Below are 114,157 nucleotides of genomic sequence, written 5' to 3' on the forward strand. Positions count from 1 at the left end.
CCGGCGCGCCGTCGATCTGGTCATAGGCCCGGAAATCACCGAAATACTTCGTGATCGCCGCCGTCAGCGTCGTCTTGCCGTGGTCAACGTGACCAACCGTCCCGATGTTCACATGCGGCTTGTTACGTTCAAACTTTGCTTTTGCCATCGTGTTGGCGCCCTTTGCTTGCGACCCCTCGGGCCTAGTTTCACTCCGCGCGGCATTTATTGGGTTGGGCAAGGGAAATCAAGGCTCTCTTGCATCCCCTGACATGCCCTTGACGGTGAGAAATGCTACCCGGCCTGGCCGGTCATTCCTTGAACCAGCCTTGCTCGAAATTCTGGCGCACGAGATAGCGCTCGATCTGCTTCGCAGCGGTGCGAGCGAGTTGCTGCATCTGCTCTTCACCGGTCTTGGTATAGCCCGAACCGACAAGGGTGTCGCCACCGAAGGATTCGATCACGGTGATCTGCTTGACCTCTTCGTTGAGCTTCCTGCCCGCCGCATCGTCCCATACGGTCAGGTTGAAAATCAGGATCGATTTCGGGCTGGCGATGAGCGGAATACCGGGCTGGGCCAGAACATAACCTTCGACACTGACCCCGAAATGATAGAGCTTGTCACCCTCGTACCGCCCGAAACGCGCGCCGATGGCGTCGGTCATCGCCGCGATCCACTCTTCCTTGCTGGCCTCGCGCGACACCGGCCCCTTGGTCAGGTTCGGGGCCACGACAATGTTGTGCCCGAGATTGAAATTTCCCAAGTCCACCGGCGCCTCGTCGAGATCATTGGCATTGCCGCAGGCGATCAACACCCCCAACGACAGGAAAAGGACCAGTTTGCGGATCATTCGGGCAGCCTCCGGTTTCGTGACAAAGCCCGGGATAACGCAGGGATACGATCAGTGCAATGTACGGCAAACCATTGGCCATAAGCATGGGGGCACCTATCTTAACATCAGGTTACCGATGCGGAGGATAGCAGGATGGGTGCAGGCGATCTGCCGGTGCATGTGCCGCTGGTGACGCGGCCGATGGGGATTTTCGCCTCGCTCAACGCGGCGCGGCGCAATCTTTTGGCGATCCTGCCGGATATCGCCACGCGGCAGCCGATGGTGTCGGGGCGCACTGCGAAACGCTGGCACATGGTCATGGACCCGGGTGCAATACGGCGCATCCTTCTGGAAAACATCGACAACTACCCGAAATCCCTGGTCACGAAGAACCTGTTGAAACCGGCAATCGGCGATTCGATGTTCATTGCCGAAGGGGCGCATTGGCGGTGGCAGCGGCGGGCGGCCGCGCCGGCCTTTTCGCATCGCAATGTCACCAACCTTGGCCCGGTCATGTCGGCGGCGGCGCAAGGCTCGCTGGCGCGGATCGAGGAGGCGGGGAAACATGCCGTGGACATGTATGCAGAGATGGTGCGCGCAACCTTTGAAGTCATTGGGAACGTGACCTTTTCCGAAGGTTCGCAGTTCGATCCCGAAGAAGTGCACCGCGCCATTGATGGATATATAGACGCGGCGGGGCGGTTGTCCTTGTTCGACATCCTGGGAATGCCCGACTGGGTGCCGCGGCCGGGGCGCATCCGCACCGGGCCGCCGGTGCGCGACATGAAGGCAATGGCGGACCAGGCGATCGAGGCCCGCAAGGCCACCGGGCCAAGCGCCGTTCCCGACCTTCTCGATCTGCTTCTTGAGGGTGAAGACCCTGAAACCAAAAGGAAAATGAACACGTCCGAGTTGCGCGACAATCTCCTGACCTTTATCGTCGCGGGCCATGAGACAACCGCGCTCACCCTCTCATGGGCGCTTTATCTTTGTGCCTTCGATCAGGAGGTTCAGGGGCGGGCGCGGGATGAGGCGCAGGCGGTGTTGCAGGGCCGGGTGGCGACGGCCAACGATTTGGAATCGCTGCCCTTTTGCCGGATGATCGTGGACGAGGCGCTGCGGCTCTATCCCCCGGCGGGGATCATCAGCCGCACTGCCCAGGCACATGACACGCTGTGCGGGCGCGAGGTGCGGCCGGGCGATACGGTGATGATCCCGATCTATGCGCTGCATCGCAACCGGATTCTGTGGGATGATCCCGATGCGTTCCGTCCCGAAAGATTCAGCAATCGCAAGGAGATAGACCGTTATGCCTATCTGCCGTTCGGCGATGGGCCACGGATCTGCATCGGGGCCAGCTTCGCCCTTCAGGAGGCGGTTATCGTGCTGGCGACGCTGTTGTCGCGGCGTCGGTTTCACCTTGTTCCGGGGCGCGTGCCGAAGCCGGTGATGATCCTGACACTGAGGCCCGAAGGCGGTGTCTGGCTCACGTCGGAGCCGGTTGGTTAACGCTGGTTTCCGGGCCGCAAAACGGGGGGTGACTCCCGGCTGACATCCGGCTGCCACCCGGCTGCCGGGCAAATCGCCCGGAACAGGGGCGAAAAACGGTTAACGCAACGTCCCGGCGCAACGTTCGCTGGCAGGGTCTGGCGGCAACCGGCTTCCCGATTTCGTGAACGGCTCGGCCCCGTTGCGATGTTAACCTGTCGCGACACCGACAGGAGGATGAAATGACCCGACTGACCGCCAAGGACTTTTCGCCCGAGTTGCTGGAGCTTTACGATTTCTATGCCCATGGCATGATCAGCAAGCGCGAGTTCCTCGACCGCGCCGGCAGGTTCGCCGTGGCCGGGATGACCGCGCCCGCGATCCTGGCGGCGATGCGCCCGAATTACGCGCTCGCCGAGCAGGTGAAATTCACCGATCCCGACATAAGGCCGGAATATGTCACCTACCCCTCACCGGAGGGCCATGGCGAGGTGCGCGGCTATCTCGTGAAGCCGGCGGGCGCCACGGGGCCGGTGCCCGGCGTGGTGGTGGTGCATGAGAACCGCGGGCTGAACCCCTATATCGAGGACGTGGCGCGGCGCGTGGCCAAGGCGGGCTTCGTGGCGCTGGCGCCTGACGGGCTGAGTTCGGTCGGCGGCTATCCCGGCAATGACGACGAAGGCCGCGCCCTGCAAAGGAGCGTCGATCCGGTGAAACTGATGAACGATTTCTTCGCCGCGATCGAATGGCTGAAGGCTGCCGATTTCACCACCGAAAAGGTGGGCATCACCGGCTTCTGCTACGGCGGGGGCGTGGCCAATGCGGCGGCGGTGGCCTTTGCGGATCTGGGCGCGGCGGTGCCCTTTTATGGTCGACAGGCGGCGGCCGGGGACGTGCCGCGCATCCGCGCGCCGATCCTGCTGCATTATGCCGGGCTCGACGAGCGGATCAACGCGGGCTGGCCGGACTACCAGAAGGCGCTGGATGCCGCGGGCGTGACCTATGAGGCGTATATCTATGAGGGCGTGAACCACGGGTTCCACAATGACAGCACCCCGCGCTATGACGAGGCGGCGGCGGAACTGGCGTGGGATCGGACCGTCGAATGGTTCCGCAGATACCTGTCATAGGGGCACCGGGTTCTTCGACTGAATTCGATCAGTCGAAGCGGTAATCCTTGGGAAAACCATAGGGCGGGCGCTTGCCGACGCTGGCACGCTTGCCCAGCCATTCGGTCATGTCGGGCTCGTGGCGGGTCTTGCCGCCGCCCATTTCCCAGCTGAGCCCCTTGGCCCATTCAAAGGTGGTCAGGTCGGCCAGCCCGCCATCGAGTTCCAATGCGCCCTGCCGTCCCCGGGCGAGATTGTATTTCTGAAGCCGCACGCCCTTGCCGCGGCCCATCTCGGGCAGTTCGGAGAGGGGAAAGACCAGGAACCTGCCATTCTGCGAACAGACCGCCACGTGATCGCCGGTCACGCGCCGCGCCACCGAGGCCGCCGTGTCCTTGACGTTCAGCACCTGCTTGCCCGACCGGGTCTGGGCGACGACATCATCCTCGGGCACGACGAAACCGTTGCCGTTGGCCGAGGCGACGACGAGTTTCCCGCCGGGGCGATGGATGAACAGCGCGACGATGCCCGCGTCATTGGGCAGATCGACCATCAGGCGCAGCGGCTCGCCCATGCCACGGCCGCCCGGCAGGCTGGCGGCCTGTAGCGTATAGAACCGCCCGTTGGTGGCAAAGACCAGGATCTTGTCGGTGGTTTCGGCGTGGACCACAAACCGGCCCTCGTCGCCATCCTTGTATTTCAGCTCGCGGTTGAGATCGATATGCCCGGACATGGCGCGAATCCAGCCCAGTTTCGAGCAGACCACGGTGATCGGCTCGCGCTCGATCATCGCCTCGAGCGGCACCTCCTCGACCTGCGTGGCCTCGGCGAACCGGGTGCGGCGGGTGCCGATCTCGTGGCTTTTGCCGAAGGTCTTGCGCACCTCCCTGAGCTGCTCGGCGACGCGATCCCATTGCAGGCCCTCGTCTTCGAGCAGGTCTTCGAGGCCGACACGTTCCGCCATCAGCGCATCACGCTCGGCGATGAGCGCCTCTTCTTCCAGGCGGCGCAGGCTGCGCAGGCGCATGTTGAGGATCGCCTCGGCCTGCACGTCCGAAAGGCCGTTCTCGCGACCCTCGAAGGATTGCGGCACGGTGCGGGTGCCGTCATCGCTTTCCGTGAGGATTCCGGTGGCCAGCGCCTCTTCATCGACGATGAGGCGCAGCGCGGCCATATCGACGCCGGCCAGCGGCGAGCGATAGGAGGATTCGTCGGCGGCGCGGGTGATGGTTTCCTGGTGCGGACGGCTCCAGTCCTCGTACATCAGGGCCGATTTCGGGTCGTCGTCATAGCGGATGATGTCGATCACCCGGTCGAGATTGACGAAGGCGGTGATCAGGCCCGCGAGCACCTCGAGCCGGTTGTCGATCTTGGCCATCCGGTGACGCGAGCGGCGCTGCAACACCTCGCGGCGGAAATCGAGAAAGGCGCGCAACACTTCCTTGAGGCTGCACACCCGGGGCGTGACCCCATCGATCAGCACGTTCATGTTGAGCGAGAACCGCAGTTCCAGGTCGGAATTGCGGAACATCATGTTCATCAGCACATCCGGATCGACATTCTTGGACCGGGGTTCGAGGATCAGGCGGATGTCGTCGGCGCTTTCGTCGCGCACATCGGCGAGGATCGGGATCTTCTTGGTCTGGATCAGTTCCGCGATCTTCTCGATCAGCTTGGATTTCTGGACCTGGTAGGGGATCTCGGTGACCACGATCTGCCATTGGCCACGGCCCAGGTCCTCGGTCTGCCAATGCGCCCGCAGCCGGAACGCCCCGCGCCCGGTACGATAGGCGCGCGCGATCTCCTCGGGCGGCTCGACGATGACGCCGCCGGTCGGGAAATCGGGCCCGGGCACGTGGTTCAGAAGCGTGTCGTCGCGCGCGTCCGGCGTCTTGATCAGGTGCAGGCAGGCGCCGATCAGCTCGTCGATATTGTGCGGCGGAATGTTGGTCGCCATGCCCACCGCGATCCCCGATGAGCCATTGGCCAGCAGGTTGGGGAATTGCGCGGGCAGCACCGAGGGCTCTTCGAGACGGCCATCGTAATTGGGCCGGAAATCAACCGCGTTCTCGGCAAGACCCTGAAGCATCGCCTCGGCGAAGACGGTCATGCGCGCCTCGGTATAGCGGCTGGCGGCGGGGTTGTCGCCGTCGATATTGCCGAAATTCCCCTGCCCGTCCACGAGCGGATACCGCACCGCGAAGTCCTGTGCCAGGCGCGCCATCGCGTCATAGATCGCAGCATCGCCATGCGGGTGGAAATCGCCCATCGTGTCGCCGGCGATTTTGGCCGATTTCAAAAACCCGCCGGTCGCGCCCAGCCGCAGGCGGCTCATCGCGTAGAGAATCCGGCGATGCACGGGTTTGAGCCCGTCACGCGCATCCGGCAGCGCCCGGTGCATGATGGTCGAGAGCGCATAGGTCAGATAGCGCTCGCCGATCGCGCGGCGCAGCGGTTCGGAGAGGTCGGGCACCGGGTTTTCAGGATCGTCCAGCAAATCGCTCATGCCCGCTCTTTAGCGATCCGGATGGCCCCCATCAAGCGTGATCGCGCCTTGACGAAGGCCTTGATGCGCATGGTCCCGCGCGATGGTCGGGAATCCCCGACTGCCCCGGCATCGCCGTATGATGTATTCCGGCACCAGGGAAGAAATGCCGCGCCTTCCCATGCGCGGGTGATCGCGAATCATGTATAATGGCACATGCGCGGTCCTTGACCGGCAAGGTGCGGTAATCGGGAGTTTGGTGTCATGTGGCGCTTTATCGTGGTGACATTCGGGTTTCTCGGATGGGCGTTCTACGAGTTGAGCGGCGGGGCCGACTACGCGCCGCGCGACGGCTCGTTTCAGGCGGCGCAGACCGAGATCCGTGCGCAAACGGAAAAACAGGCGCGCCGCGCCGAGATCGCGCGCGACGCGGCCGGAATCGTTCATATCCCGCCCACAGCCGTCAGGGCGAGCGCGGCCACCGGTCGTGAAGATGCACAGGTGGTCCTGACGGCCACCGCCCAGCCCGGCGCCACACCCGGCAACAAGCGCCAGCGCCTGACGCTGAGCAATCAGCCCGACAGCACCGGTCGCGGCGTCTCCCTGCCCGCGCTGAACGGCGAAAAGCGCGACGCGCTGACCGGAAGCGGCGCGGTGCCGGGTATTCCCTCGAACCTGAGCCCCGAGGAACAGGCGGCACTGGCCATTGCCATCGTCACCGGCCAGACCGGGGCGGGCGCCACCGAGCCAGCCCGCGAGCAGGTCGAACCGGTTGCATCCCGCCCCGACACAACGGCAAGGAATATCCGCATGGTCAACGCCGCCCGGGCGAACCTTCGCGGCGGACCGGGCACGCATTTCGGTATCATGGACAGCCTTGCCCGGGACACAAGGGTCGAGGTGCTGAACGATCCGGGGCTGGGCTGGGTCGAATTGCGGGTCAGCGACAGCGGGATGATTGGCTGGATGGCCACGCGGCTCTTGGTGGCGATCGACTGATCGTCGGGCCATTGCCCCGGCCCGGGTTTTCGCATAGCCCGTCAGCACGCGACGGAGACCCTTGATGACAAGCCCTCGATGACTGGCAAATCCATCCTGATCACCGGCTGTTCCAGCGGCCTTGGCCATGACGCGGCCCACGGGCTGCGCGCGCGCGGCTGGCAGGTGTTTGCCGCCTGCCGCAAAGCCGGGGATTGCGCACGCCTGCGCGACGAAGGTTTTGCCGCGCCGCAAATCGACCATGCCGACCCGGCCAGCATCGAAAGCGGGTTGGCCGACGTGCTGGAGGCCACCGGTGGGCGGCTTGACGCGCTTTACAACAACGGCGCCTTCGCCCTGCCCGGCGCGGTCGAGGATCTGCCCACCGATGGCCTGCGCAGCATCTTCGAGGCCAACCTCTTTGGCGTTCACGAACTGACCCGCCGGGTGATCCCGGTGATGCGGGCGCAGGGGCATGGCCGGATCGTCAATTGCTCGTCGGTGCTGGGGCTGGTGCCGATGCGCTGGCGCGGGGCCTACGTGGCCAGCAAATTCGCGCTCGAAGGGCTCACCGATGTGCTGCGGATCGAAATGCGCGACACGCCGATTCACGTCATCACCATCGAACCCGGCCCCGTCACCTCGAAGATCCGCGAAAACTCGATCCCGCATTTCGAACGCTGGATCGACTGGGAAAACAGCCCGCGGGCCGAGCAATATCGCGAGAGCCTGCTCAAGCGGCTTTACGAGCCGCGCGGCACCGATCGGTTCGAACTGCCGCCCTCGGCGGTAACCCGCAAGCTCGCCCATGCGCTCGAGGCCCGCCGCCCGCGCCCGCGCTATTACGTGACCACGCCGACCTACCTGATGGGGGCGGCCCGGCGCATCCTGCCTACCCGCGCGCTCGACTGGTTGATCTCCAGGGGCTGACCCAGGCGACCTGTGCGCCGTCTTGTGCTATATTCCCCGTCATTCACGGACCGGGGACCCCGCAGCATGGCACAGATTGATTTCTGGTATTCGATCGGCAGCACCTATTCCTATCTCACGATCATGCGCATCGACCGGGTGGCGCAGGATCATGGGCTCGACGTGACGTGGAAGCCGTTCGATGTGCGCACGATCATGATGGAATATGGCAACTCGCCCTTCATCGGCAAACCGGTCAAGGCGGCCCATATGTGGCGCGACATCGCGCGCCGGGCACCGCGATACGGGCTGTCGCCAAGCCTGCCCGCCCCCTATCCGCTGAACGACCTGGCGCTGCCCAACGCCATCGCCCTTCTGGGGATGGACGAGGGCTGGGGTGTGGAGTTTACCCGCGCCGCCTATCGGCGCTGGTTCGAGGAGGGGCTTTTGCCCGATGAGGGCGCGGGGCTGCGCGACAGCCTGCGCGAGGCCGGACAAGCGCCCGACGCTACCATCGAGCGCGCACAACAGCCCGAACCGGCGAAACGGCTGGCCGACCAGACCCGGCAAGCCCGCGACCTCGGCGTGTTCGGCAGCCCCAGCTTCGTTGTCGCGGGCGAGCTTTTCTGGGGCGACGACCGGCTCGCGGACGCGGTGCAATGGGCGCGCGACGGTCGGCTGTCGTAATGCCGCACCGCGCCAGATCACCCCTTCGCTTTGCCGGTGCAATCCACTAGACAGGGCGCAACGCAGCGAAAGGAGCCGCCGATGGCCAACGATCCCCTGTTCTGGGTTGCCGCGCTCGCTTGTGTCGCGGTGCTGATCATCCTGATGATCGGCGTCGGCGGCTTTGCCAAGGGCGGCGACTTCAACCGCAAGCATGCCAACAAGGTGATGCGCTGGCGGATCGGGGCGCAGGCGGTGGCGGTCGCGCTCATTCTTCTTTTTGTCTGGATGCGCTCGGGAGGTTGAGGCGATGGTGGTTCTGTCGAAAATCTACACCCGCACCGGCGATGGTGGCGATACCGCGCTGGGTGACGGATCGCGCCGGGCCAAGCATGACCTGCGGGTCGCGGCCTATGGCACGGTGGACGAGTTGAACGCGACGCTGGGCCTGGCCCGGCTGCACGCGAGCGGTGAAACCGATGCGGCACTGAGCCGGATCCAGAACGATCTTTTCGATCTCGGGGCCGATCTCTGCCGCCCCGGCATGGACAAGGACGCCGAGGCCGAATACCCGCCGCTGCGCATGGTCGAGGCGCAGGTCACGCGGCTCGAATCCGAGATCGACGCGATCAACGCCGACCTGGAACCGCTGCGCAGCTTCATCCTGCCCGGCGGCACCGCGCTGGCGGCGCATCTGCACCTGTGCCGCACCGTCGCGCGCCGGGCCGAACGCCGCACGGTGGAACTCGCTGGCATCGAGGACGTGAACGGCTGGGCCGTGAAATACCTCAACCGGCTGAGCGACTGGTTCTTCGTCGCCGCCCGCATCGCCAATGACGGCGGCAAAACGGATGTGCTCTGGGTGCCGGGCGCCAATCGCTGATCCTGCTCTTTCTTGGGAAAAAATACTCATCTGCCCTGTCGGCCCGCACTACGCCGGAGGGATGACCGGCCCGTGGTATGGCGCGCAGAGACGCGCGAAGGCGACGGGGCGGGTGGGTGGGCGGCGCCTTCGCGCGTCACCCCGCGCCCCGTGATTTCCCTTGCGGCAGCTTGCATCCCTCAAGCACATCAAACGCCAGAAAACCCCCGAACGCGACGTCGAATGGCGCCCACGTGACGATTTTTCCCTGTCTCAAAGCGCCCCGAGCCTGTAACAGAACCCGGAGAGTTGGAATCGCCCCGCGCCGTTTTGCGCGGGTGGTATCTGGGATGTGAAGGAGAGAACGCCAATGAAGGTGCTTGTGCCTGTCAAACGCGTGATCGACTACAACGTGAAGGTCCGCGTCAAGTCGGACGGATCGGGTGTCGATCTTGCCAATGTCAAAATGTCGATGAACCCCTTTGACGAAATCGCCGTCGAAGAGGCCATCCGCCTCAGGGAAGCCGGCAAGGCCGAAGAGGTCGTGGCCGTCTCGATCGGTGTGAAACAGGCGCAGGAAACGCTGCGCACGGCACTGGCCATGGGCGCGGACCGCGCCATCCTGGTCATCGCCGCCGATGACGTGCACCAGGATATCGAGCCGCTGGCCGTGGCCAAGATCCTCGCCAAGGTCGTGGAAGAAGAAGAGCCGGGCCTCGTTCTCGCCGGGAAACAGGCGATCGACAACGACATGAACGCCACCGGGCAGATGCTTTCGGCGCTGCTCGGCTGGAGCCAGGCGACCTTTGCCTCCAAGCTCGACATCGACGGCGACAGCGCGCTTGTCACCCGCGAGGTCGATGGCGGCTTGCAGACCATCAAGGTCAAGATGCCCGCGATCGTCACTGTCGATCTGCGCCTCAACGAGCCGCGCTATGCCTCGCTGCCCAACATCATGAAGGCCAAGAAAAAGCCGCTCGACGAGAAGACCGCCGAGGATTACGGCGTCGATGTCACGCCGCGTCTGGAAGTCGTGAAAACGACCGAGCCCGAGGCGCGCAAGGCCGGTGAAATCGTGCCCGACGTCGATACGCTCGTGGCGAAACTCAAAGAGAAGGGGGTCGTGTAATGGCTGTTCTTTTGCTGGGTGAAGTGAATGACGGCGAACTGGCGCTGGACGCCACCGCCAAGACCGTGACCGCCGCCAAGGCGCTGGGTGACGTGACCGTGCTCTGCGCCGGTGCTTCGGCCGCCGCCGCGGGCGAAGCCGCCGCCAAGATCGACGGCGTGGCCAAGGTGCTGGTCGCCGAGGATGCAAGCCTCGGCCACCGTCTGGCCGAACCCACCGCCGCGCTGATCGTGAGCCTTGCGGGCGATTACGACCATATCGTCGCCCCTGCCACCACCGACGCCAAGAACGTGATGCCGCGCGTGGCCGCGCTGCTTGACGTGATGGTGATTTCCGACGCCTCGGGCGTGGTGGATGCCGACACGTTCGAACGCCCGATCTATGCCGGCAACGCGGTTCAGACGGTGAAATCGAGCGATGCCAAGAAGGTCATCACCTTCCGCACCTCGACCTTCGATGCCGCCGGCGATGGCGGCTCGGCCAAGGTCGAGACCATCGGTGCCGCCGACAATCCCGGCCTGTCCGAATGGGTCGAGGACAAGGTGGCCGAAAGCGACCGCCCGGAACTCACCAGCGCGGGCGTGGTTGTCTCGGGTGGCCGTGGTGTCGGCTCGGAAGACGATTTCAAGCTGATCGAGCAATTGGCGGACAAGCTCGGCGCCGCCGTCGGTGCCAGCCGCGCCGCGGTCGATTCGGGCTATGCGCCCAACGATTGGCAGGTCGGCCAGACCGGCAAGGTCGTGGCACCCGAGCTTTATGTCGCGGTCGGCATCTCCGGCGCGATCCAGCACCTTGCGGGCATGAAGGACTCCAAGATCATCGTCGCAATCAACAAGGACGAAGAGGCTCCGATCTTTCAGGTCGCCGATTACGGCCTCGTGGCGGACCTCTTTACCGCCGTGCCGGAACTGATCGAGAAGCTTTGAGCGCCGGTGGGGAAACCCACCCTCCAAGACCCTCAAGGGCCCGCCAGCATCGGCGGGCCCTTTGTCGTTTCAGACGGTCATTTCAGAAGACCGGCCAGCGCATCCACCACCGCGCCCGCGGCCTCGTCATGGGCGGCGGGGCCCATCATGCCGCGCGCGACGGGTTCGTCCATGTCGGCATAGATCATGCCGTCGGTGCCGCGCGCCAGCGCTGCCGGGCTTGCCACCACCTCGACCACGCGGGCCGCGCGCGGGCGCAGCCGCTCGATCATCCAGCGTTCGATGCCGAACGGGTCCTGCTCGGCGCCGGTCGGATCAAACCTGTCCTCGGGCGCGTGGGCGGCGAACCACAGCAGCACAATGTCGGTCTCCAGCCGGTTGAGGAGCGTGCCCATCCGCGCCACCCAGGCCTGCTGAATCTCGTCCACGATCAGCCGGAACCGTTCCGGCGCGACCGTGGCGAGCCGACCCAGCATGTGGCGGGTAAAATGGAACTCGGTGAAATCCACCTCGCGAAAGATCGTCTGCATCAGTTGCGAGGCCCGGATGAACCGGTCATTCCGACGCGGATGCACCGCGTAGAACCGGTTGCTGAGATTGTGCGCCCCCATGAGTTGAACCACGCAGATCCGCGCCCGCGCCGCCGCGTCGAGTACCGGGGACGCGTTGAGATAGACATCGAGCCCCGCCGCGTTCAGCCCCAGATTCACGCATGTCAGCCCGGTTTCGGCCTCGACGATGGCCGGGTATGGCCGGGCAATGAACTTGCCATAGGTCTCGGTCCCGCCGAGGAAAGCCACGTAATCGCCGCCCAGATCGCGTTTCGGTCCGCGAAACGACAGCCGGTCATCGCCATAGTTGCACGGTTGATAGTCGAGGGACCGCACCCCCGGATTCTCGAAGGTCATCATACCCACCCTTTCTGTCTCACCCGGAGTCAGAGTCGCGCAAGGCGATTGCCATTTCCCTAACGCGCGAATTTGGTGCGAATTTTCCCTGTCTGCGACCCAAGCCCGCCCTTGCCCTGCCCACCCGCGCGCGCCTATTGTCGGCGGTGCAGAACAAAGAGGTGCGGGCAATGGACATTCACAAGGTGGGCGTGATCGGAGCAGGCCAGATGGGCAACGGGATCGCCCATGTGATGGCGCTTGCGGGCTATGACGTGGCCTTGAACGATATCGACCAGGATGCGCTCGATACCGCGATCGCCCGGATCGAAAAGAACATGGCCCGCCAGGTCGGGCGCGACCAGATCACCGAAGAGGCGATGCAGACGGCGATGGCCCGGATTCGCACGACGCTCGATGTCGCCGAGGTGGGCGACTGCGACCTGGTGATCGAATCCGCGACCGAGAACGAAGCGGTCAAGAACAAGATCATCGAAGGGCTGATCCCGCATCTGCGCCCCGAGACGATCGTGACCTCGAACACCTCGTCGATCTCGATCACGCGGCTGGCCGCGCGCACCGACCGGCCCGAGAAATTCATGGGCTTTCACTTCATGAACCCGGTGCCGTTGATGAAACTGGTCGAGCTGATCCGCGGCATCGCCACCGACGAAGAAACCTACAAGACCTGCCTTGGCGTGGTTGAACGGCTCGACAAGACCGCCGCCTCGGCCGAGGATTTTCCGGCCTTCATCGTCAACCGCATCCTGATCCCGATGATCAACGAGGCGTGTTACACGCTCTACGAGGGCGTCGGCAACGTGCGCTCGATCGACCAGGCGATGAAACTGGGGGCGAACCATCCGATGGGGCCGCTCGAGTTGGCGGATTTCATCGGGCTCGACACCTGCCTTGCGATCATGAACGTGCTGCATGACGGGCTGGCCGATACGAAATATCGCCCCTGCCCGCTCATGACGAAATATGTCGAGGCCGGATGGCTGGGCAAGAAAGCGGGCCGTGGATTCTATGATTACCGCGGCGAGACGCCGGTGCCCACGCGCTGAGGCCGCTATCGCTTTCCCGTTATCTCAACCTTCCAGCGAGAGGGTATGCGCCCGCAGCCAGGCCATGAAACCACGCGGATCGGTCTTGACCTCGTCGAGCTTCTCGCGCGGGACCGGATGGCCGATCACGGGCGATTGCGGCTTGTTGCAGCTATGCACGATCTCGTGCAGCAACAGCCCCTGCCGCAAGGTGGCCGAGATCCGGTTGGCGATCTGGTAGAGCCGCGAATTCGACCCGGTAAAGTGCACCGGCACGACCTGCGCACCCGACCGGCGGATCATCTGCGCGGTAAACACATTCCATTCGCGTTCGATCACCGGCCCGAACATCGAATCCGATGACGCGACCACCCCGGAGGGGAACAACGTGATCAGCCCGCCCGCCTTGAGATGCGCCATCGCCTGCCCGCGCATTTCGACGAATTTGCGCTGCGCGTCGTCCTCGTAGGGAAACGGCACCGGGATCATGTAGGACGAGGCGACCTCGTCGATGCCGGTCAGCAGCGCGCGGGTCAGGATCTTGTAATCCGAACGCACCCGCCCGATCAGTTCGGCAAGGATCATCCCGTCGACAAGGCCATGCGGGTGATTGGCGACCACCACAACCGGCCCGTCCTTCGGAATCCGCGCGAGCTGTTCCTCGGGCGTGCCAAGCGGAATGCCCATCACGTCGAGCGCGGCGGGCCAGAATTCCTGGCCACGCGGCGCGCCGCGGCGTTCGAATTCGCGCACCATGCGGATGATGCTGATCTTGCCGGTCAGCCATTCGATGCTGCGGATCGCGGTGGCGCGCAGCGGGCTGTCAAAGGAATTGGCATAGGTCAGCGACCGCCGGTCATGCCGCGTCGCCGGCTCGGACGGATCGGGGCGCATGCCCGCATCGAGCGGGCCCGGCCCCCCAAGCTCGTCTTTCGTGGGTCTGTCCTGGGTGTGATCTACCACGTGGGCAAAACCCCGTATCTTGCATGGGCGCCACATCTGCGGCGCCGGTCAGTTTTCCTCGCCGAACCGGTCCGCCACCAACGTCGCCAGCGCATCGGCCAGCGCCTCGGCATCGGGCCCGGTCGTCTGCACGTCAATAGTGCTTCCTTTCGGTGCTGCCAACATCAAAAGGCCCATGATGCTGTCGCCGCTGGCGCTCATCCCGTCCTTCATGATCTCGGCATGGGCATCGAAGCCCTCGACCACTTCGACGAGCTTGGCCGAAGCGCGGGCATGCAGCCCCTTTTCGTTGACGATCTGCAACTTTCGCAGGGTGGTTTCGCTCATGGGCTTTCGTCGATCCTCGTCACTCGGCGGATATGGTCTGGCTGTCGATATACTTGCGTCCCGCATCCATCGCCAGCCGCACCGCTTCGGGCACGTTCAGATGGCGGGATTTCGCAAGCTTGATCAACATCGGAAGATTCGCCCCGTAGAGGATGCGGCGCTTGTCCTGTGCGCAGGCCATGAGCGAAAGGTTCGACGGCGAGCCACCGAACATGTCGACCACCACCACCACGCCGTCGCCCTGATCGACCTCGTTGGCGGCGGTGCAGATCTCGGTCTGTTTCGCGGCGCGATCGCAATCGGCGGCGATCGAAACCGAACGCACCCCCTTTTGCACGCCGACCACATGTTCAACTGCGGCCAGGTATTCCCGGGCCAACCCCCCATGTGCCACGATCACGATCCCGATCACGCCTGTGTTTCCTCGTTCATATCCCCTCGGCCCCACTCAGGGCCGCAATGGCGCGCTTGCATGGCGCTCCAGTTCGCGGTGCCTTATTGACACCGGCCAGCCCTCTTCTGCAAGGGCCTTGGCCAGCTTTTCGGCAAGGGCAACCGACCTGTGTTGCCCGCCGGTACACCCAAATGCAACCGAGAGATGTGCCTTGCCCTCTTCGGCATAGGCCGGAAGCAACATCCGCATCAATCCGGCCACGCGGTCAAAGAATTCGGCAAAGCGCGCATCCCCGGCAACATGCCCGGCCACGCGCGTATCGCGCCCGTCGAGCGCGCGCAAGGCAGGGTCCCAATACGGGTTCCTGAGAAAGCGACAGTCGAACACCATGTCGATGCCCCGCGGCAGCCCGCGCTTGTAGGAAAACGAGTTCACCGACACGGCCAGCCGTCGACCCAGCGGATCGGGCGCGAACCATCCTTCGACCTCGGCACGCAGGTCATGCGGGGTCATGTCCGAAGTGTCGATCAGGATATCGGCCCGCGCGCGCACCGGCATCAACAGGTCGAAATCGCGGGCGATGCCCACGTTCGGGCTTTCGGCCGGGGCCAGCGGGTGGCGGCGACGGGTTTCCGAGAAGCGCCGCAACAGCACGTCTTCGCGGCAATCGAGATAGAGCACGTCGAGCCGGCGGCCCGGGCCGTGACCGATCGCGTCGATCATCTCGATCAGCGCATTGGCCGAAAACTCGCGGTTGCGCGTGTCGATGCCCAGCGCGAGCGGCCGGTCATGCCCCGGCCCGTCGAGCAGCCGTGGCATCAGCGACAGCGGCAGGTTGTCGATCGCCTCGTATCCGAGGTCTTCGAGCGCCCGGATCGCTGTGGAGCGCCCGGCCCCCGACGGGCCGGTGACAAGAACGCGGCGCAGCCGGATTTCGCCCCCGTCGTCCCCGGTATCGGGGCGCGGGCCGGGATGGTCCGGGGCATGGCGCGGCGGTTCGAACATGATCCTTGTCTCCGACTTGCGGTGTTGTGGTCAGTCGCTTCGACCCCCCTTGAGATATTGCATAATCGCGGCGGGGAAATGGCCTGTCTCGACATTGTGAAGCACGGGCAGGTCGAGGCCCAGAACCGACCTGCTGCGCCGTGGCGGAAACCGCTCGGTCTCAACCCTGTCGAGATCGACGACCAGCGCCAGGGGCACAGGCCCGGCGGGCGCGGCCCCGAGCAGCCCGACGAACCGCGCCTCGATCCGGCCCGAGATCGCGGGCGGACAACTCGCGATCAGCCGCTCGCCGACGCGCGTGACGATCACCCGGTCATCGGCAACCAGCCCGGCGCCATGCACCATGAGAGCGAGCGCCAACGCCGATTTCCCCCGGCCCGAGGCTCCGAGGATGAGAACCCCGCGCCCGCCATGCGCCACGCAACTGCCGTGAAAAACCTCACAAGGCTCCGACGCCCGTGCCATGGCCTATAACGGGAGCCCGACGACGAAGCGCGCACCCAGCGGGTCCGAGATCGCGTCGGCATCGGTGGGGCGGATATTCTCGGCCCAGATGACGCCATCATGCGCCTCGACGATCTGTTTCGAGATCGCCAGTCCAAGCCCCGAATTGTTGCCGAACTGCCCCTCGGGGCGTTCGGAATAGAACCGGTTGAAAATCTTGGTCAACGCCTGTTCGGGAATGCCGGGGCCAGTGTCCTCGACCACGATCAGCACCCGGTTTTCGCGTTTGCGGGCCCAGACGCGGATCGCGTCGCCCTCTTCGCAAAATGAAATGGCGTTGGTGATGAGATTGACAAAGACCTGCGCCAGCCGCGCCTCGAGCCCGTTGATCACGATCGATTCCTGCGGCAGGTCGGAGATGAAATCAATGCCCTTGGTTTTCGCGTCCTCGCCGAGGAACTGGCACAGGTTGTCGAGCATCTTGAGCAACTCGAAGCTCTCCTGCTCTTCCTTGACCAGCTCGCTGTCGAGCCGCGAAGCGTTCGAGATGTCGCTGACCAACCGGTCGAGACGGCGCACATCATGCTCGATCACGTCGAGCAGTTTGTCACGGTGCTCGGGCTTCTTGACCATGCGCAGGCTGCCCACGGCGCTGCGCAGGCTGGCCAGCGGATTCTTGATCTCATGCGCGACGTCGGCGGCAAATTGTTCGTTGCTGTCGATCCGGTCGTAGAGCGCGGCCACCATGCCGCGCAACGCCCCCGACAGGCGCCCGATCTCGTCGGGCCGCGCGGTCAGGTCGGGGATGCGGATGCGCCCGCCCGACCGCCGCTTGCGATTGTCGCGGTCGCGCCCGATCTCGGCGGCAGCGGCGAGGTCGGATATCGGGTTGGCGATGATCGAGGCCAGCACGAGGCTGAGCCCGATCGACACCAGCGTGGCAACGATGAACATCTGCAACACCCGTTCACGCTCGACCCGGACAAGGCGGTCGATCTCGCCCGAGGTGGCGGCCAGCGCCACCACGGCCACGGGCGCCTCGCCCTGCGTGATCGGGGTGGCCACGGTAAAGACCCGGCCCTCGCCCGCGCTGCCCGGGGCAACCTGCGGGCCATTTCGCAGCGTCGGCGACACGAGCGCGCGCGCCTGATCCTCGACCGCGATCAGAACCTGCTTTGACGTCTCGCCGCCGAGACCGATCGAAAACTTGTCCCACAGCCAGCTCAGCCCATCGGTCAGGACCGTGCGGCTGCCCTCTTGCGGATCGTCGAAAGCCGCCCCGATGCCGCGCCCGCCAACCGTGCCGACCAGCGTGCCTTCGCTGTCGAACACAAAGGCCTGCACCCCGCGCCGCAGGTCGATCCTGTCAAGCACGGCCATCACGTCAAGCCCGTCACCGGTGGCAAAATTGACCGGCGTGCCAGCGGGCATTGCCGCCTCGAACACGTTGGAAATCAACGTGGATTCGGCCATCAGCCCGCGCGCGCGCTGCTGGGCCAAACCGTCGCGCGACGAGTTGAGATAGAGGATTCCCGCGACCAGCACATTGAGCGCGATCAGGTTGAACGTGATGATCTTGCGCGCCAGCGGCGACGCCTTGAGCGAGAAAAACCCGCGTTTTTCGCGACTGACGCGCAATTCGTCGTCAACGGTGCTGTTCGGGGCGACGAAATCGTCCCCTAGAACAATATCACCATCGCGTTCTGGCGCCATGTCGCGCACGCTCACCCCTCGGTCAGGCCAGTCCGGCCCGGTTCCCCGCCCCGTTTATTCTTCGTTGTAACGATAGCCAATGCCGTACAGCGTCTCGATCGCCGAGAATTCCGGGTCGACGCTGCGCATCTTCTTGCGCAGCCGCTTGATATGGCTGTCGATGGTGCGATCATCGACATAGACCTGATCGTCATAGGCCACGTCCATCAACTGATCGCGCGACTTGACGAAACCGGGGCGTTGCGCCAGCGCCTGCAACAGCAGGAACTCGGTCACGGTCAGCGATACGTCCTTGCCTTTCCAGGCAACCGCGTGGCGCAGCGGGTCCATCCGCAACTCGCCGCGTTCCATCACCTTGGTCTCTTCGGTGTCACCCACGATATCGCCCGCGACCGCGTCCTGACGACGCAGGAGCGCGCGGATACGCTCGACCAGAAGCCGTTGGGAAAACGGTTTCTTCACGTAATCATCCGCCCCCATGCGCAGGCCCAGAACCTCGTCGATCTCGTCATCCTTGGAGGTCAGGAAGATCACCGGCATCTGGGTTTTCTGGCGCAGCCGCTGAAGCAGGTCCATCCCGTCCATGCGCGGCATCTTGATGTCCAGCACCGCCATATCGGGCAGTTTGCGGTTGAACGCGTCCAGCGCCTGCTGGCCGTCGTGATAGGTTTCGACCTCGAAGCCTTCGGCCTCGAGGGTCATGGCCACGGATGTCAGTATATTCCTGTCATCGTCCACAAGGGCAATTGTCGACATATCCGAAATCCTTCCACTGCTCTTTATGCCTTTTTTGCGTCACATTCGCCGTTTTCACCTTTACAATCAATCCCAAACTGCGAATCACCCGCGCCGCGGCGTCCATTTTGAACCTGAATTGTCTTAACAATGGCTAATTTGCCTCACATTCTGTGTCAGCCCGGTAATTGGTGGCGCTAACTTGGTCTTGGTTGCGCTAACTGCGCCAAACCGTCCTGTTCCTGACTGGAAACGACATGTTAAGAGGCCCAGTATTGGGCCGGTCATGGGCCCCGCCGGCCACCAAACCGCGTTCAGGACACGGTTCAGGATGCGGCAGCGGCCCCGACCAGAACCGACAACCGGGGTGCGGGCACGGCGCGCAGACCGAAAGTGCAGGCAGTTGTAAGGAGCATTCGCAAATGACATTTGGACGGGTAAACCCCAATTTCCAGCTTGAAGATCAAGGCATTACCGGGCTGGGCGATGTCCATTACAACCTCATGGCGCCAGCGTTGATCGAAGCGGCGCTGCGCAACGGCGAAGGCCATCTTGGCAATGGCGGCACCTTTCTCGTCTCGACCGGGAAGTTCACCGGCCGCTCGCCCAAGGACAAGCACGTGGTCAAGACCGACAGCGTCGCCGACCAGATCTGGTGGGAGAACAACGCCGAGATGAGCCCGGAAGGCTTTGATGCGCTCTATGCCGACATGCTCGACCACATGAAGGGCCGCAGCTACTATGTGCAGGATCTCATCGGGGGCGCCGACCCGGCCCATGCGATCAACGTGCGCATGGTCACCGAACTGGCGTGGCACGGTCTCTTCATCCGCCACCTGCTGCGCCGCCCCGACCGCTCGGCGCTCGAAGGGTACATCGCCGATTTTACCGTCATCAACTGCCCCGGCTTCAAGGCCGATCCGGCACGCCACGATTGCCGCAGCGACACGGTGATTGCGCTCAATTTCGACCGCAAGCTGATCCTGATCGGCGGCACCGAATACGCGGGCGAGAACAAGAAGTCGGTGTTCACGCTGCTCAACTACCTGCTGCCGGAAAAGGGCGTGATGCCAATGCATTGCTCGGCCAACCACGCCACCGGCAACCCGGTCGACACCGCCGTCTTCTTTGGCCTGTCGGGCACCGGCAAGACCACGCTTTCGGCCGATCCGGCGCGCACGCTGATCGGGGATGACGAACATGGCTGGTCGGATCGCGGCACCTTCAATTTCGAGGGCGGCTGCTATGCCAAGACCATTGGCCTCGATGCCGAAGCCGAGCCGGAAATCCATGCCACCACGTCGAAATTCGGCACGGTGATCGAGAACATGGTCTATGACGAAGAGACCCGCGTTCTCGATTTCGACGACGATTCACTCACCGCCAACATGCGCTGCGCCTATCCGCTCGACTATATCTCGAACGCCTCGGATTCCGGGCTGGGCGGGCACCCCAAGAACGTGATCATGCTGACCTGCGACGCCTTTGGCGTGCTGCCGCCGATCGCGCGGCTGACCCCGGCGCAGGCGATGTATCACTTCCTGTCGGGCTTTACCGCCAAGGTCGCGGGCACCGAGCGCGGCGTGACCGAGCCCGAACCCACCTTCTCGACCTGTTTCGGCGCCCCCTTCATGCCGCGCCGCCCCGAGGTCTATGGCAATCTCTTGCGCGACAAGATCGCCAAGCATGGCGCCACCTGCTGGTTGGTCAATACCGGCTGGACCGGCGGCGCCTATGGCATCGGCTCGCGCATGCCGATCCACGCCACGCGGGCACTGCTGACCGCCGCGCTTGACGGATCGCTGAACGAGGCAACGTTCCGCAAGGACCCGAATTTCGGCTTTGACGTGCCGGTGACGGTGCCGGGCGTCGACGCCACGCTGCTCGATCCGCGCGCGACATGGGCCGACAAGGAAGGCTATGACGCGCAGGCCGCGAAGCTGGTCGGAATGTTTGCCGACAATTTCGCGCAATACGTGCCCTTTATCGACGACGACGTGAAAGCCGCCGCCATCGGTTGAGACCGCACTGGCGCAGACATCATCGCAGACGCCCCGGTTTGCATGAATCGGGGCGTTATGCCCCGCGGTCGACGTGGCGCGATTGAGTATTTTTGCCAAGAAAGAGAGCAATGCGTGGGAGGCCCGGGGACCTTTTACCCCATCATCCCGCGGCGAATGAGGTTCAGCCCGGCAAAGATCAGCACGATGAGCGTCGCGCGCTGAAACATGCGCTGGTCGACCCGGTCCTGCAACTGGAACCCGATCCACATGCCCAAAAGCGCGGGCGGCAGCGTCGCCAGCGCGAAAGGCAGGGTTTCCCAGCGCAGCACGCCCGAGCCGACATGCGCCCCGCTCAGCACCACCGAACCCAGCGCGTAAAGCACGCCCTGGATGCGCACCTGGTCGCGTTTCGGAGTGTCGAGCGCGGTCAGGAACAGCACCGTGGGCGGCCCCCAAGTGCCCGAAAATCCCCCCATCGCACCCGCCAGCGCGCCCACGCCGACCTGCGCCACCGGCTCGTGTTCGGGCGCGATGCGCGGGCGCCAGCCCCAAAGCTGCAACAGCGTGAACACCGTCACCGGCACCCCGATCAGGATGAACATCACCTGCGACGGAATGACCCGCACCATCTGGGCGCTGATCACCAGCATCACCCCGCCCACGATGATGAACAGCCGGAACGCCTTGAGCGAGGCAAGCGCCGCGCGCACCCCCTGTCGGAACCCCTGCCAGAGATTGCCCACCAATGTCGGAATCAACAGCCCCGCCAGCGCCAGTTCGGGTGAAATCACGCTGCCCATGCCCGAGATCATGATGAGCGGCATGGCAAAACCCACCATTCCCTTGATCGTCCCGGCAAAGAGCGTGATGCCAAGACAGGCGAAAAGTGCGGCGGGGCTGAGCAGGGTGAAAAGCATGTCCATGCCTTCTCTTATCCGGCATGCGCAGGCGCCGCATCTGCAAAATCATCTGCGCAAGAAATGAACAAAACGCACCGTCAAAAAGGCATTTATATTGCGCTGCACCTGCGAAATGACTAAATACGCCGGGTGACAGGAAAGGGACCCGAACCATGCCGAAGGATTCGCCAAACGCCATGAGAGATACCGTCATCCTCCCCGATCTTCTTGACCTGACCGGCGCCGCCATCGCCCCCGCCGAGGCCATGCTCGACAAGGCCACCGAGGCCCTGCGCGAGATGGTCACGGATGAGGGCCGGGTATCGGCCACGCTGATCGAAGCGCATCAGGGCGCGGCGCACGGGCTGGCCTGGCTGGCGACTTACGTCGAATCCCTGCGCCAGATGCAGAAATGGGCCGAACGGGTGCGTGACGCGGGCAAGTTCGGCGAGGTCGAACAGTTGATCCACCAGATCGCGTTCAGCGAATATCTCTGGCAGATCTATGGCGGCATCCAGATGAACCAGGGCGAGATCGTCCGGCTTCAGGACATGGGCCTTTCGCAGGACGACATGCGCGCGCTGATGGCGCCGGAGGTCATGACACTGACCCAGCAAGGCAACACCCAGGCCGCGCGCGTGCGCCTTGTTGAGTTGATGCAGGAACGTGCCGCCGAAATCACCGTGGGCGCCACCGGGCTCGATGACGAGCTTGAAATGATCCGCGAGCAATTCCGCCGCTACGCGCTGGAAAAGGTCGAGCCCTTCGCCCATGACTGGCACCTCAAGGACGAGTTGATCCCGATGGAGGTGATCGGGGAACTGGCCGAGATGGGCGTGTTCGGCCTCACCATCCCCGAGGAGTTCGGCGGGCTTGGCCTTTCCAAGGCGTCGATGGTCGTGGTCTCCGAGGAGTTGAGCCGGGGCTATATCGGCGTGGGTTCCCTTGGCACGCGCAGCGAGATCGCCGCCGAACTGATCCTCGCGGGCGGCACCGACGCGCAGAAAGACCACTGGCTCCCGCGCATCGCCAGCGGCGAGATCCTGCCCACGGCGGTCTTTACCGAACCCAATACCGGCTCGGACCTGGGCAGTCTTCGCACCCGCGCGATCAAGGATGACAACGGCGATTACCGCGTCACCGGCAACAAGACATGGATCACCCATGCCGCGCGCACCCATGTGATGACCCTGCTGGCGCGCACCGACCCCGACACGAGTGACCATCGTGGATTGTCGATGTTCCTGGCCGAAAAGACACCGGGCACCGACGACACCCCGTTCCCGAGCGAAGGAATGACCGGCGGCGAGATCGAGGTGCTGGGTTACCGGGGCATGAAGGAATACGAGCTTGGTTTCGACAATTTCCACGTGAAGGGCGAGAACCTTCTGGGCGGGGTCGAGGGCCAGGGCTTCAAGCAGTTGATGAAAACCTTCGAGGCCGCCCGCATCCAGACCGCCGCGCGCGCCATCGGCGTGGCGCAGGCCGCGCTCGACCAGGGGATGCAATATGCACAGGACCGCAAGCAATTCGGCAAATCGCTGATCGAATTTCCGCGCGTCGCCTCGAAACTCGCCATGATGGCGGTCGAGATCATGGTGGCCCGGCAACTGACCTATTTCAGCGCCTGGGAGAAAGACAACGACCGCCGCTGCGACCTCGAGGCGGGGATGGCCAAGCTCTTGGGCGCGCGGGTGGCCTGGGCGGCGGCGGACAATGCGCTGCAAATCCATGGCGGCAACGGTTTCGCGCTGGAATACAAGATTTCGCGCATCCTGTGCGACGCCCGCATCCTCAACATCTTCGAGGGCGCGGCCGAAATCCAGGCCCAGGTGATCGCGCGCCGCCTGCTGGGATAGTTGAGCGCTGCAATTTATGGTGCGCCCGGAGGGGGCTTTGCCCCCTCTGGCTGCGCCATTCACCCCCAAGGTATTTCGCGGTCAGATGAAACGCGGGGTGTGGTTCAACGTGCTGCCCCGATCCCGCGTCCCAGCGCCTCGGGCGCGGGCAGCGCCGCATGCGCCTCGGCCAGCTTGACCAGCGCCGCCTCGACCTGCGGTGTGGGCGGCTCGGAGCGGCGCGTTTCAAGGTTCACGTGCAACAGGAAATGCTCGCCTGTGGCCACCAGCCGCCCGCCCGCGCGCATCTCGTGGAACAGGCGCATCTTCTTGCCTTTGCCCTCGATCACCTGCGTTCGGATATCGATCACCTCACCGGCCTTCGATTCGTCGATATGCCGGATATGGGTCTCGGCGGTGAAATAGCTCTGGCCAGCGGCGATATAGTCGGCATCGCAGCCGATCATCTGCATCACCCGGTCGGTCGCATCGGCAAAGGCTTCGAGATAGCGACTCTCGGTCATGTGGCCGTTGTAATCGAGCCATTCGAGCGGCACCGCGCGGCGCGCGCTCAGCACCGGCTGCGACAGGTCGCTCAACTCATCCATATGCCGCACCAGCCCCGAGGCCGGTTCGATCCTGTCGTCATGCGCCTTTTGCAACGCCCCCGCGCCCCAGTTCTCGCGGGAAAGCGCGCGCAGGATGCCCACGAGGTTGGCATCGCGGATGCGCTCCAGCTCACGGATTGAATGCGCGCCCGATTGCGCGTCGGATTGATCCGCGATGGCATCGATCAGATCGTCGGTCAGGTCCGGCACGTCCATGAGCTTCGTCCAGGGCCATTTCAGGCACGGCCCGAACTGGGCGATGAAATGGCGCATCCCCGCTTCGCCACCGGCCACGCGATAGGTCTCGAACAGCCCCATCTGCGCCCAGCGCAGGCCAAAGCCATAGCGGATCGCGTTGTCGATCTCCTCGGTCGTGGCGATGCCGTCGCGCACCAGCCACAGCGCCTCCCGCCACACCGCTTCGAGAAAGCGGTCGGCGACATGAGCGTCGATCTCGCGGCGCAGGTGCAGCGGATACATGCCGAGCCCGGTCAGGATCTCCTTGGCCCGGTCCACCCTTTCGGCCTCGTTGGCCTCGGTCGTCACCAGTTCGACCAGCGGCAAGAGGTAAACCGGGTTGAACGGATGCGCCACCACCACCTGCCCGGGCCGCGCCAGCCCCGCCTGCAATTCGCTCGGCTTGTAGCCAGAGGTGGACGAGCCGATCACCGCGCCCTCCGGTACATGCGCCATCAATTCGCCATAGACCTTCTGCTTGAGGTCAAGCCGCTCGGGCACGCTCTCCTGCACCCAATCCGCCCCCGCGACCGCCTCGGCGATGGTGTCGTGAAACGTCACGCTTCCCTCTTGCGGCAGCGCCACGTTGCCCAGCCCCGGCAGCGAGAGGCGCGCGTTCTCCATCACCTCACCGATCTTGCGTTTCGCCTCGGGGTCGGGGTCGAACACCCGCACCTGCCAGCCGTTCAACGCGAACCGCGCCGCCCATCCGCCACCGATCACGCCCCCGCCGATAATTGCCGCTATCTTGCCCATTGCCTCACCTTTCCTTCACCGGTCGCCGGTCACGCGCCGCACAAACCCGCTCTTTCATCTTGCCCAAAATACTCCGGGGGTGGCGACAAAACGCGACGCGTTTTGCGCCTTGGGGGCCGCGCCCCCATCCCCGCCCGCGTCTCAGCCCGCCGGGGCGCGCTTGACCAGCCCGAGCTTCTCGCGCACCTCTTGCGGGCCGATCACCCGCGCGCCCATCCGCTCGACGATGCCCGCCGCGCGCTCGACCAGTTGCGCGTTGGTGGCCAGAACGCCCTTCTCCAGCCACAGGTTGTCCTCGAGCCCGACGCGCACATGGCCGCCCGCCAGAACGCTCGCCGCGACATAACCCATCTGGTTGCGCCCCAGCGAGAAGGCCGAGAAATTCCAGTCCTCGGGCACGTTGTTGACCATCGCCATGAAGGTGTTGAGATCGTCGGGCGCACCCCACGGCACCCCCATGCAAAGCTGCACCAGCGCGGGCGCATCGAGCACCCCATCCTTCACCAGTTGCTTGGCATACCACAAATGCCCGGTGTCGAACGCCTCGATCTCGGGCTTGACGCCCAGCGCGGTCATCATCCGGCCCATCGCCTGCAACATGCCCGGCGTGTTGGTCATCACGTAATCGGCCTCGGCGAAATTCATCGTCCCGCAATCGAGCGTGCAGATCTCGGGCAGGCATTGCTTGATATGCTCGACCCGCTCGGCCGCGCCGATGAGATCGGTGCCCGCCTCGTTGAGCGGCAGGGGCCGCTCGGGGCTGCCGAAGGTGATGTCGCCGCCCATCCCGGCGGTCAGGTTCAGCACCACGTCGACCTCGGATTCGCGGATGCGATCGGTCACCTCGCGGTAATAGTCGAGGCGGCGCGACGGCACGCCGGTTTCGGGATCGCGCACATGGCAATGCACCACCGCGGCCCCCGCGCGGGCGGCGTCAATGGCGCTTTCGGCGATCTCGCGCGGGCTGCGCGGCACATGCGGGCTCCGGTCCTGCGTGCCGCCCGATCCGGTCACGGCACAGGTGATGAAAACCTCGCGGTTCATGGTCAAGGGCATGGACGACTCCTCTGTATCCGTCTGTTTCGTATCGGCGCCATTATTCCCCGGCTTGGCAGACAGCATTTGATGAAATACGAAGCAGACATGACAAGACTCGCAGAACCCCCGCTCACCGCCGCGGTGCTTGTGCTGGACGATTGCAACATGCTCTCGCTCGCCGCGACGGTCGATCCGATGCGCGCCGCCAACCGCCGCGCGGGGCGGCGGCTGTTCGACTGGGCCTATCACACCGCCGGGGGCACGCCGGCGCGGCTTACCTCCGGGCTGGCCGTTCCGGGCGCACCCATCGGGCGGCTCGACCGGGCCGATCTTCTGGTGGTCGCGGCGGGATTCAACCTTGAAACCCATGCCACGCCCGCGCTTCTGGCGTCACTCCGGCGGCTTGCGCCGCGCTGCGGGGCGGTGGCCGGGGTCGATGGCGGAAGCTGGATCATGGCCCGCGCCGGGCTTCTCGACGGGCAGGCCGCGACCACCCATTGGGAGGATCTCGACGCCTTTGCCGCGCGGTTCGATGCGCTCACCGTTCTGCGCCAGCGCTTCGTTGTTTCTGACAAGTTCATGACCGCAGGGGCCGCCATGCCCGCGCTCGACATGATGCTGGGGCTGATCAGGACGCAGTTCGGTGCCGGGCTGGCACGCGACGTGGCGGGGGCCTTCCTGCATGACCCCGCCCCCGGCGCGAACCAGCCCCAGACCCCCCATTCCGGCCCCGCGCTGGCCCGGCGGCACCCGCCGGTCGCACAGGCGCTGGCACTGATGGGCGCGCATATCGAGACCCCCCTGCCCGTGGCCGAGATCGCACGCCGCCTGCACCTTTCGCCGCGCAGCCTCGAGATGCATTTCGCCCGCGCGCTGGGCCAGTCGCCGAAATCCGCCTACCTGGCGCTGCGCATGGCCGAGGCATGGCGGCTGGCGCTCGAAACCGCCATGCCCGTGCAGGAGATCGCGCTGGCCACCGGCTTTGCCTCGCAATCCGCACTCTCACGCGCCTTCCGCGCCGCGCACGGCACCTCGGTCCGCGCCCTGCGCCGTGCGCGCCGCGGGGCAGGCTGAGGCGCAAATCCCTGCCGCCGCCGGTTGCGCATAGCGGCGGCTGGCAGGTCATCCTGTCGCTTGCCTCAACGCGCCAGTTGCAAATGTGCATTCTCGAGCGGTAGCCCCTCGTCATCGTTGGCGCGGCGTGAAACCTCGACGAATCCAAGTCCCTCGTAGAACCGGACGGCGCGCCGGTTCTGGAGGTAAACCTCCAGCGAAAGTTTTCCCTTCCTTTCAAGCGCATGGGCAATCAGCTTGCGACCGATCCCCTGCCCTTGCTGGCCCGGGGCGACGAAAATTCCGCCGATGAACGACTCCAGCAAGCTTATGAAGCCGACCGGTTCCCCCAGACGAACCGCCACCCATGTTTCGGAGTTGGGCAAATATTGTTCCTCGATCAGCCGTCGCTGTTCGAGAAGCCGCCGCTTTCCGATAAAGGAATGGGCATCGAGGGACGCATCAAGCCAGATGCGCGATAGTTTCGTGGTATCCGAAGCCGCGTCAAAGGGCCGGATCATCACATCGAGATTCTTCATGAGAACTCCACAGAAAAGATTGTGCAAAGAGGATCGGCACCATCAGGTGCCGGGCAATACCGCCAAATGCGGTCCAGTCGAAGCCTCTGTGCATCAATCTCCTTCTGTTGCTGCACACATGGTAAGGCGCTTGGGCCGGGGGATCAATGACCGCATTGGCCCTGCCCCCCGTCCTTGCCTCGACACCGTGCAGGCGCAGAGCGGGAGCCCCCAACCTCCCCGCACGTCGCAAGGTTATATCGCCAAAACGACGCGATCTGGTGGACGGCGGCCCCAACTGCCCCTACCCTTCGCGCGATCCCGACCGGGACGTGCGACAGGAAGGACCAGACCGATGCTCGATTCGCCCACCCAGAAACGCATGGATTTCACCCTCTCCGACCGGCTCACCGCCGAAGAGGGCTGGGTCTACATGACCGGGATGCAGGCACTGGTGCGGCTGCCCATTCAACAGCGCAAGCGCGACGCGGCGGCGGGATTGAACACCGGCGGCTATATCTCGGGCTATCGCGGTTCGCCCATCGGGCGCTATGACATGGACCTCTGGCAGGCCGCGCCCCAGCTCAAGGCCCACAACATCGTGTTCCAGGCCGGCGTGAACGAAGACATCGCCGCCACCGCCACATGGGGCAGCCAGATGGTCGGCCTCTTTCCCGGCGCAAAAGTCGAGGGCGTGTTCTCGATCTGGTATGGCAAGGCCCCGGGCATGGACCGCGCGATGGACCCGATCCGCCACGCCAATTTCGCGGGCACCAACGAAAAGGGCGGCTCGCTCCTGCTGGTGGGCGACGATCACGGCGCCAAATCCTCGACCGTGGCCTGCTATTCCGATTTCAACTTCGTTTCGGCGGGCATCCCGCTCTTTGCCCCCGCCAACGCGCAGGAGGTGCTCGATTACGGGCTGCACGGCATCGCGCTCTCGCGCCACGCGGGCTGCCTTTCGGGCATGAAACTCGTCACCGACGTGATCGAGGGCGGTGGTTCGGTCCATGTCTCGCCCACCGCGCCCGAAATCACCCTGCCCCCGCGCGACAAACGCTTTGGCATCTCGGCCTATACCCCGGTGATGGAACAGGAACGCGCGCTTTACGACGCCCGGATCGGCCAGGCGCTGGCCTATATCCGCGCCAACGGGCTCAACCGCATCTCGGGGGCCGAAAACGCCCGCGTCGGTGTCGTCGCGGCGGGCAAGGCGTGGCAGGATCTGAGCCAGGCCCTGGGCGAAATGGGCTATGACGGACAAGCCCTCGCCAACATGGGGCTGCGCCTTCTCAAGGTCGGCGTGGTCTGGCCGCTCGACCAGGAGATCGTCAAGGACTTTGCCCAGGGCCTCGACACGATCGTGGTGGTCGAGGAAAAGCGCCCGCTGCTCGAAGACCAGATCCGCAGCGCGCTTTACGGTCACGACAGCGCCCCGCGCATCATCGGCAAAAGCTTCAACAGCCATATCTATGCCGCCGACCCGGGCGAAACCGCCTTTCCCAATTTCGGCGAGATCGACCCCACCCATATCCGCGGCGTGCTGACCCGCACCATCAAGGAAATCGACCCCGCCGTCCCGATCAGCACCCCCAACCAGCCCACGGATGCCCCGATGCTGGGTGGCGGTGCGATCCGCATGCCGTCGTTCTGCGCCGGCTGCCCGCATGGCCGCTCGACCCAACTGCCCGATGGCAGCCGCGCATTGGCGGGCATCGGTTGCCACACCATGGCGGTGATGCGCGACCCGCTCAAGACCAACTCGATCACCCAGATGGGCGGCGAAGGCGCGGCCTGGCTGGGGCAGTTTCCCTTCACCGGCGAAAACCACGTCTTCGCCAACATGGGCGACGGCACCTATTTCCACTCGGGCTACATGGCGATCCGCGCCGCCGTGGCCTCGAACGCCAACATCACCTACAAGATCCTGCATAACGGCTTCGTGTCGATGACCGGCGGTCAGGCGGTCGATGGCGAGATCGACCCGCTGTCGATCATTGCCCAGCTCAAGGCCGAAGGCGTCGGCGCCATTGCCCTCGTCGCCGACGAGCCCGAGCATTACGACGGCAAACCGCTTCCCGAAGGCGTCACGCTCCACCACCGGACCGAGCTTGACCTCGTTCAGCGCGAAATGCGCGAGCGTCGCGGCGTCACCGCGATCATCTATGACCAGCCCTGCGCCACCGAACGCCGCCGGTTGCGCAAGCGCGGCAAATGGGAAGACCCCGACAAGCGGGTGTTCATCAATTCGGATGTCTGCGAAGGCTGCGGCGATTGCTCGACCGTGTCGGGCTGCATGGCGATCGAACCGCTGGAAACCGAGATGGGCCGCAAGCGCAAGATCAACCAGTCCTCGTGCAACAAGGATTTCTCCTGCGTCGAGGGCTTCTGCCCCAGCTTCGTCACCGTCTCGGGCGTGAAGCCCCGCAAACCCGACGTGGCCGATGTCACCATCGACGCCTCGCGCCTGCCCGAACCGCCCGCCCGCTCGGTCGAAACCTCCTGGGCGGTGCTGGTGTCGGGCATCGGCGGCGCGGGTGTGGTGACCGTGGGCCAGACGCTGGCCGTCGCCGCGCATGTCGATGGCTGGTTCTCGTCCAATCTCGACATCACCGGGCTGGCGCAGAAGTACGGCGCCGTGCATTCGCATATCAAGATGGCCCGCACCCCGGACGACATGACCGCCACCCGCATCGCCACCGGCGAGGCGGACGCGCTCATCGGGTGCGACCTCGTGGTCGCGGCGGGCGACGAGGCCCTGTCCAAGCTTGACCTCAACAGCGCCACCGCCGTCACCGACATCACGGTGGTGCCGACCTCGGACTTCGCCAAGAACCCCGACTGGCAACTCAACGGTGACGAACAACTCGCGCGGATCACCCGGCTTCTGGGCGACCGGGCGCGCGGCCTCGATGCACAGGGGCTGGCGGCGAAACTGCTGGGCGATGCGGTCTATGCCAACATGCTGCTGGTCGGCGCCGCGTGGCAACAGGGCGGCCTGCCGCTCTCGCATGCCGCGCTGATGCGCGCGATCGAACTCAACGGCGTGAAACCCGCCGAGAACCGCCGCGCCTTCGACCTCGGTCGGCTCGCCATGGCCGAGCCGGGCACCGTGGCCGCGATGCTGCGCGCGGGCGAGGCGCCGGTCGATCTCTCGAACCGTCGCCCCAAGAGCCTCGACGAGGTGATCGCCCATCGCAGCGCCGAGTTGACCGACTATGCCAACGCCGCGCTGGCACGGCGCTATACCGACATGGTGGAGCGTGTGCGCAAGGCGACACAGGCCGCCGGGCTGGACGACGCCCCCGCCATGGCCGTCGCGCGCTATTACTACAAGCTGCTCGCGGTCAAGGATGAATGGGAGGTCGCGCGGCTTTACACCCGGCCCGAATTCACCAGGTCCCTGCGCGAAAGCTTCGAAGGCACGCCGGAGCTCACCTTCTATTTCGGCGCCTGGCCCTTTGGCGGCGTGGACGAGACCACCGGCCAACCGGTCAAGGGCGCGCTTTCGGGCAAATGGGCGCTGCGTGCCTTCGGATTGATGAACCGCCTGCGCGGGCTGCGCGGCACCCTCTTCGATCCGTTCCGCAACTCGGACGAGAACCGCCTCGCCCACCGGCTGTTGCAGGAGTACGAGGCCGATATCGACTTTGCCCTCGCCAATCTCTCGGCCGAGAAAGCCGACCCCATCACGGCCCTTCTGTCGCTGCCTGAACATATTCGCGGCTATGGCCACGTGCGCGAACGCCACGCGGGCGATGTCGAGAAGAAGCGCGCCATGCTGCGGTCGAGGATCACCGGCAAGGCGGCGCAAGCGGCCTGACCGACCCGTTCCGCGCGCGGGCAGGCCGGGGCGTGGCCGCCTAGCCGCCGAGAAGCGGCAGCATCAGGTTGAAAAGCTCGGCTTGTGAGCTGATCGCGCATTTGCGGTATAGCTGCTTGCGGAACACCTTGACCGTTTGCGGGCTGATCCCGAGCCTGAGCCCGATCGATACCGAACTGTGACCCTGCAGGATCAACAACGCCACCTCGGCCTGTCGCGGCGAGAGCGCGATTCCATGCGCCTCTTTCAGCGAATCAATGAGCCGCCGCGTCACCCGCGCCTCGGAATATTCGCCCGGACCGGCCAGTTCGCTCCATTGCCGCTCGGCCAGTGCCACAACAATAGGCGAAAGATGATCGGCGCGGATGATCTCGCGCTGGGTGAAGCGGCTGTTGGAACTGCGGTCCCGCCCGAGGCAGACATGCAGGCTCACCCCCGCCCCCGGATAGGCGACGAAGGCCAGCTCGTCGACCAGCGTCGTGGCCGCGTAATAGTCGAGGAAATAGGGGTTGCGGTGGAACTGGTCGGGCGCGATATCGGTCAGCCGGTAAACCCCGCGCGCCGCCCGCCGTCGATGCAATTCGTGAAAGGGATCAAGCAGATAGGCCCCCTTGAGATAGGTGCTTTCCATGTTGCGGTGCACCTCGCTCGCCACCGCGCGGGTCAGGATCGCCTGCGGCGCGCGGCTCTGGAAATAGGCGATGACGGTGACATTGTCATGCCGCAGCTCGGCCCCGAGCCAGCGCGCCAGCGCCCGGGCGAACCCGTCGCCGCCCAGCGCCGCGATCGCCTCGCCCAGCCGTTTTTCCGCCTCGCCCAGCACGCCCATGCCATACCACCCCGGGGGTATATACCCCCCTAACCGACTGCCGTTAACATTCTATGGCAAATCAGGGGGTATGAGAAAGGGAAAACCGTGGCCCAAAGCCAAGGCGCCGTTGCGGTCGATATCGACGACGTGACCAAACTCTATGGCAACTTCACCGCGCTCAGCGCCGTGTCTTTGGCCATTCACGACAACGAGTTCTTCACCCTTCTGGGCCCGTCGGGCTGTGGCAAGACCACGCTGCTGCGCTGCATCGCGGGGTTCGAGGACATTTCGCAAGGCGCGATCCGGCTTTACGGCGACAATATCGCCGACCTGCCTCCCAATCATCGCCCGGTGAACACCGTGTTCCAGCAATACGCGCTGTTCCCGCACATGGATGTCACCCGCAACGTGATGTTCGGCCTGTTGCGGCTCGGCCGATCCGAGGCCGAGGCCCGGGCGCGCGCCGGCGAGGTGCTCGAACTGGTGCGCCTGTCGGAATTCGCCAACCGCATGCCTGCGCAGCTTTCGGGCGGTCAGCAACAGCGCGTGGCGCTGGCCCGGGCGCTGGCCCCAAACCCCAAGGTGCTCCTGCTCGACGAGCCGCTTTCGGCGCTCGACCTCAAGCTGCGCCAAGCGGTGCGGCTCGAATTGCAGCAGCTCCAGCACGAGACCGGCATCACCTTCATCTTCGTCACCCACGACCAGGAAGAGGCGCTCACCATGTCCGACCGGATCGCGGTGATCTCGGACGGAAAGGTGCAACAGGTCGGCAGTGCCCGCGACATCTATGAAGAGCCCGACAACAAGTTCGTGGCCGATTTCATCGGCGAGACCAACCTCATCGACGTGAGCGTCGCCGAGATCGCGGGCGACAAGGCGCTCTGCACCCTGCCCGGCGGCACCCGCTTCACCTGTCCGGCGGCGCGCGGGGCGCATTCCGGGCAGGGCCACCTTTCGGTCCGCCCCGAGCGCGTGTCACTGGCCGATCCGGCGGGGGCGCTGCTGACCGGCACGGTCACGCGGCTCATTTATCTCGGCACCGACATGCATGTCGACATGCGCCTGTCGGACGGCGAATCCATCACCGCGCGGGTGCAGAACTCGTCGCAGACGACCATTCCCGCCATGGGCGACACCGTGGGGCTCGATTTCGAGGAAGGCGCGGCGCGCCTCCTGGTGGACTGATGGCAGGCGGAATCGGATCAGGCCCGGGCAAATCGGCCCGCACTTACGCGGGTTTCGGCGTGCCGCTCATCCTTCCGGCATGGCTCGTCATCGGCATTTTCCTCGTCGTGCCGATCGGGATCATGCTGGTCTATTCCTTCCTCACCAAGGAGTTTCGCGGCGGCGTGATCTGGGAGTTTTCGCTCGCCGCCTATGACCAGTTCTTCTTTGATCGCGGGCTGTTCGGGGATGATCCGCCCGAAATCGAATGGACCTATATCCTGATCTTCTGGCGCTCGATCTGGCAGGCGGGGCTGGCCACGTTGCTCAGCCTTCTGATCGGCTTTCCGACCGCGTGGTTCATCGCCACGCGCCCGGCCGCCACCCGCACGATCTGGCTTTTCCTGATCACCGTGCCCTATTGGGTCAACCTGCTCATCCGCACGATCTCGATGAAATTCCTGATCCGCGACAACGGCCCGCTCAACACCTGGCTGCTCGACGCCGGGATCATTTCCGACCCGATCCATGTCGTCAACACATGGGTGGCGGTGCAGTTGGGGCTGTTCTATTCCTACCTGCCCTTCATGGTGCTGCCGATCTATGCCGCCGTCGAGCGTTACAATTTCGCCCTCTCCGAGGCGGCGGCCGATCTTTATGCCTCGCGCTTCGTCACGCTCACGCAGGTGATCATCCCGGTGGTGAAACCGGGCATCATCGCGGGCTGCATCCTTGTCTTCGTGCCCTCGCTGGGCTCGTTTCTCGCGCCCGACCTTCTGGGCGGGGCCAAGAATTTCATGATCGGAAGCCTGATCGACGAACAGTTCAAGGGCGCGGCGGGCAACTGGCCGTTCGGCGCGGCGGCGGCGATGATCCTGCTCTCCATGGTGCTGCTCGTGCTGATCTTCTATGCGCGCAGCCAGGCGAAAGGAGAGGCGCGATGACCGGCACGCGCGCACCCCGCCCGAACCCGGAGGCCCCGGGGCAAGCCCGGGGCGCGACGGGCATGACCAGGCGCAAGCGCACCCGCAAACCCGACCTGCGCCGCTTTCCCGGCTTCCTGCCGCTGACCCTCCTGTGCGTATTCCTGCTCTATGCGCCGCTCCTCATCGTCGCGATCTATTCCTTCAACGACAGCCCCTCGATCACGCTCTGGGGCGGCGTGTCGCTGCGCTGGTACGAAGACGTGTTCTGGGGGCCGGAATCCGACAAGTTCAAACAGGCGGCGATCAATTCGCTGGTCATCGCCGTGGCCGCCGCCACCACCGCCACGGTGCTCGCCACCATGGCCGCCACCGCGATGCTGCGCGCCGGATCGTTCCGCGGCAAGGGGGCCAGTTTCGCCCTGATCAACCTGCCGCTGATGGTGCCGGAAATTGTGACCGCCGTTGCCACGCTGATCTTCTTCTCGGCGATCGGCTTTTCCACCGGCATCCTCACCATCCTGATCGCGCATATCGTCTTCTGCATCCCCTTCGCCTACCTGCCCATCGCCGCGCGGATGGAGGGGATCGAGGATGTCTATGAACAGGCCGCGCAGGATCTTTATGCCACCCGGTGGGAGGCATTCCGCCTCATTCTTCTGCCATTGATGACGCCGGGTATCCTCTCGGGCTTCCTCCTGGCCTTCATCATCTCGCTCGATGATTTCATCATCACCAATTTCGTCAAGGGCGCGGGGGTCGAAACCCTTCCCACCGCGATCTTCGGGGCCGTGAAACAGGGCATCAAGCCCAACATCATGGCCATTTCCACGCTGTTGCTGGCCGTGTCGATCCTCTTCGTCACGCTCAGTTACTTCGCCGGCCGCATGGGCCAAAACCGCAAATAAGAAACCAACAGGAGAGACAACCATGAAACCCTTTCTCAGAACCGGCGCCTCGGCGCTCGCCCTCACGCTGATGGCGACGCTGGCACAGGCCGAGGGTAAGCTTTCGATCTATCACTGGTTCGAATACATCCCGCAGGAACTCCTCGACAAGTTCGCCGCCGAATACGATGTCGAGGTCACGATGGACACGTTCGACAGCAACGAGGCCCTGCTCGCCTCGCTCAAGGCCGGGCGGCTCGGGGATTATGACGTGGCCGTGCCGGGCGATTACATGGTCGAGATCATGGCAGGCGAGGGCATGCTCGACACGTTCAGCCGCGACGAGATGCCCAATTTCGACAACATCCTGCCCGAATGGGTGGATGTGAGCTTCGATCCCGGCCGCCAAAGCTCGATCCCCTATCAATGGGGCAGCACGTCCTTCTCGGTGAACCGCGATGTCTATTCCGGTGACATCGACACCACCGACATCATCTTCAACCCGCCCGAAGAGCTTCAGGGCCGGATCAACGTGCTCGACACCGCCGGTGAAACCCTCACCCTCGCCTCGCTGCATCTCGGCATCCCGCAATGCAGCACGGATCGCGACGAACTCAAGGCACTCAACGATCTGGTGCAGGGGGCCAAGCAGCACTGGGCCAGCTTCGGCTCGGACGTGGCCAAGGACGTGCTGGTGTCGGGCGACGCGGCGGCGGGCATGATCTGGAACGGTTTCGGCATGAAGGCCCGCGAGGAAGGCGCCAATATCGAATACGCCTATCCCGAACAGGGCTATATCGTGTGGATGGACAACGTGGTGCTGCTCAAGGACGCGCCGAACCGCGAAAACGCGATCAAGTTCATGAACTTCCTTCTTGAACCCGAGAACGCGGCCGCCGTCACCAACTACGCGCGCTACACCGCCGGGGTCGCCGGGGTCGAACCCTTCCTCGACGCCGAGGTGAAATCCGCGCCCGAGTTGAACCCGCCGGAAGGCGGCAACCCGGTCTTCGTGCAGCCCTGCTCCGAAGAGGTGCAGAAGGTCTATGACACGATCTGGACCAACCTCAAGAAGTGAAGCTTTCGGCACCCCCGTCCCGGGCCTGACCCGGGGCGGGGGGATCGCCGAACCAACCGAAGACACCGGAAGACACGACCATGAAACTGGCGCTTTACCAAGGCCCGCCCATCGAGGGCGACATCGACGCCGGGCTCGCCCGGATCGAAAGGCACCTGTCCGCCGCCGCGATGGCGGGCGCGCGGATGGTCGTCTTCCCCGAACTTTTCCTGCCGGGCTACAACCGCCCGGACCTGCATGAAAGCCTCTCCCAGCCGCTCGGCGGGGACTGGTGCACAAGGCTCGCCGCACTTGCCCGCGCGGCAGGCTGCGGTCTCTGCATCGGCTGGGCCGAACGCGACGGCGATACGGTCTATAACGCCGCCACCGCCTTCGGCCCGGATGGCGAGATGCTGGGCCATTACCGCAAGATCCAGCTTTACGGCCCGATGGAACAGGCCAGCTTCGCCTTCGGCAACGGCTACACCCTCTTCGAGTTCGCGGGCCACAGGATCGCGCTGATGGTCTGTTACGACATCGAATTCGCCCACCACGTCAAGGCGTTGGCCGATCGGGATACAACGCTCATCCTCGTGCCCACCGCCAACCCGGCGGGGTTCGAGCATGTCTCGACCGCGATCATCCCCGGCCATGCCGCGTCGCACGCGCTCACAATCGCCTATGCCAATTTCTGCGGCACTGAACGCGGCCTCGCCTATGGCGGCCACTCGGTGATCGTCGGCCCCGATGCCGTGGCACTGGCCAGCGCGAACACCACCGAAACGCTGATCGTCACCGACATCGCCAAACCCCATGACCCGGCGCTCCTCTCGACCCAATCCGCCGATCACCGCGAGGTCACGTCATGAAGACCGTCTTTTCCGAAACCCACACCCTGCGCGACGCCAAGACCGAGCTTTACGGCGGCGAGCTGGTCTATCCGTTCGAGCGGCCCAGCCGCATGACCTATATCCTCGACCGGCTGAAAGCGGTCGATCCCGGCCCGATCCTGCCGCCCGGCGATCACGGGCTCGCGCCCATCCTGCGCATCCATGACGCGGGCCTCGTCGATTTCCTGCAAACCGCGTGGGATGAATGGCAGGCCGAGGGCTACGAGGGCGAGGCGATCGCCACCTGCTGGCCCGCCCGCCGCATGACCCAGCGCCGCCCCGATCACATCGACGGCAAGCTGGGCTATTATGCGCTGGCCACCGAAACCTCGCTGACCCCCGGCACATGGGACGCGGCCTATGGCAGCGCGCAGGTCGCCCTCACCGCCGCCGATCTCATCCGCGCGGGCGAGCGGTCCGCCTTCGCGCTGTGCCGCCCGCCCGGCCATCACGCAGCCTTCGATATGTATGGCGGCTATTGCTTTCTCAACAACGCCGCCATCGCCGCGCAGCGTTTCCTCGACAATGGCGCCGCCCGCGTCGCCATCCTCGATGTCGATTTCCACCATGGCAACGGCACGCAGGACATCTTCTATGACCGCTCCGACGTGCTCTTCCTGTCGCTGCATGGCGAGCCGGAAAACGCTTTCCCGCATTTCCTCGGCTACGCCGATGAAACCGGCACCGGCGCGGGCGAAGGGTTCACCGTGAACCACCCCATGCCCCCCGGCACGCCATTTTCCGAATGGCGCAGATCGCTCGACGCCGCGCTCGACCGGATCGCGCAATATGCCCCCGATCACCTGATCGTCTCGCTCGGCGTGGACACGTTCGAAACCGACCCGATCAGCTTCTTCAAACTGAAATCCCCCGATTTCACCACCTATGGCGGCGACATCGCCCGCCTTGGCCTGCCCACGCTCTTCGTGATGGAGGGCGGCTATGACATCGCCGAAATCGGGCTCAACACCGTCAACGTGATCGAGGGCTTCCTCGGCGCCGCATAACAGGGAGAGAGAGAATGAACAAACTCACCACCGACGAGATCCTGACCAAGGACGCCCACCTGATCCAGTCCTTCGCCAACCTGCACGCCCTCAAACAGGCCGATGCGCGCACCGCCATCGTCGCCGCCGAGGGCGCCCATGTCACCGACAGCGAAGGCAACCGGCTCATCGACGGGATCGGCGGCCTCTGGTGCGTCAACGTGGGCCATGGGCGGCGCGAGATCATCGACGCCATCACCGAGCAACTCAATACGCTCGACTATTACTCGACCTTCTACAACTTCACCCACCCCGCGGCGGCCGAGCTGGCCGAGAAGGTGGCCAGCCTCGCCCCCGCCCCGCTCAACAACGTCTATTTCGCCAATTCCGGGTCGGTCGCCAATGACACGGCGGTGCGGATGCTGCACCACTACAACAACCTGCGCGGCAAGCCCGAAAAGAAACAGATCCTGTCGCGCATGGGCGCCTATCACGGCTCGACCCACATGGCGATGGCGCTGACCACGCCGGGCTATTCCACCGGCTGGGGCGCGGTCGAGGGGCTCGTGCATCACCTCAAGGCACCGCACAAGTATCGCGAGGCCCCGGGGATGAGCGATGCCGAATTCCTCGCCGTTCTGGAACAGGACATGCTCGATGCGATCCACCGCATCGGCGCCGACAACATCTGCGCCTTCTTCGCCGAACCGATCCAGGGTGCGGGCGGGGTGATCACCGCGCCGCCGGGCTATCACGCCGCGATGCGCCGGATCACCCGCGAACATGACATCATGTATGTCGCCGACGAGGTGGTGACCGCCTGGGGCCGCTTGGGCCACATGTTCGCCTCCGAGGATGTCTATGATTGCGTGCCCGACATCATCACCACGGCCAAGGGGCTGACCTCGGGTTATCAGCCGCTCTCGGCCACGATCATCTCGGATGAAATCTACGACGTGATCTCCGGGCCGGACGCGATGTTCCTGCACGGGATGACCTATTCCGGCCACCCCGCCGCCGCCGCCGCCGCGCTCGCCAATATCGAGATCCTCGAATCCGAAGGTATCCCGGCGCGCGTCCAGACCACCGGCAAGCTTTTCGAGGGGCTGTTGCGCGGGCTCGAAGACATGGACATGGTCGGCGAAGTGCGCGGCTCGCATTTCATGATGGGGATCGAATTCGTCAGGAACAAGGACACCCGCGAAGAGTTTCCCGCCGACGCCAATGTCGGCGGCCTCGTCGCCAAGGAGGCGCAGAAACGCGGCCTCATCGCCCGCGCGCTGGGCAATATCCTGATCCTCTCGCCCACGCTGATCATGGACGATGCGCTGATCCGCGAGATCGCGGCGACCTTGCGCGAAAGCATCGCCAAGGTCTCGGCCGATCTGGGCATCTGAGGGCAGGCCCTGCCCCGATCATTGCGCCTGCCCGTGCCGGCGCAATGAGTATTTTTTCCAAGAAAGAGACAGGGGATCGGTCGAAACCCTCACCCCCTGTTCTTTCTTGGCCCAAATACTCAATTCCGGCCTGTCCCCCTGCACGGCGCCCGACTCGTGCCGGGCGGCTCATTCAAGCAGGCGCATCAGCCCCCGCCTGATCTCGTCCTCGGCCTTGCGCTTGAGCGCGTCCTCGACCTTCTCGCCCTCCTGCACCTCGACATCGAGCTGCTTTTGAAGCTCTTCCTTCACCCGCTCCTCGGCCTTGCGTTCAAGTTCCTCTTTCTCTTCGGCAAGGTTGAGATCGACCGCGGCGGCCATGTCGGGCGTGATCCTCGGATCGCTCCACGGCCCCTTGATGCGCACCGGAATGGCAAGCCCCCGCCCGCCCCGCGCCGCAAGCGCAACCGGCGTGAAGAGATAGTCGATATCGCGCGCCCCGAGCCCGATGCGGCCCTCGCCCGTCGCCTCGATCCCCGGCAGCACCAGCCTGAGGTCGTCATTGCGCATGTCGCCGTTCTCCATGGCGAAACTGGCGCCCAGCTCGTCGAAAATGGTGGTTCCGCCCGTGCCATCACCCGAGCGCATCAGCCGGTCAAGATCGAACCCGGCAATGACGCCGCGCCCCATGCCGACCCGCCCCTCGCCGCTGAGACTCTTCATGATGGCATCGACCGACTGCCCCACGCCAAGGAAACTGACCCGTCCGTCGGCCTCGCCCGAGAGCCGCGTCACCCCGGCCAGGTCCGACAGCAAGTCGCTCATCTCGACCCCGTCCATCGACAGGGTGCCCCCGACCGACAGGCCCGAACGGTTGTTCATCACGAAATCGCCGCCGAAATCGCCGCCATAGCCCTGCAACCTGTTGAGCGAAAAGACCGCGCGCGAGCGGTCGATGTTCAGCGTCACGTCGCTTTCGCCGAACGCCACCGTGCCGAGATCGACGCTCTCGGCGGTCAGCCGGATCTGCCCATCGAGCGCACCGAGCCCGCTCGCGTCGATCGGCGCGCGCGACCATCCCTCGGCGCCGCCGCCGTCATCCTCGCCCCCGGCAAGCCCGGCCAGGTCGAGCGCCCCGGCGTAAAGCCGTGCCTTCACTTGCGTCCTGCCATCGAGCGTCACATCCACATCGCCCGTGATCGCGTTGCCATCGAGCCGCAGCGCCATCTCGCGCAGCGACAGCGCCCGCCCGTCGCTGAGCACCACGAGGCTCTCGCCCCGGATCGCCCGGCCAAGGCCCTCGGGCGGATCACCCGCCCCCTGCCCCAGCGCCGCCAGCATCGCCCCGGTGCGCGGCAGGTCGAGCGTCAGCCGCCCCTCGGCATCGCCGCTCGCATTCGCCCGCCCCTCGAAACCGACCGTGCCGTCGCCGGCGCGCAGCGCGGCCTCGATCGGCACCACCTCGCCCTGCAGGAAGGGCAGGAACTGCCCCACCCACCCGGCCAGGTGCAACCGCTCACCACCATCCTCGATCCGCAATCCAAGGTCGATCTCGGCCCGCCCGCCGAGATCGGGCGCCAGCAGAGTCGCATCGACGCTCTCGAACCCCTGCCGCGAGCCGTCGGAGTGATCGACATAGCGCAGCCGCCCCCCCGTCACCTCGATCCGGTCGAGCGAAACCGCCAGTTGCCGCCCGCCCGGACCCGCGCTTTCGCCTTCGATCTCCCAGTTCCCGGTGCCGTCGCTGCTCCGCTCCAGAAGGATGTCGGGCGACACAAGCTCGATCGCCCGGATCTTCACCTGCCCACGCCAGAGCGCCGCCGTCCCGACCCCCACGCTCAGCCCCTCGGCCCGCAGCATCACCGGCTCGTCCGACCATTCGGCATTGGCGATGGTCACCGGGCCGGTCTGCACGCCGAGCACCGGGTAAAAGGACAGCTCGACCCCGCCCTCGACGCTCACATCGCGCCCGGTCGCCGTGCGGATCTGGTCCACCACCACCTGCGCGATCTTCTCGCCCGGCAACAGCAGAAGCCCGACCAGAAGCAACAGCGCCGCCACCACGAGCGCCCCGATAATCCTGAAAATCCAGCGCATCACACAATCCTCGCACCCCGGCACCGCAGCCAGCGCGGCGCTTGTACCAAAGGATTATCCCGCAATGCGCGGGAGGCAACAACCCGCCAATCCTTCGGCCACGATCCGCCGATGGACGCGGGCCCCGGCGCGCGCTATACGCGCGCCATGACAAACCCGCCCGACCTGCGCCCCGACCTTTCCCGCGCCCACCTCACCGAGGCCCGCCGCCCCGGACAGCCCACCATCGGCATGGTGTCCCTCGGCTGCCCCAAGGCACTGGTGGATTCCGAACGCATCCTCACAAGGCTGCGCGCCGAAGGCTATGGCATCTCGCCCGACTACACCGGCGCCGACGCGGTGATCGTCAACACCTGCGGCTTCCTCGATTCGGCCAAGGCCGAGAGCCTCGATGCCATCGGCGAGGCGCTGCGCGAAAACGGCCGCGTCATCGTCACCGGCTGCATGGGCGCCGATCCCGACCATATCCGCGATCATCACCCGCGCATCCTCGCCGTCACCGGGCCGCATCAATATGAACAGGTGCTCGACGCGGTGCATGCCGCCGTGCCGCCCGCGCCCGACCCGTTCATCGACCTCATGCCGGCGGCGGGCGTGAAACTCACGCCCCGCCATTACAGCTATCTCAAGATTTCCGAGGGCTGCAATCATCACTGCAAGTTCTGCATCATCCCCGCGATGCGCGGCCGCCTTTCATCGCGCCCGCATCGCGCGGTGCTGCGCGAGGCCGAAAAGCTGGTGGAAAGCGGCGTGAAGGAACTCCTCGTGATCAGCCAGGACACCTCCGCCTATGGCGTCGACTGGCCGCGCGCAGATCGCCCCCAGGGCGAACAGCCGATCACCGCGCTCGCCCGCGACCTCGGGTGCCTCGGCGCCGGACAGGATCTCTGGGTCCGGCTCCACTATGTCTATCCCTACCCGCATGTGCGCGAATTGATCCCGCTCATGGCCGACGGGCTCATCCTGCCCTATCTCGACATCCCGTTTCAGCACGCGCATCCCGACACGTTGAAACGCATGGCCCGGCCCGCCCACGCCGAACGCACCCTCGACCGGATCGCCGAATGGCGCGGCCTCTGCCCCGACATCACCCTGCGCTCGACCTTCATCGTGGGCTACCCCGGCGAGACCGAGGACGAGTTCCAGACCCTGCTCGACTGGATGGACGAGGCGCAACTGGATCGCGTCGGCTGCTTCCAATACGAGAATGTCGAAGGCGCCGCCTCGAACGCGCTGCCCGGCCATGTGCCCGACGAGGTGAAACAGGACCGCTGGGATCGCTTCATGGCCAAGGCCCAGGCGATTTCCGAGGCCAAGCTGGCGGCCAAAGTGGGCCAGCACATGGATGTCATCATCGACGATATCGACGAGGACGGCATCGCCACCTGCCGCACCAAGGCGGATGCCCCCGAGATCGACGGCAACCTCTTCATCGACGAGGCGACCCAGGGGCTTGAGATCGGCCAGATCGTTCGTGTTGAAGTCGATGAGGCGGGGGAGTATGATTTGTGGGGGAAACGAACCGCATAGGAAAAAGAAAGATCTTGAAAGAATTAACCGATCTAGCGCTAAGCGCTGATTTTCGAGAACTCGCCAACGCACAAGACATATATTGCCCCTTCGAATCCCTACGCATCAGTCGGGTTGAAATCCGGCACAGCAACTTCCTTGCCAATATTCTGAATCCGCTCGCCAACCATGGCTTTGGTGAATGCGTCCTACGCAACCTCCTGGACAAATTGCTGACGGCATCGGGCGATCATGCCTTGAGGTTGGAACTCGCGCTTTCTGACTTGGGACGCATCGAAGTATTTCGAGAGTTCCACAACATGGATGTCACCATCCATCTACCCGATCTTACACCCTCACTGGTTTGCATCATTGAACTCAAGGTCGATGCTCATGAACACAGTGGTCAGTTGCAACGATATGCAGAGAATGCAGCGAACCTATGGCCCAACGCGAGCCGGCGGTTCTATCTCGTATCTCCCACCGGCATGGATGCAAGCCATGATGACTGGAACACACTGAGTTTCTCGGAAATCGTCGCAGCTCTCAAAGCCGCATATGCCGAGCCAGTTGGCAGCCCGCTCGCAAAAAGCATGCTTAGGGCCTACATAGATCTTCTGAGGAGATTGTTCGTGCCTGATGAAAAAATGGAAGAACTCGCGCGAAAACTCTGGCAAAAACACGGCCAGACGCTGGAATACCTGATTGACCAACGGCCAAGCCCAATGCGCGACATAAGCCAAGCCGTTCAATCTGAAGAAAGTATCGCCGGAATAATCGAGGGCATCAGTCAAAGAACCGGCATCGAAATCGCCAAGGACAGCAGTTCGAACACCTACCTGCGATTCTATATACCCGCGTGGGAACAGGACCCCGATATGCCTTTCGGGGATTTCACGGCATCAAAAAGCCTGCTTGTTATCGAGGCCGAGTTCTACGGTGAAAGAATTCACGTGCGTTTCAATCTGGGCCGGGGAGATACCAGCCATCGCGAATCCCTATATGAGCGGCTTAAGGCCTCGAAAGAGGTCGATATGGGAAACAACAAGAAACTCACTCCCCAATGGACCCGGCTTGCCTCTCACACAATTCGCCGCATCAAGAACATTGAGGAACTGCCTCAGGAAGATCAGGATAAACTGGTCGAAACAGCGCGGTCAGGTATCGTGGATTTTGTGGCAAGATATCTGCCGGCCTACGACCAGGCCATCATGGCGTTGTGAAGAACCCGAAGTGCTGTCCTTTCGCCAATGCTCTGCCACCAGTGCTCTTGTTCGTCCATTTCCCCAACACCTCTTCTACCCACCCCCATTGACCTCCCCCACACCCGTTGCGACCATCACCCCAGTCACAAGCCAGGGAGGCCCGAGCCAATGACCGATACCCCCGAGATCGCCCAGAAAGCCCCCTTCCCCGTCGAGGTCGAAGAGGGCAGGACCTATTTCTGGTGTGCCTGTGGCAAGTCCTCGAAACAGCCCTTCTGCGACGGCTCGCACAAAGGCAGCGATTTCGCCCCGGTAAAATATACCGCCGAGGCGTCGAGGAAACTGTTCTTCTGCGGCTGCAAGCACTCGTCGAAACGGCCGCTCTGCGACGGGACGCATTCGAAACTGTGACCCGGCGCACGCTGCGTTAACGCCGAACCGTTACATTCGCAACGATATTTCACGGCAGCCGGGTGGCAGCCGGGCGGTGCGCGCATGTCACCCCCCGCAAATCGCACCGCACGGTGGCGTTAACCCCGGTGAAGAAATCGTTGATGTCCGTGGGTCGGGCTACTGCAGTCTTTCCAGGATTTCCCGGTGGGCGCAGGCATCGAGCGGCTTGCCATGCTGCAACGCCCCATGGCCCAGCCACGCCGTGCAACGCGCCACATGCGGGCAGGACTGGCAGCGCGCCACCATCGCCGCATAGTCCTCGGCGCTCAGCAAACCCCGCGCCATCGCCGCGCTCAGATCGACCCCCATGGCACGTGCGACCGACCGGGTCAGCCAGAAGTGAAGCTCGGGGTCGCCGAGATGTAACGCCTTGTCTTTCATATATTTTCCGCCATGATCTGATCGGCGAGAAGAATCCGGAACCGCTCTCGGTTGCGGCAATATTCGGGCAATTCGCCCGGTCCACCCTGCTCCGGCATCTGCGCGCAAACCTCTGCCCCGGTGCAGCCACGGCAGCGCGTCACAATCCCTGCCCAATCCGCCTGGTCCAGGTCGCCGCGCGCCATTGCTCCGATAAGGTCAACACCCTGTTTCTGCGCCATTTTCTGAACCAGCCAGAAATGCCGCCGGGGTTCGCCAAGGGGTTTCATGGTCAAGGCTCCTTTCGGACCGTTGCGTTGCCCCTGTCTAGCGCCCCGCTCCCAACCCGTCCTTGACACGGATCAACCCGCCCCGGACACCCCCGCATCGAGATAGGCCCGCACGCAATCCTGCACCCGGCGAAACCGGTCTCCGCCCAGTTTTGTGCCGCCATACCAGCGGGTTACGACGATCACATGATCGCTCAACCCTTCACGCTCCAGCATCCGCAGGATCACCATCCCGGCCCCGCTCTCGCCGTCATCGCCCTTGATCGGAGTGCCGTCCGACAGGATCACCGCCCAGCTGTTATGGGTCGCCTTGGCATATTTGCGCACCCGTTTGAGCGTCTTGAGAAACCCGTCCACCTCCGCGCGCGACCGCGCCACGCCGCCCGAAACCGCGTATTTCGACCCCCGGTCACTGACGACATTCTCAAGCTGAATCATGATCTTGCACCGTCACAGGCGCGAATTGACCCGGCGCACCGTCTCGATCCGCGCGGCGTTGGGCGGATGTGTGCCGAGAAAGCGATTGCCGGGATCGGGGATGCGGGTAAAGAATGCGGCCCCCCGAACCGGATCATACCCCGCCGTCCGCGCGATCACCGTGCCCAACGCGTCGGCCTCGAGCTCGAATTCCTTGGAATAGCTGCGCGCGCCCACCGCCGCACCCAGGTCCTGCGCGCTGCGCACCCCGCTGGCATCCGCCCCGGTCAGCACGGCAAGCCCCGCAAAGATCACCGCGCCCGCCGCCGCGTTCTGCTGCTGGCGCGGCAGGTGCCCGGCGATGTGATGCGCCGCCTCGTGGCTCATCACAAAGGCCATCTCGTCCGCGTTGCGCGCATCCGCGATCAACGCCAGCGTAAAGGCCAGAACCGGCCGGCCCGTCTTGTCCACCGTCTGAAAGGCGTTGGGCGGCTGGCCCGGCCGGTCATCGACCACGATCAGGAAATCGCAATTTGCCCGCGGCAGACGCGCCCGGCATTCGCGCTCGGCCACCGGCTCCACTGTCTCGACCACGTCAACGAATTGCCGCGCCGCCCTTTGCGCCGAAAGCCGCGCTTCGGCCCCCGCGGCGGGCTGTGTCGCCGGCGCCTGTGGCGGCGCCGGGGCCACGCACCCCGCAAGCCCGACAATCAGAATGAGACTGGCCAGAATTCGCATCGCTCAACCCTTATTGATATCCGTGGAAAATAGCATCTATCCGGCCCCGCTCCAGCCCCTCTCACGCGTGCGTGATCCCGAATTTCTTACCTCGGCGCTCCATTGTCTCCACGCGGCCGGAAAACTCAAGGCTTGCACCCGGGCATCGGCGGAATATTGTGTTCTCATGTTTTCCATCGAACATGAATTCGACTCGACCATCGTCACCCTCGTCGACCAGGGGCCCGCGCCCCTGCAAGAGGACGTGATCGTCAACGCCTTTGCCGAATGCGTTACGGTCGAACAATACGACCCGCGCACCGACAGCACCTACAAGATCACCCTCTCGATGCAGCAGCTACGCGATCTCGGCGCGGCGCTCAACCTGCCCGAAGGGGTCTATACGCTTCCTCCCAGGAAGTGATGCGCGCGGCCCGGGCTCAATCAATGCGGAAAAGCTTGTCACGCGCCGCCTGACCGCGCAGCAGGACAAGCCGCGATTTTGCCACACCCAACGCCTTGGCCAGCATCTTCTGCACGGCGGCATTGGCCTTGCCGCCCTCTGGGGCCACGGTGACATAGGCCCGGATCACCCCCGCGTCATGGGTGATCCGGTTGCGCGAAGCCTTCGGCGTGACCCGCACGGCGATTTCGGCGCCCGGACGGGCCAGGTGGGAAAGGTCGGGATCGGCCATGCACCCGGTTTAGGCGGACACCCCCGGCCGATCAACACCGCGTCGAGGTTGCAATTTCTCGCCACCCAAGCCCAAATCCCCCAAAGGATTCGGAAGGGACAGATATGACAACCGGCTTTTTCTGGGATGAGAAATGTTTCTGGCACGGCGGCGGGGCCTATGCGCTCACCCTGCCCGTGGGCGATTTCGTGCAGCCCCTGGTCGCAGGCGGGCTGCCCGAACACCCCGAAACCAAGCGCCGCCTCAAGAACCTGATGGAGGTCACGGGCATCGTGAACGAGCTTGCGATGCAATCCGCCCCGCAGGCCACATGGGGCGATCTGGCGCGTGTGCATCCCGAAAGCTTCCTCACGAAGTTCAAGGAAACCTCCGATGCGGGCGGCGGTGAGCTGGGCCTGCGCACCCCGTTCCTCAAGGGTGGGTTCGAAATTGCCGCGCTCTCGGCGGGCCTTGCCAAGGAGGCGCTGCGCCAGGTGCTCGACGGCGATCTCGACAATGCCTACGCGCTCTCGCGCCCGCCGGGGCATCACTGCCTGCCCGACTGGCCCAACGGCTTTTGCCTGCTCAACAACATCGCCATCGCGATCGAGGCCGCCATCGCCGCCGGTCAGGCCACCCGCTTTGCCGTGCTTGACTGGGACGTGCATCACGGCAACGGCACCGAGGCGATTTTCTATGACCGCGACGACGTGCTGACGATCTCGGTGCACGAGGAATACAACTACCCCACCGACACCGGCGATATCACCGATCGTGGCACCGGCGCGGGGACGGGTTACAACATGAACATCCCCCTGCCGCCCGGCGCAGGCCACAACACCTATCTCGAAGTGATGGATCGCCTCGTCCTGCCCAAGCTCGAGGCCTACCAGCCCGAGGTGATCATCGTCGCCTGCGGTTTTGACGCCTCGACCTTCGATCCCATCGCCCACATGCTGTGCACACAGGAAACCTACCGCGCCATGACCGCGCGGGTCAGGGAACTGGCCGAGCGCGTCTGCGACGGCAAGCTGGTGATGGTCCACGAAGGCGGCTATTCCGAGGCTTATGTGCCGTTCTGCGGCCACGCGGTGATCGAGGAACTGTCCGGCTCGGCCCATGCCGCGCCCGATCCGTTGGCGGCCACCGTTCTCAAACGCCAACCCAACGCCCGACAACAGGCGTTCTTCTCCGACCTGATCTCGGATTTCGAAAGTGAACTGATGGGCTGACGCCCCCGACACCCGGCCAAGCCCACCCCCACCGCCAGGCCCGGCATGCAGACAGACATGAAAGGACCCTCCCATGCCTGCCCCCAACCCGGCCGCGCTCGACTTCCTGCTGACCCGCCGCTCGCGCCCGGCGAAAACCCTCACCGGTCCCGCACCCACGCGCGACGAGATGACGCCATTGCTCACCGCCGCCGCGCGCAGCCCCGACCATGGCAAGCTCGAACCGTGGCGCTTCATCGTGATCGAGCGCCCTGCCATGGCGCGGCTCGCCGATCTGGCCGAAACCCGCGCCCGTGCCGAGGGGCAGTCGGACGAAGATGTCGCCAAAGCCCGGCAACAATTCGACCAGGGGCACCTTGCCGTCGCCGTGATCGAGATCCGCAAACCCTCGCCCAAGGTGCCTGCCATCGAGCAAAGCCATTCGGCGGGCGCGGTCTGCCTGGCCTTGCTCAACGCGGCCCTGGCGGCAGGTTGGGGGGCGAACTGGCTCACCGGCTTTGCCGCCCATGACCGCGGGTTCTGCCATGCCGGTCTCGGGCTTGGTGAAAACGAAAGCGTCGCGGGCTTCATCCATATCGCGACGGAAACCAGCGCCCCGCCCGAGCGCCCGCGCCCCGACATCAAGGCAATCACCACATGGCTTTCGGACTGATCCTGTCAAGCTTTGGCCGCGCGCTCGCGCAGATCGGCGACCGCCGATTTCGCCGGGTTCTGCTGATCGGTATCGCGCTGACGCTCGCGCTGCTCATCGCGGCCTATGCGGGGCTCTTGTGGCTGGTGGAACTGACCGTCGGCCCCGATGGCTATTTCGACGTGCTGGGCCGGGTCGAATGGCTCGACGACCTGCTGTCATGGTCATCGCTGATCTTCATGCTCGTGCTGTCGGTCTTTCTCATGGTGCCGGTGGCCTCGGCCATCACCTCGATGTTCCTCGACGAGGTGGCACAGGCGGTCGAGGATCGGCATTACGCCCACCTGCCTCCTGTGCCCGGCCTCTCCTTTTACGAGGAATTGCGCGACACGATCAATTTCCTCGGCCTTCTGATCGGTGCGAACCTCCTGGCCTTCGTGCTCTACGCGATGTTTCCACCCGCCGCGGTCTTCATCTTCTGGGGGCTCAACGGTTATCTGCTCGGACGCGAATATTTTCAACTTGCCGCCATGCGCCACCTGGGCCGCGAAGGGGCACAGGCCCTGCGCAAACGCCATCGCGCGACGGTCTGGGCGGCGGGCGTGCTGATGGCCATGCCGCTCAGCCTGCCACTGGTCAATCTCTTCATCCCGATCCTTGGCGCGGCCACCTTCACCCATATCTTTCACGGGCTGAAAGACCGATGATCCGGCACGAATCACTCGACCTGCGAAGGCGGCCCCATCCGATCGAACCAGTCCAGATCGCGCACGGTGATCGTGCCGGTAATGATGATACCCGCGATGATCGCCCACAGCACGAATGCCACGAACGTGGTGATGATCGCCTTGCCCTTCAAATGATGCTCATGCGGCGCACCCGCCTGGGTGCCACGCACGATCTGGCCCACGTCCCCTTGGGTCTTGAGCCGGATCGGGATGATCACCAGCAAAGTCAGAAACCACAGAACCGCGTAAAGCACGAGCGCCGATGTGACACCCATCAGACCTGCTCCAGCTCGACCAGCGTGCCCTGGAAATCCTTGGGATGCAGGAACAGCACCGGCTTGCCATGGGCGCCGATCTTGGGTTCGCCATCGCCCAGCACCCGCGCGCCCGACGCCTTCAGATGATCCCGCGCGGCGATGATATCCTCGACCTCGTAACAGACATGGTGAATACCACCCGACGGGTTCTTGTCGAGAAACCCCTGGATGGGCGAGTTTTCACCCAGGGGATACAGCAGCTCGATCTTGGTGTTGGGCAATTCGATGAAGATCACCGTCACCCCGTGGTCAGGCTCGTCCTGCGGTGCACCCACCTTGGCGCCCAGCGCGCTGGCGTATTGCGCGGCGGCGGCATCGAGGTCGGGAACGGCAATGGCGACGTGATTCAAACGACCGATCATCGGGCAGTCTCCTTGCTGGGGGCGGCGGGGCCGGTTTGACAGATCTTATGGGCGTGGTGGCCCCGTCGTGCAAGCACCTTGCGGATTTTGTCGCAGCTTTAACCTTGCGTTAGGCAAGACCGCGCCATGCTCGACCCATCCCCGCTGCCAAAGGAGACCCGACATGGATGACATCGACCGCTTCGCGCTGCACCGCCACTTGCCCACCTCCACCCGGCCATTGCTCGGCCTCACCATCCTCGTGATCGAGGACAGCCGCTTTGCCTGCGAGGCGATGCGCCTTTTGTGCCTGCGCTCGGGCGCCCGGATTCGGCGCGCCGATTGCCTGGCCTCCGCCCGCCGCCACCTTCAGGTCTATCGCCCCTCGGTCATCATCGTCGATCTGGGCCTGCCCGACGGGTCCGGGCTCGACCTCATCGAAGAGCTCGACCGCCTCACGCCCCGCATCGGTATCATCCTCGCGACCAGCGGCGATGACGGGGCAGAGGCCCAGGCCATGGCCGCCGGGGCAGACGGCTTCCTGGCCAAGCCGGTAACACGGATCGCCAACTTTCAGTCGATGATCCTCGCCCGGATGCCCGCCGACCGGCAACCCGTCGGCCCCCGCCTCCTGACCGAGGACGAGGTGCGGCCCGACGCCCTCGCCTATCGCGACGATATGGCCCACGCCGCCGACCTTCTGGGCGAGGATCAGGACGAACGCACGCTCGATTACGTGGCACAGTTCATCGGCGGCGTGGCGCACAGCGCCGAGGACAATCAACTGGAACGGGCGGCCGTCGCGCTGGCCGAAACCCGCCGCCTCGGCGCCCCGACCCGCGCCGATACCGCGCGCCTGGCCGGCCTGGTTCAGACCCGGCTCGGCGAACGCATCGCGATGTAGCGCTCGGTCATCAACTGCGGCCTCGTGCGGGGCGTACCGGTGAAACCCGGTCGCACCCCCACGCTCTGCGAAATCAACGTCGAGGCGTCCCGCCGGGATCATTCGGCCCGTTGCCACGCATACGGACCGTCAGGTAAGCATCGGCGCCAGCCCCGCAGCCAGCCGATCCCAGACATGGCGCAAGCGCGGCACTTGCCGCAATTGCCGGTGCGCGGCCAACCAGACAGGCAGGCCGGGAATGGCGATCCCGATGTCGATCTCCTCGACCGCCGGATCGGCCTGCCCGATATGGCGCTGGCCAAAACCGATGCCGCACCCGGCGCGCAGCAATTCCCAATAGGTCACCTGGTTGTCACAGCGTGTCGCGAACATGCTGCGGGTCAGGTCAAAGCCCGCCGCCGCCATGCCCCGCAATATCAACTCGCTACGGTCATACCCCACCAGATCATGCCGCAGCAGCGCCTCGGGCGTATCCGGCCGCCCGCGCCGTTCCAGATAGCTGCGCGCCGCGAATATTCCGATCTCCAATTCGCCCAGCCGACGCGCCACCACGTCAAGCTGATCGGGCCGATACATCCGCACCGCGATATCGGCCTCACGAAACAACAGGTTTTCAGCACGATCCGACGGCACAAGCTCGATCTCGATTTCCGGTCGCTCGGCCCGGACATCCGCGATGATCGGCGGCAGGATGTGATGCGCCACCATCTCCGACGCGGTGATGCGCACCACTCCGGCCATCCCCGCATCATGCCCCGCCGCATAAAGCGCCACATCGCGCATCGCCGCCCGCATCGCCCGCGCATACGGCAAAAGAGCCGCCCCGTCCCCCGTAAGGTCAAGCCCCCGCGGCTGGCGCTTGAAAAGGGCCAGGCCCGTGCGTTCCTCCACCTCCCGGATCTGGCGCCCCAGCGTCGGTTGGCTCACCCCCAGCACCCGGGCCGCCCCGCTGAGCGAGCCCGCTTCGGCCACCGCCAAAAAGGCTTGCATCAGTGACCAGTCGATATCCAGAACGGACTTATCCATTCAATGATGAATATCACATGGTCAGATTCTGGCAATTCCCATTCACCAAAGGATAGATAAATTCCCCCCGAACCACGCAATCACAGGAGATGCACAATGCCGGGAACAGCTCTCATCCTCGGCGGCTCGGGTCGCTTCGGACGCCATGCCACAGGCGCCTTTCAGGCCGCTGGCTGGACCACCCGCCAGTTCAACCGCAAGACCGACGATCTCGACCGTGCCGCCCAAGGCGTCGATGTGATCGTCGCCGCCTGGAACCCGAGCTATGAACATTGGGCCGACACGGTTCCCACCCTCCATGCCCGCATCCGCAAGGCCGCGCTGGCCAATGATGCCACGGTGATCCTTCCGGGCAATGTCTATGTCTTCGGCCCCGACACCCCCGCGCCCTGGGGGGCCGACACGCCCCACCGTGCCGAAAACCCGCTGGGGCGCATACGTCGCGACATGGAAACCGCCTATCGCCGCGACGGCGTGCGCACGATCCTGCTGCGCGCGGGCGATTTCATCGACACGACCGCGTCGGGCAACTGGCTCGACCGGATGATGCTGCCCACGGTGCCCAAGGGCGCGCTCACATATCCCGGGCGCACCGACATTCCCCACGCCTGGGCCTATCTTCCCGATCTCACCCGCGCCGCCGTGGCACTGGCCGAAAAGCGCGCCACCCTCACCCGGTTCGAGGATGTGCCGTTCCCCGGATATACCCTCACGGGCGATGAGATGGCCGCGATCCTTACACGGGTCCGCCGGCGCGAGATCCGCGTAAAGCCGATGAAATGGTGGCCGCTGCGCCTTGCCCAGCCCGTCATGCCCGTGGTCAAGCACCTCTTCGAAATGCGTTATCTCTGGGACACTCCGCACAGCCTCGAGGGCGGCAAATTCGCGACCCTCCTGCCCGATTTCACCGCCACCCCGCCCGAGACCGCCTTTTCAGAACTCCAGATCGACCCAGACTAGCCGGTGACGGCTCGCCCGCTGCGCCAGATCGTGACCGTCCTCCCCCGGCGCGGGCCAGAACACCCCCGCGCCGCGCAGCCGGAAATCCGCCGAGGGCAACACGTAATCGACCCGCAGGTTGCCCGGATCGGGCCCCGGCCAGTCCACCGTGTCCAGCGCCGGATTGCCCTCGTGCTCCGGGTCGGCCTCGGCCGGCGCACCGGGGCTTTTCGGCAACGGGTCCTGCAACCGCGCATCGCCCAAAAGCCCCCGGATCGCCACCTTGATCCCGTCTCCATCGACCGGGTCGAGATTGGCATCGCCAAGGATGATGAACCGCCCCTCGGTCGCCTGGCCGAAATCGCCATTCATCCAGTGCCGCCACAGCATGATCTCGTCATGATTGCGCCTGCCGTTGCGATCCTCGGGCCCGTCGAAAACCGACGGCGTCGCGTGGAATGCCGCCAGTGTCACCCGCCCCTCCGGCGTCTCGACCGGCAGGACCCAATGGGCGACCGAGGACAGCCTCTGCACCGCCTTCGCCTCGTCCGAGGGATAGGGCCGCCCCCCCACCTCGGGATAAATTGCCCAAGGCTGCGCGCCCCAGATCAGCCCGCTCAGGTCCGTCACCTCGCCAATGGGCCAGCGTGACAGCACCGCCATCCCACCTTCGCCCGCGAAACGGCCAAAGCCTTGCGCATCGCCCGGGCCGCCCCGGCGCCCGTCTCCGTCAAGGTCGAGATCGGTTGCCATCCCGCTGTTGGGCCGCTTGGTGAACGCATGGTCGAACCGATGCCCGGCCGCCGCAATCCGCGCGTTCAGCGCCCCGAGGGCGCGGGCCTCGAAATCAAAGTCGATATCCAGAAGGAGCAGAATGTCCGGCCGCACCCGCGCGATGACCTCTGCCACCGCCTCGGACTGATCGTTCCCTTTCAGGATGTCACGCAACAAAAGCCCCGGCCCCTTGCGCGACAGGTCCGCATGGTAGGTCGCAACCCGAAACGTATCCGCCGCGACCCCCGAGGCAACCAGCCAAAACCCGACGATCCACCCGATCAGGCGGTGCGCATCCGCTTTTCCTCGGCTTCTGCCTGCGCCTTTGCATAGGCGCGGGCACGCTTTTCCTCGATCAGGTCGGCCACGCGACTCATCGCGATGCCGCGCATGATCATGCATGCAGGAAGAAAGGCCCATGCGCTCATCGTCCAGATCAGGGTTTGCGGACTCTCCAACGTGATCGGATCAATCAGGCTGGCCGCCGCCTTGATAATCGCCGGGATCAAGAATGGCAGCAAAATCCCTAACACAATGTTAAGACCGGCATCGCGTTTGAGCCGGTGCAGCACGTCTCCGCCCCCGGTGGGGTCGAACATCGGCAGGTTGACCCAGACATTGAACGCCCCCCGGCGCGTGGGCCAGCCGAACAGGCGCACAAGACTCACGAAGATGAACAGCATCAGGATCGACATCATGTAGGAAACCCCCGCCGCCGTCCTCACCAACGACACCACCGATGCGTCGGCCCCGGTCGGAAGCATCAGCACCACCAACCGCACGGGCGAATAAGGAAAGTCTATCGCGTTGCCCAGATGCGTGCCCAACCGGGTGGCCAACAGCCCGAAATCCGTGGGCACCGTCGCGCTGGCGCAGATCAGCGAGAGGAGAAGAACCGTCAGGAACAGCGCGCCGAACCGCAGCCGATTGAAGGGCGACGCGAAACGGAACTCGATCATGCTGGGATATTCGCTGAAATACTCGACGAAGGTCATCAGGAAGGCGAGAATGGCCACGAGGACGACAATCTGCGTCGTATCCGAGCTGACATCGCGCAAGATGAGCGACGGCATCGAGATCGTCAATGCCATAAGCGCCGCGCGCAAGAGCGCACTTGTCACTCGGGATATCACTGCCCCATTCCCTTCAAACTGGCCGGAGCCGGTACGATGCCGGGCTCTTGTTCCAACTTGACCCCGCTTTGTGTCGCGAGTTGCCTTATTCTTGCCCAATTTTTGCCTTCTTTCGCATGGCGGCTCAAGACATGCTTAAAGTCACTTGAATAATCAGGCAATTTGAAGGTGCGAGTGGTGCGGGAATGCATCAATTTTAGTGCAAAAAAAAGGCACAAGGCCGGCGACATACAAGATATGGTAGATGCGGCGATCCACCCTACCAGATGCCTCTGCTCTGACCTCAACACGTTTTACCTCGGTTGATTGGGCAGAAACAAAAGACCGCCCAAATGGTGGGCGGCCTTTTCGATTCTACTTAAGCGGGTTCAGACCCAGGGACGCTCGGCGGCGGCACGGGCCTCGAACGTGTCGATTGCCGCGGCCTTTTCCAGGGTCAGGCCGATATCGTCCAACCCGTTGATCAGGCAATGCTTGCGATGCGGGTCAACCTCGAAGCCGAACACCTCGCCATCCGAAGTGGTGACCGTCTGCGCCTCGAGGTCGATCTCCATCCGCGCATTCGCCCCCTTCTCGGCATCCGACATCAGAACATCGACCTGTTCCTGCGGCAAAGCGATCGGCAGAATGCCGTTCTTGAAGCAGTTGTTATAGAAGATGTCCGCGAAACTGGTCGAGATGACGGCCTTGATCCCGAAATCCGCCAACGCCCAGGGCGCATGCTCGCGCGACGAGCCACAACCGAAATTGTCCCCCGTCACAAGGATCTGGGCCCCGCGATAGGCGGGCTTGTTGAGCACGAAATCGGGGGTCTCGTTGCCCTCCCGGTCATAGCGCATCTCGTCAAAGAGGTTCACGCCAAGACCCGACCGCTTGATCGTCTTGAGGAACTGCTTGGGGATGATCATGTCGGTGTCGATATTGACCAACGGCAAGGGCGCCGCGATCCCGCTCAGTTTTTCAAATTTTTCCATCGTTTTTTCCACTTTCAATGAGGAGCAGCATTGTGGAGAGCTTCGGCCAACTCTTGTAGCCTATCCACAATATGCACGAACCTATTCTGTCTCTTCAACCACGAGCCCGCTGAAGACATCTTGGCTAGTCCAACAGCCTTTAGCGCGGCACGTTTTGATGCGGGACTGTCATGTGCGGCGAAGTTTCTTAATGCAGACAAACGATCAAGACTCTGATGGTATCTGTTTTCTTTGACTGTTTCTAACAACCAATGTCCTTCGGGAACGTACTTTCGAACTTCTCTGATAAGTCCTGAACGCCCCCTGAAATCGAAATAGCCTTCACCCGATATCAGATACTCGCAAACCTCCACGTTCATCTTTCTGGGAAAGCCAATCCCCTTGTGCTCTGAAAACGCGACTGGGTTAGTATTTAGCGTGGCAATCAAGCAGTTAAGCATCAGGTCTTCGAAGTCTCGATACAACCTGATGATGCCGTACTCGTAAGCCCAAGTAACGTCTGTGTCTGTAGTGCTCCGTGCGCTTTCAAGCCTAGAAACAAACTGCAAAAGGTTTCCGGTGTTTTCCGAAAACCGATTAGCAGCCAATCTGACGCTCTTCGTGCGCATGAACTCACCTTTCCTTCTTTATCGCAAGTCTATGTCATCTCCCGCACGTCGGTCAGGTGCCCCGTGACCGCCGCCGCCGCGGCCATCGCCGGGCTCATCAGGTGGGTGCGGCCCTTGTAACCCTGCCGCCCCTCGAAATTGCGGTTCGAGGTCGAGGCACAGCGTTCCCCGGGGGCCAGTTGGTCGGGGTTCATGGCAAGGCACATGGAGCACCCCGCCAGCCGCCATTCGAACCCGGCCTCGCGAAAGATATCGGCAAGCCCCTCTTCCTCGGCCTGCGCCCGCACGAGCCCCGAGCCGGGCACGACCATGGCGCGCATGCCCTCCTTGACCTTCTTGCCCTTGAGGATCTCGGCCGCGGCGCGCAAATCCTCGATCCGGCCGTTGGTGCAGGAACCGATGAACACCGTGTCGATCTCGATATCGGTCAGCTTCTGCCCCGGGGCGAGCCCCATGTAATCGAGCGCGCGGCGCGCCGCCTCGACCTTGCCACCCGAAAAGCTCTCGGGCGTCGGCACGGTTTCCGTGATCGGCAACACATCCTCGGGGCTGGTGCCCCATGTGACCACCGGCGCGATCTCCTCGCCCTTGATGGTCACGACCTTGTCCCAATGGGCGTCATCGTCGGAATAAAGCGTCTTCCACCATTCCATCGCCTGTTCCCATTGCCCGCCCTTGGGCGCATGTGGGCGGCCCTTGATATATTGATACGTCGTCTCATCCGGCGCGATCAGCCCGGCCCGCGCCCCGCCCTCGATCGCCATGTTGCAGACGGTCATGCGGCCTTCCATGCTCAGATCGCGAATGGCTTCGCCGCAATATTCGATCACGTAACCCGTGCCCCCGGCGGTGCCCGTCGCACCGATCACCGAAAGGGTAATGTCCTTGGCGGTGACACCGGGGCGCAGCTTGCCGGTGATCTCGACCTTCATGTTCTTGCCCTTGCGCTGGATCAGCGTCTGGGTCGCCAGAACGTGTTCCACCTCGCTGGTGCCGATCCCGTGGGCCAGCGCCCCGAAGGCACCATGCGTCGCCGTGTGGGAATCGCCACACACCACGGTCATCCCCGGCAGGGTCCAGCCCTGTTCCGGCCCGACGATATGCACGATGCCCTGCCGCACATCATCCACCGGGTAATAGTGGATGCCGAAATCCTTGGCGTTCTTGTCGAGCGCGGCAACCTGGATGCGGCTGTCCTCGGTCATCGCCTCGGGGTTTTCACGACCTTCGGTCGTCGGCACGTTGTGGTCCGGCACCGCGATCGTCTTGTCGGGCGCGCGCACAAATCGGCCCGCCATGCGCAGCCCTTCAAAGGCTTGCGGGCTGGTCACCTCGTGCACGAGGTGGCGGTCGATATAAAGAAGGCAGGTGCCATCCTCGGCCTCGTGGGCCAGGTGGGCGTCCCAGATCTTGTCATAGAGTGTCTTGGCGGACATCGGTCCTCTCCGTCTTGGCTTGTCAGTCTTGGCTTTTCGGGAAGTGAAAGTCGAATTTCAGGCTGGCCGTGCCAGAACCGACCGGGACTCGCCAAAGAACCGTTCGGCCAGCCGCGCGCGATCATCCATGTCGAAAACCTGTTTCATGAAGCACGAGATACAGGCTCGCCCCGAGTCTCGCAAGGGCAAGCCATCAACAGGGCTTGCCGCGTTGGGTGGCACATTGCATCATTCGGGGTGAAAAGGGCGGCAGGCAGGCATGGAACCAGACACGGCGGAAACGGCAACGACGGCACCAGCAGAGCCCGGGGCACAACCGGGCCCGGACGTGGCCAACCCCGAAGAGATCCTGCGGGGCGCACAGGACATCGCGCTGTCGCTGGCCGACCGGGCACAGGCCCTTCTGGCCAGCCTGATGCGGCCATGGATGGCCTACCAGCTCGGTATCGCGCTTGCCCTTCTCGTCATCGCCATCCTTCTCGGGCGGCTGATCGCACCGCGGTTTCGCGAATGGCTGCGCACCCGCGAGAACTGGCCGAAATGGCGGCTTCGCGTCCTGCTGCTGCTGCACCGTCGGCTGACGCTGATCCTGTTCGTGGCGCTGATCTGGCCCGCCGTCTGGATCATGGGCGACGTGACATGGCCCTCGCGCTCCTATCTTCTCGGGATCATCGCACAGCTTGCGTCGGCCTGGCTCGCCATTGCGCTGGCCACGCGGCTCATCACCAACCGGTTCCTGCGCATTCTCGTGCGCTACGTCGGCTGGGTCTGGGTGACACTCTCGATCCTCGGGCTTGCCGACGATGCACAGGACCTTCTCGACAGCGCTGCCCTCGATATCGGCGAAGTGCATCTCTCCTTGTGGCTGCTGTTCCAGGCCATGGTCACGCTCGCGCTCCTGTTCGCGCTGGCGCGGTTCCTGTCACGCTCGACCTCGGCCGGGATTCGCCGCAACCAGGACATCAGCCCCTCGATGCAGGTGCTCACCGTCAAGTTCGTGCAGGTGCTGCTTTACGGCCTTGCGGGCTATATCGGGCTCAAGGCGATCGGCCTCGATCTCACCGGCCTTGCCGTCCTCTCCGGCGCGATCGGCGTGGGTCTCGGCTTCGGCCTGCAAAAGGTGGTCTCGAACCTCGTCTCGGGGGTGATCATCCTGCTCGACAAGTCGATCAAACCGGGCGACGTGATCTCGCTCGGCGAAACCTTCGGCTGGATCGACACGCTCGGCGCGCGCTATACCTCGGTGGTCACGCGCGACGGCAAGGAATACCTCATCCCCAACGAGGATCTGATCACCGGCCAGGTGGTCAACTGGTCGCACACCAACGAATATGTCCGGCTCGACATCTATTTCGGCACCGCCTATGGCGACAACCCGCACAAGGTGCGCAAGCTCGCCATCGACGCCGCCCAAAGCGTCGACCGGGTGCTCAGCTTCAAACCGCCGGTCTGTCACATCGTGGGCTTCGGCGATTCGAGCATCGACTACATCCTGCGCTTCTGGATCTCCGACCCCTCCGCCGGACTCACCAACATCCGCGGCAATGTCTATCTCGCGCTCTGGGACGCGTTCCACGAAAACGGCATCTCGATCCCCTTCCCCCAGCGCGAGGTCCGCCTGCTCGGCGATCCCGCCCCCGACCCGGACACACCGCCGCAGGGCGGGCAGCCCTCTTGATCCGACCATTGAGAATACTCATCTGGAGTGCTAGTATTTGACCATGCCCAGCACCGGGGCGCTTGTGCGGTGCGCAAAAAAGGAGGACTAGGTCCTGTCAACGCATGTTGATGCGGCTACGGCCACGCAATCGGGGAAATCGGCCCACGCCCTTCCCCAGAACCTGACGAGCGAACAATTGCTCGCCGACATTCTCGCATCTCTCGACGAAAACAAGGCCGAGGATATCGTGCAGATCGACCTGCGCGGCAAATCCTCGATCGGTGATTTCATGGTGATCTGCTCGGGGCGTTCCTCGCGGCAGGTGGCCTCGATCGCCGAGAAACTGGTCGAGACGCTCAAGGGCGACCTCGGACGGGCTTCCAAGATCGAGGGCAAGGAGGCCGGCGACTGGGTGCTGATCGACACCGGCGATATCATCGTCCATGTCTTCCGCCCCGAGGTGCGCGAGTTCTACCAGCTTGAAAAGATGTGGCAGCCCGCGACGGCGGCGGCCTCAACGCAAAAGTCAAGCTGAGTGTCGGGCCAGGGCTGAATGCGGGTGCACCTTTGCGCCGTTGGGCGCCTGCGCGCCGGGCCGGAAAAAACCCTGATCGACGATTACGCGACCCGGTTCGAGCGCACCGGTCGTGCGCTGGGGCTGGGTCCGCTCACCATCACCGAGATCGAGGACCGCAAGGGCGGCGGGATGGAGGCCGAGGCGGCGCTGCTGGCGCGCGCCCTGCCCGACCGTGCCCCGCTCGTCGCACTCGACGAGCGCGGCAAGCTGATGGGCTCCCCCGATTTCGCCACCACGCTCGCCCGATTTCGCGATACCGGTACACGTGACCTCGCCTTCGTCATCGGTGGCGCCGACGGGCTGTCCCCCGACCTGCGCGCCCGCGCCGATCTCTCGCTCTCGCTGGGAAAAATGGTCTGGCCCCATATGCTGGCCCGGGTGATGCTCGCCGAACAGCTCTACCGCGCGGCCTCGATCCTTGCCGGAGCCCCTTACCACCGGGCCTGATCCAATTGCGTGCTGCGCACACAGGTTCCCTTGGCTGGGGGTTTCACCCCCAAGGTGTCAAATGCCAAGGCATTAGACACCTTCCCCCAGAGTATTTCCGCCAAGAAAGAACACAACCAGGTTTCTGCTCTTTCTTGGCCCAAATACTCAAATGCCGACCCCGCCACAGGCACGGCCGCCCAGGGTCAACGCCCCTTGCCGCCCGAGGGCCCCGGGGGTCGGGCGGGTGGGAGGGGTCCGAGGGCGGCAATCCGCCGGTTGCTTCGACCGCACCGACCCCTTAAACGCTGGCACAAAGCGAAAGGCAGGCCATGAGCATACCGAAACCCGTCGTTCTGTGCATTCTCGATGGTTGGGGATTGCGCGACGCGCGCGAGGCCAATGCCCCCGCCCTCGCCGAAACGCCCGCCTTCGACCGGCTGATGGCCTCCTGCCCGCATAACCGGCTTGTCACCCACGGGCCCGACGTGGGGCTGCCCTCCGGGCAGATGGGCAATTCCGAGGTCGGGCATACCAATATCGGCGCGGGCCGGGTCGTGGCGATGGATCTCGGCCAGATCGACCTTGCGATCGAGGACGGATCGTTCTTCGACAATGCCGCCCTTCTGGATTTCATCGCCGCCCTGAAACGCACGGGCGGCACCGCCCACCTGATGGGGCTGGCCTCGAATGGCGGCGTGCACGGGCATCAGGATCACATGATCGCCGCTGCGCGCGCGATCACGGGCGCGGGCGTGCCGGTGGCGATCCATGCCATCACCGACGGGCGGGACGTCGCGCCGAAATCGGCGCTGGGTTACGTGGCCGCTCTGCAAGAGGCGCTGCCCGAGAACGCCCGGATCGTCACGCTCACCGGGCGCTATTTCGCCCTCGATCGCGACAACCGTTGGGGGCGCGTCGCCGAAGCCCATGCCGCGATGGTGCGGGGTGAGGGCCAGTTCCGCACCGCCTCGGCCACGGCCGCGATCAACAATGCCTATAACCGTTCGGAAACCGACGAGTTCATCCAGGCAACGACGATCGGCGATTACACCGGCTTCAATGACGGTGACGGGCTGTTTTGCCTCAACTTCCGCGCCGACCGCGCGCGCGAGATCCTCGCCGCCATCGGCGCGCCGGATTTCGACGGCTTCGACCGGGGCCCGCGTCCCACGCTTGCTGCGCTCCTCGGCATGGTCGAATATTCCGATGCGCATAACGCCTACATGACCACGGTCTTTCCGGCACGCGACATCGTCAACACGCTGGGCGCATGGGTGGCCAAACAGGGCCTTCGGCAGTTCCGCCTCGCCGAGACCGAGAAATACCCTCACGTCACCTTCTTCCTCAATGGTGGCAAGGAGACGCCCGAACCGGGCGAAGACCGCTACATGGCCCCCTCGCCCAAGGTGGCGACCTATGATCTTCAGCCCGAGATGAGCGCCGACGAGGTCACGCGCGCCTTCATCAAGGCGATCGAGGACGATTACGATCTGATCGTGACCAATTACGCCAATCCCGACATGGTCGGCCATACCGGCGATCTTGCCGCCGCGATCAAGGCCTGCGAGGCGGTGGACCATGGTCTTGCACAGGTGATGGAGGCGCTGGAGACAAAAGGCGGCGCGATGATCGTGACCGCCGATCACGGCAATTGCGAATGCATGGTCGACCCCGAAACCGGCGGGCCGCATACCGCGCATACCACCAACCCTGTGCCGGTGGCGCTCTTTAACGGCCCGGCGGGCGCGCAACTGCGCCCGGGGCGGCTCAGCGATCTCGCGCCCACGCTTCTCGCGCTGATGGGTTTGGAACAACCACCCGAAATGACCGGACAAAGCCTCTTGCTATGACGCCCGCCCCCGCCCTCTCCTGCCTTTTGCTATGCATCGGCCTCCTCGCCGCCGGTGCAGGGCAGGCACAGATCGCCGATCCGGACCCGGCCACCGCGGCGCGGGCGGCGGCCGAGCGGCTTGGCCGGGCGATGGCCACGCTCGATCAGGCCGAAAAGGCACGCGACCGCGTCAAGGCACTGACCGAAACGGTGCGCGCCTTCGAAAACGGGCTTCAGGCGATGCGCGAGGGGCTGCGCCAGGTCACGATCCGCGAACAGGCGCTGAGCCGCGATCTCGCCATCCGCGAGGCCGAGATCGCGCAGCTTCTGGGCGTGTTGCAGACCATGGGCAAGGCGCCCGCCCCGGCGCTGCTCCTGCACCCGGCCGGGCCCACCGGTTCCGCGCGCTCGGGCATGATCCTGTCGGATGTCACGCCCGCGCTCAACGCCCGCGCCGATGTCCTGCGCGCCAAGCTTGAAGAGATGCGCATGCTGCGCCAGCTTCAGACCAACGCCGCGGAAACCCTGAGAGACGGGCTCACCGGCGTGCAGGAAGCCCGCTCCGCCCTCTCGCAGGCCGTCGCCGACCGCGACCCGCTGCCGCGCCGCTTCACCGAAGACCCGATTCGCACCGCGCTGCTCATCACGTCGACCGAAACGCTCGAAGGCTTTGCCTCGGGGCTGGCCGAGATCGCGGTCAACGAATCCCCCGGAAGCCTGCCCGACATCTCGCATCGCAAGGGCAGCCTGCCCCTGCCCGTGCAGGGCCGCGTGCTGCGCCGGGCGGGCGAGGCCGACGCGGCGGGCATCCGTCGCCCCGGCATCGTGGTGGCCACCCGCCCACGGGCATTGGTCTCGACCCCGGCAGCAGCGACGATCCGCTATCGCGGGCCGCTGCTCGACTACGGAAATGTGATGATTCTCGAACCGCAATCCGGGCTTCTGCTTGTGGTCGCCGGGCTTGACGTGGTCTATGGTGACACCGGACAGGTTTTGCCTGCCGGCTCGCCGATCGGTCTCATGGGTGGCGCAGACCCCGAAATCGGCGCGATCCTGCAGCAAACCGGCGAGGGGGCTGGAACTGACCGATCGGAAACGCTCTATATAGAGGTGCGGGAAGACAACAAACCGGTGGACCCGGAAACGTGGTTTCGCATCAGATAGGATGGACGAGAGATGAAGAAATTCCTCATGGCCGCATCCGTCGGCATTCTGGCCGGCGCAATCGTTACGACACAGGTGGCCGCACCGCTGCTCGCACAGGAGGCGGCGAAATCGAGCAATGTCTATGAACAACTCGACCTCTTTGGCGACATATTCGAGCGGATTCGCGGCCAGTATGTCGAAGAGGTGGACGAGGGCGAGTTGATCGAGGCTGCGATCAACGGCATGTTGACCTCGCTCGATCCGCATTCCAGCTATCTCTCGCCCGAAGACGCCGACGCCATGCGCGTCCAGACACGCGGCGAATTCGGCGGTCTCGGGATCGAGGTCACGCAAGAGGACGGTTTCGTCAAGGTCGTCTCGCCGATCGACGGCACACCGGCTGACGAGGCCGGGATCGAGGCGGGCGATTTCATCACCCATGTCGACGGTGAATCCATGCTGGGCTTCAATCTCGACGAAGCGGTCGAGTTGATGCGCGGCCCGGTCGGCAGCGAGATCATCGTGACCATCGTCCGCGAAGGGGTCGATGAACCCTTCGACGTCTCGATCATCCGCGACACGATCAAGCTGACCGCCGTGCGCACCCGTATCGAGGGCGATACCGTCGTTCTGCGCGTCACCACCTTCAACGACCAGACCTTCCCCAACCTTTCGGCAGGCATCGCCAAGGAAATCGAAGAGGCCGGCGGCATCGACAATGTCAACGGCTTCGTGCTCGACCTGCGCAACAATCCCGGCGGATTGCTGACACAGGCAATCAAGGTCTCCGACGCCTTCCTCGACTCGGGCGAAATCGTCTCGACCCGCGGTCGCAACCCCGAGGACGGCGATCGCTACAACGCCACGTCGGGCGACCTGGCGCAGAACAAGCCCATCGTCGTGTTGATCAATGGCGGGTCCGCCTCGGCCTCCGAGATCGTCGCCGGCGCGCTCCAGGACCACCGCCGCGCCATCGTGGTGGGCACGAAAAGCTTTGGCAAGGGCTCGGTCCAGACCGTCATGCCGCTCAGGGGCGACGGCGCGATGCGGCTCACGACATCGCGCTATTACACGCCCTCGGGCCGCTCGATCCAGGCGCTTGGCGTCTCGCCCGACATCATCGTGGCCCAGCCCCGGCGCAACCCGGCCACCGAAGAGGACGAGGCGACACCACCGAACCCGATCCGCTCGGAAGCCGACCTGCGCGGTCGTCTCAACAACGATTCGCTCAGCGAGGATGAAATCCGCCAGATCGAAGAGGACCGCGCCCGCGCCGAGGCCGCCGCCAAGCTGCGCGAAGAGGACTATCAACTGGCCTACGCGATCGACATCCTCAAGGGGCTCACCAAGTTCGTGCCGGGCGACTGATCCATGGGTGGCCCGGCCATGACCCCCGAGGATATCGCCGCGCTGCCCTATCGCCGCAACGTGGGCGTGATGCTCGTCAACCGGGCGGGCCACGCCTTCGTCGGCCAGCGCATCGACAGCGACGTGCCCGCCTGGCAGATGCCACAGGGCGGGATCGACGCGGGCGAAGACCCGCGCGAAGCCGCCCTGCGCGAGTTGGAAGAAGAAACCGGCGTCTCGCGCGATCTGGTCACGGTCGAGGCCGAAACCGACGGCTGGATCGCCTACGACCTGCCGCATGACATCGTGCCACGCATCTGGAACGGGCGCTACAAGGGGCAGGAACAGAAATGGTTCCTCCTGCGCTTTCACGGAACCGACGAGCAGGTGCGGATCGACGCCGACGACCATCAGGAGTTTTCGCAATGGCGCTGGCTCCCCCCCGAAGAGGTACTCGCGCAGATCGTGCCCTTCAAGCGCCCGGTCTATGAACAGGTGATCGCGGCGTTTCGCGACCACCTGCAATCGCGGTAATCGGTGCGCGGGGCCTAAAGCGACCCCCTCAGGCGGCAATCTCCTGCATCAGCGCCAGAAAGCGCGCCACTTCGGGCAGGGAATTATAGTGGCACATCGACACCCGCACACAGCCCGCCATGCCCAGCGGATCAAGCACGTTACCGGAGTAATGATCGGCCTTGCGCAGATGCGTGCGCACCCCTTCGGCATTGAGCCGCGCCACCACCTCGGCCGGATCGACCCCCTGCACCGCAAGTGAGACCAGCCCCTCACGCGCCGGGTTGTCCGCCCCCCCGATCAGCGTCACCCCCTCCATCTGCGCCAACCCGGGCAGGTTACCTGTGCCGTGGATCATCGCCTCGGTCAGCCGCTTTTCATGGTCATGGATCGCCGCCCCCGCCGCGCGGATACGCGCCCGCCGGTCGCCTTCGCCCGAAACTTCGCCGCCCAGCCAGGCGAGATAGTCCACCACATCCGAGAACGTCGCATAGGCCCCGGTATCGCGCGTCCCCATTTCCCAGTTCTTTTCCGGCCCGTTGAGCAGGTTGTTATGCGCCACCGCCTCGAGCCGGGGCGAGAGCCACGCCAGCCCATAGCCGTGGCGCGAGAACATCTTGTAGGGCGAAATCACGTAACCATCGACATCCAGCTCGTGCAGGTCGATCCGCCCATGCGCCGCATGCTGGATACCATCGACGATGATGAAACACTCCGGGCTGACCGCGCGGATCGCCCTGGCAATTCCGGCGACATCCACCCCCATCCCCGTCACCGGCGAGGTGTGCAGGATCGTGGCCACCGCCGTGTCGGGCGTGATCTCGGGCGCGTAATGCGCCACCTCCACCGTGCCCGTGGCATCGTCATGCGCCACCAGAACATGCGCCATCCCTGCCACCCCGGCCCAACGCGCCGCAGCGCTGCGGCTGGCAGGATGTTCAAGCGTCGAGCCCAGCACACGCCCGCCCCCGGCGGCAAGGCAGGCCGCCGAGATCAGCCGGAACAGCAATTCCGTCCCGCTTTCACCGACAAAAAACTGCCCCTCGTCGATATTCATCAGATCGCGCATGTCGGCCCGCGCCTTGGCGATCACATCGACAAGCGCATGACTGGCCGGGTTCTCGCGGCCCTGGTTATCGGGAATGGCGGCGTAAAAACCCGATGTCTCGACCACGGACTTGAGCGTGAGCGCCCCACCCGCATTCTCGAAAAACACCCGCTCACCCTGGAACGGGCAGATGTCGACATGCGCGAAACGGTCGCGAATCCGCGTCAAAAGGTCGTCCGATATCAAGGGCATGGGGTGGTCTCCTTCAAATCCCGGCGAAACCTACCGCGCGGTCATAGAAAAGGCCACCGCATCCACGATGGCCCTTCCGATTACGTCATGCAGGACTTGACCCGCCCGCGCTCACAAACCGGGATAAAGCGGAAAGCGCGCGCAAAGCGCCGCAACCTCGGCCTTCACCTTCTCTTCCACCGCGCCGTTGCCGTCCTCGCCGTTGGCCGCCAACCCGTCGACCACCTCGATGATCCAGTCGCCGATCTGGCGGAACTCGGCCTCGCCGAAGCCGCGCGTGGTGCCTGCCGGGCTGCCCAGCCGCACACCGCTGGTGATCGTGGGCTTTTCCGGGTCGAACGGCACGCCGTTCTTGTTGCAGGTGATATGCGCCCGGCCCAGCGCCTTCTCGGTCGCGTTGCCCTTCACACCCTTGGGCCGCAGGTCGACCAGCAACACATGCGTGTCGGTCCCGCCGGTCACGATATCGAGCCCGCCTTTCATGAGCTGATCCGAAAGCGCCTGCGCGTTGGTCACGACATTGCGGATGTAATCCTTGAAATCGGGGCGCAGCGCCTCGCCGAACGCCACCGCCTTGGCGGCGATCACATGCATGAGCGGCCCACCCTGAATACCCGGGAAAATCGCCGAATTGACCTTCTTGGCGATCGCCTCGTCATCGGTCAGGATCATGCCGCCACGCGGCCCGCGCAGGGTCTTGTGCGTGGTGGTCGTGGCGACATGCGCATGCGGGAAGGGGTTGGGATGTTCACCCGCCGCGACCAACCCCGCGAAATGCGCCATGTCCACATGCAGATACGCACCCACCATGTCGGCGATCTCACGCATCCGGGCAAAGTCGATCTGCCGCGGAATGGCCGATCCGCCCGCGATGATCAGCTTGGGTTGATGCTCTTTCGCCAGCGCCTCGACCTGGTCGTAATCGAGCATGTTGTCCTGCTTGCGCACACCGTATTGCACCGCGTTGAACCATTTGCCCGACTGGTTGGGCGCCGCCCCATGTGTGAGGTGCCCCCCCGCATCAAGGCTCATACCGAGGATCGTGTCGCCCGGTTTCAACAGCGCCGTGAACACGCCCTGGTTGGCCTGCGACCCGGAATTGGGCTGCACGTTGGCAAATCCACAACCGAACAGCTCTTTCGCCCGTTCGATGGCAAGGTTTTCGGCGATATCAACGAACTGGCAGCCGCCGTAATAGCGCCGCCCCGGATAACCTTCGGCATATTTGTTGGTCATGACCGAGCCCTGCGCCTCCATCACGGCGCGGCTCACGATGTTTTCCGACGCGATCAGCTCGATCTCGTCACGCTGGCGGCCCAGTTCCTTGTCGATCGCGTCGAAGATCTCGGGATCGCGGCTGGCCAGGTCTTCGGTGAAAAAATCGGGGTTCGGCATGGGCTTGGTCTCCGTCACTTGTCTGTTGGCGCTTGGGTATGTCCGTTGTCCTAATTCATTGCGGACCCAGCGAAAAGGGGACAAAACGACCATTCCGCTTGCCAGCGCGGCACCGATCGTGCAGGTGGAAACTGCAACACCCCGATCCGACAAGACCGCGCCGATGGGAACCATGGCCGAAGCCGAGATCAAGATCGCCTTTACCGCCTCCGACGCCCCGGTGGCCCAGACCGCCTTCGCGGCGCTGGTCAGCCGCTATGGCGACACGCCCGAGGACGAGGCCGACGTGATCGTGGCACTGGGTGGAGACGGGTTCATGCTGCACACGCTGCACCGCACCCAGGGCAACCCCGCCCCGGTCTATGGCATGAACCGCGGCACCATCGGCTTCCTGATGAACGAATATTCCGAAACCGATCTGCCCGACCGCCTCGCCGCGGCCGAGGAAACGGTGATCAACCCGCTTGCGATGCGCGCCACCCGTGGTGACGGCACGGTGCACGAGGCGCTGGCCATCAACGAGGTCTCGCTTTTGCGCATGGGCCCGCAGGCGGCCAAGCTGCGCATCACCATCGACGGCAAGGTGCGGATGGAGGAACTGGTCTGCGACGGCGCGCTGGTCGCCACGCCCGCCGGCTCGACCGCCTATAACTATTCGGCGCACGGGCCGATCCTGCCCATCGGGTCCGAGGTGCTGGCCCTGACCGCCATCGCGCCGTTTCGCCCCCGTCGCTGGCGCGGGGCGCTGGTGCCCAAGACCGGGCATGTGCGCATCGACGTGCTGCAACCCGACAGGCGCCCGGTCATGGCGGACGCGGATTCGCGCTCGGTGCTTTATGTCGAAACGGTCGAGATCCGGTCCGATCCTTCGGTCGGGCACCGCCTGCTTTTCGACCCCGGCCATGGTCTCGAAGAACGCCTGATCCGCGAGCAATTCATCTGACCCCACGATTTTTCTGCGAAAAATCCGATCCGGGCATCATTGAATTTTCGCAGAAAATTCGTTCTGTTCACACCAGTAATTCGCGCGCCACATCCTCGCGAATTTCGCCCCGCGCGATCATCTCCGCCGCGACCCGGTCGATCTCGTCGCCGCTGGCCCCCGCCGCAATCGCCACGTTGCGCGCATGCAGCCCCATATGGCCGCGCTGGATGCCTTCCGTCGCCAGCGCCCTGAGCGCCGAGAAATTCTGCACCAGCCCGACCGCCGCCATCACCCGGGCCAGCCGGTCGGCCGTTTCCACGCCCATGATCCGCAGGCTGGCCTGCGCCGTGGGATGCGCGCGCGTCGCCCCGCCCACGATCCCCACCGGCATCGGCATCTCGATCTCGCCCACAAGGTCCGCACCCTCAATCCAGTAGCGCGTGAGCGGCCCATAGCCATCCTTCGCCGCAAAGGCATGCGCCCCGGCCTCCAGCGCGCGGGTGTCGTTGCCCGTGGCCAGCGCCACCGCCGCGACCCCGTTCATGATCCCCTTGTTATGGGTCGCGGCGCGGTAAGGATCATGCGCCGCGAACTCCCATGCGCCGATGATCCCCGCCACCGTCTCGGCCCCGATCTCATCGACCCGCCATGTCGCCCGCGCCCGCACCAACCGCCGGTCAGCGAGGTTCGACAATATGCGCAACCCCACCTTGCCCCCGGTCCAGCCCTCGATCTTCGGCGCCAGCCGCTCGGCCATGGTGTTGACCGCGTTGGCCCCCATCGCGTCGCGCACATCGACGATGAGATGCACCACGAGGAACGGCCCCGCGATCCGCACCTCGACATCGCGAAACCCGCCGCCCAGCCTGACCAGCATCGGATCACACCCGTCGCATTCGGCCGCTATCGCCTGTTTCTGCGCCAGAACCGCCGCCCGCGCCGCCTCGAGATCATCCAGCCCCGTCACCTGCACCTGCGCGATCATGCAGGGATCGTCGGCTTGCGTGACAATACCTCCCGCCTCGCGACAGGCCCGCGCCCCATTGCACACCGCCGCCACGACCGAGCTTTCCTCGCTCGCCATCGGCACCAGCACCTCGGCCCCGTCCACGATCAGGTTGGTCGCCACCCCCAGCGGCACCGCCATCACCGAGATCACGTTCTCGCTCAGATGATCGGCCAGCACCCCGTCATGCGCCGCCGCCGCCGTCAAATGCGCCACCTGCGCCGCATCAAGTCCGGCCAAGTCGGCCACCTTTGCCAGCCGCTCCTCGCGGGTGAGATTGTGAAAACCGGGAATACGCGATGTGCTCATGGGGTTCCTCCTGTCATGCGCAAAGAGGACCGCCCGCGCGCCGCGCCGTCAAGCGCAATACTGCGAAAAAATGCAAACCCGCCCCGGGCGTGCCCCGGGGCACGCGCGGCCTCACTTCGCGTAACCGACCCCCTGCAACGCGTCCCTGATCTCGTCGAGGATGGCCGGATCGTCGATCGTCGCGGGCACCTTCCATTCGCCGCCATCGGCAATCGACACCATCGTCGCCCGCAGGATCTTGCCCGAGCGCGTCTTGGGCAGCCGGTCCACCACCACCGCCGTCTTGAACGCCGCCACCGGGCCGATCCGCTCGCGCACCAGTTTGATGACCTCCGCCACGATCTCTTCATGCGGCCGGTTCACACCCTTCGACAGGCACAGGAACCCCACCGGCGCCTGCCCCTTGAGCGGGTCCGCCACCCCGATCACCGCGCATTCGGCCACGTCCGGGTGGCTGGCCAGAACCTCTTCCATCCCCCCGGTCGAAAGCCGGTGCCCGGCGACGTTGATCACGTCGTCGGTGCGCGCCATGATGTAAAGATATCCATCCTCGTCGATCATCCCCGCATCGCCGGTCTCGTAATAGCCCGGGAAATGCGACAGGTAACTCTTGCGGAACCGGTCCTCGGCATTCCACAGGTTCGGCAATGTCCCCGGCGGCAACGGCAGCTTGACCGCGATCGCCCCCAATTCACCCGGCGGCAGCGGATGACCGTCATCGCCCAGGATCTGCACGTCATAGCCCGGCATCGCCACCGTGGGCGAACCGAGCTTGACCGGAAGCGCCTCGATCCCCACCGGGTTGCCCGCGATGGTCCAGCCGGTTTCGGTCTGCCACCAATGGTCATAGACCGGCTTGCCTGTCATCTCCTGGGTCCAGATGATGGTGTCCGGGTCGGCCCGCTCACCCGCCAGGTAGATCGCGTTAAGCGCGCTCAGATCGTATTTCTTGAGGAACTCGCCCTTGGGGTCTTCGCGCTTCACCGCCCGGAACGCGGTCGGCGCGGTGAAGAAACTCCTGACCTTGTGCTCTTCGATCACCCGCCAGAACGTGCCCGCATCGGGCGTGCCCACCGGCTTGCCCTCGAACACGATGCTGGTGTTGCCATGAATGAGCGGCGCATAGGCGATATAGCTGTGCCCGACGACCCACCCCACATCCGACGCGGCCCAGAACACGTCGCCCGGATCGACGTTATAGATGTTCTTCATGGTCCAGTTCAGCGCGACAAGCTGCCCGCCCGTGTGCCGGATCACGCCCTTGGGCTGGCCGGTCGTGCCGCTGGTGTAAAGGATATAGGAAGGGTGATTGCCCTCGACCGGCAAACACTCGGCGGGCTCGGCCGTCGCGACCTCCTCGGCCCAGTCGAAATCACGGCCCGGGACCAGTTCGGCACGCTCTTCCTCGCGCTGGAAGATCAGGCAGAATTCGGGCTTGTGCCGGGCGATCTCGATCGCGCCATCCAGCAGCGGCTTGTATTTCACCACCCGCCCCGGCTCCAGCCCGCATGACCCGGCAATGATCGCCTTGGGCTGCGCATCGTTGATCCGCACCGCCAGCTCGTTGGCGGCGAACCCGCCGAACACCACCGAATGGATCGCCCCGATCCGCCCACAGGCCAGCATCGCCTCGACCGCCTGCGGCACCATCGGCATATAGATCACCACCCGGTCGCCCTTCTCGATGCCCTTGGCCCGCAAAACCCCGGCCAGCCGCGCCACCCGGTCCTGCAACTCGGCGAACGTGATCTCTTCCTTGCGACCGGTGATCGGGCTGTCATGGATGATCGCCGCCTGCGCCCCGCGCCCGCCCGCGACATGGCGATCCACCGCGTTCCAGCAGGTGTTGCACATGCCGTCGGAAAACCACTCGTAAAGATCGTTGCCCTTCTCGAACAGCGCCTTCGACGGCGGCTTGTCCCAGTCGATGGCCTGCGCGGCCTCCATCCAGAACCCCTCGGGGTCGGCTTTCCACGCGGCGTAGACGTCATTGTATCCCATGGAATACTCCTCCTCACTCTTGCCGCCGTGTTACGCCCTGCCCGCCCATCCGGGCAAGCCCGTTGGCCGACGCAGCGTCACATTGGCGCAATATATTTGCAGAATACCGGTCCATCGACCTGCAAACTTTTGCAAACACACCGATTTCCATCCGATTTTGCGGCAGAGATCAGGCAGTTTGCAAACCTGCAAACCCGGCCCCTACAAATCCCGGTCACGCCTTGGCCGGGGATTCGCGCGCGTGTTTTCGACATCGCCCATGTCGAAAACGCATCAGCGCCACGGCCCCGCCCGTGCTATGAATCGGATCAGGGCGCGGCGCGGTGCCGCCCCGTTTTGACAAGGTCTCGTTGCCATGGGCGACCAGAAACAGAAGCCGGCCAAACCCGGCACCAAACCCACCAAGAAATGATGCCTGAATGACACCGGCACCGCCGGGGAGGAGTCCCGCCCCGGCGATGCCTAAAGCGTTGCGGGAAACACCTTACCCGTAATGCGCCACCGGCGTGCCCGCGATCGCGGCCATGTTCAGCAATCCGCGCGGCGTGATCCCCGGCGACACCACGTGAACCCGGTTGCCCATCCCCATCAGGATCGGCCCGACCTCAAGACCCCCGGCCTTCATCTTGAGAATGTTGCGCACCCCCGACGCCGCGTCGGCATGGCCGAAGATCAGCACATTGGCCGCCCCCTTCAGCCGTCCACCCGGCAACAGCCGCTCGCGCAGCTCGGGATCGAGCGCCGCATCGACGTTCATCTCGCCCTCATAGGCGAAATCGCGCGGCTCGCTGTCGAGAATCTCCAGCGCCGCACGCAGCCGCTGCCCCGACCCCTCGGCCTGGTTGCCGAATTGCGATTGCGAACACAGCGCCAGCTTCGGCTCAAGCCCGAACCGCCGCACATGCCGCGCCGCGCCGATGGCCACCTCGGCGATCTGCTCAGGCGTGGGCAAGGTCCAGACATGGGTGTCGGCGATGAAAAGCGGCCCCTCTTCGAGGATCATCATCGACAGCGCCCCGTGCGGGCGCAGCCCGTCACAGGCCAGAACCTGGCTGACGTAATTCAGATGCCAGCGATATTCCCCGAACGTCCCGCAGATAAGACTGTCGGCCTCGCCGCGATGCACCATGACCGCGCCGATCGCGGTGGTATTGGTGCGCAACACCGCCTTGGCGATGTCGGGCGTCACCCCGCGCCGCGCCATGACCTGGTGATAGCTCTGCCAGTAATCGCGATAGCGCGGATCGTTCTCGGGGTTCACGATATCGACGTCCTGCCCGGGCCGGATGGTCAGTCCCGCACGCGCGCAACGCCGCTCGATCACCTCGGGCCGCCCGATCAGGATCGGTGTCTCCGTGGTGTCCTCCAATATCGCCTGCGCTGCGCGCAGCACGCGCTCGTCCTCGCCCTCGGCAAACACGATCCGGCGCGACGCGGTGCGCGCGGCATCGAACACCGGCCGCATCAGCAGCGCCGACTTGAACACGCTCTGGTTCAGCCGTGCGCGATACTCGTCGAGATTGTCGATCGGCCGCGTCGCCACGCCGCTCTCCATCGCCGCGTTCGCCACCGCGCTCGACACCACCGCCACCAGCCGCGGATCGAACGGCTTGGGGATCAGGTAGTCCGGCCCGAACGTCATCTGCTCGCCCTGGTAGGCCGCCGCGGCCTCGGCACTCGTCGTCGCCCGCGCCAACGCCGCGATCCCCTCGATACAGGCGATCTGCATCGCATCGTTGATCTCGGTCGCACCCACGTCGAGCGCCCCGCGAAAGATGAACGGAAAACACAGCACGTTGTTGACCTGGTTGGGAAAGTCACTGCGCCCCGTGGCAATGATCGCATCCGGCGCCACCGATTTCACCGCATCGGGAAGGATCTCGGGCGTCGGGTTGGCCAGCGCGAAGATGATCGGCTGCGACGCCATCTTCTGCACCAATTCCGGGCTCAGAACCCCCGGCCCACTCAGGCCCAGAAAAAGATCCGCCTCCCCGATCACATCCTCCAAACTCCGCAAATCGCTGGCCTGCGCATAGGCCGCCTTTTGCGGGTTCATGTCCACCTCGCGCCCCTCGTAAACCAGCCCGTGAATGTCGCAAAGCCACACGTTCTCGCGCTTCACCCCCAGCTTCAGCAGCATGTTGAGACAGGCAATCCCCGCCGCCCCGCCACCGGTGCTGACGATCTTGATCTCGTCGAACCGCTTGCCCGCCACATGCAACGCATTGGTCGCCGCCGCCCCCACCACGATGGCGGTGCCGTGCTGATCGTCGTGGAAGACGGGGATATTCATCCGCTCGCGGCACAGCTTTTCCACGATGAAACAATCCGGCGCCTTGATGTCTTCAAGGTTGATCGCCCCGAAGGTGGGCTCAAGCGAACAGACAATATCGGCCAGTTTCTCGGGGTCGGATTCATTCACCTCGATATCGAAACAGTCGATCCCGGCGAAATTCTTGAACAGGACCGCCTTGCCCTCCATCACCGGCTTGCTGGCCAGCGCCCCGATATCGCCCAGCCCCAGAACGGCGGTGCCGTTCGACACCACCCCAACAAGGTTGCCGCGCGCCGTGTAGCGCGCCGCGTTGGCCTCGTCGGCCTTGATCTCAAGGCTCGCCTCGGCCACGCCGGGCGAATAGGCGCGCGCAAGGTCACGACCATTGGCCAACGGCTTGGTCGCCCGGATTTCGAGCTTCCCGGGCTTGGGATACTCGTGATAGTCAAGCGCCGCCTGACGCTGTGTTTCCTTGGGGTCGATCGACATCGGGCAACCTCGCGCATTTCCAGATAGTTTAGTGTTAAACTATATTTTGAGCATTTGAAACCACCAGCATCACGATGGCATCCGCGCCGCGATCTTGCAATTGCCAATCACCGGACGCAGAGTGACGGGATGGAGTGAACCACATGACCGATCTTCTCGATGCCGCCCGCGCCGTGCGCGACAATGCCCATGCCCCCTATTCGCGCTTCAAGGTGGGCGTGGCGATCCGCGCGGCCTCGGGCGCGGTTCATGTCGGCTGCAATGTCGAAAACGTCTCCTATCCCGAAGGCACCTGCGCCGAGGCGGGCGCGATTGCCGCCATGGTCGCGGCGGGCGACACCGAACTGACCGAGGTGGCGGTGATCGCCGATGCGCCCGCCCCCGTTCCCCCTTGCGGCGGCTGCCGCCAGCGCCTCGCCGAATTCGGCGCGGGCACGGTGCGCGTGACCATGGCCACCACCCGGGGTGAAACGCTGACCATGACCATCGCCGAACTTCTGCCCGGCGCCTTCGATCAAAGCCACATGGCCCGCTGACGGGGGCCGACCGATGGACGCAAGACGCATCATCGCAAGATTGCGCGACGGCGACACCCCGCCCCGGGACGAATTGCGCTGGTTCGCGCAGGGGCTGGCCGATCATGCCGTCTCGGATGCACAGGCCGGGGCCTTTGCCATGGCGGTGCTGCTCAACGGCCTCTCCGATGAGGGTCGCGTCGCGCTCACCCTCGCCATGCGCGACAGCGGCGATGTGCTGCGCTGGGATCTCGATCGCCCGGTGCTCGACAAGCATTCGACCGGCGGCGTCGGCGATTGCGTCAGCCTCGTGCTCGCCCCCGCGCTGGCCGCCTGCGGGGCGGCGGTGCCGATGATCTCGGGGCGCGGGCTCGGCCATACCGGCGGCACGCTCGACAAGATCGAGGCGATCCCCGGGTTGCGCACCGACCTTGACGAACCCGCGCTGCGCCGCGCGGTGGGCAGTGCCGGCGCCGCCATCGTCTCGGCCTCGGCCCGCATCGCCCCCGCCGACAGGCGGCTTTATGCCATCCGCGACGTCACCGCGACGGTCGAAAGCCTCGATCTCATCACCGCCTCGATCCTGTCCAAGAAACTCGCCGCCGGGCTGGGCGGGCTGGTGCTCGACGTGAAAACCGGCTCGGGCGCCTTCATGAAAACCCCCGATGACGCCCGCGCGCTGGCCCGCGCCCTCGTCGACACTGCCAATGCCGCCGGATGCCCGACCTCCGCCGTGATCTCGGACATGAGCCAGCCGCTGGTGCCCTCCCTCGGCAACGCGCTCGAACTGGCCGAGGTGATGCGCGCCCTCACCGACACCGCAGAGCCCGGCCCGCTGGTCCGGCTTTGCGCGGTGCTGGGCGGCGTGGTGCTGGCCGATGCCGGGTTGACCAAGGATGTCGAGGCCGGGGCCGAGTCCATTGCCGAGGCCATCCGCGACGGCCGCGCCGCCGAACGCTTCGGCGCCATGATCGCCGCACAAGGCGGCCCGCTGCGCTTTGTCGAGGATTGGCCGCGCTTCCTGCCCGAGGCCAACGTGATCCGCGAAATCACCGCACCGCGCGCGGGCCATGTCGCGGCATGGGATGGCGAGGCGCTGGGGTTGGCCGTGGTCGGCCTCGGCGGCGGGCGCCAGGTCGAAACCGACGTGATCGACCCCGCCGTGGGCCTCTCCGATCTTCCGGCCCTCGGCGCACGGGTCGAACAGGGCCAGCCCATCGCCCGCATCCACGCCGCGCGCGAAGACGATGCCGACCGCGCCGGGGCCGCGCTTCTGGCCGCGCTCACCCTCACCGACGCGGCCCCCACCCTGCCGCCCCTCGTCCTTGAGAGGATCGGCGGATGAGTCGCGCCTTTCTCATCGTGATGGATTCCTGCGGCATCGGCGGCGCGCCGGACGCCGATCGCTTCTTCAACGGCACCACCCCCGACACCGGGGCCAACACGCTGGGCCATATCGCGCGCGCCTGTGCCACGGGCCGCGCCGATACGGGCCGCGCCGGGCCGCTCCACGTCCCCACCCTCGCCGCGCTCGGGCTGGGCGATGCGATCCGGCTGGCCTCGGGCCTCGATGCGGGCCTGCCCCCCGCCACCACCGGGCTCTGGGGCGCCGCGACGGAAACCAGCCCCGGCAAGGACACGCCCTCGGGCCATTGGGAAATCGCGGGCGTGCCGGTGCCGTGGGACTGGCACTATTTCCCCGACACGACACCGGCCATCCCCGACGACCTCCTGGCCCTCATCCGCGACGCGGCGGGCACCACCGGCACGCTCTGCAACGCCCACGCCTCGGGCACGCAGGTCATCGCCACGCATGGCGAGGCGCATATGCAAACCGGCTGGCCCATCGTCTACACCTCCGCCGACAGCGTGATCCAGATCGCCGCGCACGAGGAAAGCTTCGGCCTTGATCGCCTGCTCGACCTCTGCACCACCATCGCCCCCGCCTTCCACGCCCGCCGGGTGGGTCGCGTCATCGCCCGACCCTTCATCGGCCAGCCGGGCGATTTCACCCGCACCGCAAACCGCCACGACTACGCCATCGCGCCGCCTTCGCCCACGCTTCTCGACTGGGCGCAGGCGGCGGGCCGCACCACGTTCGCACTGGGCAAGATCGGCGACATCTTCTCGATGCGCGGCATTTCCCACCACCACAAGGGCAGCGATGCGACGCTCATGACCCATCTGTCCAACCTCGTCGACATCGCCCCCGACGGCGCGCTCACCTTCGCCAATTTCGTCGAGTTCGACACCAATTTCGGCCACCGCCGCGACGTCTCCGGCTACGCAAGCGCGCTCGAATGGTTCGACGCCGAACTGGCCCGCCTGCTGCCCCGGCTAAGGCCCGGCGACCTGATGCTCATCACCGCCGATCACGGCAACGATCCGACATGGACCGGCACCGACCACACCCGCGAACGTGCCCCCGTGCTGATCGCCAGGCTGGGCACCGGGCTGGGCACGGGCGAAATCGGCCATGTCGCCTTCGCCGATATCGGGGCCAGCGTCGCCCACCATCTTGGCCTCACCGATCGCGGCGCGGGGGAGAGTTTCCTGTGACCTGGACCTCCCTCCCCAAGCTCGAACTTCACCTCCACCTCGAAGGCGCGGCCCCGCCCGCCCTGATCCGCGACCTCGCGCGCGAAAAACACATCGACCTCTCGGGCATCTTCACCGAAACCGGCGCCTACGCCTTCCGCGATTTCCCGCATTTCCTCAAGGTCTACGAGGCCGCGACCTCGGTCCTGACCACCCCGCGCGACTATGGCCGCCTCACCGCTGCCGTGCTCGAAAACTGCGCCGAACACGGCGCCATCTATGTCGAGAGCTTCCTCTCCCCCGATTTCTGCGGTGGCGGCGACCTCCATGCCTGGCGCGACTACCTGGCCGAGATCGAAGACGCCTCCCGCGAGGCCGAGAAAACCCACGGCATCATCCATCGCGGCATCGTCACCTGCATCCGTCATTTCGGCCCCGACGCGGCCAAACCCGCCGCGCTCTGTGCGGCCGAAACCGCCGGGCCGTTCATTCGCGGCTTCGGCATGGGCGGCAACGAAACCCTCGGCCATCCGCGCGATTTCACCTGGGCCTTCGACTGCGCGCGCGAGGCCGGGTTGCACCTCACCTGCCACGCCGGCGAATGGGGCGGCGCGCAAGGCATCCGCGACACGCTCCATCACCTGGCACCTGCGCGCATCGGCCACGGCGTCGCCGCCCATGCCGATCCCGCCCTGATCGCGCAACTTGCCGAAACTGCCATCCACCTTGAAACCTGCCCCGGCTCCAACATCGCACTGGGGCTTTTCCCCTCTTTCGCCGCGCATCCTCTGGCCAAACTCCGCCAAGCCGGGGTAAATGTCAGCATATCGACCGACGACCCGCCCTTCTTCCACACCACGCTCACCCGCGAATACGAGGAAACGGCCCGGGCCTTCGATTGGGACGAAGAGGATTTCGCCGCGATCAACCGAATGGCGCTTGCCGCCGCCTTCTGCGACGATGACACCGCCGCCCGCGTGAAAGAAAGACTGGAAGCCAGATGAAAGACCACCTCACCATCGTCAAACACCCGCTCATCCAGCACAAGCTGACCATGATGCGCCAAAAGGACACCACCACCGCCGTGTTCCGCCAGCTCCTGCGCGAGATCTCGCAATTGCTCGCCTACGAGGTCACCCGCGAACTGCCGATGACCACCCGGACCATCGACACCCCGCTCTGCCCGATGGACGCGCCGGTGCTCGACGGGCGCAAGCTGGCGCTCATTTCGATCCTGCGCGCGGGCAACGGCCTTCTCGACGGGATGCTTGAACTGATCCCTTCGGCGCGGGTCGGGTTCGTCGGGCTATACCGCGACGAGGCGACGCTCCAGCCGGTGCAATACTACTACAAAGTGCCCGACCACCTTGGTGAGCGGCTGGTCATCGCGGTCGACCCGATGCTCGCCACCGGCAACAGCTCCGCCGCCGCCATCGACCTGCTCAAGGCCTCCGGCGCCACCAATATCCGCTTCCTGTGCCTCCTCGCCGCGCCCGAGGGCGTCGCGCGCATGAAAGAGGCCCATCCCGACGTGCCCATCGTGACCGCCGCGCTTGACGAACGGCTCAACGAAAAGGGCTATATCGTCCCCGGCCTCGGCGACGCGGGCGACCGGATGTTCGGCACGAAATAGGCTTGGCCCCGACCTCGACAGGACGGCAAAGAAGCCGCGCAGCGGTCGCTGCCCTGACGGCAGATCGGTAATCTCGGTGCAAATCTCTGTGATCCGCTCGATCGGTCGCACCGATCGAGGCGGGGACGCCGCCGTGGCGCAAGCCGTGGACCGGCGTCGGGCTCCTTGGCTGTCACGTTTGGTTGCGCAAAGCGCCGGGAACAGGGCGCTTCACGTCAGAAATCGCAAGCCGCGTCCTTGCCTGCCGAAGAACCTTGTTCCTCATACCTCCGGCGCGTTTTAAAGTCGCGCAACAGTGCGACGCGCCGTGGCCGGAAGCTGGTTCCGCCCGGTCGCAATTCCTTTATGCGGGCAACATGGAAAACCCGATAGTCCTGCCGCAATTGGCAGAAGGCAAGGAGCATCAATGCCTCAGGGCTATAGGACAAGACGAGCGGCCAGACCTCGCGCTCGCTCAAACGGTCCTTCAGATCGCAGTAGCATATCCACAGGCTGTTCTCCTCCCAGCAGGCCTGCCGCAGAAGGTCCATGTCGATCGCCACGGCGGGGCGCATGGCATCCGGGCGCCAGGTGCGCATGACGGTGTGCATCGCCTGACGGGCCTGACGATCGGGCAAGGTGGCGATGATCCGCGCAACTGCATCGCGGCCCGCGCGCGTCAGCGGCGCGTCACCCAGAGAATCAAGACTGCCGATCCCAAGCATGAGAGCCTCGATTTCAAGTCGCGAAAAGCTTTGAGGTGGCAGGAACGGGTCTTCCGTCAGCGCGTATCCTACCCCCGCCGCACCATCGATCAGTGCGCCCCCGGCCCGAAGCGTGGCGATGTCCCTATAAAGCTGTCGGCGTGAGACCCCCGTCTCATCGGCCAGCCGCGCGGCCGTAACCGGAGCGGGAAGCCGCCGCAGCGCGTTCATGAGACGCATCAGCCTGTCCTGTCGTGCCATCGTCATGCTGCCCTGTTCTGTCAGCAGGCCCAGGCTATCCTAGGCGCATCTAAACTTAAAGGAGATCTGTAATGCCCGTTCTGTACCACGCACCAGAATCGAGATCCGAAACGATCGCGACGCTCGTCCGAATGCTGGATGCCGATATCGACATTCGCGAGGTCACCATCCCGCGCCAGGACGGCTCGGGTGGTCCCGATCCGGATAACCCGCACCCGGAGAAGAAAGTCCCCTATCTGGTCGATGGCGACGAGACGCTGCGCGAGCGCGGCGCGATCATCGTGTATCTCACTGACGCGTATCCCGCCGCCAAGCTGGGCCCTCTGCCGGGCGAGGCGGGACGCGGCGCCTATCTGTCGTGGCTGTTTTACTATCAGGGCGTGATGGAGCCCCTTATCATTCTTCAGTGGGCACAACTGAGCCACCCGGCGCTCACGGCCACGCTTCGCGACGTCGACACGATGATGGCGCATCTGGTCGAGGCGCTTGACCCGGGGCCGTATCTGCTGGGGGACCGGTTCACAGCCGCGGACATGCTGTGCAGTTCACCATTCCATTGGTTTCCGGACCTCACGCCCGAGACGCCAGCTATTCGGAACTGGGTCGCCCGCTGCGCGGAACGCATGCAGCTTTGATGCCCGTGTGACAGCCCCCGGTATCCGGGCCGGGGGCCAGTTTCCGGAGATCCCGTTGAAAAAGTCAGGACCTGAGAGGTTTCCACGAAAATTCGGAACTGGCCGAACGCCGTCCCTATTCACCCTGCATGTCGACACCGGGCATAGGGTCGCCAATACCGGTGGCGCGCCGACCCGTGTTATTCCGACGGCCCCTCTCGGGGATGTCGGCCACTCCCCCGACGCCCCGCTCCCCTCGGGCGCCTTGTGCCACGTCGCGACCGCCTACGCGCGCCGCGTTAACCGTTTCGCGCAACACTTTCGACGCTCGCACCCGGCAGCCGGGCGGCAGCCGGAAGTCAGCCGGATGTCACCCCCCGGAATCGCGACCCTCGGCGGCGTTAACCTTTGCCTCGCGGATCTGCGCTAGAATCGCGGCAGAACCGGAAACAAGCTTTACTCGCTTGGTTGTTTTTGGCACAGTCGACGCAACATCTTGTGGGGGCAAGACATGAAATTTACGAGAATTATTGCATCAGGCATCCTCGCCGCATCCGTCGGGCTGGTCGCTGCCGAGGCCCAGACCCTGCGCGACATCAGCGCCCCGGCCGAAGTGCCGCCCGCGTCCTACACCGCCAAGCAATATGTCGACAGCCGCGGCTGCGTCTTCATCCGCGCCGGCATCAACGGCGTGGTGAACTGGGTGCCGCGCGTGTCGCGCGACCGCAAGGTCTTGTGTGGGTATGAACCGACATTCGCAAAATCCGGTGCGCCTGAACCCGATGCAAGCCGGACCGCCACCGCCGAAACGATCACGCCCCCCACCAAGCCAGCGCCGTCTCAAACTGCGGCAGCCACGCCCAAACCCAAGGCAAAACCGGCCCCCGCCACCACGCAACAGCCCCCGCGCCGCACCGTGACCGTGGCCCCGCCTCGCCCCGCGAAACCCGCCGCCGCTCCAACCCCCGTGACCAAACCCGCCCCGGCCCCGGCCAGCACCGCCAAATCGCGCCGGATCACCCGCAGCGCAACCCCCACCGACTGCCCCGGAGTCACCGGCATCAGCCGTTATTACACAGGGGTTGACCGGGGTCGCGGCGTCATCCGCTGCGGCCCGCAACCGGCCCCCCGGATCGAGCGCAAGGAGGTCACCGTGATCCGCGCAGGCGAGCCGGTGACCGTGAAACAACGCGTCGTTACCGGCACCACCACCGCCCGCCGGGTCGACGCCGCCACGCTTCCGCCGGGCACCCGGATCGTGCCGCGCCACGTCTATAACCAGCAACAGGCCGCCCGCATCCAGGGCCAGAAGATTCCCGACGGCTACCGCGAGGTTTGGGAGGACGACCGCCTCAATCCCAAACGCGCCCATCAGACCATCGACGGCGTGATGAAAAGCGGCCTTGCGTGGACACGAACGGTCCCGCGCAAACTCTATGAACGTGACAGCGGCCGGGTCGTGACACATCTCTATCCCGGGCTGATCTACCCCTATCACAGCTATGACGAGATGCAGGCGGCGGGCTATTCCATCTCGACCAAGGGGAAACCGAAAGACACCCGTGCCACCACGCGCACAACCCGCAAGGTCGTGGTTCGCAAGAAGGACCAGACCGGGGCCCGCGTCTCGACCAAAACCGCACCACGCAAACCCGCCACGACGCAGAGCGGCGGGCGATACGTGCAGGTCGGAACCTTCGGGAACCCCGCCAATGCACAGCGCACCGCCGCACGACTTCAGGCGATGGGCCTGCCGGTGCGGATGGGCAAATACACCAAGGACGGCCGCGAATACCGGATCGTCATGGCCGGTCCCCTTGCCCATGATCAGGTCGGCAGCGCCCTCTCCAAGGCCCGCCGCGCGGGCTTTGGCGACGCCTTCGTGCGCAAGTAAACAAGGCGTTTCGCGAAAGACGCGCCCACGCCCCGTTGGACTGGCTCAGATCAGCCCCTGCCACCTGAGAAAGCCAACGGCCAGCGCCGCGAACAACAGCAGGTTGAAGGCCAGCGTGCCCAACATGCCGAGGATCAGGCCCAACCGCCGGTCGGCCGGATCAATTCCCTTCAAATGCTGCCGGACCCGGTCATGCGCCGCCTTGACGCGCGCACCGTCGATCCGGCGGCGCAGCTTGGCATGGGTCTCAAACATCAATGCCTCGTTGATCACCGCGGCCTCACGATGCACCCACCGTGGAAGCCGTCGCCCGGCACGTTTCACCCGCGCGGGAAATGCCCCCTTGCGCAGGCCAAGCTTGTCCCCCAGCAGCGTCTCAAGCTCCTGCGCCAATGCCCCGATATCCAGCGATGCGCCCATGTTTTCCCCTTCGACCCGAGACTACCCGCCCCTGCGGCCCGGCTCAACCACATGTCGCCGCGATGACCACTGGCCTGTCCGCCTGACGCAAGTTATCAAGCCCCATGCTCAATACGATCCTGCACGGCACTGCAACCGACGCCCCGCCCCTTCTGATCGCTCATGGCCTCTACGGTTCGGGGCGCAACTGGGGCGTGATCGCCAAGCGGCTCTCGGACGAACGGCAGGTGATCGCCGTCGACATGCGCAACCACGGTGAATCGCCATGGTTCGACAGCCACCGCTATCCCGACATGGCCGCCGATCTGGCCGAGGTGATCGAAAGCACCGGACAACCGGCCGACGTGCTCGGTCATTCCATGGGCGGCAAGGCGGCGATGGTGCTGGCCCTGACCCGGCCAGAACTGGTCAATCGCCTGGTTGTCGCCGATATCGCGCCCGTCTCCTATGGCCATACCCAGATGCCGTATCTCCGGGCGATGCAATCCGTCGACCTGTCAAGGATCGAAACACGCGCCGATGCCAAAGAGGCGCTGTCCGATCGGGTTGACGATCCGGCGCTGGTTTCATTTTTCACGCAATCCCTGAACCTGCCCGAGAAACGCTGGCGGCTCAACCTCGATGCGCTGGCCCGGGACATGGACGATATCCTCGGCTTTCCCGAAGAGCTCGATACCCCGTTCCAAGGCCCCGTCCTGATGCTTGGCGGTGGCGAGTCCGATTACATCCGGCCCGAACACCGCCCGCGCATCAAGGCGCTGTTTCCAAAGGCTCGGTTCGCAAAAATCCCCGGTGCCGGGCATTGGCTGCATGCGGAAAAACCCCGCGAATTCGAGGCCACGCTGTGCACATGGCTCAACGCCACCACCTGACCGCCCGCGCTCGGCCCTTACTGATTGTCGTAGACAGCCTTGGCCGCGTACCAACTGGCAGGGATGGAAACGAGATACCCGGCCAACGCCGCGATCAACAGCGGCTCGAGCGTGGTCAATCCCAAGGTCAGGGCGACGACCATCGCACTCCCGGCCAGCGTCGCGCCCAGGAATACATGCATCACCAGTGCCAGAATCCACATGGAAAGTTCCTCTTCATTGCATCCGTCACGCGTCACGGCACAATCTGCACCGAAACCGGCCCGATCGTCCTTGATCTGGGTCAGGAAAGATGCGGTCCTGATCAGCCGCTTTCCAATCCGCGATAAATGGAACACCGCCTCAAGAGATCATCCATCACAAGAAGTCATGATCGACGTCCACGGAACCACCGGGATATCCGCCATCGACATCATTCGGGCCATCGTCTCCCGGGGCCGTGCTCTCTCCCGCTGTTTCATCCTCACCCGGGGCGCCCTCGATCCCTGGTCCGATGTCGTCGCCATGATCGACCCCGGCCTGCCCGTTGGCATGCGCCGCCTGCCGGGCACTTTCACTCACGCCGCTGTCTATGAACGCCTCGATCTGTGACAATGACGGTTGCGCGGTCTCGACCAACTCGCGGGTCCGGCGCATGATGCGCCGCAACTCGGGCTGCGACAGGTAGCGTTCAGGCGACACGTCCTCGCGTTGCGCCAGCGCCGCCAGGCTGCCCCGGCTCGACAGGCGCGGCGCGTTCGACATTTCCGCGTCGCCGTCCGGCCAGCGCGGCCCGGCCAGGTAAACGGCCGCATACATCACCTTTGCCTTGGGTTCTGGCGTCCCGCCAACGCGCAGCGCGTCATAGAACATCCGATGCACCTCGCGCCACGGCGCGGTGTGGAATTTCGGCCCCTCTTCATTGCCAACCCCGCAATAGGCATCGTGCACCACCGCCGCATTTGCGAATTCCCGACTTGTCGGCACGCCGATGATCGAGATGAACATCTGCGGAATCGAGGCGCCATCGGTCAGCGTGCGCTCGGGCGCGACCCAGTCCTGCCCGCGACCGTCGACAAAGACCAGGGGCTCGGCCGTGGGATAGAACACCAGCGACCGCCGAGGAAGCCGCACCGGCTCAGGGACAAGCTTGACCGGGCTGTTCTCGAACCGGCATTCCGGCGACGACCGGCCATCGCACAGGGCCCGTTCGGAATCGCTCGGACCGACCGCCGAAAGGTTTTGCGGAACAGACCGCGTCGTGAGCATCGGCTCACCAAGGCCACAACCGGCCAGAATACCCGCCGTCGTCAAGGCTATCGAAATGCGCATGGGAATCTCTTTACCGTTTGGAAAATTTTCTGATTCAATGAATGATAATAACACTTTCCGGCATCATGGATCAAACCCCAACACCGCCCGCAGGCTCAGGTCATCCGCCGCAAAAGCGACAGGAAAACCTCGCGCTCCTGCGAATTCAGCGGCGCCAGCGTCTTTTCCGTCACCACCCGACCCACCTCGGTCATCCGCGCCAAAAGAGCCTCGCCCTCGGGCGAAAGCGAAATCAGCATCCGCCGCTTGTCCTCGGGATCGGGCACCGTCTCGGTCAGGCCCTTCTGGCGCAGCCGGTCCGCCACGCCCTTGATCGTGGCCACGTCCATCGCCGCCAGCCGCCCCAGCCGGTTCTGCGACACCCGGCCCTGCTCGCCGATCCGCACCAGCGCGGCGAATTGCATCGCGGTCAGCCCCTCCAGCGTATGCGCCTGGAAAATCGCCGCGTGGCGCTGGTTGGCCAACCGCATCAGGTATCCGACCTGATCTTCAAGGCGATATCCCTCCCGCGCCACCGCCCTGCCCTCAGACCGCAAGATATTGCTGGCTGATCTCGGGATGGGCATCGAGATCGGCAAACCCGCCCTCGTATCGCAACGTGCCCTTCTCGATGATACAGGCCCGGTCGGCCACGGCGCGGGCGAAATGCAGGTTCTGCTCGCTCAAGAGCACCGAAAGCCCCTCGGCCTTCAACTCCTTGATGACCCGCGCCATCTGCTCGACGATCACCGGCGCGATGCCCTCGCTCGGCTCGTCCAGCAGCACCACCTTGGGGTTGCCCATCAGCGTGCGCGCGATGGTCAGCATCTGCTGCTCGCCGCCCGACAATTGCTTGCCCAGGTTGCGCCGCCGCTCGGCCAGGTTGGGGAACAGTTCGAACAGGTGTTCGCGGCTCCATTCCGGCGCGTCCGGGCGCGCCGGGCGGTCACCGACTTCAAGGTTTTCCTCGACCGTCAGATCGCCAAAGATGCGCCGTTCCTCGGGGACATAGCCAATGCCCATCCGACAGACCATATGCGATGGCTTGCGCAGGATCGACACCCCGTCATAGGTGATCTCGCCCGCCTTCTGATGGACCAGCCCCATGATGCATTTCATCGTCGTGGTCTTGCCCGCGCCGTTGCGCCCCAGAAGCGCCACCACCTCGTTGCCACCAACGCGCAGCGACACCCCGTTCAGGATCTGCGCCCGCCCATAGCGCGCGGTCAGGTCTTTCACCTCAAGCATGATCCGCCTCCGACTCTCCGAACACCGTGCCACCGCCCAGGTACACCTCCTGCACCAACGGGTTGCCGCGAATTTCCTCGCCCGTGCCCTCCGCGATCAACCCCCCGCGATTAAGCACGAGGATGCGATGCGCATGGGCAAAGACCACGTCCATGTCATGCTCGGTGAAAAGCACGCTCACGCCGCGGTCGGCCACGATCTTCGCGGTCAGTTCCATCAACGCCACCCGCTCGCTCGGCGCCATCCCGGCGGTCGGCTCGTCCATCAGCAACAGCGTCGGGTCGGGGGCCAGCGCCACGGCCAGTTCCAGCCGCTTGAGATCGCCGTAAGCCAGCTCCGAACAGGCCCGCCCGGCCTGATCCTCCATCGACACCAACCGCAAGAGCGCCTCGGCCTCGTCGCGATAAAGCCGCGTCGCCCGGCTCAGCATGTCGAACATCCGCCGGTGATGGCTGATCAACGCCATCTGGATATTCTCGATCACCGTCATCGACAGGAACGTCCGGGTGATCTGGAACGTCCGCCCCACCCCCATCCGCACGATCTTGCGCGGCCGCACCCCGATCAGGTCCTGCCCGTTCAGGCGCACCTCCCCCCGGTCGGGCCGCAGATACCCGTTCACCATGTTGAAACAGGTGGTCTTGCCCGCCCCGTTCGGCCCGATCAGCGCAAGGAACTCGCCCTTGCCAAGGTCAAACGACACGTCATCCACCGCCACCAGCCCGCCAAATCTCTTGGTCAGACCGCGCACCTCCAGCACGTTCATACCTCATCTCCCCGCTTCATCTGACCCCAAATACCTCGGGGAGTGTGAGGGGCTGGCCCCTCACGTCCGAAACCCGCCATCATGCCTGCCCCTCCCGGCGCAGCCCCAGCGCGCGCAACAGCCGGTCAACACCGCCCGCCACCCCGTCGGGCGCCAGAAGAACCACACCAAGGATGATCATCCCGAAGATGAAGCGCCAGTAATCCAGGCGGCTCACCCAATCCTCGATCAGCACGAAAACACCGGCGCCCAAGATCGGCCCGGCCAGCGCATGGATGCCGCCCAGCAGCACCATGATGAGCCCGTCCACCGACTGCGCGATCCCCAGGACATCGGGAAAGACCGAGCCCTTGGAAAAGACAAAGACCACGCCCGCCACCCCGGCCATCGTACCGGCCAGCGCAAACCCCATCCATTGATGGAACTTCACGTCCATCCCGATCGCCTCGGCGCGCACGTCGCTGTCACGAATGCCGCGCAACCCATAGCCAAAGGGCGAATGCGCGACCCGTCGCAGGAACCAGATGCCGCCGATGCACAGCGCGAAGGCGACATAGAAATAGGCCTGGTCGCTCGACGCCCAGGATGCTGGCCAGATCCCGAGGATGCCGTCATCGCCCCCGGTAAACTCCTGCGACTGGAACGTGACGCCCCACAGGATCTGCGCCGCCGCCAATGTGAGCATGGCAAGGTAGACCCCCGACAGGCGCACGCAGAACCAGCCAAAGAAAAGCGCCGCAGCGGCCGCCGCCAACGGGCCGACGATCATCGCCGGGATCATCGACAACCCGAGGTAACTCACCGCCATCGCCGCGCCATAGGCCCCGACCCCGAAATAGGCCGCGTGGCCGAAACTCACCATGCCGCCCAGCCCCATCATGAAATGCAGCGAGACCGCGAACAGTGTCGCCACCATCACATCGACCAGCAGGATGCTGGCAAAATCGCTCACCATCACCGGACTTGCCGCCAGTGCAAAGACCAGCGCCATCAGCACAAGCGTCGCGCGCGACGACAAGAGCCGCAGCGGCTGCTCGGGCTCGGTCGGCGCGCCATGGCCGCTGCCCTCCTTGCCGAAAAGCCCATAGGGCCGCACGATCAGCACCACCGCCATCACCACGAATGGCAGCACGATCGAGATTTGCGGAAAGACAAGCACCGCAAAGGCATTGAGCACCGAGATCAGCACGGCGGCCACGAACGCGCCCGAAACGCTGCCCATGCCACCGATCACCACCACGACAAAGGCATCGCCGATTACCGAAAGATCCATCTGAAGGCTCACCGCCTCGCGCGGGATCTGGATCGCGCCGCCAAGCCCCGCAAGCGCCGCACCCAGCACGAAAGCGGCCGAGAAAAGCCACGCCTGGTTGACGCCCAGCGCGCCCACCATCTCGCGGTCCTGCGTCGCCGCGCGCACCAGAACGCCCCAGCGGGTGCGGTGGAACACAAGCCATATCCCGGCCAGGACCGCGGGCCCGATCAGGATGAGCGCAAGATCATATTCCGGGATCGGCTCGCCCATGATGCGCAGCGCGCTGTCCAGCCCGGGCGCGCGCGGTCCCAGCTTGTCCTCGGCCCCCCAGACCGCCTGCGTCATGTCCTGGATGATCAGCACCACGCCGAAGGTCGCGACCAGTTGGAAAAGTTCCGGCGCGTGATAGATCCGCCGCAGGATCGTCATCTCGACGATCAGCCCCAGAAGCCCCACGATCAGCGCCGCGGCGATCACCCCCCCCCAGAACCCAAGGATGCTGCCCGGGAACAGTGCGACGATGGAATAGGCGAGATATGCCCCCACCATGTAGAACGAGCCATGCGCGAAATTGACGATCCGCGTGACCCCGAAAATGATCGACAGCCCGCAGGCGATCAGAAACAGCGACGAGGCATTCGCCAGCCCCGTCAGCAATTGCGCGACATAAAAGCCCATGCGGCCCGTCCCCCGTCAAGATACGATTTTGTTCTCACGAAAAATCGGGGCGGCAGACACCACCGCCCCGAATGCTCATTCGGACCCGGCTTATTCCGCCGGGCGCATCTTGGCCGCGTCTTCTTCGCTGGGCAGGTAATTCGCCCCGTCGGCATAGAACCAGTCGACCATCTTGGGCTTGCCATCGACCAGTGCGGTGGTGCCCACATAGGCCCCCATGGTCGATTGGTGATCGGCCGCGCGGTAAAAGAACGGCCCGGTGGGCGAACTGGGCACTTCAAGCCCCTCCATCGCCGCCAGCAAGGCTTCGGTGTCGGTCGATCCGGCCTTTTCCAGCGCCGCCTTGATCGACAGGACCGAGTTGTACCCCACGATCGAGCCGGTCTTGGGCGCTTCGCCCCAGCGATCCATGTAGGCCTTGCCAAAGGCTTCATGCTCGGGCGTGTCGATGTCCATCGACGGGTATCCGGTCACGATCCAGCCCTCGGGCGCCTCGGCGCCCAGCGGGTCGAGATATTCCGGCTCCCCGCTCAACAGCGACGCCACGATCCGATCCTCGAACAGGAACCGCAGGCTGCCCTCGCGCACGAACTTGGCCAGGTCGCCCCCGAAGGTCACGTTATAGATCGCGTCGGGCTTGGCCGATTCGATTGCCCGCACGGTCGAACCCGCGTCGATCTTGAACAGCGGCGGCCATTGCTCGCTCACCCATTCCACGTCCGGTTGCAACCGGTTCAGCTCGGATTTGAACGCTGCCACCGCATCCTTGCCATAGGCATAGTTGGGCGCGACCGTGGCCCAGCGTTTCTTGTCGAGTTTCGCCGCCTGCTCGGCGAGCATCGCCGCCTGCATGTGGGTCGAAGGCCGCAAACGATAGGTATAGCGGTTGCCCTTCGACCACACGAGCGCATCGGATAGCGGCTCGGAGGCCAGGAAGAACACTTCCTTCTGTTTCGCGAAATCCGCAAGGGCAAGGCCGATATTCGACAGGAAGCCGCCGAACAGCATCACCGCTTCGTCCCTGGAAACCATCTCTTCCGCGATGCGGATCGCGGTGGCCGGATCGCCGGTGTCATCGCGGCTGATGATCTCGAGCATCGCGCCGTTCACCCCGCCCGCCGCGTTGATCTCTTCCATCGCCAGCGTCCAGCCCTTCTTGTAAGGCTCGGTAAAGGCCGGCAGGGCGGTATAGGAATTGATCTCGCCGATCACGATCTTTTCCTGCGCCTGCACCGCCCCGGGGATCATCCCCAGCATCGGCAGCGCCGCCAGCGCGCCCAGTATCTTGCGTCTCATCTCATTCATATTCACGTCTCCCGGTTGGTTGTCCTAATTTTCGCTCTCTTCGAGCATTCTTGGTTTCCTGAAATGCCACGGGCCGATTGTCGGACCGGCCCGCCTGCTCTCTTCGATCTACCTCAATCCATCCTTGCCCTCGGCCTCGTCGTGGCGCAAGCCGCCAACCCGCGGCAAGGGCCGCCCGCTGTCGGTCACGGCCACGGCGACCATGATCTCATTGCCGCGCGGCGCATCGTTCATCATCACCTCGATCCCGTCGAAATGGCTGCGCACATAGGCCGCGTCCTTGTGCCCGAGCGGCACGTCGAGCACCTGACCCGGGCTGCCCATCTTCTTCGACGACGCCACCAGCGCCGCACCCTTCTCCACCGCCGCACGCAGCGGCGCGCCCAGCTTCGGGTGCAGGATCGCGGCGGCATGCTCCAACTCGCCGTTTTCGCCCACCATGGCCGACTTGCCGTAACTCTCGGCCTCATTCGGCGCGATCCCCAGCGCGCTCACACAGCGTTCGCCCAAAAGCCCGCCCAGCTCGGCCCCGATCTCCATCAGCTCAGAGAGATCCTCCTCGTATCGCCCGGCAAAGGGGTTCTCGATCACCGCCACGGCCACCGCCTTGCGCGTCGGCGGGGCGATCTCGCGGCCCATCTCGCGCCGGGTTTCCTCGACCGTCACCGCCAGCTTCCTGATTTTCGCGCTCATCTCAACCCGTCCTTTCCTTCGATCTGCGACGCTTCAAGGCCACCGGCACGCGAATGCACCCGCGCCCCGTCGGTCATGACAAGGATCAATGCCATCTCATCCGCGCGCGGCGCGTCGTTGCACCCGACTTCGATACTGTCGAAATGGCTGCGCACGTAAGACGCCTGGATATGCGTCACCGGCACGTCGAGCCGCGCACCGACGCCGCCCACCTTCTTGGTCGAGGGCACAATCGCCGCCGAGCGTTCGCGCCCGATCAATTCGCGCATCGCGTAACCGCCCGGCGCATGCCACAGCGCGCCATGCTCGATCTCGCCGCCCGCGCCGATGATCGCGCCCTTGCCATAGCCCTCGACCACCTCGGCCCCGCCCAGCATCTTGATGAGCCGCCCGGCCATCTTGAGGCCCAGGGGCTTCAGATCCTCCATGAAGGGCTGGATATCGGGCTCATACCGCCCGGCAAACGGGTTCTCGATCACCGCCATGATCCATGCCCGGCGATAGGGTTTCTCGGCCCGCGCGCCGCCCTCGTGCCAGGTTTCTTCCAGGCTCTCGACCATCTTGCGTATCTTCACATCAGGCATCCGTCGCCTCCTCCGCCTCGATAAACTGCTCCGCACCGGCAATCCGAATCTCGCCTCGCAGCGCCAGCGCGGCCCCGCGGATCAACCCCTTGTCCCGCATCTCTTCGGCCAGCGCGGCACCGCGTGCCAGCGCCTGTTCCACGTCGCCCTTGTCCAGCGCACCAACCGCCACGACCACTTCGCGCGCCCCGAGATCGCTGTCGGGCCGCACCTCGTTGGCCGGTTCCCGCCGGATCGCGCCATGCCCCGGCAGATCGACCGCGTTCGCGATCAGCGTCGCCGCCACATCCGCCGCCGCCGCATCCGCCGCCAGCACCGTCACCGCGTCGGCAATGCCGCGCGACAGGCTGCGCCCGCCGCGCCCCGACGTGGCGATCCCGCCGATCCCGTCTCCGCCGCCGATCCCGATCTGCCCGCCACTCCCGGCCATGGCGACGCGAAACCGCTCGCCCGCCTCCAGCCAGATCGCGATATCGCCGCCATTGTTCACATAGGCCCGGCGCAGATCGGCCCGCATGCACATACCCGCCAGCACGTGATCGGCCACGGACCCCGCCACCGCCGCCATCGGCGTGACGAACCCCACATGCCGCGCCACCGCGCGCACCATCCTTTGCGCCACCGGCCCCGCCACCACGCCGGGCGGCCGCGTCGCGCCCCATCCGTCACGGCGCAACAGGTCCAACTCATCCACCAGCCGCTCGAGAACCCCCTCGAACGCCGCACATGCCGCGTCAAAGCCGCGCGCCCGGTCGCCGTCGCACCCGATGATGAGGTCGATCGGCCCATGCTGAAGATGCAGCCGCTCGCCCGGCAATATCGCGCGCGTGAAACTCATGACTCGTCGCCCCAGCGATAGTGCCCGCGCGCCATCGGGTCGTGTCCCGCAAGACCGGGCCCGACCTTGCGCACCCGGTCCGTGACCACGCTCTCGACGCGGCGGATTTCCTCGACATGCCCGCCGAGGTCGGCATAATCGCTCACCCGCATGGTGAACTCGATCGGCGCGACAATCGCCGGGGTGGGCACATAACCAAAGGAATTCGACGGCATTTCCATCACGTCCGCCATCACCGTGATCCCGCCCCCGGGCCAGACATAGGCCTCGGCCCCGCCGCAACTCACCGAGGTCAGCGCCGCGCGCACCGACCGGGTGAGCCGCACCGGGTTCTCGGTCACGCCGGCGCGCAGGCTGCCGCCCGCGCCGCCCATGAACAGCACCGACGCCACCGACGGCTCGCAATTCTCGGCGATCCGCTCGGCGCTCGCCTTCACCGCCGCAGGCGCTTGCGCGGGCTGCGGCACGAGGGTCTCATCAAGCTCGAAATAGGCCCATTGCTCGCCCGTGGTCGACACCATGAAGAGCCGCAAACCCGGCCATGCCACGTCCTTTTTCCACTCGCCCAGAATGGTCAGCGGATCGTTGATATCCGTCCCGCCCCAGCCGCGCCCCGGCTCGGCCACCTGGAAATAACGCCCGGGTGTCGAGCGGCGGCCCTTGATGCGGATGCCCGTTGGCCGCACGCCCAGAACCTGCCCCGCCTGATGCTCGCTCAGAACGCCGGTGATATGGTCATCGACCACCACCACCTCGTCGACGATCTCGTGCCATTGCTTGGCGAACATGCCGATCGCGGCCGAGCCACAGCCGACCCGCATAAGCCGTTCCTCTTCACCGTCGATGATCGGCGGCCGTCCGGCCTCGATCACAACCGAAACCGCGTGGTCGCCCTCGCCGATCACCATCTCGACCGGCTCGCGATTGCACAGCGCCATCAGCGCGTCACAGGTCACGCGCCCCTCTTTCTTTGAACCACCGGTCAAGTGTTCGACACCCCCGAGGCTCAGCATCTTCGAGCCGTATTCCGTCGTCGTCACATGGCCAACCGGCTCGCCCGACACACGCACGATGTCACATTCGTTGCCGATATGCCGGTCGGTGTCGATCTTCACCTTGGCCCCGCAATAGGAAAAGATGCCCTCGGTAACGACCGTCACCATATCGACACCTTCGACCTGCTGGCTCACGATGAAAGGTGCGGGCTTGTAGTCGGGATAGGTCGTGCCCGCCCCCACTGCGGTGACAAAGCGGCGCTGCCCCTTGATGATATCGCCATCCCAATCCCCGGCCTCGTCGGTCGCAAGAAACGGCACCAACTTGTCCGACCCGCCCTCGATCACCGTCAGCGGATCGAGCCGCACCAGTTCCCCATCGTGATTGGCATAGCGATCACAGGCCCCGGATTTGCCATCGGCGATGTAACACATCACCGGACAGGCATCGCAGCGGATCTTTTCCGGTTTCTCACGCATGACCCGCCTCCCCCATTGCCGCCTTCAGCCGCCCGGGCGTCACCGGCAGCCGCCGCATCTGCACACCCGTCGCATCGCGGATCGCGTTCAAGACCGACGGCGCGGTGGGAATGAGCACATGCTCGCCCAGCCCCTTCGCCCCGTAAGGCCCATGCGCGTCCGGCTCCTCGATGATCAATGTCTCGACCGGCGGCATGTCACCCACCGTCGGAATGAGGTAATCATGCAGGTTCTCGGTCCGCCCCGGCAGGTATTCCTCCATCAGCGCCATGCCCATCCCCTGCGCGATTCCGCCCTCGACCTGCCCTTCGATCAACAGCGGATTGACCGCGTGACCCACGTCATGCGCGGCCACGAATTTCACCGGCTTCACCGTGCCCAGCTTTGTGTCCACCTCAAGCACGCACAAATGCGCGGCATATCCGAATTGCGCATAGGGCTCGCCCTGCCCGTTCGCATCAAGCGGCTTGGTCGGCGGGTCGTAACTCTCGGCCACGCGCATCACGTAGCCCTCGGCATCCGTCTCAAGCGTGGCCAACTCGATCCGCTCGGCGCGCGCACCCTCGCGCACCTCGACACCGCCCTCGCCCGGCACGATCACCGCGTCCTCGCCCGCATTGACGCGCTGCAATATCTGCGCGCGCAACGCCTCACCGGCCAGCCGCGCGGCATTGCCCGACACGAAGGTCTGGCGCGAGGCCGATGTCTTGCCCGCATCCGGCGTCACATCCGTATCGCCCCCCACCAGATCGAGCCGTGAGACCGGTACGCCCAGCGCGGTCGCGAAGATCTGCGCGATCACCGTGTTCGCCCCCTGCCCGATATCCGCCGCACCCTGGTGCAACACGATCCGCCCATCCGCCCGCACCCCCGCCTTGATGGTCGAGGGGTTGGGCAGCGAGGTGTTGCCACAACCATACCAGCCTGCGGCGACGCCCACGCCGCGCCGCACCGGACCATCGCCCGCGTTCACCTGTGCCGCCTTGGCGCGCTCGGCCTGCCACGCGGGCCGCAGCGCCTCCAAACAGGCGCGAATGCCCACGCCCTGCGCGAATACCTGTCCGCAAACCGTCGGCACGCCATTCGCCAGCGCGTTTCGGATGCGAAACTCCAGCCGGTCGATCCCCAACCGGTCGGCCAGCTCGTCGAACAGGCTCTCCTGCGCCACCGCCGCCTGCGGCACGCCAAAACCGCGAAACGCCCCCGAAGGCGGGCAATGGGTGTGAATGCCCTTCGCCTCGGCCCGGTAATCGGCCACCGCATAAGGCCCCGAGGCATGCACCGGCACCCGGTTCGCCACGGTTGGCCCCCAACTCGCATAGGCCCCGGTGTTGAAAATTCCATCGAACCGCAACCCCGAAATCCGCCCCTCGGCATCGGCCCCGATCCGCACGTTCATCCGCGACGGGTGCCGCTTGGTCGTGGATTGCATCGATTCCGTCCGCTCATAGGTGATTCGCACCGGTCGCCCGGTCTTGAGCGCCGCAATCGCCAGAAAGGGCTGCACCGACACGTCGAGCTTTGAGCCAAAACCCCCGCCCGTCGCCGTCGGCACCACCCGGATGCGCGCGCGCTCCATGCCCAGAACCTGCTCCAGCGTGTCGAGATCCATCACCGGCGCCTGGGTGCAGGCATGCACCTCGACCCGGCCCTCCACAACCTGCGCGAACCCGGCCTCGGGCTCGATATAGGCATGTTCCACGAACCCGGTCTCGAACTCGCCCTCGGCCACCACATGCGCCCGCTCCAGCGCCGCCCCGACATCGCCATGCGCAACAAAACCGCCGCACATCACGTTGCCCGCGCGGGCAACGTGCAGTTGCGGCGCACCATCCGCCATCGCCTCGGCCATGCCCTGCACATCCGGCAAAACCTCCCACTCGACCGGGAACCGCGCCGGATCGAACTGCGCCATGACCTCGGCCGTGCCAACGACCGCCGCCACCGCCTCGCCGCGAAACCGCGCCACGCCCTCGGCAAAGACCGGCTGATCGACGAACCCCGGGATCGTGCCAAAGAGGTTCACCCCCGGCACATCGCTTGCCGTCAGAACCGCCTCGACCCCCTCGCGCGTGGCAAAGCCATCCAGATCGCCAAGGACAAACCGCGCATGGGCATGCGGGCTGCGGATCACCTTGATGACCAGCGCATCAGCCGTTGCCACGTCATCGCCGAACCGCTCCGCGCCCGTCACCTTCACCCGACCATCCAGCTTTTCGATCGCCGCGCCCATATGCCCGTCGGCATCCACGACCGCGCCCGGCGCACGGCCCATCACCGCGTCGATGATTTTCCGATACCCGGTGCAACGGCACAAAACCCCGCCCAGCGCATCCATCACCTCACCCTCGCTGGGCCGCGGCGCCTCGCGCAGCAGCGCCACCGCCGAGACCATCATGCCCGGCGTGCAGATCCCACATTGCGCCGCGCCCTGTCCTTCGAAGCGCCGGGCCAGATCGGCGGCCAGCGGCTCGCGCGCCACCAGCCCCGCCAATGTCTCGACCTCGGCCCCCGCCGCCTGCTGCGCAGGCATCAGGCAGGCACAAACCGGCGCGCCATCGACCAGCACCGTGCAGGCCCCGCAATCGCCGGCATTGCAGCCAACCTTCACATCCCGCGCGCCCAGCCGCTCGCGCAGGGCCTCGCTCAACCGCTCGCCCACCCGTGGCGCCAGCCGCACATCGCGCCCGTTGAGGCGAAACATCGTCTCCGCATCCACCCGCTTATCCATCACAGGACTCCCCATTGGCCTGCCGAACCACCCGTCCGATCAACTCGGCCACGGCCTCCAGCCGATAGGCCCCGCTGCCGCGCACATCGTCGATCGGCGAAAGCGGCTCCAGATGCGCCGCCGTCACCGCGACATCGCCCACCGTCCCGACCAGCGCCGCCTCCAGCGCGGGCAAACGCCGCGCCACCGGCGAACAGGCCCCCACGGCCACGCGGGCATGATCGATCCGCCCGGCCCCATCACGGGCGATCACCACCCCCACCATCACGATGGAAATCACGAGGTAAGCCCGGCTGCCCAGCTTGGAAAACGCGCCCCGCGCACCCTCGGGCGGTTCGGGCAGGTGCAGCGCCACAACCATCTCGCCGGGCGCCAGATCGACCTGCCGCACGCCCATGATGAACCGCTCCAACGGCACCACGCGCCGCCCCTCGGCGCTTGCGATCTCGACCTCGGCCCCAAGGGCGAGCAGCGGCGGCACGCCATCCGCCGCGGGCGAGCCGTTCACAAGGTTGCCCGCCACCGTCCCGGCATTCTGAATCTGGACCGATCCAACCTCGCGCGCCGCCGCCCTGAGCCCGTCAAAGGCGGGCGGCAGATCGGCCCGCACCACGTCGGACCATCGCGTCGCGGCCCCGATGCGCCAGCCACCGTCCTGCCGCGCGATGCCGCGCAAACCGTCGATCCGGGTCAGGTCCAGAAGACTCTCCCGCGGGCCGCCCGCGGACAGGCCGGGATAGAAATCCGTCCCCCCCGCCACGGGCCGAACACCCCCACGCGAGAGGATGTCCAGCGCCTCGCCCAGATCGCCGGGCGCGAAATATTCGATTTGCGACATTGTCGGGCCCCCTGTCGGACCGGTTTTGATTATCGTTCGTGTGCTAATGGTATGCGCGAGATTCGAGTCGTGTCAAAATTTTTCGAATTCTTTTTTGCATGATCGGGGCAACGGCCGCTGCTTTAACCATTTTCGGGCCGAAAATTGCTGCAACGCGGCGGTGCACGGATAACAGCCGGGGCGCAGCCGGATATCACCCCCCGACTTTTCCACCAAGAATCGCGTTAACCCCACCGTGCGCTCATACGGGCGCCGTGCCTTTGGTGACCTCGGGCAGGTGCTGCGCGGGCGGCGTGTTGCGGCTGCGCCCGCTGCGCGGCACCCCCTCGATCACCGTCATGCCCACCCCCGGAAGGTTGCCAAGTTGCACGGATTCAAGGATATTTTTCCCCGGCGCGTGCTGGGCCTGGTCCATCAGGACGAAATCCGCGGGCCGCCCCACTTCCATCAACCCCTGGTCCAGCTCGCGCTGCCGCGCGGTGTTGCCATTGGCAAAGCAGAACGCCACCTCGGCAGGCACGTCTCCGAGGCTCGACAACATCGCCACCATGCGAAGGATTCCAAGGGGTTGCACCCCCGAACCCGCCGGCCCATCCGTGCCGAGGATAAGCCGATCCATCTGCTTCAACTCCCGCGCGGTGTTGAGCGTCAGAAGGGCCGCACGCTCATTGCCGTTATGCACGATCTCAAGCCCCGCCTGGCAGCTTTCGCACAGGCAGATGATCTGATCGTCGGGCAATGCCGAATGCCCGCCATTGATATGCCCGATCACGTCCGTGCCGGTCTCAAGCACCATGTCGGCGTCGATAAGCCCCGATCCGGGGATCGACGGCCCGCCGGTGTGGATCGTCGATTGGATGCCGTATTTGCGTGCCCAATCAACCATTTGGCGCGCGGTCTTGCCATCCTTCACCGTGCCGAGTCCGACCTCGCCCAAAAGCGTGACACCGGCGTCGGCCATCTCCTTGAAATCCTCTTCGACCATGCCATGCTCGATCACCGGCGCACCGGCCATCACCTTCATGCCCGAGGGTCGGAAATTCTCGTACCAACGCTGTGCCGCGATCGCCATCGCCTTGAGGCCGACAATATCCTTGGGCCGCCCCGGCATATGCACTTCGCCCGCCGAAATGAGCGTGGTGACACCCCCGTGCAGGGTCGAATCGATCCAGTGCAACTGCTGCTGGCGCGGCGTGTAATCGCCCACCACCGGGTGCACATGGCTGTCGATCAAACCCGGCGCGATGGTCACGCCATGCGCGTCGATCTCGGTCTGCGCGTCCTCGCAGTTAAGATCTTTTTCATACCCGATTGCTTTGATGATCCCATCTTCGGCAATCACGCAATCCCCGTCGAGAATCGGTTCCTCCATCTTGCCCGAAAGGATCAACCCGATATTCCGAATGACAAGCTTGTCAGCCATCTGCACACCCTCCTGCTGTTATCGTTAGTGTGCAAACGCTTTTGCGATTCCGTCAAGCCCGTAACATCACCCGCCCCAGGTTGTTTCCAACACGCGTAGCCAGTTGCCATGCGCGATCTTCTCGATCCGTGCCTCGGCATACCCATGCGCACGCATCGCCTCGATCAGCGCGGGCAGCCCGGCAACCGATCCGATCTCTTCGGGCACCACCGCGCCATCGAAATCCGAACCGAGCGCGACATGATCCTCGCCCATCCGCCCGATCATGTGATCAAGATGGTCAAGCATCACCGCAAGCGGCATCTGGGCTCGCATCTGCCCATCCCGGCGCAGGAACCCGGTGGCAAAGTTGAGCCCGACAACCCCGCCCGACCGCGCCACCGCATCAAGCTGCGCATCGCTCAGGTTGCGCGCCTGCGGGCAGAATGCATAGGTGTTGGAATGCGTTGCAATCAAAGGTTTTTCACTGATTTCGGCCACATCCCAAAAGCCCTTTTCGTTGAGGTGGCTGAGGTCAAGCATGATCCCCATCGCGTCACAGCGCCGGACCAGTCGCTTGCCATCCTCGGTCAGTCCCGGGCCGACATCCCCGGTCGACGGATATCGGAACGGCACCCCCTCGCCCCAGATCGTCGGCCGGCTCCACACCGGCCCGAGCGAGCGCAGACCCGCGGCGTAAAGCACGTCGAGCACATGAAACTCCGGGTCGATCGCCTCGGCCCCCTCGATATGCATCACGGCCGCCATTTCGCCCGCGCCCATCGCGGCACGGATATCTGCCACGCTGCGGCAGATGCGCAAGGCGCCCTCGGCCTCGAGCTGCATCAGGAGCGCCGCCATCTCCATCACCACCGGCAGCGCCGCCTCCTGCGGCACCGGGTCGGGCAGTGGCAGGTCATATTCGGGCTTGTCCATCTCGGCCTTCATTTCCGCAAGGTCCAGCGGCGACGGCACGAAGATCGCGAAGAACCCGCCCGCGAATCCCCCCGCGCGCGCCTTGGGCAGGTCGACGTGAAAATCGCTCCCCTCGCGGAAAAGCCGGGTCGCGGGTCGCCCGCCCGCCCCGCGCAATTTCAAAAGAACGTCGTTATGCCCGTCGAATACGGGCACGGGTTTCACGCTGGCCATGTCTGCCCCCACCTGCTGTTGCCTGTCGGGGCAGACTAGGGCGCGCGCGGCACCGTGCCAATGGCTATTCCGGCACGCAGATCCTGCCCGCCAACGCGGCCCTGACCGTGCGCCACAACAGGCCCATGATGATCACGCACAGCGCGATCAGAAGCCCCCCACCGACAAGGCGATGCGCCCCCGACCCCGTGAGCTCGGCAAAACGGAAACTGGCAATCGTGGCGGCGGCAAAGGGAAAGCTCAGCGCCCAGAAACTCAACGTGAAATCCAGCCGCAGGATGCGCGGCAGTTGCACCAGGACGATCACGGTAAAGAAATAGGCCCCGTTGATCAGGATGCGCGCAAAGGCATCGACCTCACCGGTCAGGTGCAGCCACGCCACGAAGGCCACCGCCGGCGGCGCGATCAGGATGACCAGCGTCGGCTGCAAGCGCCCGGGCAAGGGATCGTGGAAAATCAATCGGTTGATCACCAGCGTCAACAACACCAGCCAGAAGATCAACCCGACGGACATGAAATACCAACTGATCTCGACATAGCCGAACGGCACGCCCGCAACCGGCACGATCACGTTGCCCACCGCCGGAATGAACCATGCCGGGTTGAGCATCCCGTGCTGGAAACTGCGCGTCCCGATCCAGCTCGTCACCACCGCGATGGTCAGCACGAACTGAAGCGCCATGCCAAGCAACCACATGCCCTCGGCCAGCCCCGCGTTGCGCGGCATCGTCGCCGTCGCCAGCAGCAGCAGGGAAATCGAGATCGCAGGAAAGAACAAAAGCCGCACCGGATGCTTCCACTCGGCCACCACCGCGCCGGGGTATATCGCGGCCTTGGCGACATAGCCCGCCGTGATCAGCCCGAACAGAACGAAGGTGAAGAGGTAAAGCCCGGTCGAGATCTGCGGCCCCATGCCAAAGGCAGCTTCGCCCGCGTGCATGGCCAGCGTCAGCCCCGCTATGCCCATCACCATGCCGAAAAGCGGCACCGGGTAATGCTCAAGCCGGTTCACAGGTTCCGCCTTGGCCTGCGCTGCATCCGTCATGCCATCGTTTCCCATGCTCAATCGTCGCTGGCTTCGGGGCCCTTGATCAATGCTTGCATGGTATAAACGAGGATCGCAATCCCGATCGCCCCCGCCACGGCCACGCCCATCAAGACGATCACGTCAATCGGCCCGCCGATATCGCGAAAGCCCGAGCTGGTCACCTTCTGCACGAACAACACCGCCGCCACCGCGCCCACCGGCATCGACAATTGCGCCAGCAGGAACTTGCGCATCGACATCGAGCGGTCGCGGATCAGCACATAAATATAGGCCACCGTGATCAGCGCCGCGACCACGACCATCGCCCAGAACAGGCCCCGGCCGAACATCTCTTCCCAGACGGCGATCAGGGTCTCGAATGTGAGTTCTTTCATCGTCCGTCTCCTTACGCCTTGCCACGCAGCATGGCGTTATAGGTGGGTTTGAGCGCCACTTCCTTCATCAGCCAACTGATCCACAACTCTTCGAGCGGCGCGATCACGCCGGGGAAACTCGGCACCAGGTCGTTGTTGTAATCGAACTCGATCAGCATCGCCCTGCCCACGCGGGTGATGAGCGGGCAGGAGGTATAGCCGTTGTAAACCGTGTCCGTGGTGTCACCCGCGATCTGGGCGACCAGGTGATCCTCGACCACCGGCACCTGCCATTTCACGCTGGCCGCGGTCTTGCCCTTGGGCACCCCCGCCACGTCGCCCACGGCGAACACGTTGGGATAGCGGTTGTGGCGCAGCGTGTAGGGATCGACCTCGACCCAACCCTGATCGACCCATCGGTTCTCCCAGCTCAGGCCCGACTGGCGGATCACGTCCGGCGCGCGCTGCGGCGGGATCACGTTGGTGAAATCGTAATCCGTCTCATGTTCGATCCCGTCGGCATCCTCGAAGGTCAGGATCTTCTTCACCGGGTCGATGCTCTTCAGAACCCTGTGCATCTCGGTCTTGATGCCACGCTCGGCGAACAGCATCCGCACCTTTTCCGCCACGATCGGCACGCCGAACAAGGCCCCGGAACTGTTCCAGTATTCCACCTCGACCTTGCCGCGATTGCCCTTCTTGCTGGCATAATCCTCGGTCAGGAAGGTGTATTTGAGCGGCGCGCCCGCGCATTTCATCTCGGTCGCCGGGCGCAGGAACACCGCCTTGCCCCCGGTCGAGGTAAAGCGGTCCATCTCGGCCCATGTCCTGGCGGCATGGTCAGGCCCGGCATAGACCGCGCCCACGCCATCCTTGCCCACGAGATCAAGGTTGAACCCTTCGATCCCGTCCCAGTCGAGCACAAGCCCCGGCGCGGTGATCAGGAAGTCATAATCCAGCACCGTGCCCGACGCGGTGGTCAGCGTCTGCGCCTCCGGGTCGATCTCGGCGGCATATTCCGCCACCAGCATCACCTCGCGCGGCAGCCATTCGGCGGTCTGGCTCACCGAATAGCCCGCCGGTTTCAACCCGGCAGCGATCAGGGTGAACCCGGGCTGATACCAATGCTCGGCACGCCCGTCGACAAGGGTGATCTCGGCCCCGTCCAGCCGTGCGACCAGGCGGTTGGCCAAGGCCGTCCCGGCGGCCCCCGCGCCAAGGATGACGATTTTCGCCTTGGTCGGCACTTTCCGTGCTGCGGCGGGTCGCGCACCTGCGGCCAAAAGGGCGGCGCCAGAGGCGAGGCCCAGAAATCCGCGGCGCGTCGACAGGAATGTCTGATCCGATGTCATGCGCGTCTCTCTCGGCTTTACATCGCTCTTTTCGCATATGAAGCAGGAGTACTCCTTGACATAGATCAACCATGCGCCCCGAATGCCACTTTTCAAGGCACTCGCGGCACATATCCCGATCCCGGGCGTGTCCTACATCGCTCAGTTCAGGAGGCGCATCAGGAACAGCGTGATCGACGGAAAGGCGACAAGGATGATCACCCGCACGATATCCGAAGCCACGAAATACGTCACCGCCTTGTAGGTCTCGACCATCGGCGTCGTGCGATCCATCGAGTTGATGACAAAGAGATTCATCCCGACCGGCGGCGTGATCAGCCCGACCTCGACCACGATGAGGACAATGATCCCGAACCAGATCGCCGTTTCCTCGAAGGTCAGGCCGAAATCCAGTTGGCTGATGATTGGGAAAAAGATCGGCACGGTCAGCAGGATCATCGACAGGCTGTCCATGACGCAGCCAAAGACAAGGTAAAGCGACAGGATGATCGCCAGAACCACCCAGGGACTGTAACCCAAGCTCGTGACATATTGCGCGAGCTCCTGTGGCACCTGCGTCAGCGCCAGAAACCCGTTATAGAACGCCGCCCCCAGCACAATGAAAAAGATCATGGCGGTGGACCGGCCCGTGGCCAGGAAACTCTCGATCAGGGTGCTGAAATTCAGCCCCCGATTGACCAGCGCGATCAACCCGGTGCCCGCCGCACCCACCGCCGCGCCCTCGGTCGGTGTGAACCAGCCCAGATAGATCCCCCCCACCACCAGCAGGAACACCAGAAGCACCGGCCACACGTCGGCCAGCGCCCGGAAGCGCTCGGCATAGTGGATCGGCTCCCGCGTGCCCGCTGAATCGGGATGGATGCGCACATAGATCGAAATCGTGATGATATAGCCGATCGCCGCCAGTATCCCGGGAATGAACGCGGCAAGGAACAGCTTGGCGATATTCTGCTCGGTCAGGATCGCATAGATGACAAGGATCACGCTGGGCGGAATGAGAATGCCCAGCGTCCCGCCCGCCGCCAGCGTCGCGGTGCTGAACCCCCCGGAATAGCCGTAGCGGCGCAACTCGGGCAGGGCGACCTGGCCCATCGTGGCCGCGGTGGCCAGCGACGACCCACAGATCGACCCGAACCCGGCACAGGCCCCGACCGCGGCCATCGCCACCCCGCCACGCTTGTGCCCCAGCCAGGATTCGGCCGCCTTGAACAGCGCGGTGGACATGCCCCCCAGCGTCGCGAAATGCCCCATCAACAGGAACATCGGCACGATCGACAGCGAATAGCTCGAAAAGGTCGAATAGGTCTCGGTCTTGAGCCGCGACAGCGCCATGTTCCAGCCATCGGTCACGAAATAGAGACCGAACAGCCCGACAAGAAACATCGCCAGCCCAATGGGCACCCGCAAGAAGATCAGCAACAAGAGAACGGGAAACGACGTCAGGCCGATTTCAAGACTGGTCAATGATCCACCTCCGCGGCCTGCACGATCGTGCGCATGGTCAGGAACTCGGCAATCCGCACCACTGCCATGTAAACACCCACCAGCGCCGCCACCACCGACGCGATCAGGCTGATCAGATAGGCCCACCAGATCGGGAACTGAAGCAGGAACGTGGTCTCGTTATACTGCTTTTTCGACATCATCCCCTCGAACAACCGCCACGCGATAAGGATCAGAACCGCCGCGAACACGATATCCACGATCATCTGGATCACCCGGTTGGCCCGCTTGGGCAAATAGGCAGTGAAAATATCCACGGTCGCATGCCCCGCCGTGATCTGGCACAAGGGAATAAAGGCGAAAATGGCAAAGGCAATACCCGCCTCGACCAGTTCGTAATCGCCCCAGACCGGCCCGACCCCCCGTTCCAGAAGCCATCCGGACACGGCCGGCATGAAGGTCGCGATCGGGTCCCAGTGCAGAAAGCTGTTGATTCCCCGACCCAGCACCGAAACGCAGGTCAACAGCACCAGCGCGGTCAAAACGATCCCGCCCAGCACCGCCATCGCCCGGGCAAGAACAAGCATGAATCCGTGTATCGCCACGTCGGGCCCTCCCCGCTTCTGCACGTCGGTGCGCGCGCATGCATATTCGATACCCGTGGCTGCGGCGCGCATGCACCCCGCGGCCACGGCTTCTTTATATCTTACTTGGTGTTTTCCGCGATCAACGCCTTGGCCTGATCGACCAGCGCCTGCCCGTCAAATCCAAGCTCGTCCATCTCTGCGATCCATTCGGCCTCGATTCCGGCGGCGGCATCTTTCCACTCCTGCACCTCATCGGCGCTCAAGGTTATGATGTTGTTACCGCGTTCGACCGCAACCGCGCGCGACGGCGCATCGGCCCCCGCCATCAGCTTGCCCGCCAGCGCCGAGAAATCCTCGCCCGACTGGCTGTCGATCGCCGCCTTGAGATCGTCCGGCAGGCTCTCGTACTTCTCCTTGTTCATCGCGAAAACGAAAGCAGTGGTATAGAGCGATTCATCACCGAACTCGGTGTGATTGTTCACCAGCTCGGGCACTTTGAGCGCCCCGGTCACTTCCCACGGGATCACCGCCGCACCGATCACGCCTTTCGACAGCGCCTCGGGCACCGCGGGCACCGGCATGCCGATCGGTGTTGCCCCCAACGCGGTGAACAGCTTGTTGGCCACGCGGGTCGGCGCCCGCAGCTTCACCCCGTTGAGATCGCTCACCGAACGGATCGGCTCCTTCGAATGAATGAGCCCCGGCCCGTGCACCCAGACCGCCAGGACCTTCACGTCCTTGAAGTCCTTGTCCATCATGTTGGCCTCGGCATATTGCCAGTAGGCCCGGCTGGTATCCTCGGCATTGGTCATGATGAACGGCAGTTCGAACACTTCCGATTGCGGGAACCGCCCCGGCGTATAGCCCAGCACCGTCCAGGTGATATCGGCCACGCCATCGGTCACCTGCCCGTAAAGCTCGGGCGGCTTGCCCCCGAGTTGCATCGACGGGTAGTGGTCGATCTTGATCTTTCCGCCCGAAGCCTCCTCGACACGTTCGGCCCAGGGCTCGAGCACCAGTTTCGGCACGTTGGCTTGCGCGGGCAGGAACTGGTGCATCTTCAGCGTCACCTCTTGCGCCATAGCACTCGTTCCCATGCCTGCAGCCATCGCTGCGCTGGCCGCAAGACTCATCAGTTTACGTTTCGTGATCATTCCGACATCTCCCCTTGTCAGTTGGTCGTATCATTCCAGTAGCGCGTCATTGACCGTCATAGGCATCCATCAGCGACCGCGCTTCGTCGATTAGCGCCTGTCCGTCGATTCCGTTGCCTTCGACATCCGCAATCCATTGCTCATAGACCGGTCGGGCAAGCGCTTCCCAGGTTTTCGCGTCTTCGGCGCTGATCGTGATGATGTTATTGCCGCGATCTACCGCGACCTGCCGCGCGGGGCCGTCCATGTCCTGCATCACGCCGCCCGCGAAGATCGAGAATTCGAGACCCGAATTGGCGTCGATCACCGCCTTGAGATCATCCGGCAGGCTCTCGTATTTCGCCTTGTTCATCGCCATGACGAAAGTCAGGTCATAAATCGCCGGGCCTTCGAACTCGGTATGATTGTTCACCAGCTCGGGCACCTTGAGCGCGCCGGTCACCTCCCACGGAATCGTCGTGCCGTCGAGAACCCCTTTCGACAGACCCTCGGGGATCGCCGTCACCGGCATCCCGATCGGCGTCGCACCCAGAAGCTCGAGCAGCTGGTTCACCATGCGCGACCCACCGCGAATTTTCATCCCGTTGAGGTCGGACGGCTCCTCCACCGGTCGCTTGGTGTGCAGCATCCCCGGCCCGTGTACCCAGGTGCCCAGCACTTTGACATCGCGGAAATCCGTATCCTTCATGTGCGTCTCGAACATCTGCCAATAGGCCGACGAAGCCGCACGCGCGTCGCTCACCATGAAGGGCAATTCGAACACCTCGGTGCGCGGGAACCGGCCCGGGGTGAACCCGTTGACCGCCCAGACGATGTCGGCCACCCCGTCCGTCACCTGATCAATCAACTCAGGCGGCTTGCCCCCCAGCGCCATGGCCGGAAAGCGGTCGATCTTGATCCGTCCGTCCGAATCCGCCTCGACCTTGTCGGCCCAGACATCGAGCACCAGTTTCGGCACATTGGCCTGCGGCGGCAGGAACTGGTGCAGCTTGAGCGTCACCTCCTGCGCCTGTGCGGCGAGCGCGCCACCCGTGATCATCGCGGCGGCCATCGCCCCGCGCATCAAACCCTTCATGAAACTCATCTTGGCTCCTCCCTGTAAACGTGGCGTTGGCCCGTCCGGCCCTTCCCGGTCAGGCTTCGAAATCCGGCTGGTTCTTCGGATGCGCGCCTTCGAACTCCGGCAACGCGGCGCAATTGTCATAGATTTCCCGAACACGCGTCAGCCCACTGATATCAACGTTGAACCGCTCGGCAGAAAAAACCTGCGGGACAAGGCATATATCGGCCAAACCCGGCGTTTCGCCAAAACAAAACCGCGTGTCGCCGGCTTGTTTCTGCAGCAATCCCTCACAGGCAGCCAGACCATCGCCCAGCCACTGCGCCAGCCAGGCGTTCTTCTGATCCTCGCTCGCACCCAACTCCCCGGTCAGATACTTGAGCACCCGCAGATTCTGAAGCGGATGGATCTCGCAGGCGATCACCTGTGCAAAACCCCGCTCCTGCGCCCGCGTCAACGGGTCACGCGACAAAAGCGGCGGCTCGGGATGGGTTTCGTCCAACCATTCGATGATGGCCAGCGACTGGATCAGCGTTGTGCCCTCACCGGTTTCCAGCGCCGGAACCAGTTTCTGCGGGTTCAACGCCCGAAAATCCTCGCCGGTTTGCGCCCCGCTTTTCAAATGGACCGGGCGGAAATCATAATCGATTCCCTTGATATTGAACGCAATCCGGCACCGGTAGGATGACGAGCTGCGGAAGTATCCATGAAATGTCAGCATGTTACGCCATCCTCCCCCTGTACGCATCTTGCTTGGCATCCCGCGCATGGCTCCTCTCCTGCGCCAGATTTAGTAAGCATGCATAATGTTTTCATCCCGGCTTGTAAACGCCAAGTCATTTGCAAGACTGCTCAAGATCTAGCAAGGATGCCTCACCAACAGGACCGATGCTACGTCAATAGCCAAAAACCGACCGGACGGTCAAGCAATCAGGGGTGGGGTTGTAATATATAATAAAAATCGCATATGTTCTCCGGCACGCTCAAATTCAGGGACTGATCACATGCGCATGACCCTTTTCGTCTCCATTCTGGCACTCATACTCCCCGGCTTGGCCACGGCCGAAGCCGAACACACGGCCCGCCTGACCACCGTGATCGAATGGAAGGCCGTTTTCGGCAAGGTCGAGGCGCGCGACAACGTCCCCGCGCGCTCGCGAATCGGCGGCACCATGGTCGAGATCACCGTTACCGAAGGCACGTCGGTGACCGAAGGGCAGCAAATCGGCCGGATCGACGATGCCAAGCTCGCGTTGCAACTCGACTCGGTCGAGGCCCAGATCGACGCGCTCCGCTCGCAACTCGAAAACGCCCAGACCGAACTCACCCGCGGCGAAGACCTGCTGGCCCGCGGCGTCACCACCGCCCAACGGCTCGACGCGCTGCGCACCCAGGTCGATGTGCTGACCAACCAGATCGAAGCGACCGCGGCCGAGAAACGCGTCATCGCCCAGCAGGCCGCCGAGGGCGCGGTGCTCGCACCGATTTCGGGCCGCGTGCTCAACGTCCCCCTGACCCAGGGGTCGGTCGTGATGCCCGGCGAGGTGGTGGCCATGATCGGCGGCGGCGGATTCTTCCTGCGCCTTGCCGTGCCTGAACGCCATGCCAGCTTCCTGCGTGAAGGCGCCGACATCCAGATCGGCAACGATGATGCCGCCAGCACCGGGCGCCTGGCCAAGGTCTATCCGCAGATCGAGAATGGCCGCGTCATCGCCGATGTCGAGGTCGAGGGCATGGATGCCCGCTATGTCGATGCCCGCGTGCTCGTCCGCCTGCCAGTGGGCGAAACCCGTGCCCTGCTCATCCCCGCCGATCTAGTCACCACCCGGATGGGGCTCGATTTCGTGACCGTGCAACAAGGCGATCAAACCGCGCTGCGCGTCATCGTTCCGGGCGAGCATCACCGGATCGACGGTGTGGACATGGTCGAGGTGCTATCGGGCCTTGAAGACGGCGAAACACTCGTCCCTTCCGCACCCGTGACCTACACCCCCAGCGAGGGCCATTGAGATGAGCGATCAACCCGAAAGCAAACCTCTCGGCATTGCCGGGGGCCTCACCCGCGCCTTCATCCGCTCACCACTCACGCCGCTGATGATCCTCGCCGCGCTGGCCGTGGGGCTTGTCGCGCTGGTCTCGCTCCCGCGCGAGGAAGAGCCGCAGATCTCCGTGCCGCTGGTCGATATCCACATCGAGGCCCCCGGCCTGCGCGCCGAGGACGCGGTGAAACTCGTGACCGAACCGATGGAAACCATCGTCCAGGGCATCAACGGCGTGGAACATGTCTATTCCCAGTCGATGGACGATTACGCAATGGTCACGGCGCGCTTTCTGGTCGGCACCTCGTCCGACGCGGCGATCCTGCGCGTGCATGACAAGATCCGCGCCAACATGGACCGCATCCCCGTCGGCATCGACGAACCGCTGATCGTCGGGCGCGGCATCGACGACGTGGCCATCGTCGCGCTTACCCTTTCGGCGAAACCCGGCGAAACCGGGGTCAACGCCAATGACATCACCCGCATCGCCCGCGAATTGCAGGTCGAACTGGCCAAGACCGACAATGTCGGCCTCACCTATCTCGTTGGCGACAGCCCCGAGGCGATCCGCATCGCCCCCGATCCCGAGCGCCTTGCGCTCTATGGCGTCACCCTGCAACAGCTTGCTGGCAAGGTGCAGATGGCGAACAAGGCATTCTCGACCGGCTTCATCCGCGATCAGGGCGAACAGATTTCGCTCGTCGCGGGCCAGACGCTGCGCGCGCCCGCCGAGATCGGCAACCTGCTGCTCACCTCACGCGACAACCGCCCCGTCTATGTCCGCGACGTGGCCGATATCTCCTATGTGCCCGACACTTCGGACAAGCTGGTGGCGAATGTCATCAAGGACGCCGACGGCACCATCCACCGCACCCCCGCCGTGACACTGGCCATCGCCAAGCGCGCGGGCGCCAACGCGGTGGTCGTGGCCGAGAATATCCTCGACCGCGTCGAGATGCTCGAACCCGATCTGATCCCCTCGACGATCGCGCTCGAAATCACCCGCAACTATGGCGAAACCGCCGACGAAAAGGCCAACGAACTTCTGTTTCACCTTGGCCTCGCCACCGTCTCGATCGTGTTCCTCGTGCTGCTCGCCATCGGTTGGCGTGAAAGCATCGTCGTGGCGGTGGTGATCCCCGTCACCATCCTGCTCACCCTCTTCGCGGCATGGATCATGGGGTATACGCTCAACCGCGTGTCGCTCTTCGCGCTGATCTTCTCGATCGGGATTCTGGTCGATGACGCCATCGTGGTGATCGAGAACATCGCCCGCCACTGGGCGATGAAGGACAAGGCCAGCCGCGTCGAAAAGGCGATCCGCGCCGTGGCCGAGGTGGGCAACCCCACCATCGTCGCCACGCTCACCGTGGTTGCCGCACTCCTGCCCATGCTCTTCGTCTCGGGCCTCATGGGTCCCTACATGTCGCCCATCCCCGCGAATGCTTCCGCCGCGATGATCTTTTCCTTCTTTGTCGCAGTGATGATCACCCCTTGGCTGATGGTCAAATTCGCAAGCTCCGCCGATATGTCCGCCCATGCCGAAGACGGCAGCGAGGGCCACCACGGCGGCATGCTCGGCCGGATCTACACAATCGTCGCCAGGCCCATCCTCAAGACCCGCGCAGGCGCGCTCACCTTCCTGTTGGTGACCGCCGCCGCCTCCTTCGGCTCGCTGGGCCTGCTCTATACCAAGGACGTGACAGTCAAGCTGCTGCCCTTCGACAACAAGTCCGAGCTTTCGGTCGTGATCGACCTGCCCGAAGGCGCCAGCATTGAGGCCACCGATGCCGTGGCGCAGGCGGTCGCATCCGAGGTGCTGCAACTCCCCGAGGTGATCTCGACCCAGACCCATGCAGGTGCCGCGGCGCCGTTCAATTTCAACGGGCTGGTGCGGCACTATTACCTGCGCAACCAGCCCCAGATGGGCGACGTGCAGATCAACCTCGCGGCCAAACACCATCGCGACCGCTCCAGCCACGACATCGCGCTCGAAATCCGCGAACGTATCCTTGCACTCGACATCCCCGAAGGCACCACGCTCAAGACGGTCGAACCGCCCCCCGGCCCGCCGGTCATCGCCACCCTTCTCGCCGAGATCTACGGCCCCGACGCCGACACAAGACGCGAGGTGGCGGGCAAGGTCCGCGAAGCCTTCGAATCGGTGCCCTTCATCGTCGACGTCGATGACAGTTTCGGGGTGCAGCCGCGCCGGATGCGGGCGACCATCTCGACCGACCAGCTCGAATTCCACCAGGTCCAGGAACAGGACGTGTTCGACACGCTCGCCATCCTCAACGGTGGCATGACCGTGGGCTATTCCCACCGCGAGGACGGCCGCCGCCCGATCCCGATCCGGGTCGAGCGTGACAAGTCCGACCGCGTCCTTGACGAACGGTTCCTCTCCACCCCGATCCCGGCCAATGTCCTGCCCGGCGCGCGCGGCGTGGTCGAACTGGGCGACGTGATCGAGATCCGCGAGGAACACGCCTCGCACCCGATCTTCCGCCACAACGGACGCTATGCCGAAATGGTCATGGCCGAACTCGCCGGCGATTTCGAGGCGCCGCTCTATGGCATGCTGGCCGTGTCCGACGCGCTTGACGCGATGGAATGGGATGAAGGCACCAAACCCACGATCCGCCTCAATGGCCAGCCCGAGGATGACCGCGCCGTCACCCTGCTTTGGGATGGTGAGTGGGAGGTGACATGGATCACCTTCCGCGACATGGGCGCGGCCTTTGCCGTGGCGCTTCTCGGCATCTACATCCTTGTCGTCGCGCAATTCGGCAGTTTCCGCCTGCCGCTGGTGATCCTTACACCGATCCCGCTCACCTTCCTCGGGATCATGGTCGGGCACTGGCTCTTCGCGGCACCCTTCTCGGCCACCTCGATGATCGGTTTCATCGCGCTGGCCGGGATCATCGTGCGCAACTCGATCCTGCTTGTCGATTTCATCCGCCACGAAGGCGGCCCCGATACACCACTCATCGACACGCTGCTCGCGGCGGGGGCGATCCGGTTCAAGCCGATCCTGCTCACCGCCATCGCCGCGATGATCGGCGCCACGGTGATCCTCGCCGACCCGATCTTCCAGGGCCTCGCGATCTCGCTCCTGTTCGGGCTGCTGAGTTCGACCCTGCTCACCGTGCTGGTGATCCCCGCAATCTACCGCGTGTTCAAAGCCTGATCCCGAATCCGGGCCGCCGCACGGGTGGCCCGGCCCCGATCAGGACCCGGACGATCTGAAACGCGACAGATCGTTGTGCAACACCCGGCGCGGGTCGGTCTCCTCATCCCCTTCGCCCGGCTTCAGAACCTTCAACGCCTCGTCCCGGCACTGGAAGATCAGTTCCTGCATGGTGCGATCCGCCGCCTCGGCATCCCGCGCCGTGACATGGGTCAGCACCTCGCGCCAGATCTCGGCATTCTCGCGCCGCCGCTCGGGGGTTCTGAAATCGACATGGAATTCGCGCCAGAGCAGTGCCCAGATGATGTCATTGGCGTTGCTCATCATCGTGCGTTGCAGAATGGCACTGTCCGAACAGCGCGCAAGCGCCGTTCCGATCCGCCCCGATGTCAGGGCAAAACGCAGCGGCTTGCAGGTCTCGTCGCGCGCCAGAGCCTCCAGCGCCTCGACCCGCCGGGTCAGCTCGGCCAGCGCGGGCGGCGTCCACATCAGTGCTGCATACCGTGCGCTGAACCCCGAAAGGGTGGCGTGAATGT

110 protein-coding genes (1 of these 110 cut by a window edge) are annotated in these 114,157 nt (G+C 64.7%); 48 read left to right on the forward strand and 62 right to left on the reverse strand.

Features of this window, described 5'->3' with window-relative positions:
• The coding region (locus tag FLO80_RS08735) for a GTP-binding protein (protein WP_246156638.1) at positions 1–148 on the reverse strand (148 nt) is incomplete at its 3' end.
• Positions 149–290: 142 nt separating this feature from the next.
• Positions 291–830 carry a hypothetical protein gene (locus tag FLO80_RS08740; protein WP_111366393.1) on the reverse strand — a complete coding sequence of 180 codons (540 nt, stop codon included), beginning with the start codon at positions 828–830 and terminating at the stop codon, positions 291–293.
• A 135-nt stretch (positions 831–965) separates the two neighbouring features.
• On the opposite strand from FLO80_RS08740, the gene FLO80_RS08745 reads away from it, so the two are divergent.
• Both FLO80_RS08745 and yghX read left to right on the forward strand, forming a co-directional pair.
• The gene (locus FLO80_RS08745; protein WP_246156619.1) at positions 966–2,321 is read left to right on the forward strand and encodes a cytochrome P450; all 1,356 of its coding nucleotides are present in this window, start codon (positions 966–968) and stop codon (positions 2,319–2,321) included.
• Positions 2,322–2,542: 221 nt separating this feature from the next.
• The gene (gene yghX, locus FLO80_RS08750) at positions 2,543–3,430 is read left to right on the forward strand and encodes a YghX family hydrolase (protein WP_111366390.1); all 888 of its coding nucleotides are present in this window, start codon (positions 2,543–2,545) and stop codon (positions 3,428–3,430) included.
• Positions 3,431–3,458: 28 nt separating this feature from the next.
• Here the strand turns inward: yghX and FLO80_RS08755 are convergent, their stop codons facing one another.
• Complete coding sequence (locus FLO80_RS08755; RefSeq protein WP_111366388.1) at positions 3,459–5,915, reverse strand: DNA topoisomerase IV subunit A; 2,457 nt, start codon at positions 5,913–5,915, stop codon at positions 3,459–3,461.
• Between the two features lie 243 nt (positions 5,916–6,158).
• On the opposite strand from FLO80_RS08755, the gene FLO80_RS08760 reads away from it, so the two are divergent.
• The 7 genes from FLO80_RS08760 to FLO80_RS08790 all read left to right on the forward strand — a co-directional run bounded on the left by FLO80_RS08760 (position 6,159) and on the right by FLO80_RS08790 (position 11,364).
• A complete protein-coding gene (locus FLO80_RS08760; RefSeq protein WP_111366386.1) occupies positions 6,159–6,893 on the forward strand; it encodes an SH3 domain-containing protein in 735 nt (244 codons plus the stop codon).
• Positions 6,894–6,971: 78 nt separating this feature from the next.
• On the forward strand, positions 6,972–7,802 hold the full coding sequence (locus FLO80_RS08765; protein ID WP_111366384.1) for an SDR family NAD(P)-dependent oxidoreductase: 831 nt from the start codon (positions 6,972–6,974) through the stop codon (positions 7,800–7,802).
• A gap of 66 nt (positions 7,803–7,868) precedes the next feature.
• Positions 7,869–8,468, forward strand: coding sequence for a 2-hydroxychromene-2-carboxylate isomerase (locus FLO80_RS08770; RefSeq protein WP_111366382.1), 600 nt, complete (start codon positions 7,869–7,871; stop codon positions 8,466–8,468).
• Positions 8,469–8,549: 81 nt separating this feature from the next.
• The gene (locus FLO80_RS08775) at positions 8,550–8,753 is read left to right on the forward strand and encodes a twin transmembrane helix small protein (RefSeq protein ID WP_111366379.1); all 204 of its coding nucleotides are present in this window, start codon (positions 8,550–8,552) and stop codon (positions 8,751–8,753) included.
• 4 nt (positions 8,754–8,757) lie between these two features.
• Positions 8,758–9,330 carry a cob(I)yrinic acid a,c-diamide adenosyltransferase gene (locus tag FLO80_RS08780; protein ID WP_111366376.1) on the forward strand — a complete coding sequence of 191 codons (573 nt, stop codon included), beginning with the start codon at positions 8,758–8,760 and terminating at the stop codon, positions 9,328–9,330.
• Between the two features lie 349 nt (positions 9,331–9,679).
• Complete coding sequence (locus tag FLO80_RS08785; protein WP_111366373.1) at positions 9,680–10,438, forward strand: electron transfer flavoprotein subunit beta/FixA family protein; 759 nt, start codon at positions 9,680–9,682, stop codon at positions 10,436–10,438.
• Complete coding sequence (locus FLO80_RS08790; protein WP_111366370.1) at positions 10,438–11,364, forward strand: electron transfer flavoprotein subunit alpha/FixB family protein; 927 nt, start codon at positions 10,438–10,440, stop codon at positions 11,362–11,364. The genes FLO80_RS08785 and FLO80_RS08790 overlap by 1 nt, the downstream gene beginning before the upstream one ends.
• A gap of 77 nt (positions 11,365–11,441) precedes the next feature.
• Here the strand turns inward: FLO80_RS08790 and FLO80_RS08795 are convergent, their stop codons facing one another.
• Entirely contained in the window at positions 11,442–12,272 is an 831-nt protein-coding gene (locus FLO80_RS08795; RefSeq protein ID WP_111366460.1) for a DUF6473 family protein, read from the reverse strand.
• 170 nt (positions 12,273–12,442) lie between these two features.
• Between FLO80_RS08795 and FLO80_RS08800 the strand changes: the two genes are divergently transcribed.
• Positions 12,443–13,318, forward strand: a complete 876-nt coding sequence (locus FLO80_RS08800) for a 3-hydroxybutyryl-CoA dehydrogenase (protein ID WP_111366367.1) — start codon at positions 12,443–12,445, stop codon at positions 13,316–13,318.
• Between the two features lie 24 nt (positions 13,319–13,342).
• Here FLO80_RS08800 and FLO80_RS08805 read toward each other — a convergent pair whose 3' ends face one another.
• The 7 genes from FLO80_RS08805 to FLO80_RS08835 all read right to left on the reverse strand — a co-directional run bounded on the left by FLO80_RS08805 (position 13,343) and on the right by FLO80_RS08835 (position 18,899).
• Entirely contained in the window at positions 13,343–14,191 is an 849-nt protein-coding gene (locus tag FLO80_RS08805) for a lysophospholipid acyltransferase family protein (protein ID WP_111366458.1), read from the reverse strand.
• A gap of 117 nt (positions 14,192–14,308) precedes the next feature.
• Positions 14,309–14,587 carry an HPr family phosphocarrier protein gene (locus FLO80_RS08810; protein WP_111366364.1) on the reverse strand — a complete coding sequence of 93 codons (279 nt, stop codon included), beginning with the start codon at positions 14,585–14,587 and terminating at the stop codon, positions 14,309–14,311.
• Between the two features lie 19 nt (positions 14,588–14,606).
• Positions 14,607–14,999 (reverse strand): PTS sugar transporter subunit IIA, encoded by a 393-nt coding sequence (locus FLO80_RS08815; RefSeq protein ID WP_111366361.1) that lies wholly within the window; start codon positions 14,997–14,999, stop codon positions 14,607–14,609.
• Positions 15,000–15,035: 36 nt separating this feature from the next.
• Complete coding sequence (gene rapZ, locus FLO80_RS08820) at positions 15,036–15,986, reverse strand: RNase adapter RapZ (protein ID WP_111366358.1); 951 nt, start codon at positions 15,984–15,986, stop codon at positions 15,036–15,038.
• A gap of 30 nt (positions 15,987–16,016) precedes the next feature.
• The gene (locus FLO80_RS08825; RefSeq protein WP_111366356.1) at positions 16,017–16,451 is read right to left on the reverse strand and encodes an HPr kinase/phosphorylase; all 435 of its coding nucleotides are present in this window, start codon (positions 16,449–16,451) and stop codon (positions 16,017–16,019) included.
• A gap of 3 nt (positions 16,452–16,454) precedes the next feature.
• Positions 16,455–18,143, reverse strand: a complete 1,689-nt coding sequence (locus FLO80_RS08830; RefSeq protein WP_111366353.1) for a sensor histidine kinase — start codon at positions 18,141–18,143, stop codon at positions 16,455–16,457.
• A gap of 54 nt (positions 18,144–18,197) precedes the next feature.
• The gene (locus tag FLO80_RS08835) at positions 18,198–18,899 is read right to left on the reverse strand and encodes a response regulator transcription factor (protein WP_111366351.1); all 702 of its coding nucleotides are present in this window, start codon (positions 18,897–18,899) and stop codon (positions 18,198–18,200) included.
• A gap of 401 nt (positions 18,900–19,300) precedes the next feature.
• Here FLO80_RS08835 and FLO80_RS08840 point away from each other — a divergent pair, with 401 nt between their 5' ends.
• A complete protein-coding gene (locus FLO80_RS08840; RefSeq protein ID WP_111366348.1) occupies positions 19,301–20,899 on the forward strand; it encodes a phosphoenolpyruvate carboxykinase in 1,599 nt (532 codons plus the stop codon).
• A 134-nt stretch (positions 20,900–21,033) separates the two neighbouring features.
• Here FLO80_RS08840 and FLO80_RS08845 read toward each other — a convergent pair whose 3' ends face one another.
• Positions 21,034–21,804, reverse strand: a complete 771-nt coding sequence (locus tag FLO80_RS08845; protein ID WP_111366346.1) for a sulfite exporter TauE/SafE family protein — start codon at positions 21,802–21,804, stop codon at positions 21,034–21,036.
• A 173-nt stretch (positions 21,805–21,977) separates the two neighbouring features.
• Here FLO80_RS08845 and FLO80_RS08850 point away from each other — a divergent pair, with 173 nt between their 5' ends.
• Positions 21,978–23,639: an acyl-CoA dehydrogenase family protein gene (locus FLO80_RS08850; protein WP_188078248.1), complete on the forward strand. Its 1,662-nt coding sequence runs from the start codon at positions 21,978–21,980 to the stop codon at positions 23,637–23,639.
• A 104-nt stretch (positions 23,640–23,743) separates the two neighbouring features.
• Here the strand turns inward: FLO80_RS08850 and FLO80_RS08855 are convergent, their stop codons facing one another.
• Positions 23,744–25,219 (reverse strand): carnitine 3-dehydrogenase, encoded by a 1,476-nt coding sequence (locus FLO80_RS08855; RefSeq protein ID WP_111366341.1) that lies wholly within the window; start codon positions 25,217–25,219, stop codon positions 23,744–23,746.
• A 141-nt stretch (positions 25,220–25,360) separates the two neighbouring features.
• The gene (gene bcoG / locus FLO80_RS08860; protein ID WP_111366338.1) at positions 25,361–26,275 is read right to left on the reverse strand and encodes a 3-dehydrocarnitine:acetyl-CoA trimethylamine transferase BcoG; all 915 of its coding nucleotides are present in this window, start codon (positions 26,273–26,275) and stop codon (positions 25,361–25,363) included.
• A gap of 87 nt (positions 26,276–26,362) precedes the next feature.
• On the opposite strand from bcoG, the gene FLO80_RS08865 reads away from it, so the two are divergent.
• Positions 26,363–27,331: a GlxA family transcriptional regulator gene (locus FLO80_RS08865; RefSeq protein WP_246156620.1), complete on the forward strand. Its 969-nt coding sequence runs from the start codon at positions 26,363–26,365 to the stop codon at positions 27,329–27,331.
• A gap of 65 nt (positions 27,332–27,396) precedes the next feature.
• Here FLO80_RS08865 and FLO80_RS08870 read toward each other — a convergent pair whose 3' ends face one another.
• Positions 27,397–27,849 (reverse strand): GNAT family N-acetyltransferase, encoded by a 453-nt coding sequence (locus FLO80_RS08870; RefSeq protein WP_111366333.1) that lies wholly within the window; start codon positions 27,847–27,849, stop codon positions 27,397–27,399.
• A gap of 334 nt (positions 27,850–28,183) precedes the next feature.
• On the opposite strand from FLO80_RS08870, the gene FLO80_RS08875 reads away from it, so the two are divergent.
• On the forward strand, positions 28,184–31,651 hold the full coding sequence (locus tag FLO80_RS08875) for an indolepyruvate ferredoxin oxidoreductase family protein (RefSeq protein WP_111366331.1): 3,468 nt from the start codon (positions 28,184–28,186) through the stop codon (positions 31,649–31,651).
• 40 nt (positions 31,652–31,691) lie between these two features.
• Here FLO80_RS08875 and FLO80_RS08880 read toward each other — a convergent pair whose 3' ends face one another.
• The gene (locus tag FLO80_RS08880; protein WP_111366328.1) at positions 31,692–32,480 is read right to left on the reverse strand and encodes a helix-turn-helix transcriptional regulator; all 789 of its coding nucleotides are present in this window, start codon (positions 32,478–32,480) and stop codon (positions 31,692–31,694) included.
• An 87-nt stretch (positions 32,481–32,567) separates the two neighbouring features.
• On the opposite strand from FLO80_RS08880, the gene FLO80_RS08885 reads away from it, so the two are divergent.
• The 7 genes from FLO80_RS08885 (at position 32,568) to FLO80_RS08915 (ending at position 39,766) form a co-directional block, all read left to right on the forward strand.
• Entirely contained in the window at positions 32,568–33,647 is a 1,080-nt protein-coding gene (locus FLO80_RS08885; protein WP_111366325.1) for an ABC transporter ATP-binding protein, read from the forward strand.
• Positions 33,647–34,570 carry an ABC transporter permease gene (locus FLO80_RS08890; RefSeq protein ID WP_111366323.1) on the forward strand — a complete coding sequence of 308 codons (924 nt, stop codon included), beginning with the start codon at positions 33,647–33,649 and terminating at the stop codon, positions 34,568–34,570. The genes FLO80_RS08885 and FLO80_RS08890 overlap by 1 nt, the downstream gene beginning before the upstream one ends.
• A 62-nt stretch (positions 34,571–34,632) precedes the next feature.
• The gene (locus FLO80_RS08895) at positions 34,633–35,457 is read left to right on the forward strand and encodes an ABC transporter permease (protein ID WP_111366456.1); all 825 of its coding nucleotides are present in this window, start codon (positions 34,633–34,635) and stop codon (positions 35,455–35,457) included.
• A 22-nt stretch (positions 35,458–35,479) separates the two neighbouring features.
• Complete coding sequence (locus FLO80_RS08900; RefSeq protein WP_111366320.1) at positions 35,480–36,514, forward strand: extracellular solute-binding protein; 1,035 nt, start codon at positions 35,480–35,482, stop codon at positions 36,512–36,514.
• Positions 36,515–36,594: 80 nt separating this feature from the next.
• Positions 36,595–37,362, forward strand: a complete 768-nt coding sequence (locus FLO80_RS08905; RefSeq protein ID WP_111366318.1) for a carbon-nitrogen hydrolase family protein — start codon at positions 36,595–36,597, stop codon at positions 37,360–37,362.
• Positions 37,359–38,390 carry a histone deacetylase family protein gene (locus FLO80_RS08910; protein WP_111366316.1) on the forward strand — a complete coding sequence of 344 codons (1,032 nt, stop codon included), beginning with the start codon at positions 37,359–37,361 and terminating at the stop codon, positions 38,388–38,390. The genes FLO80_RS08905 and FLO80_RS08910 overlap by 4 nt, the downstream gene beginning before the upstream one ends.
• 14 nt (positions 38,391–38,404) lie before the next feature.
• Positions 38,405–39,766 carry an aminotransferase class III-fold pyridoxal phosphate-dependent enzyme gene (locus FLO80_RS08915; protein WP_111366313.1) on the forward strand — a complete coding sequence of 454 codons (1,362 nt, stop codon included), beginning with the start codon at positions 38,405–38,407 and terminating at the stop codon, positions 39,764–39,766.
• A 168-nt stretch (positions 39,767–39,934) separates the two neighbouring features.
• Here the strand turns inward: FLO80_RS08915 and FLO80_RS08920 are convergent, their stop codons facing one another.
• Complete coding sequence (locus FLO80_RS08920; protein WP_111366311.1) at positions 39,935–41,842, reverse strand: AsmA family protein; 1,908 nt, start codon at positions 41,840–41,842, stop codon at positions 39,935–39,937.
• Positions 41,843–41,989: 147 nt separating this feature from the next.
• Between FLO80_RS08920 and rimO the strand changes: the two genes are divergently transcribed.
• The 3 genes from rimO to FLO80_RS08935 all read left to right on the forward strand — a co-directional run bounded on the left by rimO (position 41,990) and on the right by FLO80_RS08935 (position 44,967).
• A complete protein-coding gene (rimO, locus tag FLO80_RS08925) occupies positions 41,990–43,372 on the forward strand; it encodes a 30S ribosomal protein S12 methylthiotransferase RimO (RefSeq protein ID WP_111366454.1) in 1,383 nt (460 codons plus the stop codon).
• Positions 43,373–43,386: 14 nt separating this feature from the next.
• Positions 43,387–44,574 carry a PDDEXK-like family protein gene (locus tag FLO80_RS08930; RefSeq protein WP_188078249.1) on the forward strand — a complete coding sequence of 396 codons (1,188 nt, stop codon included), beginning with the start codon at positions 43,387–43,389 and terminating at the stop codon, positions 44,572–44,574.
• Positions 44,575–44,724: 150 nt separating this feature from the next.
• Positions 44,725–44,967 carry a CDGSH iron-sulfur domain-containing protein gene (locus FLO80_RS08935; RefSeq protein WP_111366306.1) on the forward strand — a complete coding sequence of 81 codons (243 nt, stop codon included), beginning with the start codon at positions 44,725–44,727 and terminating at the stop codon, positions 44,965–44,967.
• Between the two features lie 159 nt (positions 44,968–45,126).
• On the opposite strand, the gene FLO80_RS08940 is transcribed toward FLO80_RS08935, so the two are convergent.
• From FLO80_RS08940 to FLO80_RS08955, 4 genes are all read right to left on the reverse strand, one after another.
• On the reverse strand, positions 45,127–45,390 hold the full coding sequence (locus FLO80_RS08940) for a DUF6455 family protein (RefSeq protein WP_111366303.1): 264 nt from the start codon (positions 45,388–45,390) through the stop codon (positions 45,127–45,129).
• The gene (locus FLO80_RS08945; RefSeq protein WP_111366300.1) at positions 45,387–45,659 is read right to left on the reverse strand and encodes a DUF6455 family protein; all 273 of its coding nucleotides are present in this window, start codon (positions 45,657–45,659) and stop codon (positions 45,387–45,389) included. Before FLO80_RS08945 ends, FLO80_RS08940 begins: the two co-directional genes overlap by 4 nt.
• 72 nt (positions 45,660–45,731) lie before the next feature.
• Entirely contained in the window at positions 45,732–46,097 is a 366-nt protein-coding gene (locus FLO80_RS08950) for a YigZ family protein (RefSeq protein ID WP_111366298.1), read from the reverse strand.
• A gap of 12 nt (positions 46,098–46,109) precedes the next feature.
• Positions 46,110–46,814 carry a M48 family metallopeptidase gene (locus tag FLO80_RS08955; RefSeq protein ID WP_111366295.1) on the reverse strand — a complete coding sequence of 235 codons (705 nt, stop codon included), beginning with the start codon at positions 46,812–46,814 and terminating at the stop codon, positions 46,110–46,112.
• A gap of 166 nt (positions 46,815–46,980) precedes the next feature.
• On the opposite strand from FLO80_RS08955, the gene FLO80_RS08960 reads away from it, so the two are divergent.
• On the forward strand, positions 46,981–47,217 hold the full coding sequence (locus FLO80_RS08960; protein ID WP_111366452.1) for a DUF8831 family protein: 237 nt from the start codon (positions 46,981–46,983) through the stop codon (positions 47,215–47,217).
• 16 nt (positions 47,218–47,233) lie between these two features.
• On the opposite strand, the gene FLO80_RS08965 is transcribed toward FLO80_RS08960, so the two are convergent.
• A complete protein-coding gene (locus FLO80_RS08965) occupies positions 47,234–47,488 on the reverse strand; it encodes a DUF167 domain-containing protein (RefSeq protein ID WP_111366292.1) in 255 nt (84 codons plus the stop codon).
• 104 nt (positions 47,489–47,592) lie between these two features.
• Between FLO80_RS08965 and FLO80_RS08970 the strand changes: the two genes are divergently transcribed.
• The 3 genes from FLO80_RS08970 to FLO80_RS08980 all read left to right on the forward strand — a co-directional run bounded on the left by FLO80_RS08970 (position 47,593) and on the right by FLO80_RS08980 (position 50,037).
• Positions 47,593–48,699 carry a class II histone deacetylase gene (locus FLO80_RS08970; protein WP_111366289.1) on the forward strand — a complete coding sequence of 369 codons (1,107 nt, stop codon included), beginning with the start codon at positions 47,593–47,595 and terminating at the stop codon, positions 48,697–48,699.
• Between the two features lie 73 nt (positions 48,700–48,772).
• Positions 48,773–49,351 carry a nitroreductase family protein gene (locus tag FLO80_RS08975; protein ID WP_111366287.1) on the forward strand — a complete coding sequence of 193 codons (579 nt, stop codon included), beginning with the start codon at positions 48,773–48,775 and terminating at the stop codon, positions 49,349–49,351.
• A complete protein-coding gene (locus FLO80_RS08980; RefSeq protein WP_111366450.1) occupies positions 49,348–50,037 on the forward strand; it encodes an EI24 domain-containing protein in 690 nt (229 codons plus the stop codon). Before FLO80_RS08975 ends, FLO80_RS08980 begins: the two co-directional genes overlap by 4 nt.
• 11 nt (positions 50,038–50,048) lie before the next feature.
• Here the strand turns inward: FLO80_RS08980 and FLO80_RS08985 are convergent, their stop codons facing one another.
• Together FLO80_RS08985 and mce are read right to left on the reverse strand one after the other, a co-directional pair.
• Positions 50,049–50,333 carry a DUF1467 family protein gene (locus FLO80_RS08985; protein WP_111366284.1) on the reverse strand — a complete coding sequence of 95 codons (285 nt, stop codon included), beginning with the start codon at positions 50,331–50,333 and terminating at the stop codon, positions 50,049–50,051.
• Complete coding sequence (gene mce, locus FLO80_RS08990; protein WP_111366281.1) at positions 50,333–50,737, reverse strand: methylmalonyl-CoA epimerase; 405 nt, start codon at positions 50,735–50,737, stop codon at positions 50,333–50,335. Before mce ends, FLO80_RS08985 begins: the two co-directional genes overlap by 1 nt.
• A gap of 163 nt (positions 50,738–50,900) precedes the next feature.
• Here mce and FLO80_RS08995 point away from each other — a divergent pair, with 163 nt between their 5' ends.
• The gene (locus tag FLO80_RS08995) at positions 50,901–51,620 is read left to right on the forward strand and encodes a response regulator (protein WP_111366278.1); all 720 of its coding nucleotides are present in this window, start codon (positions 50,901–50,903) and stop codon (positions 51,618–51,620) included.
• Positions 51,621–51,749: 129 nt separating this feature from the next.
• Here FLO80_RS08995 and FLO80_RS09000 read toward each other — a convergent pair whose 3' ends face one another.
• Positions 51,750–52,646 carry a LysR family transcriptional regulator gene (locus FLO80_RS09000; protein WP_111366276.1) on the reverse strand — a complete coding sequence of 299 codons (897 nt, stop codon included), beginning with the start codon at positions 52,644–52,646 and terminating at the stop codon, positions 51,750–51,752.
• Positions 52,647–52,742: 96 nt separating this feature from the next.
• Between FLO80_RS09000 and FLO80_RS09005 the strand changes: the two genes are divergently transcribed.
• Positions 52,743–53,606, forward strand: coding sequence for a Rossmann-fold NAD(P)-binding domain-containing protein (locus FLO80_RS09005; protein WP_111366274.1), 864 nt, complete (start codon positions 52,743–52,745; stop codon positions 53,604–53,606).
• On the opposite strand, the gene FLO80_RS09010 is transcribed toward FLO80_RS09005, so the two are convergent.
• From FLO80_RS09010 to FLO80_RS23020, 6 genes are all read right to left on the reverse strand, one after another.
• Positions 53,580–54,533: an endonuclease/exonuclease/phosphatase family protein gene (locus tag FLO80_RS09010; RefSeq protein ID WP_342781720.1), complete on the reverse strand. Its 954-nt coding sequence runs from the start codon at positions 54,531–54,533 to the stop codon at positions 53,580–53,582. The genes FLO80_RS09005 and FLO80_RS09010 overlap by 27 nt on opposite strands.
• A 107-nt stretch (positions 54,534–54,640) precedes the next feature.
• On the reverse strand, positions 54,641–55,492 hold the full coding sequence (locus FLO80_RS09015) for a hypothetical protein (RefSeq protein WP_246156622.1): 852 nt from the start codon (positions 55,490–55,492) through the stop codon (positions 54,641–54,643).
• Between the two features lie 368 nt (positions 55,493–55,860).
• Entirely contained in the window at positions 55,861–56,466 is a 606-nt protein-coding gene (gene leuD, locus FLO80_RS09020; RefSeq protein WP_111366269.1) for a 3-isopropylmalate dehydratase small subunit, read from the reverse strand.
• Positions 56,467–56,480: 14 nt separating this feature from the next.
• The gene (locus tag FLO80_RS09025) at positions 56,481–57,074 is read right to left on the reverse strand and encodes a hypothetical protein (protein WP_111366266.1); all 594 of its coding nucleotides are present in this window, start codon (positions 57,072–57,074) and stop codon (positions 56,481–56,483) included.
• 29 nt (positions 57,075–57,103) lie between these two features.
• Entirely contained in the window at positions 57,104–58,510 is a 1,407-nt protein-coding gene (gene leuC, locus FLO80_RS09030) for a 3-isopropylmalate dehydratase large subunit (RefSeq protein ID WP_111366263.1), read from the reverse strand.
• Positions 58,511–58,567: 57 nt separating this feature from the next.
• The gene (locus FLO80_RS23020; RefSeq protein ID WP_223145472.1) at positions 58,568–58,657 is read right to left on the reverse strand and encodes an isopropylmalate isomerase; all 90 of its coding nucleotides are present in this window, start codon (positions 58,655–58,657) and stop codon (positions 58,568–58,570) included.
• Between the two features lie 112 nt (positions 58,658–58,769).
• Here FLO80_RS23020 and FLO80_RS09035 point away from each other — a divergent pair, with 112 nt between their 5' ends.
• The 7 genes from FLO80_RS09035 (at position 58,770) to FLO80_RS09065 (ending at position 66,034) form a co-directional block, all read left to right on the forward strand.
• The gene (locus tag FLO80_RS09035; RefSeq protein WP_111366260.1) at positions 58,770–60,188 is read left to right on the forward strand and encodes a mechanosensitive ion channel family protein; all 1,419 of its coding nucleotides are present in this window, start codon (positions 58,770–58,772) and stop codon (positions 60,186–60,188) included.
• A 178-nt stretch (positions 60,189–60,366) separates the two neighbouring features.
• The gene (gene rsfS, locus FLO80_RS09040) at positions 60,367–60,705 is read left to right on the forward strand and encodes a ribosome silencing factor (protein WP_439328712.1); all 339 of its coding nucleotides are present in this window, start codon (positions 60,367–60,369) and stop codon (positions 60,703–60,705) included.
• Between the two features lie 18 nt (positions 60,706–60,723).
• Entirely contained in the window at positions 60,724–61,194 is a 471-nt protein-coding gene (gene rlmH, locus FLO80_RS09045) for a 23S rRNA (pseudouridine(1915)-N(3))-methyltransferase RlmH (RefSeq protein ID WP_111366254.1), read from the forward strand.
• 311 nt (positions 61,195–61,505) lie between these two features.
• Positions 61,506–63,026 (forward strand): 2,3-bisphosphoglycerate-independent phosphoglycerate mutase, encoded by a 1,521-nt coding sequence (gene gpmI, locus FLO80_RS09050; RefSeq protein ID WP_111366252.1) that lies wholly within the window; start codon positions 61,506–61,508, stop codon positions 63,024–63,026.
• The gene (locus tag FLO80_RS09055; RefSeq protein WP_111366249.1) at positions 63,023–64,171 is read left to right on the forward strand and encodes a murein hydrolase activator EnvC family protein; all 1,149 of its coding nucleotides are present in this window, start codon (positions 63,023–63,025) and stop codon (positions 64,169–64,171) included. Before gpmI ends, FLO80_RS09055 begins: the two co-directional genes overlap by 4 nt.
• Before the next feature lie 12 nt (positions 64,172–64,183).
• Entirely contained in the window at positions 64,184–65,521 is a 1,338-nt protein-coding gene (locus tag FLO80_RS09060) for a S41 family peptidase (protein WP_111366246.1), read from the forward strand.
• A gap of 18 nt (positions 65,522–65,539) precedes the next feature.
• Positions 65,540–66,034, forward strand: a complete 495-nt coding sequence (locus FLO80_RS09065) for an RNA pyrophosphohydrolase (protein ID WP_111366448.1) — start codon at positions 65,540–65,542, stop codon at positions 66,032–66,034.
• A 28-nt stretch (positions 66,035–66,062) separates the two neighbouring features.
• Here the strand turns inward: FLO80_RS09065 and FLO80_RS09070 are convergent, their stop codons facing one another.
• Positions 66,063–67,313: an aminotransferase class V-fold PLP-dependent enzyme gene (locus FLO80_RS09070; RefSeq protein ID WP_111366244.1), complete on the reverse strand. Its 1,251-nt coding sequence runs from the start codon at positions 67,311–67,313 to the stop codon at positions 66,063–66,065.
• A gap of 111 nt (positions 67,314–67,424) precedes the next feature.
• Positions 67,425–68,708 (reverse strand): serine hydroxymethyltransferase, encoded by a 1,284-nt coding sequence (glyA, locus tag FLO80_RS09075; protein WP_111366241.1) that lies wholly within the window; start codon positions 68,706–68,708, stop codon positions 67,425–67,427.
• Between the two features lie 172 nt (positions 68,709–68,880).
• Between glyA and FLO80_RS09080 the strand changes: the two genes are divergently transcribed.
• A complete protein-coding gene (locus FLO80_RS09080; protein WP_111366446.1) occupies positions 68,881–69,651 on the forward strand; it encodes an NAD kinase in 771 nt (256 codons plus the stop codon).
• 67 nt (positions 69,652–69,718) lie between these two features.
• Here FLO80_RS09080 and FLO80_RS09085 read toward each other — a convergent pair whose 3' ends face one another.
• From FLO80_RS09085 to FLO80_RS09095, 3 genes are all read right to left on the reverse strand, one after another.
• Entirely contained in the window at positions 69,719–70,948 is a 1,230-nt protein-coding gene (locus tag FLO80_RS09085) for a hydroxymethylglutaryl-CoA reductase, degradative (RefSeq protein WP_111366239.1), read from the reverse strand.
• 111 nt (positions 70,949–71,059) lie between these two features.
• Entirely contained in the window at positions 71,060–72,949 is a 1,890-nt protein-coding gene (locus FLO80_RS09090; RefSeq protein ID WP_111366237.1) for a propionyl-CoA synthetase, read from the reverse strand.
• Between the two features lie 484 nt (positions 72,950–73,433).
• Positions 73,434–75,713, reverse strand: coding sequence for an NADP-dependent malic enzyme (locus FLO80_RS09095; protein ID WP_111366234.1), 2,280 nt, complete (start codon positions 75,711–75,713; stop codon positions 73,434–73,436).
• A 143-nt stretch (positions 75,714–75,856) separates the two neighbouring features.
• On the opposite strand from FLO80_RS09095, the gene FLO80_RS09100 reads away from it, so the two are divergent.
• The 5 genes from FLO80_RS09100 to upp are packed head-to-tail and all read left to right on the forward strand — an operon-like array spanning position 75,857 to position 80,399.
• The gene (locus tag FLO80_RS09100) at positions 75,857–76,249 is read left to right on the forward strand and encodes a cytidine deaminase (RefSeq protein ID WP_111366232.1); all 393 of its coding nucleotides are present in this window, start codon (positions 75,857–75,859) and stop codon (positions 76,247–76,249) included.
• A gap of 13 nt (positions 76,250–76,262) precedes the next feature.
• A complete protein-coding gene (locus FLO80_RS09105) occupies positions 76,263–77,573 on the forward strand; it encodes a thymidine phosphorylase (RefSeq protein ID WP_111366230.1) in 1,311 nt (436 codons plus the stop codon).
• Positions 77,570–78,787: a phosphopentomutase gene (locus FLO80_RS09110; RefSeq protein ID WP_111366228.1), complete on the forward strand. Its 1,218-nt coding sequence runs from the start codon at positions 77,570–77,572 to the stop codon at positions 78,785–78,787. Before FLO80_RS09105 ends, FLO80_RS09110 begins: the two co-directional genes overlap by 4 nt.
• Positions 78,784–79,770 carry an adenosine deaminase gene (locus tag FLO80_RS09115; protein WP_111366226.1) on the forward strand — a complete coding sequence of 329 codons (987 nt, stop codon included), beginning with the start codon at positions 78,784–78,786 and terminating at the stop codon, positions 79,768–79,770. The genes FLO80_RS09110 and FLO80_RS09115 overlap by 4 nt, the downstream gene beginning before the upstream one ends.
• Positions 79,767–80,399: a uracil phosphoribosyltransferase gene (gene upp, locus FLO80_RS09120; protein ID WP_111366223.1), complete on the forward strand. Its 633-nt coding sequence runs from the start codon at positions 79,767–79,769 to the stop codon at positions 80,397–80,399. Before FLO80_RS09115 ends, upp begins: the two co-directional genes overlap by 4 nt.
• Before the next feature lie 215 nt (positions 80,400–80,614).
• Here the strand turns inward: upp and FLO80_RS09125 are convergent, their stop codons facing one another.
• Positions 80,615–81,349, reverse strand: a complete 735-nt coding sequence (locus FLO80_RS09125; RefSeq protein ID WP_439328713.1) for a helix-turn-helix transcriptional regulator — start codon at positions 81,347–81,349, stop codon at positions 80,615–80,617.
• Positions 81,350–81,414: 65 nt separating this feature from the next.
• On the opposite strand from FLO80_RS09125, the gene FLO80_RS09130 reads away from it, so the two are divergent.
• On the forward strand, positions 81,415–81,978 hold the full coding sequence (locus FLO80_RS09130; protein WP_111366221.1) for a glutathione S-transferase family protein: 564 nt from the start codon (positions 81,415–81,417) through the stop codon (positions 81,976–81,978).
• A gap of 490 nt (positions 81,979–82,468) precedes the next feature.
• The gene (locus FLO80_RS23365) at positions 82,469–83,851 is read left to right on the forward strand and encodes an SPOR domain-containing protein (RefSeq protein WP_111366219.1); all 1,383 of its coding nucleotides are present in this window, start codon (positions 82,469–82,471) and stop codon (positions 83,849–83,851) included.
• A gap of 45 nt (positions 83,852–83,896) precedes the next feature.
• Here FLO80_RS23365 and FLO80_RS09140 read toward each other — a convergent pair whose 3' ends face one another.
• On the reverse strand, positions 83,897–84,271 hold the full coding sequence (locus tag FLO80_RS09140) for a hypothetical protein (RefSeq protein WP_111366216.1): 375 nt from the start codon (positions 84,269–84,271) through the stop codon (positions 83,897–83,899).
• A 104-nt stretch (positions 84,272–84,375) separates the two neighbouring features.
• Here FLO80_RS09140 and FLO80_RS09145 point away from each other — a divergent pair, with 104 nt between their 5' ends.
• Positions 84,376–85,143: an alpha/beta fold hydrolase gene (locus FLO80_RS09145; protein WP_111366213.1), complete on the forward strand. Its 768-nt coding sequence runs from the start codon at positions 84,376–84,378 to the stop codon at positions 85,141–85,143.
• A 17-nt stretch (positions 85,144–85,160) separates the two neighbouring features.
• On the opposite strand, the gene FLO80_RS09150 is transcribed toward FLO80_RS09145, so the two are convergent.
• From FLO80_RS09150 to maiA, 23 genes are all read right to left on the reverse strand, one after another.
• On the reverse strand, positions 85,161–85,346 hold the full coding sequence (locus FLO80_RS09150) for a CTP synthetase (protein ID WP_146611040.1): 186 nt from the start codon (positions 85,344–85,346) through the stop codon (positions 85,161–85,163).
• A 154-nt stretch (positions 85,347–85,500) separates the two neighbouring features.
• A complete protein-coding gene (locus tag FLO80_RS09155; RefSeq protein ID WP_111366207.1) occupies positions 85,501–86,454 on the reverse strand; it encodes a DUF1353 domain-containing protein in 954 nt (317 codons plus the stop codon).
• A 95-nt stretch (positions 86,455–86,549) separates the two neighbouring features.
• A complete protein-coding gene (locus tag FLO80_RS09160; protein ID WP_246156623.1) occupies positions 86,550–86,969 on the reverse strand; it encodes a MarR family winged helix-turn-helix transcriptional regulator in 420 nt (139 codons plus the stop codon).
• A 10-nt stretch (positions 86,970–86,979) separates the two neighbouring features.
• Entirely contained in the window at positions 86,980–87,681 is a 702-nt protein-coding gene (locus tag FLO80_RS09165) for an ABC transporter ATP-binding protein (RefSeq protein ID WP_111366201.1), read from the reverse strand.
• A complete protein-coding gene (locus FLO80_RS09170) occupies positions 87,674–88,447 on the reverse strand; it encodes an ABC transporter ATP-binding protein (protein WP_111366198.1) in 774 nt (257 codons plus the stop codon). The genes FLO80_RS09165 and FLO80_RS09170 overlap by 8 nt, the downstream gene beginning before the upstream one ends.
• 79 nt (positions 88,448–88,526) lie before the next feature.
• On the reverse strand, positions 88,527–90,380 hold the full coding sequence (locus tag FLO80_RS09175; RefSeq protein ID WP_111366195.1) for an ABC transporter permease: 1,854 nt from the start codon (positions 90,378–90,380) through the stop codon (positions 88,527–88,529).
• 90 nt (positions 90,381–90,470) lie between these two features.
• Positions 90,471–91,685: an ABC transporter substrate-binding protein gene (locus FLO80_RS09180; protein ID WP_223145473.1), complete on the reverse strand. Its 1,215-nt coding sequence runs from the start codon at positions 91,683–91,685 to the stop codon at positions 90,471–90,473.
• 108 nt (positions 91,686–91,793) lie between these two features.
• Positions 91,794–92,378, reverse strand: a complete 585-nt coding sequence (locus tag FLO80_RS09185; protein WP_111366192.1) for an amino acid synthesis family protein — start codon at positions 92,376–92,378, stop codon at positions 91,794–91,796.
• Entirely contained in the window at positions 92,375–92,962 is a 588-nt protein-coding gene (locus FLO80_RS09190) for an amino acid synthesis family protein (RefSeq protein ID WP_111366190.1), read from the reverse strand. The genes FLO80_RS09185 and FLO80_RS09190 overlap by 4 nt, the downstream gene beginning before the upstream one ends.
• A complete protein-coding gene (locus FLO80_RS09195; protein WP_111366188.1) occupies positions 92,955–93,800 on the reverse strand; it encodes a UPF0280 family protein in 846 nt (281 codons plus the stop codon). The genes FLO80_RS09190 and FLO80_RS09195 overlap by 8 nt, the downstream gene beginning before the upstream one ends.
• Positions 93,797–95,275: a 6-hydroxynicotinate reductase gene (locus tag FLO80_RS09200; RefSeq protein ID WP_111366186.1), complete on the reverse strand. Its 1,479-nt coding sequence runs from the start codon at positions 95,273–95,275 to the stop codon at positions 93,797–93,799. The genes FLO80_RS09195 and FLO80_RS09200 overlap by 4 nt, the downstream gene beginning before the upstream one ends.
• On the reverse strand, positions 95,268–98,006 hold the full coding sequence (locus FLO80_RS09205; protein ID WP_111366184.1) for a molybdopterin-dependent oxidoreductase: 2,739 nt from the start codon (positions 98,004–98,006) through the stop codon (positions 95,268–95,270). Before FLO80_RS09205 ends, FLO80_RS09200 begins: the two co-directional genes overlap by 8 nt.
• The gene (locus FLO80_RS09210) at positions 97,999–98,835 is read right to left on the reverse strand and encodes an FAD binding domain-containing protein (protein WP_439328714.1); all 837 of its coding nucleotides are present in this window, start codon (positions 98,833–98,835) and stop codon (positions 97,999–98,001) included. Before FLO80_RS09210 ends, FLO80_RS09205 begins: the two co-directional genes overlap by 8 nt.
• 250 nt (positions 98,836–99,085) lie before the next feature.
• Positions 99,086–100,267 carry an amidohydrolase family protein gene (locus FLO80_RS09215; protein ID WP_111366178.1) on the reverse strand — a complete coding sequence of 394 codons (1,182 nt, stop codon included), beginning with the start codon at positions 100,265–100,267 and terminating at the stop codon, positions 99,086–99,088.
• Positions 100,268–100,333: 66 nt separating this feature from the next.
• Positions 100,334–101,395 (reverse strand): dipeptidase, encoded by a 1,062-nt coding sequence (locus FLO80_RS09220; protein ID WP_111366175.1) that lies wholly within the window; start codon positions 101,393–101,395, stop codon positions 100,334–100,336.
• A gap of 64 nt (positions 101,396–101,459) precedes the next feature.
• On the reverse strand, positions 101,460–102,455 hold the full coding sequence (locus FLO80_RS09225) for an SLAC1 anion channel family protein (RefSeq protein WP_246156624.1): 996 nt from the start codon (positions 102,453–102,455) through the stop codon (positions 101,460–101,462).
• A gap of 2 nt (positions 102,456–102,457) precedes the next feature.
• Complete coding sequence (locus FLO80_RS09230) at positions 102,458–102,817, reverse strand: DUF5368 domain-containing protein (protein ID WP_111366172.1); 360 nt, start codon at positions 102,815–102,817, stop codon at positions 102,458–102,460.
• 11 nt (positions 102,818–102,828) lie between these two features.
• Positions 102,829–104,148: an NAD(P)/FAD-dependent oxidoreductase gene (locus tag FLO80_RS09235; RefSeq protein WP_111366170.1), complete on the reverse strand. Its 1,320-nt coding sequence runs from the start codon at positions 104,146–104,148 to the stop codon at positions 102,829–102,831.
• 141 nt (positions 104,149–104,289) lie between these two features.
• Positions 104,290–105,612 carry a TRAP transporter large permease gene (locus FLO80_RS09240; protein WP_111366168.1) on the reverse strand — a complete coding sequence of 441 codons (1,323 nt, stop codon included), beginning with the start codon at positions 105,610–105,612 and terminating at the stop codon, positions 104,290–104,292.
• Positions 105,609–106,196, reverse strand: a complete 588-nt coding sequence (locus FLO80_RS09245) for a TRAP transporter small permease (protein ID WP_342781721.1) — start codon at positions 106,194–106,196, stop codon at positions 105,609–105,611. The genes FLO80_RS09240 and FLO80_RS09245 overlap by 4 nt, the downstream gene beginning before the upstream one ends.
• Before the next feature lie 101 nt (positions 106,197–106,297).
• Entirely contained in the window at positions 106,298–107,332 is a 1,035-nt protein-coding gene (locus FLO80_RS09250) for a TRAP transporter substrate-binding protein (protein WP_111366166.1), read from the reverse strand.
• Between the two features lie 46 nt (positions 107,333–107,378).
• Positions 107,379–108,416, reverse strand: a complete 1,038-nt coding sequence (locus FLO80_RS09255; RefSeq protein ID WP_111366164.1) for a TRAP transporter substrate-binding protein — start codon at positions 108,414–108,416, stop codon at positions 107,379–107,381.
• Positions 108,417–108,465: 49 nt separating this feature from the next.
• Entirely contained in the window at positions 108,466–109,113 is a 648-nt protein-coding gene (gene maiA, locus FLO80_RS09260; protein WP_188078251.1) for a maleylacetoacetate isomerase, read from the reverse strand.
• Between the two features lie 283 nt (positions 109,114–109,396).
• On the opposite strand from maiA, the gene FLO80_RS09265 reads away from it, so the two are divergent.
• Entirely contained in the window at positions 109,397–110,401 is a 1,005-nt protein-coding gene (locus tag FLO80_RS09265; RefSeq protein ID WP_246156625.1) for an efflux RND transporter periplasmic adaptor subunit, read from the forward strand.
• Between the two features lies 1 nt (position 110,402).
• Positions 110,403–113,621, forward strand: coding sequence for an efflux RND transporter permease subunit (locus tag FLO80_RS09270; protein WP_111366162.1), 3,219 nt, complete (start codon positions 110,403–110,405; stop codon positions 113,619–113,621).
• Between the two features lie 39 nt (positions 113,622–113,660).
• On the opposite strand, the gene FLO80_RS09275 is transcribed toward FLO80_RS09270, so the two are convergent.
• Positions 113,661–114,157, reverse strand: partial view of a GntR family transcriptional regulator gene (locus FLO80_RS09275; RefSeq protein ID WP_188078252.1) — the 3' portion only. It continues 274 nt past the right edge of the window; only the last 497 of its 771 coding nucleotides appear in the window; its start codon lies beyond the right edge, outside the window; its stop codon occupies positions 113,661–113,663.

Origin of the sequence: Aquicoccus porphyridii (assembly GCF_008369105.1) — a bacterium.
In the GTDB taxonomy this organism is placed as follows: domain Bacteria; phylum Pseudomonadota; class Alphaproteobacteria; order Rhodobacterales; family Rhodobacteraceae; genus Aquicoccus; species Aquicoccus porphyridii.

Coding starts and splice junctions, on each gene's coding strand:
- FLO80_RS08740 (WP_111366393.1), bottom strand. CDS start 830: ATGATCCGCAAACTGGTCCTTTTCCTGTCGTTGGGGGTGTTGATCGCC.
- FLO80_RS08745 (WP_246156619.1), top strand. CDS start 966: ATGGGTGCAGGCGATCTGCCGGTGCATGTGCCGCTGGTGACGCGGCCG.
- yghX (WP_111366390.1), top strand. CDS start 2,543: ATGACCCGACTGACCGCCAAGGACTTTTCGCCCGAGTTGCTGGAGCTT.
- FLO80_RS08755 (WP_111366388.1), bottom strand. CDS start 5,915: ATGAGCGATTTGCTGGACGATCCTGAAAACCCGGTGCCCGACCTCTCC.
- FLO80_RS08760 (WP_111366386.1), top strand. CDS start 6,159: ATGTGGCGCTTTATCGTGGTGACATTCGGGTTTCTCGGATGGGCGTTC.
- FLO80_RS08765 (WP_111366384.1), top strand. CDS start 6,972: ATGACTGGCAAATCCATCCTGATCACCGGCTGTTCCAGCGGCCTTGGC.
- FLO80_RS08770 (WP_111366382.1), top strand. CDS start 7,869: ATGGCACAGATTGATTTCTGGTATTCGATCGGCAGCACCTATTCCTAT.
- FLO80_RS08775 (WP_111366379.1), top strand. CDS start 8,550: ATGGCCAACGATCCCCTGTTCTGGGTTGCCGCGCTCGCTTGTGTCGCG.
- FLO80_RS08780 (WP_111366376.1), top strand. CDS start 8,758: ATGGTGGTTCTGTCGAAAATCTACACCCGCACCGGCGATGGTGGCGAT.
- FLO80_RS08785 (WP_111366373.1), top strand. CDS start 9,680: ATGAAGGTGCTTGTGCCTGTCAAACGCGTGATCGACTACAACGTGAAG.
- FLO80_RS08790 (WP_111366370.1), top strand. CDS start 10,438: ATGGCTGTTCTTTTGCTGGGTGAAGTGAATGACGGCGAACTGGCGCTG.
- FLO80_RS08795 (WP_111366460.1), bottom strand. CDS start 12,272: ATGACCTTCGAGAATCCGGGGGTGCGGTCCCTCGACTATCAACCGTGC.
- FLO80_RS08800 (WP_111366367.1), top strand. CDS start 12,443: ATGGACATTCACAAGGTGGGCGTGATCGGAGCAGGCCAGATGGGCAAC.
- FLO80_RS08805 (WP_111366458.1), bottom strand. CDS start 14,191: ATGCGCCCCGATCCGTCCGAGCCGGCGACGCGGCATGACCGGCGGTCG.
- FLO80_RS08810 (WP_111366364.1), bottom strand. CDS start 14,587: ATGAGCGAAACCACCCTGCGAAAGTTGCAGATCGTCAACGAAAAGGGG.
- rapZ (WP_111366358.1), bottom strand. CDS start 15,986: ATGTTCGAACCGCCGCGCCATGCCCCGGACCATCCCGGCCCGCGCCCC.
- FLO80_RS08825 (WP_111366356.1), bottom strand. CDS start 16,451: ATGGCACGGGCGTCGGAGCCTTGTGAGGTTTTTCACGGCAGTTGCGTG.
- FLO80_RS08830 (WP_111366353.1), bottom strand. CDS start 18,143: ATGGCGCCAGAACGCGATGGTGATATTGTTCTAGGGGACGATTTCGTC.
- FLO80_RS08835 (WP_111366351.1), bottom strand. CDS start 18,899: ATGTCGACAATTGCCCTTGTGGACGATGACAGGAATATACTGACATCC.
- FLO80_RS08840 (WP_111366348.1), top strand. CDS start 19,301: ATGACATTTGGACGGGTAAACCCCAATTTCCAGCTTGAAGATCAAGGC.
- FLO80_RS08845 (WP_111366346.1), bottom strand. CDS start 21,804: ATGGACATGCTTTTCACCCTGCTCAGCCCCGCCGCACTTTTCGCCTGT.
- FLO80_RS08850 (WP_188078248.1), top strand. CDS start 21,978: ATGAGAGATACCGTCATCCTCCCCGATCTTCTTGACCTGACCGGCGCC.
- FLO80_RS08855 (WP_111366341.1), bottom strand. CDS start 25,219: ATGGGCAAGATAGCGGCAATTATCGGCGGGGGCGTGATCGGTGGCGGA.
- bcoG (WP_111366338.1), bottom strand. CDS start 26,275: ATGCCCTTGACCATGAACCGCGAGGTTTTCATCACCTGTGCCGTGACC.
- FLO80_RS08865 (WP_246156620.1), top strand. CDS start 26,363: ATGACAAGACTCGCAGAACCCCCGCTCACCGCCGCGGTGCTTGTGCTG.
- FLO80_RS08870 (WP_111366333.1), bottom strand. CDS start 27,849: ATGAAGAATCTCGATGTGATGATCCGGCCCTTTGACGCGGCTTCGGAT.
- FLO80_RS08875 (WP_111366331.1), top strand. CDS start 28,184: ATGCTCGATTCGCCCACCCAGAAACGCATGGATTTCACCCTCTCCGAC.
- FLO80_RS08880 (WP_111366328.1), bottom strand. CDS start 32,480: ATGGGCGTGCTGGGCGAGGCGGAAAAACGGCTGGGCGAGGCGATCGCG.
- FLO80_RS08890 (WP_111366323.1), top strand. CDS start 33,647: ATGGCAGGCGGAATCGGATCAGGCCCGGGCAAATCGGCCCGCACTTAC.
- FLO80_RS08895 (WP_111366456.1), top strand. CDS start 34,633: ATGACCAGGCGCAAGCGCACCCGCAAACCCGACCTGCGCCGCTTTCCC.
- FLO80_RS08900 (WP_111366320.1), top strand. CDS start 35,480: ATGAAACCCTTTCTCAGAACCGGCGCCTCGGCGCTCGCCCTCACGCTG.
- FLO80_RS08905 (WP_111366318.1), top strand. CDS start 36,595: ATGAAACTGGCGCTTTACCAAGGCCCGCCCATCGAGGGCGACATCGAC.
- FLO80_RS08910 (WP_111366316.1), top strand. CDS start 37,359: ATGAAGACCGTCTTTTCCGAAACCCACACCCTGCGCGACGCCAAGACC.
- FLO80_RS08915 (WP_111366313.1), top strand. CDS start 38,405: ATGAACAAACTCACCACCGACGAGATCCTGACCAAGGACGCCCACCTG.
- FLO80_RS08920 (WP_111366311.1), bottom strand. CDS start 41,842: ATGCGCTGGATTTTCAGGATTATCGGGGCGCTCGTGGTGGCGGCGCTG.
- rimO (WP_111366454.1), top strand. CDS start 41,990: ATGACAAACCCGCCCGACCTGCGCCCCGACCTTTCCCGCGCCCACCTC.
- FLO80_RS08935 (WP_111366306.1), top strand. CDS start 44,725: ATGACCGATACCCCCGAGATCGCCCAGAAAGCCCCCTTCCCCGTCGAG.
- FLO80_RS08940 (WP_111366303.1), bottom strand. CDS start 45,390: ATGAAAGACAAGGCGTTACATCTCGGCGACCCCGAGCTTCACTTCTGG.
- FLO80_RS08945 (WP_111366300.1), bottom strand. CDS start 45,659: ATGAAACCCCTTGGCGAACCCCGGCGGCATTTCTGGCTGGTTCAGAAA.
- FLO80_RS08950 (WP_111366298.1), bottom strand. CDS start 46,097: ATGATTCAGCTTGAGAATGTCGTCAGTGACCGGGGGTCGAAATACGCG.
- FLO80_RS08955 (WP_111366295.1), bottom strand. CDS start 46,814: ATGCGAATTCTGGCCAGTCTCATTCTGATTGTCGGGCTTGCGGGGTGC.
- FLO80_RS08960 (WP_111366452.1), top strand. CDS start 46,981: ATGTTTTCCATCGAACATGAATTCGACTCGACCATCGTCACCCTCGTC.
- FLO80_RS08965 (WP_111366292.1), bottom strand. CDS start 47,488: ATGGCCGATCCCGACCTTTCCCACCTGGCCCGTCCGGGCGCCGAAATC.
- FLO80_RS08970 (WP_111366289.1), top strand. CDS start 47,593: ATGACAACCGGCTTTTTCTGGGATGAGAAATGTTTCTGGCACGGCGGC.
- FLO80_RS08975 (WP_111366287.1), top strand. CDS start 48,773: ATGCCTGCCCCCAACCCGGCCGCGCTCGACTTCCTGCTGACCCGCCGC.
- FLO80_RS08985 (WP_111366284.1), bottom strand. CDS start 50,333: ATGGGTGTCACATCGGCGCTCGTGCTTTACGCGGTTCTGTGGTTTCTG.
- mce (WP_111366281.1), bottom strand. CDS start 50,737: ATGATCGGTCGTTTGAATCACGTCGCCATTGCCGTTCCCGACCTCGAT.
- FLO80_RS08995 (WP_111366278.1), top strand. CDS start 50,901: ATGGATGACATCGACCGCTTCGCGCTGCACCGCCACTTGCCCACCTCC.
- FLO80_RS09000 (WP_111366276.1), bottom strand. CDS start 52,646: ATGGATAAGTCCGTTCTGGATATCGACTGGTCACTGATGCAAGCCTTT.
- FLO80_RS09005 (WP_111366274.1), top strand. CDS start 52,743: ATGCCGGGAACAGCTCTCATCCTCGGCGGCTCGGGTCGCTTCGGACGC.
- leuD (WP_111366269.1), bottom strand. CDS start 56,466: ATGGAAAAATTTGAAAAACTGAGCGGGATCGCGGCGCCCTTGCCGTTG.
- FLO80_RS09025 (WP_111366266.1), bottom strand. CDS start 57,074: ATGCGCACGAAGAGCGTCAGATTGGCTGCTAATCGGTTTTCGGAAAAC.
- leuC (WP_111366263.1), bottom strand. CDS start 58,510: ATGTCCGCCAAGACACTCTATGACAAGATCTGGGACGCCCACCTGGCC.
- FLO80_RS23020 (WP_223145472.1), bottom strand. CDS start 58,657: ATGAAACAGGTTTTCGACATGGATGATCGCGCGCGGCTGGCCGAACGG.
- FLO80_RS09035 (WP_111366260.1), top strand. CDS start 58,770: ATGGAACCAGACACGGCGGAAACGGCAACGACGGCACCAGCAGAGCCC.
- rlmH (WP_111366254.1), top strand. CDS start 60,724: ATGCGGGTGCACCTTTGCGCCGTTGGGCGCCTGCGCGCCGGGCCGGAA.
- gpmI (WP_111366252.1), top strand. CDS start 61,506: ATGAGCATACCGAAACCCGTCGTTCTGTGCATTCTCGATGGTTGGGGA.
- FLO80_RS09055 (WP_111366249.1), top strand. CDS start 63,023: ATGACGCCCGCCCCCGCCCTCTCCTGCCTTTTGCTATGCATCGGCCTC.
- FLO80_RS09060 (WP_111366246.1), top strand. CDS start 64,184: ATGAAGAAATTCCTCATGGCCGCATCCGTCGGCATTCTGGCCGGCGCA.
- FLO80_RS09065 (WP_111366448.1), top strand. CDS start 65,540: ATGACCCCCGAGGATATCGCCGCGCTGCCCTATCGCCGCAACGTGGGC.
- FLO80_RS09070 (WP_111366244.1), bottom strand. CDS start 67,313: ATGCCCTTGATATCGGACGACCTTTTGACGCGGATTCGCGACCGTTTC.
- glyA (WP_111366241.1), bottom strand. CDS start 68,708: ATGCCGAACCCCGATTTTTTCACCGAAGACCTGGCCAGCCGCGATCCC.
- FLO80_RS09080 (WP_111366446.1), top strand. CDS start 68,881: ATGGCCGAAGCCGAGATCAAGATCGCCTTTACCGCCTCCGACGCCCCG.
- FLO80_RS09085 (WP_111366239.1), bottom strand. CDS start 70,948: ATGAGCACATCGCGTATTCCCGGTTTTCACAATCTCACCCGCGAGGAG.
- FLO80_RS09090 (WP_111366237.1), bottom strand. CDS start 72,949: ATGGGATACAATGACGTCTACGCCGCGTGGAAAGCCGACCCCGAGGGG.
- FLO80_RS09095 (WP_111366234.1), bottom strand. CDS start 75,713: ATGTCGATCGACCCCAAGGAAACACAGCGTCAGGCGGCGCTTGACTAT.
- FLO80_RS09100 (WP_111366232.1), top strand. CDS start 75,857: ATGACCGATCTTCTCGATGCCGCCCGCGCCGTGCGCGACAATGCCCAT.
- FLO80_RS09105 (WP_111366230.1), top strand. CDS start 76,263: ATGGACGCAAGACGCATCATCGCAAGATTGCGCGACGGCGACACCCCG.
- FLO80_RS09110 (WP_111366228.1), top strand. CDS start 77,570: ATGAGTCGCGCCTTTCTCATCGTGATGGATTCCTGCGGCATCGGCGGC.
- upp (WP_111366223.1), top strand. CDS start 79,767: ATGAAAGACCACCTCACCATCGTCAAACACCCGCTCATCCAGCACAAG.
- FLO80_RS09125 (WP_439328713.1), bottom strand. CDS start 81,349: ATGACGATGGCACGACAGGACAGGCTGATGCGTCTCATGAACGCGCTG.
- FLO80_RS09130 (WP_111366221.1), top strand. CDS start 81,415: ATGCCCGTTCTGTACCACGCACCAGAATCGAGATCCGAAACGATCGCG.
- FLO80_RS23365 (WP_111366219.1), top strand. CDS start 82,469: ATGAAATTTACGAGAATTATTGCATCAGGCATCCTCGCCGCATCCGTC.
- FLO80_RS09140 (WP_111366216.1), bottom strand. CDS start 84,271: ATGGGCGCATCGCTGGATATCGGGGCATTGGCGCAGGAGCTTGAGACG.
- FLO80_RS09145 (WP_111366213.1), top strand. CDS start 84,376: ATGCTCAATACGATCCTGCACGGCACTGCAACCGACGCCCCGCCCCTT.
- FLO80_RS09150 (WP_146611040.1), bottom strand. CDS start 85,346: ATGTGGATTCTGGCACTGGTGATGCATGTATTCCTGGGCGCGACGCTG.
- FLO80_RS09155 (WP_111366207.1), bottom strand. CDS start 86,454: ATGCGCATTTCGATAGCCTTGACGACGGCGGGTATTCTGGCCGGTTGT.
- FLO80_RS09165 (WP_111366201.1), bottom strand. CDS start 87,681: ATGCTTGAGGTGAAAGACCTGACCGCGCGCTATGGGCGGGCGCAGATC.
- FLO80_RS09170 (WP_111366198.1), bottom strand. CDS start 88,447: ATGAACGTGCTGGAGGTGCGCGGTCTGACCAAGAGATTTGGCGGGCTG.
- FLO80_RS09175 (WP_111366195.1), bottom strand. CDS start 90,380: ATGGGCTTTTATGTCGCGCAATTGCTGACGGGGCTGGCGAATGCCTCG.
- FLO80_RS09180 (WP_223145473.1), bottom strand. CDS start 91,685: ATGAATGAGATGAGACGCAAGATACTGGGCGCGCTGGCGGCGCTGCCG.
- FLO80_RS09185 (WP_111366192.1), bottom strand. CDS start 92,378: ATGAGCGCGAAAATCAGGAAGCTGGCGGTGACGGTCGAGGAAACCCGG.
- FLO80_RS09190 (WP_111366190.1), bottom strand. CDS start 92,962: ATGCCTGATGTGAAGATACGCAAGATGGTCGAGAGCCTGGAAGAAACC.
- FLO80_RS09195 (WP_111366188.1), bottom strand. CDS start 93,800: ATGAGTTTCACGCGCGCGATATTGCCGGGCGAGCGGCTGCATCTTCAG.
- FLO80_RS09200 (WP_111366186.1), bottom strand. CDS start 95,275: ATGCGTGAGAAACCGGAAAAGATCCGCTGCGATGCCTGTCCGGTGATG.
- FLO80_RS09205 (WP_111366184.1), bottom strand. CDS start 98,006: ATGGATAAGCGGGTGGATGCGGAGACGATGTTTCGCCTCAACGGGCGC.
- FLO80_RS09215 (WP_111366178.1), bottom strand. CDS start 100,267: ATGGCTGACAAGCTTGTCATTCGGAATATCGGGTTGATCCTTTCGGGC.
- FLO80_RS09220 (WP_111366175.1), bottom strand. CDS start 101,395: ATGGCCAGCGTGAAACCCGTGCCCGTATTCGACGGGCATAACGACGTT.
- FLO80_RS09225 (WP_246156624.1), bottom strand. CDS start 102,455: ATGGGAAACGATGGCATGACGGATGCAGCGCAGGCCAAGGCGGAACCT.
- FLO80_RS09230 (WP_111366172.1), bottom strand. CDS start 102,817: ATGAAAGAACTCACATTCGAGACCCTGATCGCCGTCTGGGAAGAGATG.
- FLO80_RS09235 (WP_111366170.1), bottom strand. CDS start 104,148: ATGACATCGGATCAGACATTCCTGTCGACGCGCCGCGGATTTCTGGGC.
- FLO80_RS09250 (WP_111366166.1), bottom strand. CDS start 107,332: ATGATCACGAAACGTAAACTGATGAGTCTTGCGGCCAGCGCAGCGATG.
- FLO80_RS09255 (WP_111366164.1), bottom strand. CDS start 108,416: ATGAGTTTCATGAAGGGTTTGATGCGCGGGGCGATGGCCGCCGCGATG.
- maiA (WP_188078251.1), bottom strand. CDS start 109,113: ATGCTGACATTTCATGGATACTTCCGCAGCTCGTCATCCTACCGGTGC.
- FLO80_RS09265 (WP_246156625.1), top strand. CDS start 109,397: ATGCGCATGACCCTTTTCGTCTCCATTCTGGCACTCATACTCCCCGGC.
- FLO80_RS09270 (WP_111366162.1), top strand. CDS start 110,403: ATGAGCGATCAACCCGAAAGCAAACCTCTCGGCATTGCCGGGGGCCTC.